Source organism: Streptomyces sp. NPDC029466, from assembly GCF_055574515.1.
On sequence record NZ_JBVHZH010000026.1, the window covers coordinates 1 to 110,636 of the forward strand.

Genomic DNA, 110,636 nt, shown 5'->3' on the forward strand with positions numbered 1-110,636 from the left:
ACTGCAGGGGGGACCCTGTGGGAGAGTAGGACGCCGCCGAACAATTTTTCAGCTCCGGTCCCTGAACCTCTGGTTCAGGGACCGGAGCTTTTTTGCGTTTCCGGCCGCTCGGTAGGCTCGTGAGCATGCGCTACGACCTGGTCATTTTCGATAACGACGGTGTCCTGGTGGACAGCGAGCCGATCTCCAATCGGATTCTTGCCGGCTACCTCACCGAATTGGGTCATCCGACCAGCTACGAAGATTCGCTGCGGGATTACATGGGTGGTGCGATGCACCGCATTCATGAGGTCGTGCTCCGGCGGTCCGGGAAGCGGCTGCCGGCCGAGTTCGACGAGAGTTTTCATGCGCGGGTCTTCGACGAGTTCCGTAGGCGGCTGGAGCCGGTGGCGGGGGTGCGCGAGGTGTTGGAGAAGCTAGCCGCGGACGGGGTGCCGTACTGCGTCGGGTCGTCGGGCAGCCATGATCGCATTCGGGTGGCGTTGACGAAGACCGGGCTGTGGGAGCGGTTCGCAGTGGCCGGCGGTGGTGCCGGTGAGCGGATCTTCTCGTCGCAGGATGTGGGGCAGGGGAAGCCGGCGCCGGATCTCTTTCTGTATGCGGCGCAGGAGATGGGGGTGGCGCCGGAGCGGTGTGCGGTGGTCGAGGACAGTCCGCTGGGCGTGCGGGCCGCGGTCGCCGCGGGGATGGACGTCTACGGGTTCACGGCGATGACACCGGCGGAGAAGCTGACGGAGGCCGGGGCCACCGTGCTGTTCGCCCATATGGCGGAGCTGCCGGCGCTGTTGCAGTAGGGGACACCGTCCCCGCCGACCGCCGGACGCCAAGGGAAATCGGCGCTGTGATCCATCTACCCAGTGGTAGTGGGGAGTTTTAGGCTGAGCGGCCATGACGGCCCGTCGGGTACCAGGAGCGCGGCTGCGGCACGGCCGGGTGTCGCTCGCCCTGAGCTTCTTCATCCAGGGCGCGGTCTTCGCCCTCCTGGTGACCCGAATACCCGCGATCCAGGACCGCTACGGGATCTCGGACGGCCTGCTGCCGGTGTTCCTGGCGGCGGTGCCGGTCCTCGCGGCGGTGGGCAGCGTCGTCACCGAGCGGCTGGTGAAGCGGGTGCGGCCCGGCCGGGTGCTGCGAGCGGTGCAGCCGGTGGTGTGTCTGGCGCTGGCCGCCGTCGGCTCGGTCGGTTCGATGGCGCAGGCGGCGCTGGCGCTGGCGGTGTTCGGGCTGTTGGTGGGCGCGCTGGACGCCTCGATGAACATGCTCGGGGTGAGCCTTCAGCGGGCGTACGGGCGGAGCATCATGCTCGGGTTCCACGCCGCGTACAGCCTGGGCGGCATCGTGGGCGCCTCGCTGGCCTGGGCGGGTGCGCACTGGAAGCTGTCGCTGGCGCTGCTGTACGGGCCGGTTGTGGCGGTCCTGGTGCCGCTGGCGCTGCTCGTGGGCCGATGGTTCGTGGACCGGGGCCGGGAGGCGCCGGGGGCCGGCGAGGAGGGGACGGCAGGGGCCGTCGTGCCCCTGGCGATGCGGCTGTTGTTGCCGCTGTGTCTGGTGATGGCCTTCGCCTATATCGGGGACTCGACCGTCTCCAACTGGAGCGCCAAGTACCTCCAGGACGTCCTGGGCAGCTCCGAGCAGCTCGCCACCGTCCCGTACAACGTCTATATGGTCACCACGCTGCTCGGGCGGGCGGTGGGGGACCTGGGCGTGCGGCGCTTCGGGGCGGCCGCGGTGGTGCGGGCCGGGGCGGTGGTCGCGGCGGGCGGCTTCGCGGTGGTGGCGGCGGCGCCGGGGGCGTGGGCCGGTATGGCGGGGTTCACGCTGCTGGGGTTCGGGCTCAGTGTGCTCGTGCCCCAGACGTTCGCCGCGGCGGGGCGTTACGCCTTTGAGCGGCACGGTCCGGAGGCCGCGGACATGGCCGTCGCGCGGCTGAACATCTTCAATTACGTGGGCTTCTTGATCGGCTCTCCGCTGGTCGGTGCGCTGGGTGATGCCTGGAGCTATCGGGGGGCGATGCTCGTACCGATGGCCCTGGTGCTGGTGACGCTGGTGTATGCCCGCTCGTTCGGGGCGCCGGCGGCCCGATACGGTGACGGGCATGAGCGGCCGCGCACAGCTGATGTGGGATGAGGCAGTAACGGGCTACGACTTCGGGTCCGGGCATCCGATGGACCCGGTCCGGCTCGCGCTGACCATGCGTTTGGTGGAGGCGTTCGAGCTGGACCGCGGACCGCTGGAGGTGGTCGCGGCCAAGCCGGCCGGGGACTCCACGCTGCGGCTGGTGCATCGCGAGGACTACATCGCCGCGGTCCGCAGAGCCTCGGCGGACCCGGCGACCGCGGACCTGTCGTACGGGCTGGGGACGGCGGACGATCCGGCGTTCCCGCGGATGCATGAGGCGTCCGCGCTGATCGCCGGGCAGTCGGTGGGCGCGGCGGAGGCCGTCTGGCGCGGCGACGCGGCGCATGCGGTGAACTTCGCCGGCGGTCTGCACCACGCGATGCCGGGCGGGGCGGCCGGATTCTGCATCTACAACGACGCGTCGCTGGCGATCGCCCGGCTGCTGGAGCTGGGGGCCGAACGGGTCGCGTATGTGGATGTGGACGTCCACCACGGAGACGGTGTGCAGGCGGCGTTCTGGGAGGACCCGCGGGTACTGACGATCTCGCTGCACGAGCATCCCCGGACGCTCTTCCCGCAGACCGGCTGGCCGGAGGAGACCGGCGGGGCGGGCGCGGAGGGCACCGCGGTGAATGTGGCGCTGCCGGCCGGGACCGGGGACGAGGGCTGGCTGCGGGCGTTCCACGCGGTGGTCCCGGAGCTGCTGGGGGCCTTCCGGCCGCAGGTGATCGTGACGCAGCACGGCGCGGACACCCACTTCGAGGATCCGCTGGCGCATCTCGCGGTGAGCCTGGACGCCCAGCGTGCGGTGGCGGAGGCCTGCCACGACCTGGCGCATCAGCACGCCGACGGCCGGTGGGTCGCGCTCGGCGGGGGCGGCTATGCGGTGGTGGACGTGGTGCCGCGCAGCTGGACGCATCTGGTCGCGATCGCGGCGGGCCGGCCGATCGAGCCGACCTCGATGGTGCCGGAGGCCTGGCGGCACGAAGTGTTCCGCCGGACCCGCCAGTTGGCGCCGCACCGGATGACGGACGGCCGTACACCGCAGTGGCGGGACTTCTTCGACGAGGGCTATGACCCGGCCGACCGGCTGGACCAGGCGGTGCTGGCGACCCGTCGGGCGGTCTTCCCGGCGCACGGGTTGCTGCCGTAGGGCCGGCTTTCATGCCGGGTCCCTGTAACGCTGTTACGGAGACCCGGGAGCGGGTACTGCGCGAGAGCCGACGGCCCGCACGCGGTCGTCGTCCCGCACCGCACCGCACCGCACCGACCGCCCCGTCCGCCGCCCCCGTACGGCCGTATCCGGCTCCGCGCCCCACGGATGTGTGACGTCCCGTCGGTCCGGGCACCCGAAGGCCGACCAACCGGACAGTATGGGAAGCGTGTTGGGAACCGGGGCGCTGCGGGCGCACCTGATCGAGGCGCGGCTCGCGGGGACGATCGCGACCACGCGGGAGAAGAGCCTGGCGCGCTACCGGCTCTTCGCGGCACGCGACCCCAGGGCGCTGCTGGGGCTGGATCCCGAACGGGACTGGCCACTGAGTGAAGTACTGCGACTGATGGGGCGGAAGTGCGGGGTTTCGGTCGATCCCGCGCACACTTCCGGCCCGGATGTGATCGACCCGGACCGCACGGTCGCCGCGCTGGACGGGTTCGCCGAACGGATCGCCACCGCGGCCGGCCGCCGGGCACCGGTGCTGATCGGCACCGGCCATCCGCACCGCCTGCTGGAGTTCTACGCCGCCCTCGCAGACGCTCTCTCGTCGGCGGGCTGCACCGTTCTCACCCCGGCGTATGGCGCCCGTGTCGACATAGCGACCCGGTTCGGGGTACGTCCCTGCACCCTTGAGTACGTACGGGGAGTCGCGCTGATGCGAGAAACCGGCGTGCGGGGTGCGCCCGGGGCCGGGGGCGTACACACCCATTCCCCGCTCCCGGTACGGACCGCTCTGGCGGCCGCGGCGGACGCTGCGGGGCCGCTGCCGGGGCTGGTGATCGGGGACCACGGTTGGGTCTGCGGGGCAGGTCAGCTGGGCTTTGAGGCGATCGGGCTGGCGGACACGGACGACCCGGCGCCGTTCGTCGGCCAGGCCGAGGGACGGGTGTCCGTGGTCGTGCCGCTCGATGACGCCGTGCGGGCCGCGGACTATCGGCCGCTGGCCCGCTATGTGTTGAATCGAGCATGTCTGTCCCGATAGGCGGCTGTTCGCTGCTCCTCTTCCCCACTCGCATCACCCGCCCCTAATCTGGGGAGTGAGCGCATAGCGACGAAGAGTCACCGGAGGGGAAGCCGGTGACCGTCTTATGCGGAAGGTGCAGGTGTGACATGGCGGCAGACCAGAGGCCTCTGAACGAGGTCGTGTTCCTGACAGTGGCGGAGGTCGCCACGGTGATGCGAGTGTCGAAGATGACCGTGTACCGCCTGGTGCACAGCGGTCATCTGCCCGCGATTCGCGTGGGGAGGTCATTCCGGGTTCCGGAGCAGGCGGTGCACGACTACCTCCGGGAGTCCTTTGTGGGGGTGGAATCAGCCTGACAGGTCCGTCGCCGACCCTCGGATTACGCCGTTCGCCCGGCGGCGGGTAGGCTGGCCCGATGTAGGTAGTGTGGGCTCGGACGCCCCGCACCGAGTGATTCGAAGTGAGCGAGGGTAGTCGTGGGCTCTGTTATCAAGAAGCGGCGCAAGCGGATGGCGAAGAAGAAGCACCGCAAGCTGCTCAAGCGCACCCGTGTTCAGCGTCGTAACAAGAAGTAAGCGACGCTGATCGCGAATTCGCAGCCCCTCATCGCCTTGGAGCGATGGGGGGCTGCGGTGCGTTGTGGGCCGTATGGACGGTGGTCGGACGGAAATGTGGCCACGGGCATCCTGCGGTCATCACTGCGCAACACCGACCCGATAGCGTGGTCTGCACAGCTCGGGCCAGTCGTGGTCGCGGCGGGAAGGAAGGGCTGATCTTGGGCAAGGTCGTGCTCGTCACGGGAGTCGCACGGCAATTGGGCGGCCGGTTCGTCCGCCGCATCCAGCGCGATCCCGATGTCGACCGGGTGATCGGGGTGGACGCCGTGCCACCGGAGCACCATCTGGGCGGCGCCGAATTCCTCAAAGCCGATATCCGGCATCCGGCCATTGCCCGGGTCCTGGCCGAGACGGGCGTCGACACCGTCGTCCATATGGACATCAACGGCACGCCGTTGGGCAAGCGCGGCGGCCGCGCCTCGGTGAAGGAAACCAACGTCATCGGGACGATGCAGCTGCTCGGCGCCTGCCAGAAGGCCCCTCATGTGCAGCGGCTGGTCATCAAGTCCAGCACCAGCGTCTACGGCTCCGCGCCCCGCGACCCCGCCGTCTTCACCGAGACCACCACCCCGAAGTCACTGCCCAGTGGCGGCTTCGCCAAGGACGTCGTCGAGGTCGAGGGGTACGTCCGCGGCTTCGCCCGCCGCAGGCCGGATGTGGCGGTCTGTGTGCTGCGCTTCGCCAACATCCTCGGGCCGTGCGCGGATTCCCCGCTCGCCGAGTATTTTTCGCTGCCCGTATGGCCCACCGTGCTCGGCTACGACCCGCGGCTGCAGTTCGTCCACGAGGACGACGCCATCGAGGTGCTGCGGATGGCCGCCGCCGCGCCGCGCCGCGGCACGCTCAACAGCGGCACGTTCAATATCGCCGGAGACGGTGTGCTGCTGCTCTCGCAGACCTCCCGGCGGCTGGGGCGGCCGACCGTGCCGCTGCTGCTGCCGACGGTCACCTGGGCCGGTACGGCGCTGCGGTCCATCGGCATCACGGACTTCTCGCCGGAACAGATCCGGCTGCTCACGCACGGCAGGGTCGTCGAAACGACGCAGATGCGCGAGACACTGGGGTTCCACCCGAAGTACACGACGGCGGAGACCTTCGCGGAATTCGCCCGCAGCCGCGGACCCGGGCTGCTGCCGCCCGAGTCCCTCGCCCGCACCGTCGACCGGCTCGCCGGCGTGCTGCCCGCACGCGGCGGCCCGACCCAGTGAGGAGTTCATCCACGATGGCGGACGCCAAGGTCATTCCCTTCGGCGAGGAGCCCCGGGCGCGCAGGAAGGCCAGGCGGGCCGGGCGCGCGGGACGCGATGCGGCGCTGGCGCCCGTACCGGAGGCACGGACCGAGCATCCGCCGGCGGTGCCCGCGCGGCCGAGTCCCGGGCGGTCCCTGGACGAACGGATCGCGGGCGGGCTGGCGTTTCTGCGGCGGCGGATCACCGGCGACTATGAAGTCGATGACTTCGGGTACGACAAGGAGCTGACCGACCAGGTCCTGATGTCGCTGCTGCGGCCCTTCTACGAGAAGTACTTCCGGGTCGAGGTGAAGGGGGTGGAGAACATCCCCTCCGACGGCGGTGCGCTGATCGTCGCCAACCACTCCGGGACGCTGCCGCTGGACGGCCTGATGCTCCAGGTCGGGGTGCACGACAATCACCCGGCGCAGCGTCATCTCCGGCTGCTGGCAGCCGATTTGGTGTTCGTCCTGCCCGTGATAAACGAACTGGCACGCAAGGCCGGGCACACCCTCGCCTGCGCGGAGGACGCCCAGCGGCTGCTGGAGCGTGGTGAGATCGTCGGGGTGATGCCGGAGGGCTTCAAGGGCATCGGCAAGCCCTTCGCGGACCGCTACAAGCTCCAGCGCTTCGGGCGGGGCGGCTTCGTCTCCACGGCTCTGAAGGCCGGGGTGCCGATCGTGCCGTGCTCGATCGTCGGCGCGGAGGAGATCTACCCGATGATCGGGAACGCCAAGACGCTGGCGCGGGTGCTGGGGCTGCCGTATTTCCCGGTCACGCCGACCTTCCCGTGGCTGGGGCCGCTGGGTGCGGTGCCGCTGCCGACGAAGTGGACGATCCAGTTCGGCGAGCCGATCCAGACGGCTGGCTATCCGGCGGAGGCGGCGGACGATCCGATGCTGATGTTCAACCTGACCGATCAGGTACGGGAAACGATTCAGCACACCCTCTACAAGCTGCTGGTACAGCGACGCTCGGTGTTCTTCTGAGGGAAGGACCAGAAGAACACCGAGCGGGCCGGCACCGGAGAGCCGGGCTACTTGGGGAGATCCTCGCCGTCGATGCCCAGACCGGGAAGCAGCCCCGGGATCAGCGGCGGGAGGGTGACATCGGGGCGGCCGCCGGTGTCCTTGCCGCCGCTCCCCCCGTCGTGCGGTGACGGGCTGTCGCCCTTGGACGGCGGGTCGAGCAGCCCGCCCGTGCTGCCGCCGAGCAGGCCGTCCTCCTGCGAGGGTGAGGCCGACGGGCGCGGGGCGTGCGAGCCGGCGCGGTGCTTGCCGTGGGCGGACTTGCTGCCGGACGGCGCCGGACGGCCGTCGGAGCCGGAGCCGGTGCCCGCGGAGGCGGGCGTGTCGCGGTGGTGGCGCCTGCTGTCCGGAGTGGACGGCAGCAGCGAACGGAGCGGACCGACCTCTTTGTCTATGGCGTCGAAGACCGAGCTGACCTCGTCGCGGACATCGGTGAGCTGCACCGGGAGCTTGTCGCGCAGATGCGACCAGGTGCCGCGGTGGGACTTGGTGAAGGAGTTCAGCGCCTGGATGGGGTCGAGCGAGCCATCGCGCTCATACGCCGCGTGCAGCAGGCGGTGGCCCTCGCCCGCGTCGTGCCGGATGCCGGCCAGCGCCTTGCGGATCTCGCCGAGCGCCTCGTGGTCGAGGTCGGCGAGCCGGGCGCGCTCCATCAGGCGGCGGACCTCCATCATGCGGGTGGAGGCCTGGTCGAGAAGGAGCCGGCCGCGGTCGGAGTCATCGTCGGCCATGCCGAGCCGGAGGTCCTCCATACCGCGCTTGAGGCCGTAGAGGGAGTCGCCGGGGAGGGCGTCGGAGCTGGCCGCGGCGACACCGCTGAACGCTCCGGCGGCGACGCCGACCGTCAGCCCGCCGGCCGCCAGCCCCTTGGAGAGGCGGGAGCGCGGGCGCAGTCGGCCGATCGATTTCGTGGCGCGGTGCGCGCCTTTGTGTGCGCGCTGCTCGGGCACCCTGGCACCGTCGGACGGAGCGCCTTCGGCGAAGGCGGCCTCCATCGCGGCGATGAGCTGGGCGCGCTGGACAGTCTTGACCTCGGTGGCCATCTCGGGCCCCGGGAGTCTCCCGAGGCCGTCGGCGACCGCCAACAGCCGTGCTTCGCCCGGCGCTTGCGCCGGATTGTCGACCTGGTCCTCGGCCGCCGCGCCTTCGAGGACCTGCTCCTCCAGCGCCTGGGCGAAGGCGTTGGCCCGCCGGTGCACCGAGACATTTGCGATCACGGGCGGCACCTCCTCTCGTCATCCCGCTCGACTCCCCGGACTGGCTTTGACTGTCCAGATGGACCGGATGGTTGCACGCCGTGCTCCGCGGCCACTCGATCGAGTGAGTGGCCGCGGGCATGGCGTGACCGCATGGAGCCTGCATCCCGCACAACGAGCGGCGCGGCACTCGGGTTACGCACTCACGATGATCTGACCGACCGGGTGCGAGTGGTTACCAAGAGTGAGCGAATGGCGGTGTGGGACGGGGCGTCGGTTCATGTGGACAGGGGGTCAGCGGGCGTCTTCGGGGAGCAGTCGCGCGAGGGTGCGGACCGCGCGGTACTGGAGGGTCTTGATCGCGCCCTCGTTCTTGCCCATGACGCGGGCGGTCTCGGCGACCGAGAGGCCCTGCAGGAAGCGCAGCGTGACGCACTCCTGCTGCTGGGGGTTGAGCTTGCGTACCGCCTCCAGGAGGGCGGCGTTGGAGAGCGATTCGAGGACCGAGTCCTCGGGGCTGCGCTCGACCTCGTTGGCGTCGAGCATCTCTCCGGTGGTGACTTCCAGGCGGAAGCGGGAGGACTTGAAGTGGTCGGCGACGAGGTTGCGGGCGATGGTCACCAGCCAGGCGCCGAAGTCACGGCCCTGCCAGGTGAACGTGCCGATGCGGCGCAGGGCGCGCAGAAAGGTCTCGCTGGTCAGGTCCTCGGCCGTGGCGCGGCCGCCCACGCGGTAATAGATGTAGCGGTAGACCGTGTCGGCGTACTGGTCGTAGAGGCGGCCGAAGGCTTCGGCCTCGCCGGCCTGGGCTCGTTCGACGAGGTCCATCATGCGACGGCTGTCGCTGTCGGCGGGGCGACGGGCGGTGGTCGTGCCGGTGCCTGAGCGGCGGGTTCTGCCGGCGGCCTTTCCGACCGCAGCACTCCCGTCGGCCAGGGCATAGCAGGGTCCGGCGGCGGGGACGGCTGAGGCGAATGCGGGGACGGCGTACGCGGTGGGGACAAAACTGCGCAGGTGGTCGACGAGTGTCGTACGCAGCGTAGCCAGGCCCGAGGCGTCAACCCCGACGTGTGGGTACACGGGACTCCCAGAGGCAGAGCTTCCATCACGTGCAGTGCGGGACCGTTCACTCCTCGTAGGGACGTGTGGGTTCCGGATTGCGTCTGAGGAGAATAACGCTTCGTACAGGCAGCGCTACACCCAGTTGCTCAAATCATCGATTAGTTACGGTCCGTGCCGGGTTGGTGGCAGATCAAGTATCGAATACTGAGCAACTATTGATCGGAAGGGAACGCAATCTGCCTGGTTGGAAGGCGTGTTGTGGCTGACCGACGGCAGCGGGACTGAGGGGACGGCACGGGGGGTAGGGAGAGGGGATGGCCGTCCCGTCCGTTTGGTGATCTGGCCTGGTCAGCGGCGTCGGCGCTGGAGCGCGACCGCGGCCGCGGCGCCGCCGGCGAGGGCGCCCACCCCGGCCGCCGCCGGGATGCCGATCTTGGCCGCTTTCCGGCCGGTGCGGTAGTCGCGCAGCCGCCAGCCCTGCTCCCGGGCGTGCTTGCGCAGCCTGCTGTCGGGATTGATCGCATACGGGTGCCCGACGAGCGAGAGCATCGGGATGTCGTTGGCGGAGTCGCTGTAGGCGGCGCAGTGCGACAGGTCCAGGCCCTCGGCGGCCGCCAGTGCGCGCACCGCCTCGGCCTTGGCGGGGCCGTGCAGCGGCTCACCGACCAGCTTGCCCGTGTAGACACCGCCGACGGACTCGGCGACGGTGCCCAGCGCGCCGGTCAGGCCGAGCCGGCGGGCGATGATCGTCGCGGTCTCGACGGGGGCCGCGGTCACCAGCCAGACCTTCTGGCCGGCGTCGAGGTGGGCCTGGGCCAGGGCACGGGTGCCGGGCCAGACCCGCTCGGCCATGTACTCGTCGTAGATCTCCTCGCCGATGGACATCAGCTCGGCGACGCGGTGGCCCTGGACGATGGACAGCGCGCTGTTGCGGACGTCCGCCATGTGCTCGGGGTTCTCCGAGCCGGCCAGCCGGAAGTAGATCTGCTGCCAGGCGAAGCGGGCGAGGTCTCGCTTGTGGAAGAAGTGCCGTTTGTACAGGCCGCGGCCGAAGTGGAAGAGCGCGGCGCCCTGCATGACGGTGTTGTCCAGGTCGAAGAACGCGGCGGCCGCGGTGTCCCCGACCACCGGGAATTCGGGCTCCGCGGGCGTCTCCTCGACGGGCGGGGCCTCCTGGGAGGACTTGCGGGCGGCCTCGGCCGCGGCCTCGCCGGCCAGCACGCTGCGGGCCGTGGCGGGGCGTCGGCGGCGAGGGATCCAGCCCAGGTCGAAGAGCGCCCCGGAGGGCATCCAGCCGGATCGGCGAGCGGGCGACATGCCGACAGCGTAGCCAGTTTGTTCGGTGCAGCCGGTTACGGGCGCGTGTCAGGAGGGCCTGGGGAGGGGGAAGGGCGCATTACGGCCACCTCAGCGGGGCCTTAGGGGGCGGGCGAACGCTTCCCGTAGGGGGCGAGAAGGCCCCCTGCGGGGCCACAACGTGGCGGGGGGAGGGGGAATTCCCTCGGCGGGGGTGGCGATTCCTCGCGTGGCGGGGTGGGGAATTCACGCGTGGCGGGGGTGGGTGATTCCTCGTGCGGCGGGGGTGGCGATTCCGCGCGCGGCGGGATGGGGGTTTTCAGGCGCGGCTGGGGGCCGGGGTCAGGTGCCCAGGGCCGTACGCAGGCGTTTCGGGTCGACGCGCCAGAAGTCGTGCTGGGCGCCGTCGACGAGGATGACCGGAATCTGCTCCCAGTACTTGCGGTGCAGCTCGGGGTCCTCGGTGATGTCTTTCCGCTCCCACGACGCGCCGGTCTCGGCGCAGACCTTCTCGATCACGGCCTGGGCGTCGTCGCAGAGGTGGCAGCCCGGCTTGCCGACGAGGGTGACCAGCCGGTCGGCGGGGTTCTTGCGGGGGCTGCGGCTGAACAAGGGGGCCATGGAGCCATTGTGCCGGGTCGCGGCGGTGCCCGGCCCGGCCGGGTTCGATTACCATCGGTGGGCGATTTGTAGGTTTCCGGGGGTATAGCGGTAAGGAGTGAGGGCGCGTGCTCCCGTCGGTGCTACCCGTGGAAACGGGTGGCGCGAGTGAACGGTGTGACGTGGGAGTTGGTTCCGCGGAGGCTTGTAATGGCCGCGTGACCCCGGTCACTTTGGCCCGACAAAACGGACACCATCTTTGTGCACGCGTTCACAAAGACATAGCCTGCACAAGACAGGGCGGTCGGGTTCCATACGGTCGCCCGCAGCCCCGCTCTACCCGCAGGAGCACCGTGGCAACTGGCCGAACTCACCGACCGGCGACCCGAAGCCGAGGCATTCCCGAGGCCACCGTCGCCCGGCTTCCGCTGTATCTGCGTGCACTGACCGCGCTCTCCGAGCGTTCGGTACCCACGGTCTCCTCCGAGGAGCTCGCGGCCGCGGCGGGGGTCAATTCCGCCAAGCTGCGCAAGGACTTCTCCTACCTCGGCTCCTACGGGACCCGCGGCGTCGGCTACGACGTGGAGTACCTCGTTTACCAGATCTCGCGTGAACTGGGGCTGACCCAGGACTGGCCGGTTGTCATCGTCGGTATCGGTAACCTCGGCGCCGCCCTCGCCAACTACGGCGGCTTCGCCTCGCGCGGGTTCCGCGTCGCCGCGCTGATCGACGCCGACCCGGCCATGGCCGGCAAGCCCGTCGCGGGCATCGCGGTCCAGCACACCGATGAGCTGGAGCACATCATCGAGAGCAACGGCGTCTCGATCGGCGTCATCGCCACGCCGGCCGGGGCCGCCCAGCAGGTCTGCGACCGCCTGGTCGCGGCCGGTGTCACCTCGATCCTCAACTTCGCGCCGACCGTGCTGACCGTGCCCGACGGGGTGGACGTCCGCAAGGTCGACCTGTCGATAGAGCTGCAGATCCTCGCCTTCCACGAGCAGCGCAAGGCCGGCGAGGAGGTCGGGCCCGACAGCGGTGGGCCGGCGACCGCCGCCCGCGCCGCGGTGGCGGACGATCGCAAGGGACCTGACGGGGACATGCCCGCCGTGATGCCGGCATGACGCTTCTGGTCGTCGGACTGAGCCATCGCAGCGCGCCGGTGAGCGTGCTGGAGCGGGCCGCGCTCGCCCCGGAGGCGCGCGGCAAGCTGCTCCAGGACGCGGTGTCGGCCGAACCGGTCACCGAGTCCGCGGTGCTCTCCACCTGCAACCGCATCGAGCTCTACGCCGACGTGGACAAGTTCCACGCGGGTGTCGCCGAGCTGTCCGGCCTCCTGGCCCGGCACAGCGGTGCCGGTCTGGAGGAGCTCACCCCTTATCTCTACGTCCATTACGAGGACCGGGCGGTCCACCACCTCTTCTCGGTGGCCTGCGGCCTGGACTCGATGGTCGTCGGCGAGGGCCAGATCCTCGGGCAGATCAAGGACGCGCTGGCCGTCGCGCAGGAGCAGCACACCGCGGGCCGGCTGCTGAACGATCTGTTCCAGCAGGCCCTGCGGGTCGGCAAGCGGGCCCACAGCGAGACCGGTATCGACAAGGCCGGCCAGTCGCTGGTCACCTTCGGGCTGGAGCAGCTCGCGGCCGGCCGGAACGTCGAGGACTGGGCGCGCGGCAAGCGGGCGCTGGTCATCGGCGCCGGCTCGATGTCGTCGCTGGCCGCCACCACGCTCGTACGGGCCGGGGTCGGCGAGCTGGCCGTCGCCAACCGCACCGTCGAGCGCGCCGAGCGGTTGGTGCGGATCCTCACCGAGCCGGGCGGGACCGGCGCCGGCACCGGACTCGCCGCCCGTGCGGTGGCGATGACCTCCGTGCCGGAAGAGCTGGCGCTCGCCGACATCGTGGTCTCCTGTACCGGTGCGACCGGCCTGGTCCTGGCGGGCGAGATGGTCGCCGCCGCGCGCGACGGCCGTACGGCTCCGCTGGCGCTGCTCGATCTCGCCATGCCGCGGGACATAGATGCCGCGGTGCACCGGATCGAGGGCGCGCACCTCGTCGACATCGAGTCGCTGGCCGACGCGTCCGCGGACGCACCGATGGCGGCCGACGTGGACAAGGTGCGCGGCATCGTCTCCGATGAGGTCGCCGCGTTCGGCGCCGCCCAGCGGGCCGCGCACATCACCCCCACCGTGGTCGCCCTGCGCACCATGGCCGCGGACGTCGTCGCCGGTGAGATCACCCGGCTCGACGGCCGCCTTCCCGACCTCGACGACAAGCAGCGCGCGGAGATCACCCAGACCGTGCGCCGCGTCGTCGACAAACTCCTGCACGCGCCCACCGTCCGGGTCAAGCAGCTGGCCAGCGAGCCCGGCGGCGCCGGGTACGCGGACGCCCTGCGGGAACTCTTCGACCTCGACCCCCAGACGGTCGCCGCCGTCAGCCGGGCCGACACGCGCGCCGACAGGCACGATGCACGGGAGCGGGCATGACCGACAGCACCACGAGAGCACTGCGGCTGGGCACGCGGCGCAGCAAGCTCGCCATGGCCCAGTCCGGACAGGTCGCCGAGGCGGTGCGCGCACTGACCGGCCGCCCCGTCGAACTGGTGGAGATCACCACCTACGGGGACACCTCCCGCGAGCACCTCGCGCAGATCGGCGGCACCGGTGTGTTCGTCTCCGCGCTGCGGGACGCGCTGCTCGCCGGGGAGATCGACTTCGCCGTTCACTCGCTCAAGGACCTGCCCACCACGCAGCCCGAGGAGCTGACCCTGGCCGCGATACCCGTACGGGAAGACCCCCGGGACGCGCTGATCGCCAGGGACGGGCTCACCTTCGAGCAGCTGACCGCCGACGAGGACCGGGTGGCCCGCATCGGCACCGGCTCGCCCCGGCGGATGGCGCAGCTGAACGCCTGGGCCAGGTCGCTGGGCCGGCGTGTGGAGACCGTGCCGATACGCGGGAACATCGACACCCGCATCGGCTTCGTCGAGAAGGGCGAACTGGACGCGGTCGTACTGGCCGCCGCCGGACTCACCCGCATCGGCCGGATCGACGTGGCGACGCAACTGCTGTCGCCCGACGTGGTTTTGCCTGCCCCCGGCCAGGGGGCGCTGGCGATCGAGTGCGCCGCGGTCAACGCGGACCTCGCCGCCCGGCTCGCCGAGCTCGACGACCCGGACACCCGGGCCGCCGTGACCGCCGAGCGATCCCTGCTCGCCGCCCTGGAGGCCGGCTGTTCCGCACCCGTCGGAGCACTGGCCGACCTCAAGCGTGACGAGCAGGCTGTCACCGAATTGCACCTGCGCGGTGTCGTCGGCACGACCGACGGCAGCACGCTGGTGCAGATGTCCACCACCGGGCACGTACCCGCCTCTCCCGACGATGCCGCGACCCCGCTGAACATGGGCCGTGAACTCGCCGACGAGATGCTCGCAAAGGGTGCGGCCGGTCTTATGGGGGAGCGAGCACTTTGAACCCCACCGCCCCAAACCACTCCGCCTCCGGTCAGGTCACCTTCCTGGGTGCCGGGCCGGGAGACCCGGGTCTGCTGACGCTGCGTGCCGTGGAGGCGCTGGCCTCCGCGGACGTACTGATCGCCGACCCGCAGGTGCTGGACGTCGTGCGCGTGCATGCCCGCGCACAGGTGGACACACCGCTCCAGGCGTCAGCCGACGAGGCGTCAATCCCCGCCGATGTCCCGGCCCTTAGGGACACCGCCAATCTTGTCATGGCGGCCGCCCGTGCGGGCAAGCGGGTCGTCCGTGCCGTCAGCGGAGATCCCGGCCTGGACGGGTACGTCGCCGAGGAGATGCTGGCCTGCGCGGCCGAAGGCATCGTCTTCGAGGTCGTGCCCGGTATCGCCGCGGCCGTCGGCGTGCCCGCGTACGCCGGTGTCCCGCTGCGGGACGCGCAGGGCACCGACGTCCGCTTCGTCGACGCCCGCACCGCGGATGCGCGCTGCTGGTCCGAGGTGGGTGCCAGCGACGCCACCGCCGTCGTCTCCACCTCCCTCGACTCGGTGGCCGCGGCCGCCGGTGAGCTGGTGTCCGGCGGCCGCAAGCCCGACACCCCGCTGACCGTCACCGTCGCCGGTACCACCACCCGTCAGCGCACCTGGACCGCCACCCTCGGGTCGGTCGCACAGGTGCTCAAGGCCGCCAAGGTGCTGCCGTCGCCGGACGGCGGCCAGCCGGTCATAGCCGTGGTCGGTGAGCGCAGTGCCGCCGCGCAGCGCGACCGCCTTTCGTGGTTCGAGTCCAAGCCGCTCTTCGGCTGGCGGGTGCTCGTGCCGCGTACGAAGGAGCAGGCCGCGTCGCTCTCCGACCAGCTCGTCTCGTACGGCGCGGTGCCGCACGAGGTCCCGACCATCGCCGTCGAACCGCCGCGCACCCCGCAGCAGATGGAGCGCGCGGTCAAGGGCCTGGTCACCGGCCGCTACGAGTGGATCGCCTTCACCTCGGTCAACGCCGTCAAGGCCGTCCGGGAGAAGTTCGAGGAGTACGGCCTGGACGCCCGCGCGTTCGCCGGGATCAAGGTCGCCGCGGTCGGCGAGCAGACCGCCAAGGCGCTGGTCGCCTTCGGTGTGAAGCCCGACCTGGTGCCGAGCGGTGAGCAGTCCGCCGCCGGCCTGCTGGAGGACTGGCCGCCCTACGACCCGGTCTTCGACCCGATCGACCGGGTCTTCCTGCCGCGTGCCGACATCGCCACCGAGACCCTGGTCGCCGGGCTGATCGAGCTGGGCTGGGAGGTCGACGACGTCACCGCCTACCGGACGGTGCGCGCCTCGCCGCCGCCGGCCGAGACCCGTGAGGCGATCAAGGGCGGTGGCTTCGACGCGGTGCTGTTCACGTCGTCGAGCACCGTGCGGAACCTCGTCGGCATCGCCGGCAAGCCGCACAACGTGACCGTGATCGCCTGTATCGGGCCGGCCACCGCCAAGACCGCCGAGGAGCACGGGCTGCGGGTGGATGTCATGTCGCCCGAGCCGTCGGTGCACAAGCTGGCCGAGGCGCTCGCGGACTTCGGGGCGGCGCGCCGCGATGCCGCGCTGGAGGCCGGGGACCCGGTCACGCGGCCGAGCGAGCGGCGGCCGGGGTCGCGTCGGCGGGCTCGTAGCTGAGCGGAGCGGTAGTAGTAGGTACGGCTGAAGGGCGCCCCTCCGGGGGCGCCCTTTGCGCGAGGGCGGGCGGCCGCCGCCCTCGCCGAGCAGGACTATGCCGTCACCCGCTGCCCTTCACCCGCGGCGGCCCGGAGCAGCACCCCGGCGAGCTCGTCCGGGACGGAGAGCATCGGCCAGTGCCCGGTGGCGAGTTCGAAGAAGGCCACCTGAGGCTCGGCGAGCATCTGGAAGCGCGGTTCCCCCGACCGCACCAGGGACTCGACCATGGCGATGTTCATCCCCGTGCCGGTGCAGAAGACGCCGCTCGTCGGCAGCTTGGCGGCGGCCCCCGACAGCCTCAGCGGCTGGGTGAGCGCACCCAGCGGCTGCGGGGCGGCCAGGCGGACGAGCCGGGCCAGCGCGTCCGCGGGGACGTCCGCGACGCTGTTCCGGGCCTGCACGTCGTCGAGTGACGGCGGGGGGATCCGCCAGCCGTCCTCGGCCTGTTCGGCCCGTTGCCGCCACCCGTCGCGGACCGCGGGATCGGGCTCGAACGCGTCCACCAGACCGTGCACCGAGAAGCCGTCCATCGGCAGGGGCGCCGACACGTACACGATCCGGGACACCCGTTCCGGGCGCCGGTCGGCGGCGCCCAGTGCCGGAAAGCTGCCGTGACAGTGGGCGACGAGCACCACCTCCGGCGCATCCACGTGATCGATGAGCTGCACCAGATCCTCGATATGTGTCTCCAAGTCCGTTTCCGGGCCCGCCAGATGGCGGCGGTCGCCCAGGCCCGTGAGCGTGGCCGCGTAGGCCTCGGCTCCCCGCTCCCGTAGCCGGTCCACCAGGTCCTGCCACAGCCAGCCGCCCATATGACCGCCCGCCACCAGCACATACGCCGTCATCAACGCCTCCTCGCACAGCTCGGCCGCGCGGCCGGACCCCCGTTGACCCGGCCGCGCATGCCGTTACGGTAGGAACTCCCCCTGAGGGAGGTTCAAGGCATGACCGGGTCCGCGTCCCCTGACGGCTTGTGGGGCATCGGCGAACTCGCCGAGCAGGCAGGCGTCACCGTCAAGACCGTCCGCTTCTACTCGGACCGCGGCCTGCTGCCCGAGGCCACCCGCAGCGTCGGGGGCCACCGCCGGTACGGCCCCGAGGCCCTGGACCGGCTCCGTCTGATCCGTTCGCTGCGCACCCTCGACCTGCCACTGCCGCAGGTCGACCGGATCCTCGCCCAGGAGGACGCGCCGAGCGCAACGGACGCCCTGGAGGGCGCCGTCGCGGGGCAGCTCCGGGAACTCGGCACGCAACTGTCCGCCCTGCGCTGGCGGGAGGCCGCCCTTCACCTTCTCCGCGACTGCGCCCCCGAGGAACGCGCCGACCGCCTGCGCCTGATCGGTGCCGTGAACATCCCGCCGAACACGGACGCCCTGGCCCGCTTCTGGCGTCACGTACTCCCCCCGCGGCTCCCGGCCCGCCTGCTCTCCACGCTGCTCGAAGCGGCGGTGCCGCAGCTCCCCGCCGACCCGACCCCGTCCCAGGTGCTGGTCTTCGCCCGACTTCACGCCGTCGCCACCGACCGCCGCGTCGTCGACATCAACGTCCGCCGCCTCGACCCCCGGACCCCCGACGAGGCCTGCCGCCCGGCCGTCCTCTACGAGGGGCTCGTCGAGGCGTGCGCGCTCGCCTCGGCGGACGTACGGGACCGACGGCCCCCGCACGCGGGCGAAGCCCTCGACTGTTTCGTCGCCGCCCACGCCGGCCTGCGCAACACGCGGGACACCCCCGCCTTCCGCCGCCAGCTCAGCGCCCAGCTGGGCCGGATCGCGCATCCCCTCCTGGACCGCTACTGGCAACTCGTCGGCGAACTCCCCTCCGCTTCCCGGCAGCCGACCATCGGCGCCATGGACGACTGGCTCCGTGCCGCGCTGGACGCGCAGGTCGCCTAGGAGAGCCGCATAGGAGGGTCGCTTGGGAGTGGGGCCGGTGCCGTCTCCGCCCGCCGTCAGCGCGCGGTGGCGTACGGGAGGAAGTCGGCCCAGGCGGTGGGAGCGAAGGTGAGGCGGGGGCCGTTGGGGTTCTTGGAGTCGCGGATGAGGATGGTTTCGGGGGTGGTGGCGAACTCGACGCACTGGGCCCCCTCGTCGGTGCTGTAGCTGCTCTTCGCCCAGTTCGGTTCGCGCTCGGTCCCGGAGGAAGGCTTGAGGGTCATGTCTTCTCCCGCGCTTTCTCGATGAAGGTCAGTGACTCACGTGGTGTGAGAGCTTGCGCCCGGATGTTGCCATAACGCATGTCGAGCATCTGTACCTGTGGGGGTTCGGAGATCACTCGGCTGAGGTGCTGGACCTCGGCGTGTGCCACCGTATCGCCGTTCTTCAGCCGGAGCAGGCTGAACGAACCGCTGAGGCCTGGGTTCACTTCCCGTCCCAGCGGGAGCACTTGGAGGTCCACGTTCCGGAACTGACCGACCTCCAGCAACCGTTCGAGCTGCCTGCGCATCACCGGTTTGCCCCCGATGGGACGGCGCAGCGTCGACTCGCACTGAACAAAGCTGAAGATGGGCGGAGTCGCTGAACTGTCCAGGATCTCCTGGCGGGCCATGCGGCCCGCTACGCGCTCCTCGATTTCGCGTGGTGTGAAGAATGGGCGGCGGTTGCCGATGAGTGCTCGTGCGTACTCCTCGGTCTGCAGCAGGCCGTTGAAGACGGAGTTTTCGTAGTGACACAGCTCAACCGACGCTGCCTCCAGCTTCTTCAGGTCCCGGACCTTCTTCGGGTAGCGGACGAGTGCCACGTCCTCCTTCAGCGCGGCAAGCCGGCCACCGGCTCCCAGTACCTCGTCCGCCAGGTCCAGGTACTCCGGCTGGGGAACCCGGCGTCCGCGCTCCACCGCGGACACCGACTCCTCGCTGTACCCGATCGCTTTCCCGAACTCGGTCTGGGTGAGCCCGGCCGCCTCGCGCCACAGCTTGAGCTGCCGCCCGACGATTTTCATCACGGCCCCGGCTTCCTCGTCCTCCGGACCCGTATCCCATTCGCTCATGCCTGACGTCCCTCCGCCTTGTGGCCATGTTCAACGTCCGTCGTCCGTGACCGCTACGCCGCATGGCCCGGACAAGAGCCGTACGGCTCCGGACAATCGCCTGCTGTCCGGCTCCCGGTCCTTCTCAGGCTGGATGCGCACGACCACGCTGTGTGACGTGAATCAGCGAATCACTCGAACCAGCAATTCCGTTACCGCGCTCGCCGTCGGCCCCGCCCCGGCACTCCGGTTCTCCGTACCGCTCTCCGCCACCCGGCGCGGAGCCCGGCTGGCGCGCATTCTGGCGGTGGAGCAACTGGCCTCGTGGGAGCTGCCCTTCGACCCCGCGCGGCTGCTCGTCGCCGAGCTGGCGGCGAATGCCGTGCTGCACGGGCGCGTTCCCGGGCGGATGTTCCGGCTCACCCTCGCTGCCGGCCCGTCCGCCACGCTCCGTATCGAGGTCACCGATACGCGCGGTGACCGCCTGCCGGTCCGGAGGCCGACCGGCGGCGACGCGCCGGCCGAGTCCGGGCACGGGCTGCTGCTCGTAGGGGAGTTGGCGGACCGCTGGGGCGTCCAGGAGGGGCCGATGCCGTGCAAGACCGTGTGGGCGGAGGTCGATCTTGGTGCCGGGTGCTGAACGCCGGACCGGCGCCCGGAAACCCGGGACCCGGTGGCCCGGCGGGCGGTGCGGCGGGCCGTCAAGAACAAAGAACCCTGGGAGAGAACCTTCCAAACCTGCCAAACCCCGCGTACGTCACCCGTGGGGGTGAATCGCCTCAACTCAGCTGGCGCGCGGCCGACTTGGGTGGGCAGTCTCGGGCCTGACAACCGCAGACATGCGACGGCCCCCGCCGGGACGGCAATCCCGGTGCGAGGGCCTGACCACAAAGGAAGACGAGACCTTCCCGATGGCTGAAGAGAAGCCTAACCGTGCCGAGCGCCCGTATTCCCGAGTTCGGCAAAGTGCCACCCACAGTGGGGTGACGCATATCCGGCAGTACCAGCCGGACCGGTACACGATCATCGGCAATCACCTCGCCCAGCACCGCGACCTGTCCCTGACCGCGATCGGGGTGGGCACCCACATCCTGTCGCTGCCCGAGGGCGCGCCGGTCGACATCCGTACGCTCGCGGCCCGTTTCCCCGAGGGGCGGGACCGGATCGCCTTCGCCCTGCGGGAGTTGGAGGCGCACGGCTATGTCCAGCGCGTACGGGAGCGCACCTCGGACGGCCGCGTGATCACTCGTACGTACGCGCACAGCGCTCCCGCCGCCATGGGGCCGGGCCAGGGGCAGGGCGCGGCGGCGCGAGAGGCAGCCCCGCCGCCGGTGGCACCGGAGCAGCCCCGGCCGCAGGTGCCGGCCCCTGCCCCCGCCGTCGAGGCGCCCGCCGCCTCCGGCGAGCGCCGCACCGCCGCCCGCGCGCTCCTCGTGGCTCTGCGCCGTACCGACGACCGTCTGACGCTCCCCGAACGGGACGTACGCCGTCTCGCCCCCGGCGTCGCCGCCTGGTTCGAGAACGGTGCGAGCGCAGCGGCAGTCCGCCGCACCCTGACCGCGGATCTCCCGCCGGACCTGAGGAACCCGGCGGGGCTGGTCGCCCACCGCCTCCGGGAGTTGCTGCCGCCACCGCTCCCCGCAGGCCCCGAGAGCCCGCCGGACCTCGATACGGGGGTGGGGCGGCCACCCCGGCCTGCTCCCTTCCAGACCTGTGACGGCTGCGAACGGGCTTTCCGGGGACGGGAACCGGGGCTCTGCCGGGACTGTCGGGACTGCCGGGGCGAGCCGGAGTCCCGCGATCCCGCTGTCGCGGCCTGAGTGGCCTGAGCCGCTGAGGGCCTGAGCGGGTCCGGCAGGCAGGCCGCCGCCGGACCCGTCCCCTCCGACGAACCGTCGGCAAGGGCAGGGGCAAAGCGGGCGTAGCGTGTTCGGTATGACGAAGTACGGAAGCTTCCCAGGGGCGCGGCCGCGGCGCCTGCGCACCACCCCCGCCATGCGGCGGATGGTCGCGGAGCACCGGCTGCATCCGGCGGACCTGATCCTCCCGGCGTTCGTCCGGGAGGGGATCAGCGAGCCGGTGCCGATCTCCGCCATGCCGGGCGTCGTCCAGCACACCCGTGACACGCTGCGCAAGGCCGCCGTCGAGGCGGTCGAGGCCGGAGTCGCCGGGATCATGCTGTTCGGGGTGCCGGAGGACGCCAAGAAGGACGGCGTCGGTACGGCGGGCACCGACCCGGACGGGATTCTCCAGGTCGCCATCCGGGACGTGCGGGCCGAGGTCGGCGACGACCTCGTGATCATGTCGGACCTGTGCCTGGACGAGTACACCGACCACGGGCACTGCGGTGTCCTGGACGCCGACGGCCGGGTCGACAACGACGCCACGCTGGAGCGCTACGCCGAGATGGCGCAGGTCCAGGCTGATGCGGGCGTCCATGTCGTGGGCCCCAGCGGCATGATGGACGGCCAGATCGGTGTCGTCCGGGACGCTCTGGACCAGACCGGCCACGAGGACGTCTCGATCCTCGCCTACACCGCGAAGTACTCCTCCGCCTTCTACGGCCCCTTCCGGGAGGCCGTCGGCTCGTCCCTCCAGGGCGACCGTAAGACCTACCAGCAGGACCCGGCCAACCTCCGTGAGTCGCTGCGCGAGCTGGCGCTCGACCTGGAGGAGGGCGCCGACATGGTAATGGTCAAGCCGGCGCTGCCGTACCTGGACGTGCTGGCGAAGATCGCGGACGCGGTGGAGGTGCCGGTGGCCGCGTACCAGATCTCCGGTGAGTACGCGATGGTCGAGGCCGCCGCCGAGAAGGGCTGGATCGACCGGGACCGGGCGATCCTGGAGACGCTGACCGGCATCAAGCGGGCCGGCGCGAACATGATCCTCACGTACTGGGCGACGGAGGCCGCGCGGGGCCTGTGAGGCGCCCCGGCGGCCGTCCGTCGCAGCTGCTCCCGTCCCCGGGGTCCGGGGGCGGGAGCTTTGCTGTGGGACGGTGACGTTTTGTCCGCCTGGTTCCGGGCACGCACCGGTTGTCAGGGAAGACCGCGGCCGGACCGAGGAGCGAGTCACCATGACCGCGAAGCGCAAGATGCAGGCGAAGGGCGCCCAGGTCATCGGCGCCATGAAGGAAGTCGTCGGCAAGGCGACGCACAACCGCAAGCTGGAGGCCGAGGGCAAGGCGGAGAAGACCGCCGGTCAGGGCCTCGATGTGAGCGAGAAGACCAAGGACGAGGTGCGTAAGCGCTGGCCGTGAGGACTGCCCGCTGTCGCCGTCCCTCCCCTGGAGACCGGTACGGCCCCGTACCTCACCTGTGAGGTACGGGGCCGTCGTGGTGCAGCGACGGGCGGCCGGCCCGGCGCGCGCCGGTCAGAGGCGCTCGGGCGTCCGGATGCCGAGCAGGGCCATGCCCTGGTGGAGCGTGCGGGCGGTCAGCTCGCACAGGAACAGCCGGTTGGCGATCTGGTCGGCGCCGCCCTCGGCCTTCAGGACCGGGCACTGGTCGTAGAAGGTCGTGAAGAGCGAGGCGAGGCCGTAGAGGTACGCGGCGAGCTTGTGCGGCTCGTACGACGCGGCGGCCTCGGCGACGGTCTCGCCGAACTGGTCGAGGTGCAGGCCCAGCGCCCGCTCCGCCGGGGCCAGCGGCAGCTCAGGGTGCGCCTCCGGGCCCACGTCACCGGCCTTGCGGAAGATCGACCGGATCCGGGCGTAGGCGTACTGGAGGTACACCGAGGTGTCGCCGTTCAGCGAGACCATCTGGTCCAGGTCGAACTTGTAGTCGCGGCTCGGCGAGGTCGACAGGTCCGCGTACTTCACCGCGCCGATGCCGACCTGCGCACCGTTCTCGGTGATCTCCCGCTCGGTCAGGCCGATCGGCTCGCCCTTCTCGCGCACCACCGCGGTCGCCCGCTCGGCGGCCTCGTCGAGCAGGTCCTCCAGGCGTACGGTCTCGCCCGCACGGGTCTTGAACGGCTTGCCGTCCGCACCGAGGACCGTGCCGTAGCCCATGTTGTGCGCGGTGATGTCGTCGCTCAGCCAGCCCGCCCGGCGGGCCGTCTCGAAGACCATCCGGAAGTGCAGCGACTGGCGGACGTCGACGACGTACAGGAGCGTCGTCGCCTTCAGGTCGAAGACGCGGTTGCGGATCGCGGAGAGGTCGGAGGCCGCGTAGCCGAAGCCGCCGTCCGCCTTCTGCACGATCAGCGGCACCGGCTGGTCGTCCTTGCCGCGGATCTCATCGAAGAAGACCACCAGCGCGCCCTCGGAACGGACGGCGACGCCCGACTCCTCCAGCAGCCGCGCCGTCTCGGTCATCATGGCGTTGTACGCGGACTCGCCGACGATCTCGTCGTCGCGGACCTCCATGTCCAGCTTCTCGAAGACCGAGTAGAAGTAGACCTTGGACTCGTCCACGAACCGCTGCCACAGGTCGAGGGTCTCCGCGTCGCCGGACTGCAGCGCCACGACCCGCTTCCGGGCCCGCTCCTTGAACTGCTCGTCGGCGTCGAAGACGGCGCGCGAGGCCTTGTAGACGCGGTTGAGGTTGCTCATCGCCTGCTCGCCGTCGACGTCGGCCGCCGGGGCCAGCTCGCCGGGGTTCTCGATCAGGTACTGGATGAGCATGCCGAACTGGGTGCCCCAGTCGCCGATGTGGTGCCGGCCGATCGTCTGCTCACCGGTGAAGTCCAGCATGTGGCGCAGGGCGTCACCGATGACCGCCGAGCGCAGGTGCCCGACGTGCATCTCCTTGGCGACGTTCGGCTGGGCGTAGTCGATGACCGTGACGCCGGGGTTCTCCTTCAGCGGGACGCCCAGCCGGTCGTCGGCGGCGCGCGCGGCCAGCGTCTGGATGATCGCCCGGTCGGTGAGCGTGATGTTGAGGAAGCCGGGGCCGGAGACCTCGACCTCCTTGAGGAGGTCACTCTCGCCGATCTCCGCGACGACCTTGGTCGCCAGCTCCCGCGGATTGCCCTTGAGCTTCTTCGCCAGCGCCAGCATGCCGTTGGCCTGGAAGTCGGCCCGGTCGCTGCGTCGCAGCAGCGGGTCGGCGGAGCCGGCCTCCGGCAGGGCTGCCGAGAGGGCGTCCGCGACGCGCTGGTGGACCGAAGCTGCGAGCGAGGTGACCGAGGCCATGGAGATGAGCTCTCTTCCAGAGGGAGGTGTCGCTGGAGTGGAAAGGGTTTGCCAATGAGTATCCCACGGCACTACCACTGATTTTCCGTCTGGGAGAATGGGCACCGTCAGGCATTTGTGCGTCGCACGCGCAAGACGGCGCAATCAGGAAGCACCAGGAAGAGGAAGGGCCGATCGTGGCTCAGCAGAGCACCGAGACCGACTGGGTCTCCAGGTTCGCGGACGAGGTCATTGCCGAGGCGGAGCGCCGCGCCCCCGGCAAACCGATCGTCTGCGCCTCGGGCCTGAGCCCGTCCGGCCCGATCCACCTGGGCAACCTCCGCGAGGTCATGACCCCGCACCTGGTCGCCGACGAGATCCGCCGCCGCGGGTACGAGGTCCGCCACCTCATCTCCTGGGACGACTACGACCGCTACCGCAAGGTGCCGGAGGTGCCGGGCGTCGACAAGTCCTGGGCCGAGCACATCGGCAAGCCGCTGACCTCCGTCCCGGCCCCGGCCGGCTCGGCGTACCCGAACTGGGCCGAGCACTTCAAGGCCGCGATGAGCGAAGCGCTCGCCGAGATGGGCGTCGAGTACGACGGCATCAGCCAGACCGAGCAGTACACCTCGGGCGTCTACCGCGAGCAGATCCTGCACGCGATGAAGCACCGCGCGGACATCGACGCGATCCTCGCCCAGTACCGCACGAAGAAGGCCCCGGCGAAGAAGTCGCAGAAGCCGGTCGACGAGGCCGAGCTGGAGGCCGCCGAGGGCTCCGGCGCGGCCGGCGAGGACGACGGCAGCGGCGGCTCGGCGGGCTACTTCCCGTACAAGCCGTACTGCGGGCAGTGCGCGAAGGACCTCACCACCGTCACCTCGTACGACGACGAGACCACCGAGCTCGCCTACACCTGCACCGAGTGCGGCTTCGGCGAGACGGTCCGGCTGAGCGAGTTCAACCGCGGCAAGCTGGTCTGGAAGGTCGACTGGCCGATGCGGTGGGCCTACGAGGGCGTGATCTTCGAGCCGTCCGGTGTCGACCACTCCTCGCCCGGCTCGTCCTTCGTCGTCGGCGGCCAGATCGTCCGCAAGGTCTTCGGCGGCGACCAGCCCATCGGCCCCATGTACGCCTTCGTCGGCATCAGCGGCATGGCCAAGATGTCCTCGTCGCGCGGCGGGGTGCCGACCCCGGGCGACGCGCTGAAGATCATGGAGGCGCCGCTGCTGCGCTGGCTGTACGCGCGCCGCAAGCCCAACCAGTCCTTCAAGATCGCCTTCGACCAGGAGATCCAGCGGACCTACGACGAGTGGGACAAGCTGGAGGCCAAGGTCGCGGACGGCACGGTGCTGCCGGCCGACGCCGCCGCGTACTCCCGCGCGGCCCGCACCGCCGCCGGTGAGCTGCCCCGTACGCCGCGCCCGCTGCCGTACCGCACCCTCGCCTCGGTCGCGGACATCACCGCCGGCCATGACGAGCAGACGCTCCGGATCCTGAGCGAACTGGACCCGGCCAACCCCGTCACCTCCCTGGACGAGACCCGGCCGCGGCTCGCCAAGGCGGAGTACTGGATCGCCACCCAGGTCCCGGCCGAGCAGCGCACCATCGTCCGCAGCGAGCCCGACGCGGAGCTGCTCGGCACCCTCGACGAGCAGTCCCGTGGCTCGCTGCGGCTGCTGCTCGACGGCCTCGACGAGCACTGGTCGCTGGACGGACTGACCACGCTCGTCTACGGCGTGCCGAAGGTCCAGGCGGGTCTGGAGCCGGACGCCAAGCCGACCCCGGAGCTGAAGACCGCACAGCGCGCGTTCTTCGCCCTGCTGTACAACCTGCTGGTCGGCCGGGACACCGGGCCGCGGCTGCCCACCCTGCTGCTGGCCGTCGGCGCCGACCGGGTGCGCAAGCTGCTCGGCGGATGAGGACGGCCCCTAGGGGCGCCGCTGCCGTGGAGTCGTAGACACCCCGGCGGGCTCTCCGACCGAGGGAGGAGACGGGTTCGGCCCCGGGGACGAGGATTCCCGGGGCCGAACGCCGCACGCTGGAGCCATGAGAGGGTTAATCGGCTTCATCGTCATGATCCAGGGCGCGATGGGATTCATCGGCCAGGTCTTCTTCGACGGCGCCTGGGGGCTGGTGCCCCACTGGTTCACCTTGCCGTCCCCCGCCTACGTCGGCCTCTTCGCCGCCGGTGCGGCGCTGGCCGTATGGGGCGACACGGCCAGGAAGCGCAAGCAGCAGCAGGAGCGCTCGGGGGCGGCCTAGGGAGGGCGCAGGGGCGGCCCCTCCCCGGTGTGCGCGTTACGCGATGTGTTCGTCCAGCAGCTCCGCGTTGAGGCGGTCGCTGAACTGGTCCATGTAGCGGTGCAGGTCCCGTGTCCGGAGGCGCAGCCCGTACTGGGCTTGCAGGTTCGCCGCGAACGCGCCCTGTGTGGGCATGCCTTCGCCCTCTATCGAATGCCGGAACACCTGGTACAGGTCCTCGTCGGTCGGGGCCGCGGCCGGTGTCCGGTCAGGCTGCGGGTCCGCCTCGGGAGTGCCCTTGCCGAGCGGACGCGTGCCGCCTGCGCCGGTCGGCACCGGGACCTGCGGCTCGGACTCCGGCCCGGGTGGCGGCGGTACCGGGGCCTGCTCGTGCGCCGGCACCTGCTGGTGCTCGTCGTACGAGGGCTGATGCTCCTGCTCCGGGACGTACGCCGGGTCGTAGTCACCCTGATACGTCACCTGCTGCGGCGCCGCGAACCACTGGTTCGGCAGCTCCTCGGCCGGTTCCTGGGCCGTCGGCTCCTGCGCCGTCGGCTCCAGAGCGGGCGGCACGGACCGCGGTGGCGCCGGCATCAACTGCGGTTCGATGCCCGCCGCGGCAAGCCCCGCGGGAGCGGTCTCGGCCAGCGGTACCCCGTACCGGGCGAGCCGCAGCGGCATCAGGGACTCCACGGGAGCCTTACGGCGCCAGCCCCGCCCGAAGCGCGAACGCAGGCGGGCCTGGTACACCAGCCGTTCCTGCTCCAGTTTGATCACCGCGTCGTAGGACCGCAGCTCCCACAGCTTCATCCGCCGCCACAACAGAAACGTCGGGACCGGCGACAGCAGCCAGCGCGTGAGGCGCACACCTTCCATGTGCTTGTCCGCCGTGATGTCGGCGATCCGCCCGACGGCGTGCCGGGCGGCCTCGACGGTGACGACGAACAGCACCGGGATGACGGCATGCATGCCCATGCCCAAGGGGTCGGACGCCACCGCGGCATTGAACGCCACCGTCGCCACCGTCAGCAGCCACGCCGCCTGGCGCAACAGCGGGAACGGCATGCGGATCCAGGTCAGCAGCAGATCCAGCGCGAGCAGGACACAGATGCCCGCGTCGATGCCGATGGGGAAGAAGTAGGCGAAGTCGCCGAAGCCCTTCTTGACGGCCAGTTCCCGCACGGCCGCGTAGGAGCCGGCGAAGCCGATGCCGGCGATGACGACCGCGCCGGTGATGACAACCCCGATGAGTATCCGGTGTGTGCGTGTCAGCTTCAGTGGCGCGGCCACCCGAGAACCCCTCTTAGTCGGTCTGTTGCGAGCGACAGCCTGGCACATGCGTACGAGCGGGCGTGTGCCGGTACGGAGGGGGCCGGGTCACGAGGGGGCACCGGCCGGCGGCGGGCCGGGGCGCTTCACCTCGGTGGTGCGGCTGTGGACGCGCCCGTGCCCCCGGCCGGGGCCGGGGGCACGGGCGGTGTCGCTTCGGTCAGCCGTTGGCCTTGGTGGCGGCGGTGACCGCTTCCTTGGCGGCGGCCTGGGCCTTCTTCAGCAGGTCGGCACCCTTGGGGGTGTCCGCGCCCGCCAGGCCGGCACCGTTGTAGTTGAGCGTGACGACGATGTTGGAGGTACGGGCTATGACCGTGGTGTTCTTGAAGTCATTGCCCTCCTTCTTCACGTCGTAGGTGATCGCGGTCGCCTCGTCGCCGGTGCCGGACGTCTTCACGGACGTCAGCTTCTTGGCGTCCTTGGTGTCCTTCGCGTCGATGACCTGCTTGGTGTAGAAGTCCGTGGCGCGCTTCTCGCCGGAGCCGATGCCCGGGTCGGAGTCATAGCGCTGGTAGCCGACGTCCAGCCAGCGGAACTGGGTGCCGTCGACGCCGTTCTCGTCGGAGCTGCTCCAGGAGCAGGTGCCGTGCGCGGTGTTGTCCGTGGAGTTGCCGCGCTCCCCGGAGGTGTCCTTCGCCTTGGGCAGCATCTTCTTGACGGTGTCCTTGGAGAACGCCTCGCACGGGTTCGGCAGCTTCTTGAACTTCGCCGGCGCGACGGTCGGCGAGGGCTTGGCCGCGCCGCTGGACTTGGCGGAGGCGGAGGCGTCACCGGAGCTGTCGCTGTCCGAGCCGGAGCAGCCGGCGACGAGCAGCACCGGTACTGCTGCGCAGGTGAGAAGGCTGGCAAGTCGCTTGGCTGAACGGTGCATGGTTCCTTCGCTGTTCGTCGTCATCCGGCCGGCATGGCGCGCGACCGTGGCGGTGGCCCGCCTTTCCTCGCGTACGGGCAGGGCGTGTCCGCCCTAGGGGCACGGTACGCGGCGCGGCGAGGTGGGTGACCGTTTCCTGTGGATGAGCGCAACGCCCAAAACGGTCACAGTTCCCCGTACTTATCGATTCGGGCGATGTACTCGATCCGGACTATTCGCTGAGGCTCTCCGACAGCTCGCCGGCCAGCGAACGGGCCTTGTCCTGCAATTCCTGGCTCTCCGGCAACATCGTCTTGTCCGTCGACCACTGGTCGTAGGTGAGCGTCACGATGACGTTCGACGTGCGGAAGACCACAGTCACGTCGCGGTGCACACCCGAGTCCGCTGTGACCAATTTGTCATTGAGGAAGGCCGCGTCCCCGAGGTCGTCCAGGACGCGCGGCGCGGTGGAGTCGCTCAGGTCCGCGCTGGGGTCCGCGGCGGCGGAGGACGCCCCCGAGGGGCTCCCGGAGGGCGCCTGCCCCTTCTTGTCCGTCGAGCTGTTCGTGGTGGTCCCCGTGCCCGCGCCCTTGCCCTCGTCCTCTCCCTTGCCCTCGCTCTTGCCCTTGGTGGCGGACGGGCTCGGGTCGGCGGGGGAGGGGGAGCCGTTGCCGCCGGATGGGATCTTGGCGGCCAGCGCCTTGCTGTCGTAGATCCCCTGCGCCTTGTCGTCATCGCTGACGGCGGCGTCGTACGACACCACGCGCTGGATGTCGAGGCTCAGATGGCGGGTGCCCGCAGTGGTCTCGCGGGTCCAGCGGCAGCCCACACGGCGGTCGGTGTCATAGGTGATGTCGGGCTGGCCGTCGTAGATCTTCTTGGCCTCGTCGCGCGACAGGCGCTGGCCGCCGCCGGGCAGCATGCCGTGGAGGCTGCTGCGCGCGGGCAGCCCGCAGGCCTCGGGGAGGGTCTGGTAGCGGCCCGGTTCGGCGGCCTGGCTCGACGTGGAGGTGCCGCCGCTCTTGGCGTCACCCTCTTCACCGTCGGAGCCGGAGCCGCCGGTGCAGGCGGTGAGGCCGGCGGCCAGGGCCGCGGCCACCACCAGTGCGGCACCGGGTACGAACGGCTTGCGTGGCATCGTTCGCGGCTCCTTTCCCTGCGAAATGCGGTTGCCGCCGGTCAGCGGCCGATGGACACAATGTCTATCGCACGTCTTGCCGCGCACGCCGGTTCGCCGTCCATGATCGGATAACTTGTCCGGCTTTTGCGTTTTTCATAAATTCGGGGGAATGAGGGAGTTATGTCGTACGTCGAGGTACCGGGTGCCCAGGTACCGATACGGATGTGGACGGACCCCGCCACGGTCGAGGGCGTCGCGATGCAGCAGCTGCGCAATGTCGCCACCCTGCCGTGGATCAAGGGCCTGGCCGTGATGCCGGATGTCCACTACGGGAAGGGCGCCACGGTCGGCTCGGTGATCGCCATGCGCGGCGCGGTCTGCCCGGCGGCGGTCGGTGTCGACATCGGCTGCGGGATGAGCGCGGTACGGACCTCGCTCACCGCCGATGACCTGCCCGGCGACCTCTCCCGGCTGCGCTCGAAGATCGAGCAGGCGATTCCGGTGGGCCGGGGCATGCATGACGACCCGGTCGACCCGGGGCGGCTCCACGGCTTCCCGACGGCCCGGTGGGACGACTTCTGGGCGCGGTTCGACGGGGTCGCCGAAGCGGTCAAGTTCCGTCAGGAGCGGGCCACGAAGCAGATGGGGTCGCTCGGCTCAGGCAACCACTTCATCGAGTTCTGCCTCGACGACGACGGTGTGGTGTGGCTGATGCTGCACTCCGGCTCCCGGAACATCGGCAAGGAGCTCGCCGAGTTCCACATGGGCCAGGCGCAGAAGCTGCCGCACAACCAGGGCCTGGTCGACCGCGACCTCGCCGTCTTCATCGCGGACACCCCGCCGATGGCGGCGTACCGCAACGACCTGTTCTGGGCGCAGGAGTACGCCCGGCACAACCGGGACGTGATGATGGCGCTCTTCAAGGACGTGGTCCGCAAGGAGTTCAGGAAGGCGAAGGTGACCTTCGACGACGTGATCTCCTGCCACCACAACTATGTGGCGGAGGAGCGGTACGACGGCATGGACCTGCTGGTGACCCGTAAGGGTGCGATCCGGGCGGGCAGCGGCGAGTACGGGATCATCCCGGGCTCGATGGGCACCGGTTCCTACATCGTCAAGGGCCTCGGCAACCCCGCGTCCTTCAACTCCGCCTCCCACGGCGCCGGCCGCAAGATGAGCCGGAACGCCGCGAAGAAGCGGTTCTCCACCCGGGATCTGGAGGAGCAGACGCGGGGCGTGGAGTGCCGTAAGGACTCCGGTGTGGTCGACGAGATCCCGGGCGCCTACAAGCCGATCGAGCGGGTCATCGACCAGCAGCGCGACCTGGTCGAGGTCGTCGCCAAGCTCAAGCAGGTCATCTGCGTGAAGGGGTGAGCGCGGCGCCTCGCGTGATCGACCGCCCTTCGACTGCCCTTCCGACCGCCCCGGGCCGCATGTGGTCCGGGGCGGTCGGTTTCTGACCGTGCATCACATCCCGGAGTGACGGCCGCCGGTCGGCCCGCCTCCTTGTGGCAGCTGTGGTGGCCATCGCTCCCGGCCCTGATTGGACAGAGCCGAGCCGGAACCAGAAGGATCGTCGGGCAGCAGTGCCGCAGGCATCGTCGGGGGCGGGCCGGTGAAGCCTGTTTTACCTCCGAGTCACGGCGCGTCGTCCCCTGACACCTCGGAGGAAAACCACAGATGAGCTTCGGCGACCCGAACAACCCCTACGGCCAGCAGCCGCCGCCGGCCCCGTATGGAGCCCCGCAGCAGCCGGCCCCGTACGGATACCCGCAGCAGGCCGCGCCGGGCTATGGCTACCCGCAGCAGCCCGTGCCCGGCCAGGGCTACCCGCAGCAGCCCGGCATGCCGGTCGGGCCCGGGGTGTACGCGAGCTGGGGCAGCCGTTTCGGTGCCTTTCTGATCGACTTCCTGGTGGCCGGGCTGGTGCCGGTCCTTGCGGTCTTCATCGCGATCTTCCTTGAGCAGTCATTGCAGGGCTGCCTGGGCGACTCCGCCTGCCAGGCCGAGAGGGAGAAGACAAGGGTCCCGATCATCATTGCCCTGCTGGTGATCGCCGTCCTGTGGGCCGTCATCGCCAACATCGTCATCCTCGTCAAGGAGGGCAAGGGCGCGTCGCCGGGCAAGAAGGCCATGAAGATCCGGCTCATAAGCGAGCAGAACGGTCAGCCGCTCGGCTTCGGCAAGGCCCTGCTGCGCCGGATCTGCCACGGGCTGGACAGCGCCCCGTGCAGCATCGGCTACCTGTGGCCGGCGTGGGACGCGAAGGGCCAGACCTTCGCGGACAAGGTCATGCGCACGGTGGTCGTCAGCACCGAGTGAGCCGGACGCCCATGCCGGTCAGCTGCGTCAAGAGGTGACCCCGCCCGCGGAGCGGCCGCCGGCCCGGGAGACGCGGCCGGCCATCGCTCCGCCGCCGGTGGCGACGCCGCCGCGGGGTACGGGGGTGGCGAAGGGGTGCGTGTCCTGTCGGCACGCCGTGCCGGGGGGCGGGAGTGTGCCCTCGATGAAGTAGCGGCTCTCATAGGCGTGGACGCAGGTGCTGGGGTTGGTCAGTTCGGTGTGGCCGTAGCCGTGCTGGGTGAGCAGGCGGGCACGGGCCAGTTCTTTGGCCAGCGCCTGGGCGCCCGAGTAGGGGGTGGCGGGGTCGTAGGTGGTGCCGATCACCAGGACGGGGTGCGCCGTCGGCTTGTTCCACGGGCCGCGGTAGGCGTCGGCGGCGACCGCCGGCCAGGTGGCACACGGCTCCCCCGCCCACGTCCAGAAGCGCCCGGCGTCGCCCGCGCGGCGGGCGGAGGCCTCCGCCAGGGCGTGATAGGCCCAGGGGTCACGCGGATTGGGGCTGTCGCCGCAGAACACCGCGGCGGCCTGTTCCTCGCCGGTGTACGGATTCGGGTTCGGGACCGGTGGTGCGGGTGGCGGCGGGGTCGGGTCCGGGGCGCGGCCCTGCCAGAGGGTCTGGAGCCGGGCGGCGAGGTAGGCCCATCCGGGGTCGACGTTGTAGAGGCTGTTCACCACGTCACCGACCGTACGGCCATAGGTCCACGCGCCCACGGGACGCTGCCGGAGCCGCCGCATCAGCCGGTCGAACTTGTCCCGGGTCGCCTTCGGGCCGCCGGCGGAGAAGGCGCAGCGGGCCGTGGTGGTGGCGCCGCAGTGCCTGAGGAACTGGTCCAGGGTCGCGGCCGCGCTGCGGTCCGAGCCCATCCGCAGGAACGTCGGGACCCGGGGGGCCTCGTGCGAGGCGTGGTTCGTCCATGCCTGCGGGTCGATGGTGCTGTCGAGGACCATGGCGCGGACCTTGCCGGGGAAGAGGTTGGCGTAGGTGGCGCCCAGGAACGTGCCGTAGGAGACCCCGAGGTAGGTGAGCTGCGGTGCGCCCACCGCCTGGCGGAGCCCGTCGAGGTCGCGCGCGGTGTCGGCGGTCGACACATGGCGCAGGAGCTCGGGATCGCGCTGCTGACAGCGCCGGCCCAGCTCCCGGTACGCGGCGATCCAGGCCGCCCGCTGCGCCGCGCCCACGGGGAAGCCGGCCGGTCTGCTCGCATTCCACGCGCGGGCCTCCGCGGGGCCGGCGAAGCAGTTCACCGCGGTGCTGCTGCCGATTCCGCGGGGATCCCAGCTGACGATGTCGAACCGCTCCCGCACCTCGCGCGGGAAGAACGGGTAGGTCTGCGGCATCTGGATGGTGCCCGGCCCGCCGGGTCCGCCGGGGTTGAAGAACAGGGTGCCGAGGCGCCGCCGGGGGTCGGTCGCCTTCCGCTTGATGACGGCCAGTTCGATGGTGCGGCCGCCGGGGTTGCCGTAGTCCAGAGGCACCTTCGCGGTCGCGCAGTCGAACTGTCCGCCCTGGACGCAGGGGTGCCACGCCAGCCGCGGAACCGTCCCCGAAGGCGCCGGCGGACCGCCGGCCGCGGCGAGGTCCGGCCCGGTCAGGACCGTTGAGCAGGTCACGGCCGCGGTCACGACCGCGGCGTACCACCTACGGCCCGCCAGGGCCCCGGCTATGTGCATGCCTTGTCCTTCCACGGCTGAGCGCCCGATGCCTCCCCGGCGCGGGAGTCGGCACGCTTCCGTGTTCACCACACCGTGGTCCGGCACGCTGCGCGAGCCCATGGCGGCCGAATGGCCGAGCTGGGGGTGAGGGGGGCGGGAGCTGGTTGTGGGTGGTCGAGGCGGTGGAGGGGGCTGGTGGCCGGGCGGGTGCCGGTGCACGTGGTGGTGGGGCGGGCGCTGCCGTCCGTGGTGGTGGGGCGCGCGCCGGTGGCCGTAGTGGTGGGGTGGGGCTGGTGTCCGTAGTGGTGGGGCGGTCCCCGTCGGTGGTGGCTCGGGCGGGGCTCCATGCCCGGTGGCGGTCAATGGGCCACTGCCGTGAGCGGTACGCCCCAGGACACGGGGCCCGGACACCCGGCGAGGGGTGTCCCCAGGCCCCGCATTTCGGCTTTCGGGTTTCGGTTTCGGGTTCGGGTTCGGGTTCGGGGTGATCGTACGGCGGGCGGCCGTGCCCGCCGGGTGGCTCAACCGGTGCGGTGGACCTTGGAGTTGGAGGCCTGGGCGCGGGGGCGGACCACCAGGAGGTCGACGTTGACATGGGAGGGGCGGGTGATCGCCCAGGTGATGGTGTCGGCGACATCCTCCGCGCTGAGCGGCTGGTCGACGCCCGCGTAGACCTTGGCGGCCTTGTCGGTGTCGCCACGGAAGCGGGTGGTGGCGAACTCATCGGTCTTGACCATGCCCGGGGCCACCTCGATGACGCGGACGGGCTCGCCGCACAGCTCCAGCCGGAGGGTCTCGGCGATGACATGCGCACCGTGCTTGGCGGCGACATAACCGCCACCGCCCTCGTACGTGCCATGGCCCGCGGTGGAGGAGAGCACGACGACGGTGCCGTCGCCGGAGCCGGTGAGCGCGGGCAGCAGCGCCTGGGTCATATGGAGCACGCCCAGCACATTGACCTCGTACATGGTCCGCCAGTCGGCGGGGTCACCGGTGGCGACCGGCTCCGCGCCGAGGGCACCGCCGGCGTTGTTGACCAGTACGTCGACGGACGGGTAGCGGTCCAGGGTGGCCGCGAAGGCGTCGACGGCGGCGCGGTCGGTGACATCGAGGGCGTAGGCCTCGGCGTTCGGCAGCTCGGCGGCGAGCGCTTCGATGCGGTCCTTGCGGCGGGCGGTGAGCACCACGTGGTAGCCGGCCGCGGCCAGCGCTCGCGCGGTGGCGGCGCCGATGCCGCTGCTCGCTCCGGTGACGACGGCGGTACGGGCCTCGGCGGTCATGCACTCTCCTCGGGCGATGGGGCCCCTGCTCCTCATGAGCCGGGGGAGACGGTCCGCGGCCAGGATATGCAGGCCGGTCAACGGCCCCTGGGGGCGTACATGATCACTGCCATGCCGGCCAGACAGACCAGCGCGCCGATCACGTCCCAGCGGTCGGGGCGATAGCTGTCGGCGACCATGCCCCAGGCCAGCGATCCGGCGACGAAGACACCGCCGTACGCGGCGAGGATCCGGCCGAATTCGGCGTCCGGCTGGAGCGTGGCGACAAAGCCGTACACCCCGAGCGCGAGCACTCCGGCGCCGATCCAGGCCCAGCCCCTGTGCTCCCGGACGCCCTGCCAGACCAGCCAGGCGCCACCGATCTCGAAGAGGGCGGCGACGACGAAGAGGACAGCGGAGCGGGCGATGAGCATGGGGGAAGCGTACGGAGCGGATGCGTACGGAGGGGAAGCGTGCGGAGGGGAGCCCGGCTGCGGTGGCGGGGCGCGGGGGATTGTCAGTGGGGTGTGGCAGCTTCGGAGGCATGCTGATCGAACGGGCTTACGTGGACGTGCCGGAGGGGACGGGGGCGGTGGAGGACGGCTGGCCCTGGACGGTGCCGTGTGTGCGCCAACTGGCTGAGGAGGGCCTGGCCTTCGGAGCCCCGGTGACCTTTCTGGTAGGGGAGAACGGTTCGGGTAAGTCGACCCTGGCCGAGGCGCTGGCGGAGGGCTTCGGGCTGGATTCCTATGGGGGTTCGGCCGGATACAAGTACGCCAGCTCGCGGGAGGCGTCGCTGCTCGGCGGGCTGATGCGGTTCGACCCGACGCGTGAGGGGCGGAGGATGGTGCGCGGGCCGCGGGTCCGCCGGCGGGGGTTCTTCCTCCGGGCCGAGACCGCGATGGAGGCGCTGAACCGGGAGCGGGATGCGCTGAAGCTGTCGCGGTCCCCGGACGACATGAGTCATGGGGAGGGCTTTCTGATGGCCTTCCGGGAACGGTTCGCGCAGCGCGGCCTCTATGTGATGGACGAGCCCGAGGCGGCCCTGTCCTTCTCCTCCTGTCTTGAACTGGTGGGGCTGATGGACGAGTTGGGGAGGGACGGTGCGCAGATCATCTGCGCCACCCACTCCCCACTGCTGACGGCGCTGCCCGGCGCCGAGATCGTCGAGGTCGGTGAGCACGGGATGCGACGCGTGGAGTGGGCGGAGCTGGGGCTGGTCGACCACTGGCGGCGCTATCTCAGCGACCCGCGGGCGTATCTGCGGCATGTGCTGGAGGGGTGAGGGCGGTGGCTATGGAGGCGCCGTCCTCGGTGCCGGTCCAGTGGGCGACGGCGCCCCGTAGCGCCGCGGTGCGGGCGGCGGGGGCGGTGGCGTCGGTGGCCCAGGCGATATAGCCGTCCGGGCGTACGAGCAGGGCCGTGCGGCGCTCGCTCCGCCAAGAGGCGGTCACTACGCGGTCATCGGCGGGCCGGGGGGAGTCCCCGCCGCTCGCCGGGGCCTGGGGGACGCCGGGCTCGTCGGCGGGGGTGATGAGGACGAACCGGCCCTGGCGGAGGAGCTCATAGAGGCGGCTGCCGCCCGCCAGCCGGAAATCGGGGGCGCGGTGGCCTGCGAGGGGGTGGGCGCCGGGCCCGGCCGGATAGGCGATACCGAGGCCGGAGATGGTGCGTACCGCCCGGCGGGCCAGCGGCCGCACATGGTTGACGAGCTGGGCGGCGAGGGCGCGGACGGCATGCCCGGGGGCGGTGGGCAGCAGGGCGAGCCGGATGAGGGTGCCGCTGCTGCGCAGCGCCTGCTTGCCCACCGGGTGGCGCTCGGTCTGATAGCTGTCCAGCAGTCCGTCGGGGGCCCGGCCCCGCAGCACAGCGGCCAGCTTCCAGCTGAGGTTGGCGGCGTCCTGGAGGCCGGTGTTCATGCCCAGGGCGCCGGCGGGAGAGTGCACATGCGCGGCGTCGCCGGCGAGGAAGACACGGCCGACGCGGTAGGAGGGGACCTGGCGCTCGTCGCTGTGGAAGCGGGAGATCCAGCGGGCGTCATGCATGCCGTAATCACTGCCGAGGGCGAGCCGGGTCAGCTCGCGGACCTCGTCGAGATCGGCGGGCGCGTCGTCGGCGGCCTGGCGGCGGCGGTTCCAGCCGATGACGCGGTACCACCCGCCGCCGAACGAGGCGATCAGTGCGAACGCGTCGCCGGTGGCATTGAAGGTGAGGGGTGAGCCGGGCTCCTGGGCCAGCCGAACATCGGCGAGCACCAGCGAGCGGATCACTGACTTGCCGGGGAAGGGCAGGCCGACGGCCTCCCGGATGGTGCTGCGGACGCCGTCGGTGCCGACCACATACGCGGCGCGCACGGAGCCGGGGCCCTCGGCGGTCCGGAAGCGCACCGTCACACCCTCGGCGTCCTGGTCGAGGCCGAGCACCTCGGAGTCATGGCGGAAGGTGACACCGGCCCGGCGGGCCCGCCGCTCCAGGACCCGCTCGACCTCGAACTGGGGCGTGACCAGCACGAAGGGGAAACGGGAGCGGAGCTGGGTCGGGTCGATGGTGGCCCGGCCGAAGAGGCGGAGGCCGGTCAGCGGATGGCCGCCGGCGAACAGCTCATCGGCGAGGCCGCGGGCGTCGAGCTGCTCCAGGGAACGGGCGTGCACGACGAGGGCGCGGGTGAGGTTGCTGATCTCGGCGGGGCGGCGCTCCAGGAGCGTGACCCCCAGCCCCGCCTCGGCGAGGTCTCCGGCGAGCAGCAGGCCGGTCGGCCCGGCGCCCACGACGATGACGTCCGTGTCGTGCGCCCCGCGGGGGTCGGCCCCCGCGCCGTCGCTCCGGTCGGTCCTGCGGTTCATGGCGTGCATGGCTTCCGCCTCCCGTGGCTCTGCCAACGCATGTTGGTCAACGCTTGTTGGCAAGCGTAGGACTCCCGGGCCTGGCGTGTCAACAGGTGTTGGCCTACTGTTGTTGGCATGGCTGAACACGCCCCCTCCATGGACGCCGTACCGGGTGCCGCCCCCACCACGGCGCCTGTCGCGCTGCCCGACGCTCCCGCGGACGCCGCCGCCGACGGCCTCGCGTCGGACGAAGCGGCCGACGCCGCCCGCCCCCGCCGCTCCGACGCCACCCGGGCCGCGATCCTCGCCGCCGCCAGGGACCGCTTCGCCTCGGACGGCTACGAGCGCGCCACCATCCGAGCCATCGCCAGGGACGCGGCGATCGACCCGTCGATGGTGATGCGCTACTACGGCAACAAGGCCGGCCTCTTCGCGGCCGCCTCCGAGATCGAGGTGCACGCCCCGGACCTCACCCCCTACCCGCGCGACGAGGCCGGCGCCCGGCTCGTGCGCCATTTCGTGGAGCGCTGGGAGTGTGACGAGACGCTGACGGCGATGATGCGGGTCGGCGTCACCAACGAGGCGGGCGCGGAGCGGATGCGAGGCGTGTTCGCCGAGCAGATCAAGCCGGTCCTGGCTGCGGTCTGCCCGGTGCCCGAGGAGGCGCCGACCCGCGCCGCGCTGATCGCCTCCCAGATACTCGGCATGGCGCTGTGCCGCTATGTGCTGCACATTCCGCCGGCCGTGGACCTCAGCCGCGACGAGCTCATCGCCTGGCTGGCCCCCACCGTCCAGCGCTATCTGACGGCCGACCACCCCTGAGCACCGCCCCTACCTCCTACCCCCACCCCCCACCCCCCCGCCCCCTCCCCCGAAGGGGGAGGAGGGGGAGGGGGAGGGGGCGGGGAAGCGCCCGCGCCCGAACGAGCAAGATGGCCCGGAGAGCCCCACCACCCGGGGCCCGGAGCCCCCCCCCCGCCGCCCGGCCACCACCCCCCACTCACCCCACATACGCGGTAGGCGGCACCCCCACCGTGGCCGTGACATCGCGGACCAGATGCGCCTGGTCGCTGTAGCCCAGCTCGGCGGCGAGCGCGGCCCAGTCCACCGCCGTCCCGGAGGCGGCGCGCTCCAGGGCCTCGTGCACCCGGTAGCGCAGCAGCACCCACTTGGGGCTGACCCCGACATACCCGGCGAACAGCCGCTGAAGGGCCCGTACGGACAGGCCCTCGGCCTGCGCGAAGTCGGCGACCCGGCGGATCGTGCGGTCCGTGCGGATCCGGTCGGCCAGCCCCATGGCGAGTTCGGCCTGGGCGAGAACCCGCGGCCCGGCCCGCAGCAGCGGGGTCAGAAAGGCGTCGAGCGCGGCGACCCGGGCGTCCTCGTCGGCCGGCTCCAGTACGGCGGCCGCGGCATCGGTGGGCTCGAAGGCGGCGGCCAGCGGCAGCCGGCGGTCCGTCCAGTCCGTGGCCGGCCGCTCCGGGGTGAACGGCCGGAACCCGCCGGGCCGGAACTGCACCCCGCACACCCGCCCGCGCCCCGCCAGCTTCTGCGCGAACAGCTCCAGCCCGACGCCCGCGACCTCGCCGAACCCGGGGCGGTCGGCGTACCGCTGGAAGACCACGTTCACGCACGGATGCGGGACGACGTGCGTGGCGTACGGCTCGGACAGGTCCCAGTCGATCAGCCAGTAGTGCTCGACATACGGGCGCAGCGGGGCGGCGGGGGTGCGGCGGCGGAAGCGCACCCGCGTGAAGAGCCCGGGGGCGTCCACGATGCCCCGGGTGTCGCGCCGTGGAGCCATGCCTCGGATCCTAGGACGGACTGCGGCGATCGTGAGCCGGCCTGTCGCGTTTTTTCAATCCCCCGTCGGCGGTGGCCCGTAGCGTCCTCGGTATGAGCGACACACGCGACATTCCGGATCAAACACACCACGGCGCGGCGGCACACACGTCCCGACCGGCCGACGCACCCCACCCGGCCAATGCATCCCACCCGGCCGACGCACCCCACCCGCCCCACGCGACCGGCCAGGACGGCCCGCCCCCGCCCATCAGCGCCCTCCTCGACGCCGCGGCCGGGGCGGCGCTCCCGGTACTCCGCGCGGTACGCGACGACCAGCTGGGGTGGCCCACACCCTGCTCCGAGTACGACGTGCGCGCGCTGCTCAACCACCTCTTCCAGGTGGTCGTCGCCTTTCAGACACTGGCCGCCAAGAAGGACGTGGACTTCAGCCACACCCCTGACCGGCTCGGTGAGTACGGGGCGCAGTGGCCCGACCGGTTCGCGGACGAGACGGTGCGGCTGGTCGAGGCGTGGGCGGCGCCGGGCGCGGAGGACGGGCTGACCGGCGGGATGCAACTGCCCGCCCGGACCGTCGGCGCCATGGTGCTGCTGGATCTGACCGTGCACGCCTGGGACCTGGCACGGGCGATCGGCCGGCCGTACGCGCCGGCCGCTGGCTGTGTGACCGAGCTGCGGGCGCTGGCCGCCCGGATGGCCCCGACGGCCCGCACGATGAACGTCTTCGCCGCCCCGGTCCCCGTACCTCCCGGGGCCTGTGACCTGGACGTGCTGCTGGCGGAGACGGGCCGCGACCCGCACTGGACGGCCGACTGACGGGGCGGCAGCCGGGGGCGCCGGACATGGCCCGATTGCGCCTGCGCACCGCGGACTTCGTGCCTAGGGTGGAGCGACCGGCAGTCGCGGAGAGGCGGAGGCAGCCCGCAGATGGATGAGCACCGCACCTCCCGCGACCCCCTGCCCCAGGCGCTGATCGACTTCTACGGGCTGATGCCGCTGCCCCGTGAGGGCGGGCGCTACCGGCGCACGTGGGCGGGCCCCGAGCGCGCCGACGGACGCCCTGAGGGGACCGCGATGGTGATGCTGCTGACCGCCGAGCCGGGCGACTTCTCCGCCCTGCACCGGCTGCCGTCCGACGAGATCTGGCACTTCTACCGGGGCGACCCGCTCACCCTGTTCCTCCTCCAGGAGGACCGCGGCGGGGGCACGGCCCGTACGGTCACCCTCGGGCCGGACGTCCTGGGCGGGCAGCACGTCCAGTTCACGGTGCCCGCCGGTACGTGGATGGCCGCCGAGGTCGCCGACGGCGGCTCCTGGTCGCTCTTCGGCTGCACGATGGCGCCCGGTTTCACCTTCGAGGACTACGAGCACGGGGACGCCGCCGCACTGGCCGCGCGCTTCCCCGGCGAGGCGGCGCGGATCACCGCGCTGAGCCGGCCATGACCGCCAACCCGCCCGAGGCCGCCCGCCATCCGGCCCTCCCTGACCTCCGAGGCCAGGTCGCCCTCGTGACCGGCGCCGCCGGCGTCCTCGGCCGCGGGATCGCACGGCGGTTCGCCGCCGCCGGAGCCGCCGTCGTGGCGCACTACCGTACGGGCGCCGACGCTGCGCAGGAGCTGGTCGCGGAGATCGAGGCGGACGGCGGGAGCGCGCTGGCGCTGCGCGCCGATCTGGCCGTCGAGGAGGAGTGCCACCGACTGGTGACGGAGGCGGCCGGCTGGCGCGGCCGGCTCACCGCGCTGGTGAACAACGCGGGGGTGCAGCCGACCCAGGAGCTGGCGGCGATGTCGCTCGCCGACTGGCGGGCGGTGACCGACCCGAATGTGCACAGCGTCTTCGCCTGCACCCAGGCCGCGGCGGCCGTGATGCGGGCGGCCGGCGGCGGCTCGGTGACCCATATCGCCTCGATCGAGGCGGACCGCCCGGCGCCGCGGCACGCCCACTACTGCGCGTCGAAGGCGGCGGTGGTGATGCACGCCCGCGCCGCGGCGCTCGAATACGGGCCGGACGGCATCCGCGTCAACAGCGTCTCGCCGGGCCTGATCGGCCGGCCCGGCCTGGCCGAGGACTGGCCGGAGGGGGTGCGCCGCTGGCAAGCGGCGGCCCCCGCCGGGCGGTTGGGTACCCCGCAGGACGTGGGTGACGCCTGTGTCTTCCTCGCCTCGCCGATGGCGTCCTGGATCACCGGTCACGACCTGGTCGTGGACGGCGGTGTCTCGGCCCGCCCGACGTGGTGACCGCCGGGGCCCGGCGCCGCCCGCGCTGAACCGTTACGGCCAGACCAGGCAGTACGCCTGGTGCCCCGCCTCGTGCAGCCGGTGGCTGAAGTCCTGCCACTCGTGCAGGAGCTGGTAGACGGTGAAGGCGTCCCGCGGGCCGCCCCGGTCGGGGACGGTGGACCAGATGAAGGCGGCCGCGCCGACCGACTCCTCACCGACCCCGCGCAGCGGGTCGACCACGGTCATCGGCAGCTTGACGACGGCGTAGTCGGGGTGCAGGACGACGAGTTCGAGCGGCGGAACCTTATGGAGCGGTATGCCCTCTATACCGGTGAGGACCATGGCGGCCATCGTCTCCGGCTTGATCTTGCTGAACATGCCGCCCATGCCGAGCTCGTCACCGCCGAGCTCCTCGGGACGCATGGAGACCGGGACCCGGGCCGCGGTGGCACCGTTGGGCGCACCGAAGTACCTGTACGTCACCCCCATGCGGCCGCCTCTGATTTCCCCGCCCGTGGTCCTGTCGCCGGTGGTCTCCTCGCGCGTGGTCCTGTCGCCCGTGGATTCCTCGCGCCGGTGACGGCCGCGCTGGGCGCGGTCGGGACCCCGGTCATTGGTTCCCTCGCCCACTTCGCCACCGCGATGCATATCTCCACCCGACCACTCGCAGCCCCAGCCGCGCAACCCGATCATCGTCTCAGAGACCTCCCCCGTCACCGGCGTGTGAAACGCCCGGCCGCACGCCCCCGTGCGCCTCTGAGACCATTGCTTGCGTGACTTACTCGTACGTCTCCACAGTTTCGCAGACGAGTGGGGGCTGACGCCCGGTCGAAAGCGAGAGGAATCAAAAAAGGATCGAGAGTGAACCGAGCGGCGCCTGAAGGCGTACCGCGAGGGGATTCCCGCACCGTTGTCAGCCGGGCCGGGCCCACGAGCCACCGCCCTCCCTCCGTTTATGCAGGTCAGGATCGCCGTGTCTTTTCCGTATGAAGCCCCTGTTTCGCAGTCGCTGTTCGACCGCGCGTCCGCCGTGACGCCGGGCGGCGTCAACTCTCCGGTGCGGGCTTTCCGCGCTGTGGGCGGTACGCCCCGTTTCATGGTGTCCGGTGCCGGTCCGTACCTCACCGACGCCGACGGCCGTGAGTATGTCGACCTCGTGTGCTCGTGGGGGCCGATGATTCTCGGCCACTCCCACCCCGAGGTGATCGCCGCCGTCCAGGAGGCCGTCGCCCGCGGTACGTCCTTCGGTACGCCCGGCGCGGGCGAGGTCGAGCTGGCCGAGGAGATCGTGGCCCGGGTCGAGCCGGTCGAGCAGGTACGGCTGGTCTCCAGCGGCACCGAAGCGACGATGTCGGCGATCCGGCTGGCCCGCGGGTTCACCGGCCGGCCCAAGGTGATCAAGTTCGCCGGCTGCTACCACGGCCATGTGGACGCGCTGCTGGCCGCGGCCGGGTCGGGCGTGGCGACCTTCGGGCTGCCCGACACGCCGGGGGTCACGGGCGCGCAGGCCGGCGACACGATCGTGCTGCCGTACAACGACCTGGAGGCGGTGCGGGCCGCGTTCGCCGCGCACCCGGGAGAGATCGCCTGTGTGATCACGGAGGCGTCGCCGGGCAACATGGGCGTGGTGCCGCCGCTGCCGGGCTTCAACCAGGGCCTGAAGGATCTGTGCGCCGCCGACGGGGCGCTCTACATCTCCGACGAGGTGATGACCGGCTTCCGCGTCAGCAAGGCCGGTTGGTACGGGATCGATGGTGTCCGTCCGGATCTGATGACCTTCGGGAAGGTCATGGGCGGCGGCTTCCCGGCGGCGGCCTTCGGCGGCCGTGCGGACGTCATGGCGCATCTCGCCCCGGCCGGCCCGGTCTACCAGGCGGGCACCCTGTCCGGGAACCCGGTCGCCACCGCCGCCGGTGTCGCGCAGCTGCGGCTGCTGGACGACGCCGCGTACGAGAAGGTCGACGCGGTCTCGGCGGAGGTGCGGGGCCTGGTCACCGCGGCGCTGGCGAAGGAGGGCGTGGCGCACCGGGTCCAGGCCGCGGGGAACATGTTCACGGTCTTCTTCACGGACGCCGAGGTGACCGACTACGAGGGGGCCAAGGCGCAGGAGGCGTTCCGCTTCACCGCCTTCTTCCACTCGATGCTGGAGCAGGGCGTCTACCTCCCGCCGTCCGCCTTCGAGTCGTGGTTCGTCTCGACCGCGCACGACACCGCGGCCGTCGAGCGGATCGCCGCCGCACTGCCGGCCGCCGCGCGCGCCGCGGCCGGGGCGACGGCCTGACGGCTCCGGCGTACGGGCCGGCACCGCTTGAGACCACTGAATGAATGGGTGACATGAGCAGCGAAGAGATCACCGTCGTGCATCTGATGCGGCACGGTGAGGTGCACAACCCCGATGGCGTGCTCTATGGGCGCCGCCCCGGCTATCACCTCTCCGACCTGGGGCGGAAGATGGCCGACCGGGTGGCGGAGCATCTCGCGGAGTGGGACATCACACATGTCGTCGCCTCGCCGCTGGAGCGTGCGCAGGAGACCGCGGCGCCGATCGCCGGTGCGCGGGGGCTGGATCTGGCCACCGACGAGCGGCTGATCGAGGCCGCCAATGTCTTCGAGGGGAAGACCTTCGGGGTCGGCGACGGTGCGCTGAAGAAGCCGGGGAACTGGCGGTACCTGACGAACCCGTTCCGGCCGTCCTGGGGTGAGCCGTACATCGAGCAGGTCGTACGGATGATGGCGGCGCTGGGCGCGGCGCGCGACGCCGCGCGGGGCCACGAGGCGGTGGCGGTCAGCCATCAGCTGCCGATCTGGATCGTGCGCAGCTTCGCGGAGCGGCGGCGGCTGTGGCACGACCCGCGGAAGCGGCAGTGCACGCTGGCCTCGCTGACGTCCTTCACCTTCCACGGCGACAAGATCGTTTCGGTGGGGTACAGCGAACCGGCGCGCGACCTGGTTCCCTCCCATCTTCTGGCGGGCGCCAAACCCGTCAAGGGAAAGTCCAAGGCTTTCGGAGCCTGACGGCGCATCACATGGCGCAACGTCAAAAGGCCGCGAAATGAAATATCTGAGCGACTGACCCGGAATCCCCGCCGCTCAACATGCCCTCCACTCAGTTGTCCGTTTATATGGATATTGAGTTCGGCGAGCACGAGGGGACGAGGGTATGCGCGCGATCAGTCGGCGAAACCTGCTGAGTATGGGAGTCGGTGCGGCGGCGGCTCCGGTCGTCGCCGGCTGCTCCTCGCCGGACCCGGACGCGGGGGCCAACAAGCAGCGCGTAACGAACGTCCAGGCCCGCCCCAAGCTCATCGGTGACGGTTCGACAGCGCATTCCGGAGCCCAGCCCCATCAGCCGAAATCCCCCGAACGGCTGGAGCCCGGTCAGACCCCGCCGCAGTTCGTGGTCTTCTCCTGGGACGGTGCCGGAGAGGTCGGAAACGGCCTCTTCCCCCGCTTTCTCAAACTCGCCCGGGACCACGGCGCGGCCATGACCTTCTTCCTCTCCGGGGTCTACCTCCTCCCCGAATCCCAAAAACACCTCTACGAGCCGCCGAAAAACCCGCAGGGCGCCTCCGACATCGGCTTCCTCAGCGACGACCACATCAAGGAGACCCTCAAGTACGTGCGGGAGGCCTGGCTGGACGGGCACGAGATCGGTACCCACTTCAACGGGCACTTCTGCTCCGGCAGGGGCGCCGTCAGGCACTGGAGCCCGCAGGAATGGCAGTCCGAGATCGATCAGGTGATGGACTTCGTCACCAAGTGGCGCACCCATACCGGCTTCACCGATCTGGAGCCGCTGCCCTTCGACTACCGGCAGGAATTGGTCGGGAGCCGTACGCCCTGCCTCCTCGGGCAGAAAAACCTGCTGCCCACCGCCCGGGAACTCGGCTGGCGCTATGACGCCAGTTCACCCGGAGGAGTGCAGATGTGGCCCAAGAAGAAAATGGGGCTCTGGAACTTCCCGCTCCAGCAGATCCCCTTCCCGGGTCACTCATTCGAGGTCCTCTCGATGGACTACAACATGCTCGCCAATCAGTCGAGGAATTCCACGAAGGCCCCGCCGGTCAACTACCCGGGCTGGCGGCAGCAGGCCACCGACGCCTATATCTCCGGGTTCCGCCGGGCGTACGAGACCAACCGTGCGCCCTTCTTCGTCGGAAATCACTTCGAGCAGTGGAACGGCGGCATCTATATGGACGCCGTCGAGGAAGCGCTCAAGCACATCGCCAATGAGCAGAACCGGGATGTCCATCTGGTGTCGTTCCGGCAGTTCACCGACTGGATCGACGCCCAGGACCCGGAGGTGCTGCGCAGGCTCCAGCGGATCCCCGTCGGACAGCGGCCCGCCGGTGGCTGGAAGTCGTACCTGACAGCGGCCTGACAAGCCCCTTCGCGAGGGGACGCGGTCGGCGAGGGGGGCGTGGAAGATCCGGAATGGGCCCATGCGAAACTTTTCACATGAGTGCCTGCCGCGCCCCACGCCGCCTCACGAGCCGCCGCCGCGCCGCCCTGCTCGCCGCGGGGACGGCGGCCGCCGCGCTGACGCTGAGCGCCTGCGGCGACGGCGCCTCCGGCGGCTCCGCCCAGACCCGCTTCGTCCAGGGCAAGAACGGCGTCGACACGGTCAAGAAGGACCAGCGGCAGCCGGCGCCCGAGCTCTCCGGTGAGTCCACCACCGGCAAGAAGCTGGACGTCGCCGACTACAAGGGCAAGGTCGTCATCCTCAACGTCTGGGGATCATGGTGCGGCCCCTGCATCGCCGAGGCGCCGAACTTCGCCAAGGTCGCGAACGAGACCAAGGACAAGGGCGTCCAGTTCCTCGGGATCAACACCCGCGACTCCGAGAAGTCGCAGGCCACCAGCTTCGAGGAAGAGCACAAGGTGCCCTACCCGAGCCTGTTCGACCCGACCGGCCGGCTGATGCTGCGCTTCCCCAAGGGCAGCCTCAACCCGCAGTCCATCCCCTCCACGATCGCCATCGACCGGCACGGCAAGATCGCCGCGCGCTCGATCGGCCCGCTCGCGGAGGACGATCTGCGCAAAATGGTCGAACCGCTGATCGCCGAGAAGTGATCACGTGACCCTGCTCGCCGCCGCCGCGCAGAACCAGACCGTCCTCAACGGCACCCTGCTCGCCGCCGCCCCCATCGCGCTGCTCGCCGGACTCGTCTCGTTCTTCTCGCCCTGCGTCCTGCCGCTGGTCCCGGGCTATATGTCGTACGTCACCGGCGTCACCGGCACCGACCTCGGCGAGGCCAGACGCGGCCGGATGCTGGCCGGCGCCGGCCTCTTCGTCGCCGGCTTCACCGCGGTCTTCGTCTCCGGCGGCGCGCTCTTCGGCTTCGTCGGCCGGGACCTCCAGGAGTACAAGGACGTCATCTCGCGCGTCCTCGGCGTGCTGATGATCCTGCTCGGGCTGGCCTTCGCCGGCGTCCTGAAGAACTTCGGGCAGCGCGAATTCCGCTTCCACAAGAAGCCCGCCATGGGCCTGGCCGGCGCGCCGGTGCTCGGGGTGCTCTTCGGCGTCGGCTGGACGCCCTGCCTGAGCCCCACCTTCGCCGCCGTCAGCACGCTCACGTTCTACGATGCCAGCGCCGGCCGCGGCGCCCTGCTCACCGTGGCGTACTGCCTGGGCCTGGGCCTGCCGTTCATCGCGGTCGCGCTGGCCTTCCGCCGGGTGCTCGGCGCCTTCGGCTGGGTCAAGCGGCACTACGTGTGGGTCATGCGGCTCGGCGGCGGCATGATGATCGCGCTCGGCATCCTCCTCGTCACCGGCGTCTGGGACAGTCTGATGTCCGAGGTGCAGGCATGGACGCAAAGCTCCACCGTTGGGATCTGATTGATGTCCACCAAGACCGGCACCCCCCACGACCCGGGCCCCGCGGCCGACGGGGGCAGCGATCTCGGCGCGGCCGGGTCCCAGCTCTCGACCGCGCCCACCGAGGACGTCAGCCTCCCCTCGCTCGGCCCGCTGGGCTGGGCGCGCTGGTTCTGGCGGCAGCTGACGTCGATGCGGATCGCGCTGCTGCTGCTCTTCCTGCTGTCGATCGGCGCCATCCCCGGCTCGCTGATCCCACAGACCAGCATCGACCCGGTCAAGGTCGACCAGTTCAAGGCCGAGCACGGCACCCTCGCCGACATCTACGACAAGCTCGGGATGTTCCACGTCTACAGCTCGGTGTGGTTCTCGGCGATCTACCTGCTGCTGTTCATCTCGCTGATCGGCTGCATCGTGCCGCGCAGCTGGCAGTTCGTCGGACAGCTCCGCGGCCGCCCGCCGGGCGCCCCGCGCCGGCTGACCCGGCTGCCCGCCCACACCACCTGGCGCACCGACGCGGCGCCCGAGGAGGTCCTCGACGCGGCGCAGCGGCTGCTGAAGAAGCGGCGGTTCCGCGCCCACCGGGACGGCACCGCGGTCGCCGCCGAGAAGGGCTATCTGCGGGAGGTCGGCAACCTCGTCTTCCACCTCGCGCTGATCGTGATGCTGGTGGCGTTCGCCGTCGGCAGCCTGTGGAAGTCCGAGGGCGGCAAGCTGATCACCGAGGGCGACGGCTTCGCCAACAGCCTCACCCAGTACGACGACTTCAAGTCCGGTGCCTTCTTCGACACCGACACCCTGGAGCCGTTCGGCTTCACCCTCGACAAGTTCGAGGCGACCTACGAGCGGTCCGGCCCGCAGAAGGGCACCCCGCGGGTCTTCCGCGCCCACATCAGGTACTTCTCCGGCGCGGACGGCAAGGAGCACAAGACCGCGATCGAGGTGAACACCCCCCTCGACATCGCCGGCTCGAAGGTCTACCTGCTCTCGCACGGCTACTCGCCGGAGGTCACCGTCAAGGACGGCCGCGGCAAGGTCGTCTACCAGGGCGCGGTGCCCTTCCTCCCGCAGGACCCCAAGAACTTCACCTCGACCGGTGTGGTCAAGGTCCCGGGCGCGCAGACCAAGGACGGCAAGCGCAATCAGCTCGGCTTCCAGGGCTTCTTCGTGCCGACGTTCGGCGGCAAGGGCTCCGGCTCGATGTTCTCCCAGTTCCCGGCGCTGGACTACCCGGTGCTGACGCTGACCGCCTACCACGGTGACCTGGGCGTCGGGTCCGGGCTGCCGCAGAACGTCTACCAGCTCGACAAGAAGCGCCTCAAGCAATACAAGGACAAGGGCGCCCCGGTCGCCAAGATGATGCTGCCCGGCGAGACGATGAAGCTGCCCCACGGTGACGGCAGCATCAAGTTCACCGGCATCAAGAGCTGGGCCAGCTTCAAGATCAGCCACCAGCCCGGCAACGGCCTCGCCCTGACCGGCGCGGCCGCCGCCCTGGTCGGCCTGGCCGGCTCGCTGTTCATCCAGCGGCGCCGGGTGTGGGTCCGCGCCGAGCCGGGCGCCGACGGCCGCACCGTCGTCGAGCTGGCCGGACTCGGCCGCAGCGAGTCCGCCCGGCTGCCGGAGGAGCTCGCCGAGCTCGCGCTGGCGCTGGAGCCCGACGCCCCCCTCGCCCCGGCCGACGAGACCGGCCCGGCACCCGAACCGAAGCCCGACCCGAAGCCCGGACCGGCCGCGGACGCCGGCCCCGGCTCCGAAGACCCCACGGAGCCCACCGACTCCGCCGGACCTGCTGACCCCTCTGAAGGAGCGCGCGCGTGAACCTCGCTGCCGCAGCCAACGAGACAATGGCGCACAACAGCAACCTGCTGGTCTACTCGGCGATGGCGGTCTACACGCTCGCCTTCCTCGCGCACATGGCCGAGTGGGTGTTCGGCAGCCGCAGCAAGGTCGGCCGCACCGCCGCCGCCCTGACCACCCCGGCCAAGGCGCCCGCGATGGCGTCCGTCCAGGCCGGGTCCGGCGGCGCCACCGGGACCGCCGTACTGGAGCGCCCCAAGGTCGTCACCAGGTCCGTCGCCGGCAGCCGCGACGTCCCCGACGGGCCCGGCGCCGCGGGCGGCACCGAGAAGGGCGACCTCTACGGGCGGATCGCCATCTCGCTGACCGTGCTGGCCTGGGGGCTGCACGTGGGCGGCGTCGTCACCCGCGCCCTGTCCGTGCAGCGTGCCCCCTGGGGCAACATGTACGAGTTCTCCACGACCTTCGCCGCGGTCGCGGTGGGCCTCTTCCTGCTGCTGCTCGTGCTCAAGAAGAACGTCCGCTGGATCGGGCTCCCCCTGGTCACCAGCGTCCTGCTCGACCTCGGTCTGGCCGTCTCGGTGCTCTACACCGCCAGCGACCAGCTGGTGCCCGCGCTGCACTCGTACTGGCTGTGGATCCACGTCAGCTGCGCGATCATCTCCGGCGCCGCGCTCTACCTCGGTGCCGTCTCCACGGGGCTGTTCCTCTTCCGCGACCGCCACGAGGCCAAGCTCGCCGACCCGACGGGCAAGCAGCCCGGCGCCTTCGCCACCTCCGTGCTGGAGCGGCTGCCCTCGGCCGCCTCGCTCGACAAGTTCGCCTACCGCATCAACGCCACCGTCTTCCCCCTGTGGACGTTCACCATCATCGCGGGCGCCATCTGGGCCGAGGCCGCCTGGGGCCGCTACTGGGGCTGGGACCCCAAGGAGGTCTGGTCCTTCATCACCTGGGTCGCCTACGCCGGCTACCTGCACGCCCGCGCCACCGCCGGCTGGAAGGGCCGCAAGGCCGCCTGGCTCGGCCTGATCGCCTTCGCCTGCTACCTGTTCAACTACTACGGCGTGAACATCTTCGTGACGGGTCTGCACTCCTACGCGGGGGTCTGACCACAGGAGGCCACGCGCTCCGCGGCGGTGCGCGCCGTCGCCCCCGGTGCCGTACGGGAAGCCTCGCCCTGAGGCGGCCCGTACGGCACTGTCGTTTCCGGGCGCGCCCGGCCCGCGTCCGCGCCGCCGCCCGCCCCCTCAGCGCCGCCGGCGCCGCCCGCGCTCCTGGCGCGGCGGCCGCTGCCCGCCGCCCGGCAGCGTCGGCTTCGGCAGATGCGCCACCTCCCACTGCGCGTCGGCCAGCTGCTCGGCGGTGTCGTCCGGCAGCCGCGGCGGCCGCCGCACCCGGTGCCGGAAGCCGAACGCGGAGGTCAGATCGCCGAAGGCGGATCGGCGCCAGGCACTGATATTGGGCTCCTCGACGCCCGTCCAGCGCTCCAGGAACTGCAGCACCGAGGTGTGGTCGAAGGGATCACCGGCCGCCCAGCCGCCCACCGTCCACGGCGACACGATCAGACACGGCACCCGGAAACCGCCGCCGATCGGCAGGCCGCGGACGAACTCGTCCGGCGTCCCAGGCGGCGGCACCGGCGGCGGCACATGGTCGAAGAGCCCGTCGTTCTCGTCGTAATTGAGGATGAAGACGGTCTTCGCCCACACCTTCCGGTTGGACGCGATCGCCTCGATCTTCTGCGCGACATAGTCGGCGCCGGCGGCCGGCAGATAGTCCGGATGCTCGGACTGATGGCTGGTGGGGATCAGCCAGGACACCGCCGGCAGCCGGTCGGCGCGAGCGTCGTCCTCGAAGGTGCCCGCGGGCTGCGCCCGCATCCCCCGCTCGTGGAGCGGCTCCCCGGGCTTGGCGTCCCGGAACGTCTGGAACTGCTCCAGGAGATTGCAGCCGTAGTCGTCCTCCTCCTGGTAGACCTTCCAGCTGATGCCCGCCGCCTCCAGCCGCTCCGCGTAGGTCGTCCAGCGGTACGGCCGCGGCGCGGTGTTGTTCAGCACCGGCCCGCCCCGGGTGCCGCCCGGGTCGAGGGTGCCGGTCATCCAGTAGAGCCGGTTGGGCCACGTCGGGCCGAAGACCGAGCAGAAGTAGTTGTCGCAGAGCGTGAACGTCTCGGCGAGCGCGAACTGGAACGGGATGTCCGCACGGGTGTGATAGCCCATCACATACGGCCCGTTGACGCCGTCGGCCTTGCGGTGCGCGGGCAGCCAGCGGTCCATCTTCCCGCCGTTCCACGCCTCGTGCTGCACGGACCAGGCATGGCTGGTGGAGGGGATGGCCTGCGCGCTGGAGGTGTGCGTGTTCAGGCGGAACGGCAGCAGATAGCCGTCCGGGTTCTGCGCGTCCGGCTGATGGAAGACGGACCGGCCGTCCGGCAGCGTCAGCGCGTCCGGGTCGGCGAAGCCCCGGACACCGCGCAGCGTGCCGAAGTAGTGGTCGAACGAGCGGTTCTCCTGCATCAGCAGCACGACGTGCTCGATGTCGTGCAGCGAGCCGTGACGTGCGGGTCCGGCGGCGACGGCCTTCTGGACGCTGGGCGGCAGCAGCGACAGCGCGGCGGCGCCGCCGACCGCGCCGGCCGCGGAACCGAGGAGTCTTCGTCGGGTCATGTCAGGCATATGAGCCACTCTCCCTGAGTCGCGGGAGCCCTCAGCGGGCCGACTTGACTGTGGCGGCGGCTGAGTCTCCCGGGCAGGGGGAGGTTGCGCAGCGATGCATCAAATGGCTGTGAACAGCGCTCAGTTGGCCGGACCTCGCTACGACCCGTACGCCACACGAAGCAGCCCACGGCGGACCGCGCGGTGGCGGGATTTACGCGTTTGGGAAGCGGGGTCAGGACACGCGGCGCAGGCCCGGAGTTCCCTCGGGTGCAGGGTAGGGACGCTCCTCGGGCAGCAGCGCGGCGGCCGCCGCCCGCTCCCCGGCCCGCACCAGCGCATGGACCTCCCGCGCCAGCGGCGTGACATCCCTGATCGCCACGGTCCACTCATCCGCGTACCGCCGCGACGCCTCCCCCGCCAGCCCCAGCTGAAGTGAACGGTACGGCAGCGCCCGCAACCCCAGATCACGCTCCGGGTCCCACTGCACCCGCGCCGGCGCCCCCTTCAACTCCCGCTTCCAGGCGCCCCGGTCGGCGTGCTCGTCCGGGTCGTAGTGCGACAGAGAAGCATGCCGCAACGCCCAGTCGAACCCCTCCCGCGCGATCTCCACGGCGAGCACCGTCTCCTGGTCCGCCTTGGTGCCCCACCCGCAGCGGTACATCATCCACAGGAACGACGGCTTGATCCATGTCAAGCATTGTTCGTAGTCCTTTTCCTCGGATCGCATACCGGCAGGTCAGCGCCTCCGGCCGGTGATTGGGGGAGTGTTGCCCCATGAACGGTCGCTCGACATGCCCCGGTCCCGTCTGCCGTCACCGCCCGTGGGTACGGTCGCCTTGATGTCTGTTGCCGGCCGCTGCCTGCCTCGGCGGTCTGCGCTACCGGGTTGGCGGTGTTGAGGGAGTGGATACGGGCATGCCGTCTGATGCTGAGCGGAGCACAGGAAAGGGGTTCACGTCGGGCGCCGCTATGCAGGTGCTGGCCGCGGCGTGTCGGCGGGCGGGGCTCGACGGTGACGGAGCGCGCCTGATCCGCTTGGGGGAGAACGCGCTGTTCAGGCTAGCTTCCCACCCTGTGGTGGTGCGGATCGCCCGTTCGACGGAATACCTGGACTCTGCCCGGGGCGAGGTTCAGGTGTCGCGCTGGCTGTCGCGTGAGGGCTTCCCCGTGACGCGCGTGGTCGATGACCTGGAGCAGCCCATGGTCGTCGACGGACGTCCGGTGACGTTCTGGCACCTGATCGAGGAGGGGGCCCGCAAGGCGACGTACGGCGAGCTGGGCGCGGTACTCCGGGATCTGCACTCGCTCAGCCTGCCGGACACGCTGAACCTGCCTCCGTACCCCGTCCTGGACCGGACCGACCGACGGATCAATGCGGCGGTCGACATACCGGAGGACGACCGCGCGTTCCTGCGGAAGCGCGCGCGTGAGTTGCGGGACCGTGTGGCGGACCTTCGGTTCGAGTCCGAGAAGGGGCCCGTACACGGGGACGCTCATGTGCAGAACCTGATGATGGACCGGAATGATCAGGTGATCTTGATCGATCTGGAGCGGTTCAGCTTCGACCACCCCGAGTGGGACCTGATGGTCACCGCCACCGAGCATCACAGCCTGGGATGGCAGACCAAGGAACAGTACGGCGCCTTCGTCGGCGCCTACGGGCGGGATCTCCGTACGTGGTCGGGCTTCTCCACCGTCCGCGCAGTGCAGGAATTCAACATGACCACATGGCTCATGCAGAACGTGTCCGAGAGCGCCGAGACGGCTGCGGAGTACTCCCGTCGAATCTCCTCGCTCCGGAACGAGGACGCACCGCGCGACTGGAACCCCGGGTGACCTCGGCTACTCGTCGCCCAGCCGGTTCATCGCGTCCCGTACCTGCCCGCTGAACTGCTGAACGGCAGGGTGCGTCCCGTACGCGGACACCTCGCGCTGGAAGTCGCCCACGTACCGCTGGAACCGAGCGGACTCCAGAGCGTCCCCGGCATCGACGGCGAGACCGGCGGTCGTCACAGCAGCGTCAAGGTCGCCGTTCAGCAGCTGGCTCTGGGCGAGCACCATGCGGCAGAACCCGAGCGTACGGGCGTATTTAGGGTCAGTGAGTTCGACAGCGCGTTCGGCGAAGTAGACGGCTTCGGCACCCTGCCCGAGATCGCGGAAACAGTGGCAGAACTCCCCGATCAGCTCGGCTTCATCCATGTACGAAAGCCATTCGGGATCGTCTGCGCTGTCGGCACGCCCGAAGAACCTCTCTGCCTCGCTCATCGCGCGAGCAGCACCTTTGTGGTCCCGCGCTGTCGAGAGGGCGCGCGCCTCATGGGCGGAGAACAGCGCCATCGCACGGGGCGTGGAGGCGGCCTTGCCACCTTCCACCGACGCGCGGGCCAGTGTCAGAGCCCGGGGCACCTGGCCCAGGTAGTTGGCCTGGTGGCTCATATTGGCCAGGATGCGTGCGCCCATCATGCGGTCGCCCGCCACCTGGGTGAGCCGCAGCGTCGAGAGCATGTAGCGGTCGGCAAGGGCATGGTTTCCGCTGTCGTACGCGGTCCAGGCGAGAAGCTGTGACATCTCCGTTGCGGCCTGGAACAGCGCCTCACCCACCTTGGCGCTGTAGCTGGCTCCCAGCAGAGGCAGCACGTCTTCCCGGAAGTAGTGCCGGAACGCCTTGTGCGCGTGTCCGCCGCCGAACTGGAAGTCCAGCTGCATGAAGAACCCCGCTGCGGTCCGGATCGCAGCGACGTCACGCATGCCGACCCGACGGGCGGCGGGAACATCGGTCGGCACACCTTCCGGGCGGGAGACAAGCCACGAGAGGGCGGCGGAGTGCACATCGACGTCCGGGAGCTGCGGCTCGTCCGACGGCCCGTCTTCCGGACGTCGATGTGTAAGGCCGTCCAGAGCGCTCAGCGTCTCGGCCAGCGAGTCGGCGTAGCCCATGCGGACCGTGGGAGTGAGGGCCGACGCGGTACCGGGAAATCCCAGATCTTGCGGCGTGACCCTCCGCCGTAACTTGTCGCTCAGCGCCTCGGCGACGAACACGGCTGTCTGCCGCTGGATACCGTTCCCGTCCAACCATCGCTGAACGGCAACGTGCGTCGTACCGAGGTGTTCGCCGTGCCGCTGCGCGACCTCACGGACCCGTTTGGCCAGTCCCTTGTTCGAGGCTCCGGCCTCCGCCATGACTGCGGCCAACTTGCGGTTCGGTTCTTTGCTCACGTTCTGAGCACACCCCCCGGGCGTCACGTCAAGTGTTCATCGTGTCACACCAGATGCGGCCGAGGGGGTTCATAGCGAACCCCCTTGAGCGATATCGCGAACCCCTCGTGTGCACGTGAACCCCCGTATGAACACTGCCTCTTGGTCAAAGACGGTCGTTGACTGTCGAGACAGGACCCCGGCGGTGCGTGACGGCACCCCGGGGCATGGCCAACCTGATGGAAGCAGGTCGACATGCGGAACCATATCGGCAGGTTTTTCGAGTTGCTGCTGAAATTCTTACTGCCCGCTCCGGGGAACCATCGCGCGGCGGGGACGAGCCCAGTGGTGGGCTGCGGGGACACGCCGACGATGAGCCTCAGCGTGCCGCGGATCGCTGACCCGTACGTCTGGGGTCCGATCCGCGGTGAGGATGTTCAGCTCGTCCGTCCCTACCTCGTTGCCCACGAGCAGCAGATGCAGCGCCGGGCTGAGTCTGGCCGCTGCGCCGGCTCGCTGGGCGACTCGCTATGGATGACGGTGGCATTGTGAGCGCCAACCTGCGTCTCCTCCCCTGGCCCGGTCCGGCCGGACAGCGCTCGTACCTGGCGGCCGACGACGGAGACAGCTCTCTCTCGCGGCTCGCCGACGAAATGGAAGAGGTCCAGCTCGAAACGGGAGCCGAGCTGCTCGACCACGCAGCAATGATGCTCGAAAACCAGAAGGTCAGCGCCGTGGAACTCCGCTTCCTGAGTGCCCGGTTGTGTGAGGCACTTCGGGACGCGCTGAGGGTCGCTGAGAGCAGAGGCGCACGGCTGCCCGAACCCGAGGACGACGATGCCGAGTGGGACGAGCTGCCGACATCTGCCAGCGGGACAAGCGGATGAGCCGGACCGCACGGGAGACACCGGGATGGGAGATCGCACCGGTAGCGAGCAAGTCCGTGAACCGTGGACCGGACGGAGAGATGGCGCTGACGCTCCAGATCACCCGCCATGGGGACCTGGTCGCAACTGCTCCGCTGCGGCTGACCGTAGCTGAGGCGGAGCGGGTCCACGCTGCGCTCTGCCATGCGCTCGACCAAGAGCCCCTGCCCGACGATGCGCCGGAGTGCCGCAAAGCGATCCAGTACCCCGGCGGCCGACAACGCTTCTGACGCCTTCCGGCCGGTGTCCGGCAAGAGGTACTACGCGCAACAACCGCAGACATGACGCCGGACCACCCCTCAAACCCTGGCAGGCGCGGGGTGGTCCGGCAGGGGATCGCTCCCAAACGATCACGAACCCCGGTGCCGATGGTACCGGGGCCCTCGTCGTGTCCTCCTACGGCGTGGCCCGGCAAGGACAGCGTTCAGCCAGCCTGCAGGGAAAGGGACTTGAGAGAATGGATGGCATCGGGGACAACGGATTCGACGGTGAGGACCTGGACCCTGACGCGGTCCTGTGGGTACGTGGAGTGGACTACCTGGCGGGCTGGCGAGACGCGACGCAGGCGGCGGCAGAGCTGGGCGAAGCGCTGACCGCGGCGGGTGTGGACACGACAGAAACGAAGCTGCGCGCTACCGCGGCCTCGGACGGATCGGGGGGCGTGCGACTGGAGTTATCGGCGGCGGCAGCGCGCCAGCTTGCGGTGAGGGCCAGGGCGACGGCTGCCCGGTGGCGGGACGTCAGTTGAGCAACATCGCGCCGCATTGGTCCGTGCCGTACAGGTTCGATCAACGGCCTGCACTGAGTCGAACTGCGGCGGGGTGGTGCAACCTCAAGCCGCTCAATGTTGCTGCTGTCCGGCGCCGTTGGTGCAGCTGAAGCTAAGCCCTCCGGGTGCAGGCATGGTCCGTCCAGTGTGGCAGATCGTCTACGGCAGCCCAGGCCACAGCGGGGTGGGGCCGGTCCCCCCCCGGTGGCCCTCTGCCACTGGTGGCCAGCCTCGCACGGCCCAGAGACGGCGCAGCTCTGGCCGGGGCGCTGCTTCGTACACGGTTTTGCGCAGCGCTCTGGCGAGGAAAGCCCGGCCATGGTTTGACCACCGCTTAACTGGGCGGGCGCGTACTCCTACCGAGAGCGACTGCTGAGGCTGTCACAGCCATCGGTCTCACTTCCGCGTCGGAGCGCTTCGCAGCGCTTGAAGAGGTAGTAGCCGACGGTTTCCCCCTTAATTGCGACGTTCTGGCCTGAGGACATGAACTTGTCCCGGCTCTGCTGCCCCTGCTCTACGAAGACGAACGATCCGTTGACCAGGTCCCACCCCTCGCGGCACACGGCGTTGAGGACGACCACTGGATCCTTCGCGGCCTGTGCCGTCCCGCTGCCTACCATCGCGACGATGATGGCTTGCTGGCTCATCACGTCGATTGAGCACTGGAAGACGAGATCGCCGCGCTCGAAGGACTGTCGAGCTTGCCCCACCGGTGTACTAAGGAACGCCTGCCGATCACGCTCAAGCTGTTCGGCCTGCCGCTTCTCCTCGGCTTCCTGCCGCTTCTGCTCCTTCTGTGCAGCAGCCTGCGCTTGCTGCTCAGGGCTCTTCTTCGAGATCAACGCCATGCCAGCCCCCTCCAATGTGATGGCTGTCACAGTAGCGCGTGGGTGTGATCTGTGGTGTGAAGATCTGCCCTTCGCCCCGCCGCACTCAACCGGGTCGAGGGCGCGACACCCGCGCGGCGCAGTGGCATGCGTATGGCGCGACCTGCACAAGACGAGCCGGCCCCGGGGAATTCTCCTGGGCGGGCCCCTCGCCGTGCCCTCCGCAGGATTCGAACCTGCGACACCCGCTTTAGGAGTTCGATCCACCTGGCCTCATGGACCTCAGATGCTCGCGGGGTGAAGCGCCACGGTTTGCCCAGGGCTCCTGCTGTCTGCCGTTGTTGATGTCAGAGGTGGATGTCAGGAAGGGGGCTCGCCTGGATCCTTGAGCAGCCTCACCGAAGCTTGAGCGAGAGCGACGCGTCAGACGCTGCCGCAAAGTAGCCGCGCCCTGGGGCTCTCGCCTACTTCTGTGGGCCGGGGGAGGCCCCGCGGATTCGCGTACGGCCTGAGACAAAGCGGACTTGCGTGAACTACGAAACGCTAACTTCCCGGCCTGGGGGCAAGCCGTCCCATGCGCCCAGAACTACGCCCACACAGGCTTGGGCAGTCGCTACGGTGGGGTACGCCAGCTCAGATACGGAATCCGGTACAAGGGGGCGCGGTGCACATGCGTGCCGTGAGGGAGCCAGCGACGCCAAGCGAAACCCATCAGGGGATCGAGTGGCTGACCAATTTCGGCCCCAAGGACACTGAGACGGCTACGCAGTTGCTCGACAGCCTGCATATCGTGTCGGAGACGACGTTCAGGCAGGGACTTCTGGAACATCTGGGGTCAGTCCTAGCTGGTGAAGCCAGCATGGAGAAACCGGCGGCACTGTATGGCGTCCGCTCCTGCAAGCCGACGGACACGATGTTCATCAACAACGTGTCACCACAGGTTTCTGGTGGCGATGGCGGCGGTAGCGAGTTGATCGTCCAGAACATCATCCGCGATGTGCAGCGGAGCCTGGACACCTCCGTCGTGACGCGCAACGCCATGACGATTGATCTTCTTCGGGCGCGTCGTGCACGGAGCCTAGTGTTCGTTTCCGACTACGCCGGCTCCGGCGAGGAGTCTCTGGCGTACGCGCGGGCCTGGCTGCGGAATGCGACGATTCGCAGCTGGCGCTCCCTGAAGTTGGTCCGACTGCACCTGGTCCTCTTCGCCGCAACAACCACCGGACTGCGGCGCATCCGTGCCAGTGGGCTGTACGACGGGGTGTCGGTGCTGCACCGCGGGATGGACCTTCCCTCGGCTCAGTGGCATACGGACGAGCTCAGGAGGATCAGGAAGCTGTGCGAAGACTACGCACGGCGGCCCGAAGACGGTGCAGGCTGGTCGGGCAGCGAGGGGTTGCTCGTGTTCGAGCACACCGTGCCGAACAATCTGCCATCCATCCTGCGCCAATCCAGGGGCCGGACTCGGCGTCCCGACGGGAAGTGGGCACCGTTCTTCGAGCACCGCACTGCTCCGCCGGGGCTTATGCGTGACCTCGTCGGATACCGGCCAGAGCGCAAGGCGGAACTCGGGCTGCGTGGCATGGGGCGAGTCCAGCTGACAGGATCGGGCAAGCTACACGTGCGCTATCGCGGCGGCATCAGGGACCTTGTTGAGGTCCTTGGCCACATCGCGAAGGGCCATAGGCACCCCGAACAACTGGCGACCGATGTTTCGGTCTCCGTTCCGATGGCCAGAAACCTCGTCCTCCAGTCCCAGAAGCTGGGTTTGGTGGACTCTCAAACGCGGCTTACCGACACAGGATGGAAGGAGCTGCGGGCAGCCAAAGCGAAGCCCCGGGTCGTCGTAAGCCGCTTGCGGGGCAGTCAGGAGCCTTACTACCCTGGCACCTTGCGGGAGAGTTGGTAACGGCCTAGCGCAATCGGCGAGGTCATCGTCGAGTCAACGATCTGCATGCATTTGTAGGTCAGGCTGCGGTCGTGAGCCGCACGCTGTGGACAAGCTGTCGAACGCCTGGATGGTGCGAGGCGCACGTGCTCCTACGGGGGTCTGGCGCGCGACTCGCACCAGCCCGCCGGGGCGGGATACACCGAAGGTAGGCCACCAATCGACTCTCCCGCACACTACCGGAGCCTCGGCCGCAGGAATGGCATCACTTCTTCAGTTATCGACGAGGCTTTGGTGCAGATGCAACGAGTCCGAAGTCAAGGACTCACACCTGTACTGACGCTGGGGCACCTGGCCCACCAGACAGGCGCGCCTTACCTCTACCTACGAAAGATCGTCCAACGGCGACAGGACCCATACACCGAGTTCTCCCGCCCCAAGCGTGAGCCCGGCAAATCTCGCACAATCGCTTCCCCAGCGCCCGTCTTGATGGACGTACAACGCTGGCTCCTGGGCAACGTATTCAGCCAGATACCGACGCACGGGGCGAGCTACGCCTACCAGCAGGGACGCTCTGCCGTGCAGTGCGCGCAGCTTCACCTTGGTGCCTCGTGGTTGCTGAAGTTTGATCTGCATGACTTCTACCACTCCGTCAACGAGCGTGCAGTTCAATCGATCCTGCGGGCGGTCGGCTACAACAGCCTCGTCTCCTTCGAAATCGCCCGCGTCTGTACCCGCCTTCCGGGCGGAATCACCTGGCCACACTTCAGGAGTGCCTACCAGGCCATCCCCACCTACAGAGCGCCGGTCCTGGGCTACCTCCCACAGGGAGGCCCCGCGAGTGGCGCCCTTGCCAATCTGGCCGCCCGCCCACTGGACGACGCTCTCTCATCCGTCGCCGACCGGTACCGCATGACGTACACACGCTATGCGGACGACATGACCTTCTCTACTCCGAGGAGCCTCGACCGCTCCACGCTCACACGCTGTGTCTCCGAAATCTCGGCAACGGTGTCCGCCGCCCGGTTCCGGCTACACAGGAAGAAGACCCGCGTTGTGCCGCCAGGCGCCCGCAAGATCGTCTTGGGTCTCCTCGTGGACGGCGAGAGACTCCGACTGCCGCGGCACACGAGACGGGGACTCGAAGATCACGTCCGGGGTGTCGCCAAGTTCGGGCTTGGGGCCCACGTCGAGCACGCCGGCTACAGCTCCCTGCAAGGGTTCGTCAACCACATCGACGGGCTGCTTGCGTACGGGCATGGCGTGGACCCTGCGTGGTCGAAGCCACTGGCTGCCCAGTGGGAGCACCTGATGAATGCTGCGGGTCTTACGGCCCAGGAACGTCGCCTCTGGTGAGCAAAAGTCGGCCTCCCCTATCGTGCAGGCCATCTGCACCCCTCATGAGTGGGGGTGCTCTGAAGGCATGTCCGGCCCGATGCGTGTGATCGCGCATTCGCCGTCGCTGGCGGGTGGCCGGCGTGTACACGTGTATGGCGAGATCCTCGGCCTGGCCCACAACGTGGTCGCTGTCGCTAAGTTCCTGCGCCGTGCCGGACTGGAGATCGACCCGGCGGAGGTCGCGGAGGTGCCGTGGATCGACTGGCGCGGAGTTGAGCCGGAGCGCTGGGGTCCGGAGACGAAATGGCTTCGGCGCGATACATGGCGAGGCCATCACTTTCTGATCCGTAGCTCTACAGAGATCGGCCATTCAAGGTCGTACACGCCACCGGGAGGGTTATGAAGGCCGGTGTCGGTTGCTGGGGTTGCTGTACTGCGTTGCTGTACAGCAACGGGCCTCCGTAGGCGTCCATACCGCTGGCCCGATCATCACTCCTGAGCCGATCCGGGGCCCGCCCGTCCCTCAGCCGACGACAGTCAGCCACGACGGTGGGCACGCCGAACGATGAGGCGCGCGTATGCCTCGCTGTACCCAAGCCGGCCTTAGCCACGTTTGCTGGGTGCCGACCGGAGCAACTCGCGACGGCCGACCGGTGACCACGGCACCAGGGCCCTAACTAAGCCCGGGAGGACCAGGTGATCTAGAGCGAAATGGACTTCTGACCCGCCGAGGGGGAGCTGTTCTGATGGACCCCCGACGCCGACGGCTCGCCGTCCGCGCCCTCCCGTCCAAACCTGGCACGGTTCTGGCACGGACCCGCGCTCCCCGCGGGCAACACGAGCGAACGAGTTAGCAATCCCCGCGTACCAAACAGCTCACTAAACCGAGCTCGGCGCAACTAATGTTGCAACAAAGAGCTCCTGTTGCCCAACCTAAGGGGACGAATGGCCTGGAATGAGATTCCAGCGAAAGATGACCCAAATCTCTCAATTCAGGCATATTATGCCAGACCTAATATTCTCCGCAATCTACTCAAGCCAATAAGCGGTGCAGCATTTGAGAAGATCTGGTCCACTGCGGAGAATTACGATCTTAGGCAGTTTCGTAGAAGCGCTCTCGTCGGCAACACGGTTTCTGACCTGATTCGCGCACTCGGGCTTGCAGAGGTGACAGAATCTGAGATTGAGATAGGTGACTGGTTCACCCATTCGGGGACCACCTTCTATTCATCGCGGGACGCCAATTCGGATTTGGCTAAGATCAAACTAAAGGGCGGCGCGACCATAACCGCCGTTGTGCGGCATGAGTGCAGAATAACAAGTACTGCATCGGTAAACATGTCCGGAGTCGATGACGCCTCGTTTGTGATTGGCCGACTCATTTCTAGTGACAAGTTTGACATAGTTGCAGCGGGCTACCGGGAGCCTATTTTTAGCACTACCCGCCACATTGATCTCACCCCGGTAAGGGACTTGTACAAGCTGGCCGACGGCGATCCCTGGGCATCGAATTTTATCCGACTAAAGTTTGAAGCTCCGGATGTCGAGCTGCTTGCTATGACAATCGAACAGACCGTCGAGCAATTCGCCGCGGCTGTTGGGCGACAGGGGGCCTGGAGGCTCCTGTACGGGCGCGACGGCCAGCCTCTCCATGAAACCCAGCATCAGGGAATTTTCCGGCTCTTTTCGAAGCTCCCTTTCGGGGCCCTCGGCATCCATATGGATCCGAATGCGGATCACGGGTCCGGGCCTACGGATTTCACGGTCAGACTCAACGACTCGGTCAATATCATCGAGTTTAAGAAGGATGAGAAGCTAAGTGAGATCCGACACGGACTCGCCGTTCAACTGCCGAACTATATGGAATCTGCCGGTGCGGAGCGTGGCACCTACATCGTGATGTGTCATTCCCGCACAAAGGAGGAAGTGTGGGATCTCGTTCGGGGGGTTTTCGATTCCGACCCGAGCCTTCCGTCGATCGATTGCTATGTAATCGACTGCACTCCGGTGATATCCGCTTCTAAAGCGAATTCACGGTATCGATGAGAGGGATGAGCAGTGCGGCCCGCGGAGCGGCTTTGGGCTGGAGCTGCTTTGGCGAGTGATCACGGCCCCGCAAGCTTCCGGCGCGTCGGCGGTCTGTGGACCTGCCCGGCAAAGCACGACGTTGGGGCCATGATCATCGAGGCTCGCGCCAAAGTGGCTGCCTAAAGCCGTGGAGCCGACCGCCCCAGCCACGACACACCCCTTTCTCTGGCCTCAGGCGGCTGATCGCCATGAGCGCGGCACGGGCGCCGGCCGGGCTGGAGCGTGGCGGAGACAGGAGCGCAGGCCCGGACAGGGGCCGTGCCGCGCGCGGTGAGCGGAGCGAGCCGCCTTGAGTAAGTGAAGACAGTTTTCGACAGTTGGCCGGGGCGTGGGATCAGACGGCGTGGAGTGTGCGGGGGCTGTCGGCGGTGATGCGGTAGGCGAGTTGGGTGCGGTCGGCGCCGGCGCGGAGGTCTTCGAGGATCAGTGGGCGTTGGTCGGTGCCGAGGGTGATGCGGGTGGCGTGGACGATCGGGGTCGCGTCGGGGATTTGCAGTGTGGCGCGCTCGTCGGGCAGAGGCATGCGGGCGCCGACGGTCTCGTCCCAGGTGAGTTTGTGGCCGGCTGCGGCGAGGAGAGCGTAGATCTGCTCCGGCTCGGTGTCCGGGGCTTCGCCGAGTTGTTCGGCCTCGTTGGCCGCGGTGGCGAACGGGATGAGCACGCGGTGAAGTGCGCGGGTCTCGGTGTGGGGGTCTGACAGCAACCGGTCGACGGCGAACAGGGCTTCACCTTCAGGGAGTCCGAGGAGCGGGCCAGTGGTTGCCGTGGTCGTGGTGCGGTAGATGGTCGGCGCCTCGACTTCGTGCCAGGCCTGGTGGCCGGTATGGAAGGCCTTGCCGTTGCGGGTGATGGTCCGCTCGATGGTGACGGCGGGGGCGGGGACGGCCCGGACGTAGCTGCCCTTGCCGTGGATGACCTCGATGAGTCCTTCCGCGCGCAGTGCGGCGATCGCCTTGCGCACGGTCGGGCGGCTGACCTGGTAGCGGTCGATGAGCTGGGATTCGGAGGGGAGCGGGGCTCCGGGCTTGTACTCGCCTGCGGTGATGCCGCTGCGGATCTCTGCGGCAACCTGCTGGTACAGCGCGCCGGGACGCTGGATCTCTCCCATGCCGGGCTCTCCTCATCACCTGTGTGTGCGGTCCTGACGTGAGATGACGTCACTCGTAAGCATAAGTGCTTGCCTTCTTCGGTCAACCCATGCCACTCTCAACTCGTGAGTACGAGTGACGTCATGTGATGTCTTGGCGTCTGAGTGGCCAAGGAGGCCCCAACCCATGCAGTCCATCCCTGTGGACACCTCCCGACTGGGCGTACTGCGGTGCGCGGTCGGGCCTGAACCGAAGATCGCGGATTTCGAAACCAAGGAGGTCAAGAAGGACCGGGACGGCAACACCATCTACTCCGTCGCTGTGACGGTCCGCCAGGAAGGGCGCCGGGTCTCGGTGATCGAGATCGCTGTCACCGGAGAGCCCAAAGGCGTCGTCGAGGGCGCGGAGGTCCGCGTGACCGGCCTGGATGCCTTCGCCTGGGCCATGGGCGACCGGCACGGAATCAGCTTCCGCGCCGCAGCCATCACCCCCGCACCCGCCGCTGGCGCACCGACCGCAGCACCCAATGGGAAGGCGGGTGGTGCCTGATGAGGCCGACCCTGCTCGCGTTCGCCCTCGCGTTACTGGCGTGGCTCCTGGTCGTCGGCAGGGAGCTGCGGCAGCGCCGGCCGGAGTGGCACTGGTACCTCACGGGCTACCCGCGCACCGCCGTGCGCGTGGTGTTCACCTGGTCCAAGGTGGCCTACCTCAACGGCCTCACCGTCTCTCGCAAGCCCACGCGTCGGGTTCTGGGGGATCTGGCGGTCAAGGGCGATCCGCTGCGCCCCCGTGCCCCGCGGATCTCGTTTCCCCGTTCCACCCCGAACGGTCTGGAGCTCCTGGTGCGCTTGCGGGCCGGGCAGACCCCGACCCCGTTCCTGGCTGCGGCCGATGCCCTCGCGCACGCCTGGCGCATGCACGCCGTACGCGTCATCTCACCGGAACGCGGCGCCGTACTGATCACCGCCACCGCCAGTGACCCACTGGAGCATCCCGGCCGCCCTGCTGGGCCGGGACCTGCGACGCTTTTGTTGGCGGTGGTTGGTGCGCTGGAGACGGGTCGTGCGTGGGTGATGGACTTCCGGCGGGTGCCGCACTGGCTCATCGTCGGGGCCACCCAGTCCGGCAAGTCGACGCTCATCGCACGGTTGATCACCCAACTCGCCCCGCAGCCGGTCGCCTTGGTCGGCATCGACTGCAAGGGTGGCATGGAACTCGGCCTGGTCGCCCAGCGGCTCTCCGCCCTGGCCACCTGTCGTGCGGAAGCCGTCATCGTCCTGGGCGCGCTGGTCGCCGACATGCAGGAGCGCATGCGGCTGTGCCGTGCGGCGGGTGCCCGGTCGATCTGGGACCTGACGGAGAAGGAACGGCCGGTGCCGGTGGTCGTGATCGTCGATGAGCTGGCAGAGCTGTACCTGACCAACGGCAGCAAGGAGCAGCGGGCGGAGGCTGAGCAGTGCTCGACCTACCTCCTGCGGTTGGCTCAGCTCGGTGCGGCCCTCGGTGTCCACCTGGTCGTGGCCGGCCAACGCGTCGGCTCCGACCTCGGGCCCGGAGTCACCGCCCTGCGTGCCCAGCTGAGCGGACGGATCTGCCATCGCGTCAACGATCCCGGAACGGCGGAGATGGCGCTCGGTGACCTCAACAAGGACGCCGTGGCGGTCGCGCAGTCGATCGGGGAGGCGGAGCAGGGCGTCGCGGTGACCGTCGGCGATATGGGTGCCTGGATGCGCAGCCGCTCCCGACTCACCACCTCCGCTGAAGTGCAAGAGGCTGCAGCGCAGTTCGCGGACCTGACTCCGTACGTGCCCTGCCTCGCGAGCGCGGTGGAAGGCGGTGCGGGCGCATGAGCGAATCGGCAGCTCTTCCGCTGTTGCTGGTCTTCGGACTGGCCACCGTGCTCCTCATCCGCTCCCGCGAGGTGCGGTGGTGGGAAGCCGTACTGATCGCCCTGTTCGGCATGTACCTCGGCCAGACGCCGTTCATCTTCGCTGCGAACGGCCTCGTGCACTGGTTCCTGACCGGCGTCAGCCACACCTAGAGACCAGGGAGGACCGAACGATGCCCATGCGCCGAGTGCGCTGCCCCGTCTGCAAGGGCGAGCGCTCCGCCAAGACCCGCACCGGCCACCGGCGGCGCTGCCGCTGCTGCCGGGGCACCGGCACCATCCGCTGAACCACACACCAGCCCATCGGGAGTGATCGCCATGGACGCATCCGACCCAACCCCATCCATCCGTGCCGCAACCGCGGCCCACCCCGGGAGGTCCCCACCATCCCCGCCGACAACCCCTCGGCTGACGGACGCGCCGTGCTCGACCGCTCGGCGCGCCTGCGTCAGCTCTCCGAAGTCGACCAAGACCTGATCCGCCTCGTCCAGGACCCGCGCTTCAGCCGATGGCTGGAGCAGGTAACCGCCACCGGCGGCTGCGCCCACCCGATCCACCTCACCAGCTCCACCACCACCCGCGACGGCGCGACCGGCGAGATCCTGCACCACTACGACACCGCCAAAGAGCCTGGGGAACGGCTCCTGGTCCGCTGCCGAAACCGCCGCGCCACCGTCTGCGCACCCTGCTCCCGTCTGCATGCCAGCGACACCTTCCACCTGGTCCGCGCCGGACTGGTCGGCGGTAAGTCCCTGCCGGCCGAGGTACGCGAGCGCCCCCGGCTGTTCGTGACTCTCACCGCTCCTTCCTTTGGTCCCGTACACCGTGCCACGGCCGACGGCGAACGATGTCGCCCCCGCCGTAACGCCGACCCGTGCGAACACGGACGTTCGCTGAGCTGCCCGGCTGTCCACGACGTGACGGAATCGCTCGCGGGGCAGCCGCTGTGCCCGAACTGCTACGACTACCCGGCACACGTCCTGTGGCACGCGAACGCCGGACGACTGTGGAAGGCGTTCACGGACAACCTCTACAACCACCTCGCCGCCCGCACCGGCCGCACCCGCAGTGGCCTCCGCCGAACGGTGCGCATCTCCTACGCCAAGGTCGCCGAGTACCAGAAGCGTGCCGCCGTACATGTGCACGCCGTGATCCGCCTCGACGGCGCAAACGGGCCCGACGATCCACCTCCGACCTGGGCGACCGCAGACATCCTCGCCCCAGTCGTGCGGACCGCTGCGGCGACCGTACGACTCCGCTCTCCGTACAGCCGGGCCCTGGGGGAACACGAACTGCGCTGGGGCGCTCAGCTCGATGCCCGGCCGCTCCGCGCCTTCGGCGACCCCGAGGGCCTGGCCGACGACGCCGTAGCCGCCTACGTCGCGAAGTACGTCACCAAAGGCGCGGCCGACACCTCCGCAGGCCTCGACCACCCCGTTGCCAGTCAGGACGACATCAGCGCGGCCCGAGTGTCAGCGCACGTACAGGCGCTCATGCAAACCTGCTGGCGACTCGGCGGCCTCCCAGAACTGGAGCCACTACGCCTCCGCGCCTGGGCCCACACCCTCGGCTACCGGGGCCACATCCTCACCAAATCCCGCGTCTACTCAACCACTTACTCGGCGCTGCGTGCGGAACGAGCCGATCACGAACGGGCCGCACCAGACCTCGCCGACGAGCCCGACGCGATCACGGAAGCCCACTGGCGGTACGCCGGCTCCGGCCACTCACCCGGCGCTGCCCTCATCGCCGCAGGCATCGCGGAGGACCGTGTGCAGAACCGTGAGATCTCCCGCGAGGAGATCACCCGATCCGGGGCGGCCGATGACGCCACATGAGCGCGACTCGGAGAGGGCAAGGCACCTGGACCGCGTCTGTAGGAAGTTCTCCACCAAGATCAGCCCGGAAGCCGCGCGGCGCCTGGCACGGCTCCTGGAGCGTCAACCCGGAGGAAAGATCGAGTAATGCAGCGGGAGGGGCCCACTGAACCGGGCCCCCCTCGCGCGTTCCGTTCACAGCCAGATCGGGTTCTGCTCCACGTCGATCCTGCTGTAGTCGAACCGGCGGCCCTTCTTCGTTGCTTCTTTGATCTTCACCGCGGCGAACAGGAACCGCATCACCGCGTTCATGCGCTGATGGTTCTCCGCCTCCTCCAGAGCCTTCCAGCTCTCTCTGGCATCCGGGCCCACCAGCCCCTGCAAGACCTCCGCTGTCGGGCGAACGACCATCTTCCGTTCCACCTCGGCAATGCGCGCCTCGACCGTCTTCCGCATCTCGCGGTACTCCCGTGTCTTGAGCTCCTGGCTCTCCCACATGTCCTTGAGGTCGTCGAGCTCCTGGCGGTCCGCCTCGATCGCTGCCTGATCTTCCGCTGACAAAGAGGAAGGGGTGGGGACTTCGGTGAGGTCGAGACGTTCCAAGAGGTAGAGGGCGGCCTCGGTGACGAACTCCTCGACGTGGGACGCCTTGACCGCCCGGTTGCAGCGGGGGATGTCGAGTCGATGGGTGTGGTTGCACACGTACTTGGTTCCGGCGCCTCCCATGGGCTTGCCACATCCGGTGCAGACCACGATGCCGCGCAGCAGGTAGAACCTGCTCGGCCGGTCGTCGTTCGCTGTCAGCGCTGCGGCCCGGTAGGTACGCCGTTCCTGAGCCTCCAGCCACATGCCGCGATCGATGATCGCAGGCCATTCGCCGTCGCCGATCTCTTCGCCGCGGAAGACCCGAATACCGGTGACGTGGCGGTTGTCGAGCAGGTCACGTACGCGGGGTGCGCTCCAGTCCCGTCCCTCGGCCGTCTTTTCGCCCCGCTCGTAGAGGTCCCGGGCAAGCTGAACAGGGCTGTCCCCATCCAGGTAGCGAGTGAAGATCTCCCGCACCACGGCGGCCTCTTCGGGCACGATCTCCGTTCCGGTCTTGTCGTAGCCGTACCTGCGCCGGCCGGTGTGCGGCCTTCCATCCTTGGCCCGGTCCACCATGGAGTCGATGAGCCGACGTGACGTGTCGTCACTGGAGCGGCACGAGTGGGCGACCTCGATGCGCAGGAAGAAGCGGTCATCGGGGTCGGCGAGGTCGCGCCGATTGGCCTGCCCGTGCAAGGTGATGTCGTGGTCGTCCGCGATCTGCAACAGCTCCTCCAGATCGCGCGGTTGCCGCATGAGGCGATCCGGGTGGTACGTGAGGACGTGGCGCACGCGTCCCTGACGGGCCTCGTCGAGCAGCGCGTCCCACCCCGGGCGCTTTCGTTTGCGTTGCCAAGCCGACCTGTTGTTGTCGACGAAGACCTGGTCTTCGGACACAGTGAGGCCGAGCCGCTGGGCCACCTCGCGGCAGATGCCTTCCTGCCGGTCCACTCCGGTCTGGTCGTCGTCGTTCGCGTGGGAGATCCGGCAGTAGATCGCCGCGGATTCTCCCGACCAGTTGGCGCGGCTGCTGTTGGCCCGCTTGCCACCGGCTGCCTGGCGGGCGCGATGGGCTCGTCGTAACCGTGCCTCGTCCTGCTGGTTCCTGTCGTCCTTCGTCATGGAAAGAGACTATGAACGCGGCTTGATCCATGTCATCCGCTCCCGCTTCCAGGCCGCGGGAAACCGCCCGTCCCGCGCGGCCGGGAGCCCGAGCGCGGGGGAGTAGGCCTGGTAGACGGTGACGGTCGTGTCCGTGTGCAGGGCGCGGATACGGCGCCGGGGCTCGGCGGGGGGTGCGGGAGCGGCCGTAGCGGTGTCCACGGGGGTGCGGGGCGCCGGGACGGGGCCGGTGGGGCCGTTGGCGCTGGTAGAGCTGGTGGTCATGCCTGGTCATCCTGGCGGAGGGCCGGGCGGCGGGCCAGCGAATTGCGGGGCGGGGGCCGGCGCCGGGCCGGGGGTGACGACCCCGCCGCTCCCTCGTCCCCGATGCGCCCTGTTCCCTCGTCCCCGCCGCTCACTCGTCCCCGATGTCCTCCCGCCACAGCTCCGGGCGCTCCCCGATGAAGTCGCGCATCATCGACGCGCACCCGGGGTCGTCCAGCAGCACGATCCGTACGCCGTGCCGGGCCAGCCAGTCGTGGCCGCCGTGGAAGGTGCGGGCCTCGCCGATGACCACCCGGGAGATGCCGAACTGGCGGATCAGGCCGCTGCAGTACCAGCAGGGGGAGAGGGTGGTGACCATCGTGGTGCCGCGGTAGCTGCGCCGGCGGCCGGCCGCGCGGAAGGCCGCGGTCTCGGCGTGCAGAGTGGGGTCGCCGTCCTGGACGCGGCGGTTGTGGCCGCGGCCCAGCAGGGTGCCGTCCGGCCCGTAGAGCGCCGCGCCGATCGGGATGCCCCCCTCGGCCAGCCCGGCACGCGCCTCGGCGACCGCCGTCGCCAGCATGCCGCGGGCCTGCTCCTGGAGATGGTCGGGGTGCCCGGTCGGGTCGCTGTGCCCGTCGACGCGGCCGTGCAGCCGGAACTCGTCGCGGTCCTGCCCCCAGTCCTGCGTACGGTCCATGGACTCACCGTACGCCGCGGACGGTGCCTCAGCCCGTGGCCGGCGGGGTGTCCTCCGGGCCGTTCGCGTTGCCCGGCCCGCCCTCCTTGCGGCGCAGCTCCTCCTCGCGGCGGCGCAGATCGGCCTCCCAGTCCTTCAGCAGCGCCTCGTCCTTCTTGTTCTCGTTCTTGAGGGACTGGAGGAACTCGGGGTTGTCGTCCGGCGCGACGAACTTCGTACGGTGGTTGCGGTGCCACTGCGACGGCGTGCTGCCGCCGCCCGCCACCGGCTGCCGCTGCTTGCCCGCCACCAGCCAGGCGACCGGGCCGACCAGGACCTCGCCGAAGAGCAGGATGATCAGGACCCAGACCACCTTGGGCAGGCCGCGCACCTGCGATTCGGGGGTGTTGAGGCAGTCGATGAACGCGTAGATCCACAGCGCCAGCACCAGTAGGAACGGCAGATACCTGAGCATTGCGGAACGGTCCCCCTGCGCGCGACGGCGGGCCCTCGGCGGGGCCCGGTGACCCGTCCAGGGTAGTGCGTACCCGATACTGGAACGCATGGCTTATGACGATCTTCGCTCGTTCCTGCGCGCGCTCGAGCGGGAAGGCGACCTCAAGCGCATCAAGGCCGAGGTCGACCCGTATCTGGAAGTCGGCGAGATCGTGGACCGGGTGCAGAAGTCCGGCGGTCCCGCGCTGCTCTTCGAGAACGTCAAGGGCTCGGCGATGCCGCTCGCCATGAACGTCTACGGCACCGACCGCCGCCTGCTGAAGGCGCTGGACCTCAAGGCGTACGAGGACATCAGCGGCAAGATCGGCGGCCTGCTCAAGCCGGAGCTGCCGCACGGGTTCGTCGGCGTGCGCGAGGCGTTCGGCAAGCTCGCAGGCATGACGCACGTGCCGCCCAGGAAGGTCAAGGACGCGCCCGTTCAGGAGGTCGTGCTCCGGGGCGACGATGTCGACCTGGACCGGCTCCCGGCGCTGTTCACCTGGCCCGAGGACGGCGGCTCCTTCTTCAACCTGGGGCTGACGCACACCAAGCACCCGGAGACCGGGGTGCGCAACCTGGGCCTCTACCGCCTCCAGCGCCACGACAAGCGCACCATCGGCATGCACTGGCAGATCCACAAGGACAGCCGTAACCACTACCAGGTCGCGGCCAAGCGCGGCGAGAAGCTGCCGGTCGCCATCGCCTTCGGCTGCCCCCCGGCCGTCACCTACGCCTCCACCGCGCCGCTGCCCGGCGACATCGACGAGTACCTCTTCGCGGGCTTCCTCCAGGGCAAGCGGATCGAGATGGTCGACTGCAAGACCGTCCCGCTCCAGGTCCCGGCGAACGCCGAGGTCGTCATCGAGGGCTGGCTGGAGCCCGGCGAGATGCTGCCCGAGGGCCCGTTCGGTGACCACACCGGGTTCTACACGCCGCAGGAGCCGTTCCCGGCGCTGACCATCGACTGTGTGACGATGCGTAAGCGGCCGCTGCTCCAGTCGATCGTGGTCGGCCGGCCGCCGACGGAGGACGGCCCGCTGGGCCGCGCGACCGAGCGCTTCTTCCTCCCGCTCCTCAAGATCATCGTCCCGGACATCGTGGACTACCACCTCCCCGAGTCCGGCGGCTTCCACAACTGCGCGATCGTCTCGATCGACAAGAAGTACCCCAAGCACGCCCAGAAGGTCATGCACGCCATCTGGGGCGCGCACATGATGTCGCTGACCAAGCTGATCGTGGTCGTGGACGCGGACTGCGATGTGCACAACCTCCACGAGGTGTCGTGGCGGGCGCTCGGCAACACCGACTACGCCCGCGACCTCACCGTCGTCGAAGGTCCCGTCGACCATCTCGACCACGCCTCCTACCAGCAGTTCTGGGGCGGCAAGGCGGGCATCGACGCGACGAAGAAGTGGCCCGAGGAGGGCTATACGAGGGACGGGGGCTGGCCCGAGATGGTCGAGTCCGACCCGCGGACGGCGGCGCTGGTCGACCGCCGCTGGAAGGAGTACGGCCTCTCGTGAGCAGCGCATCCGCAGCGGTCCCGCAGCCGGGCCGGACCAAGGCCTTCCTGCGCCTGGTGATGATCGAGCACTCGGTCTTCGCGCTGCCCTTCGCCTACATCGCCGCGCTGACCGCGATGTACGAGGAGGACGGCCGGCGCATCCAGTGGGGCCCGCTGCTCCTCGTCACCGTCGCCATGGTCGGCCTGCGCACCTTCGCGATGGCCGCGAACCGCATCATCGACCGCGAGATCGATGCCCGTAACCCGCGCACCGCGCAACGGGAACTGGTCACCGGCGCGGTCTCGGTGAAGTCCGCCTGGACCGGCGCGCTGATCGCGCTCGTCGTCTTCCTGGGCGCCGCCGCCCTGCTGAACCCGCTGTGCCTGGCGCTCGCGCCGCTCGCCGTGGTGCCGATGGTGGTCTATCCGTACGGCAAGCGGTTCACCAACTTCCCGCAGGCGATCCTCGGCCTCGCACAGGCGATGGGCCCGGTCGGCGCCTGGCTCGCGATCACCGGGGCCTGGTCCTGGGAGGCCGTGATCCTCGGTCTCGCGGTCGGCATCTGGATCGGCGGCTTCGACCTGATCTACGCCTGCCAGGACGTGGACACGGATCGCGAGATCGGCGTGAAGTCCGTCCCGGCCCGCTTCGGTATCCCGGCCGCGATCTGGGGCGCGCGCGGCTGCCACCTCGTCACGACGGGCCTCTTCGCCTGGTACGCCGTGGCCACCGGCGCGGGGGCCTTCCTCTGGCTGGGCCTGGTGATCGTGGCGGCGGCGTTCCTCTACGAGCACACCATCGTCAAGCCCCATGACCTGACCCGCCTCAACCGGGCGTTCTTCCAGGTCAACGGCTTCATCGGAATCGCGCTGTTTGTGTGCGCGCTGCTGGACCTGGTGGTGCGGGGGCTGTCGGTCTGACGGCTTGACGGTCTGGCGGTGCGGCGCGGGCGGTGCGGGGGTTGACGGTCTGACGGCCTCGGCGCGGGCGGTGCTCTGACGGTCTGGCGGGGGCGGTGCGGAGGCGGCCCCGGCCGTGCTGTCGTGCTGTGTGGCTGCCCCCGCCGTGCCTGCCTCCTTGTGACTGGCCCCCCGCCGTGCCTGCTGCCTCCTCGCGGCTCCCCCCGCCGCGCCTGCTGCCTGCCTCCTTGTGGCTGTCCCCCGCCGCGCCCGCTGCCTCCTTTTATCCGGCAACGATTACTTAGCGTAATCAGTTCCTTGCGGTGTGTTCGGGCTTGGTGGTCGCTGTCTGCCAGCTGTTCTCGGCAGCGCTCGGCTCTTCTTGCGGTCGGCTCCTCCTGACGGCCGTTCAGCCCTTGCTCAGGGGCCAGGCGATCAGGCGGGGGTAGGTCCACAGTTCGCCGCGGTTTGCCTTGACCGTGGCGATGATGGCGCAGATGACGCCGGCGAGGGCGTAGCCGGCGAAGATGACGATCACGGTGACCAGGGGGACCGCGAGGCCGGAGCTGTTGCGCTGTTCTTCCGTGGCGACCGCGGCGAAGGTGAAGGCGCTGGCGACGTACAGCACCAGTCCGAAGGCCGCCATGATGGCCTGGGTGATGCCGTAGTTCACGGCCTGGGTGGCGTGGTGGCGGAGGTACGGGTCGTGCTGGTGGCGGTCGTTGCCGCGCAGGGACAGCGGGTAGACCCAGCCGAGGAAGGCGCCCAGGCCGCAGCACATCATCGTGCCCCCGGTGATGGTCAGCAGCGCGCCGAGGTGGGACCACATCGCGGGGCCGGACGACGGAGCGGGCGGCCGGGGGCCGTAGCCGGGCTGCGGGGCGCCGGGGTAGCCGTAGCCGCCGGGCTGTAGCGCGCCCTGCTGCGGCGCGCCCGGCTGTGGCGCGCCGGGCCAGCCCTGCTGGGGTGCCCCGTACGGCTGCTGTGGTCCGCCGGCCGGTGGACCGTATCCGGGCTGGTGGTAGTCGGACATGCTTGCTCACCCCGTGTTACTGCGTGGCGCCTTCGGGCGCTGTGTGGCACGCGCGCGGCCGTGCGGTGGCCCCGCGGCGCCTGTTCGGATCGAGGCTATGCGATGGGTCGGACATCGGCGGCGGGCAGGGCGCCGGGAGCGCGCCCCCGGAAGACGAACGCTGCCAGCACCCCGCCTATCAGCCCGAACAGGTGCCCCTGCCAGCTGATGCCGCTGTCGGTCGGCAGCGCGCCCCACAGGATCGAGCCGTAGAGCACGCCCACGACCAGGCCGATGCCGATGTCGAGGAGTTTGCGCTCGATGAAGCCGCGCACCAGGAGGTAGCCGAAGAGCCCGAAGACGACTCCGGAGGCGCCCGCGGTGTTGCTGTCCGGCGCGGCCGTGAACCAGACGCCCACTCCGCTGGTGAGGATGATCAGCGCGGCGACGGCGAGGAAGCGCCGCACCCCGCTGCGCAGTGCGGCGACCAGGCCGAGCAGCAGCAACGGCAGGGTGTTCGCCACGAGATGGCCGAAGCCGAAGTGCAGGAAGGCGGCGGGCACGACATCGGCCAGCTCGGCGGGTTCGCGCGGGGTGATCCCGTAGGTGTCCAGTGCGCCGCCGGTGGCGAAGTCGACGCCCTCCAGCAGCCAGAGCAGGGCCACCCAGCCCAGCATCAGGCAGATCGCGGGCTTCGCGCGTGAGGTCATCTCCGGCCGTCCCTTCTCGTCCCCCGGTGGGCGGCCCCCGGCGGAGGTCCGCGAGGGGCGCACAGGTAGGAACGGCCGTGAGGGGGTCCGTGGTTCCGCCGGATAGGCTCGATGCGTGGAGCCGCCGCACAACGACACCAGTAAGCAGGGCCCCGGCCGCCGCCGTCCGTGGGTCGTGGGGATCTCCGGCGCGTCCGGGACGCCGTATGCCGCGTCCGTGCTGCGCGGGCTGCTCGCCGCCGGGGAGGCGGTGGACCTGATCGTCAGCCGGGCGTCGCGGCTGACCCTCCTGGACGAGACGGGCATCGCCTTCCGGGACGCGCATTGGCGCGCCGACCTGCGGGAATGGCTGGCGCGCGGAGCCGATGGCAAGCCGGCGACGTTTCCGGTGACGGAGGCGGACCTGGCAAAGGTGCGGTACTGGCCGGCCGGGGATCTGGCGGCCGGGCCCTCGTCGGGCTCGTATCCGGTGAAGGGGATGCTGATCGTCCCGGCGAGCACGGCGTGTGTGGCCGGGGTGGCGCTGGGGCTCTCGAAGGATCTGCTCCAGCGGGTGGCGAGCGTGACGCTCAAGGAGCGGCGGCGGCTGGTGGTCGCGGTGCGCGAGACGCCGTTGAACGGGCCGACGCTGAAGCATCTGGTGACGCTGGACGAGGCGGGCGCCGTGGTGCTGCCCGCCTCACCGGCGTTCTATGCGGGGGCGACGCACATCCAGGATCTGGTGGACTTCGTCGCGGGCCGGGTGCTCGATGCGGCGGAGGTGCCGCACGGGCTGTACCGGCGGTGGGAAGGGGAGCTGCGGGGTGGCTCCAGGGAAGTGGAGGAGGCCCCGGAGGCTCCTTAGCGCTGCTTCGCTGCGGCGCGGCCGAAGAGGCGCCGGGTCCGCGGTGCGGCGGAGCGGTGGGCACGTGAACGATTGGCCTGGTCCTGAAGCTCGCGCATGCGGGCGTAGGCCATCTCGATCGAGTACACGGTGACAACTCCTGCGAGATCGTCTGTGGTCGACTGAAAGATTCGCAGGGTTGAGGCCCTGTATGCCTTAGATTCTACATGCAGAACCCGAATATGCGTAAAGATTGGAAGGCTTGAGGGCATGGACGCGGTGGATAGGCAGCTCATCCAGGCACTTCGCGAGAACGGCCGGGCCTCGTATGCGGAGCTCGGCCGGCTCGTCGGCCTCTCCGGGCCCAGCGTCACCGACCGGATCAACCGCCTGGAGGCGGCCGGCGTGATCACCGGCTACCGCGCGACGGTCGACGCCGCCTCGCTCGGCCTCGGCGTCACGGCGCTGGTGGGCATCTCGCTGTCGGACGCCACCGACCACGAGGACGTCGCACAGCGGCTGCGCGACCTCGAAGAGATCGAGGACTGCTGGTTCATCGCCGGCGACGACTCGTACATGCTCAAGGTGCGGGTGGGTGACGTGGACGGCCTGGAGCGCACCATCCGGCGGCTGTCCGGCACCAAGGGCGTCTCCCGTACGCGCACCACGATCGTGCTCTCCACCAAATGGGAGAACCGCGTCGGCCAACTGCCCGAAGAGGCCGAGTAGGCCACCGGGCGCCACCGGTACCCACCGGGGCGGACGGGCGCGCCAGGGGGCTCCGTCCGCCTCTCTTACGGGGGAGTACGCTCGGTGAAGCCCGTTTCCGGCTCCGGAGGAACGGCACCGATACGGCAGAGACTGGGAGGCGACCGGATGGCTGCGTCGATGGATGTGGGCCTCAAGCGCGAGCTGGAGGCGAAGGTCCACGCCGGGGAGCGGCTGACCCGCGAGGACGGTATCGCCCTCTACGAGTCCGACGACCTGGCCTGGCTGGGCGGCCTCGCCCATGAGGTGCGTACGCGCAAGAACGGCGACGTCGTCCACTTCAACGTCAACCGTCACCTCAACATGACGAATGTGTGCACCGCGTCGTGCGCCTACTGCTCCTTCCAGCGCAAGCCGGGCGAGAAGGACGCGTACACGATGCGCATCGAGGAGGCCGTCCGCCTCGCCAAGGCGATGGAGAACGACAACCTCACCGAGCTGCACATCGTCAACGGGCTCCACCCCAACCTGCCGTGGCGCTACTACCCCCGCTCGCTCAGCGAGCTGAAGAAGGCGCTGCCGAACGTCTCCCTGAAGGCCTTCACCGCCACCGAGATCCACCACTTCGAGACCATCTCCGGGCTCTCCGCCTCCGAGATCCTCGACGAGCTGATCGAGGCCGGTCTGGAGTCGCTGACCGGCGGCGGTGCCGAGATCTTCGACTGGGAGGTCCGGCAGCACATCGTCGACCACCGCACCCACTGGGAAGACTGGTCGCGCATCCACCGCCTCGCCCACGAAAAGGGCCTCAAGACCCCCTCGACGATGCTCTACGGGCACATCGAGGAGCCCCGCCACCGCGTCGACCACGTCCTGCGGCTGCGTGAGCTCCAGGACGAGACCGGCGGCTTCCAGGTCTTCATCCCGCTGCGCTACCAGCACGACTTCGTCGACATGCAGGACGGCAAGGTCCGCAACAAGCTCCAGGCCCGGACGACGATGGCGACCGGCGCCGAGGCCCTGAAGACCTTCGCGGTCTCCCGCCTCCTTTTCGACAACGTCCCGCACGTCAAGTGCTTCTGGGTGATGCACGGTCTGCAGACCACCCAGCTCGCCCTTCAGCACGGCGCGGACGACATGGACGGCTCGGTCGTCGAGTACAAGATCACGCACGACGCGGACAACTACGGCACGCCGAACAAGCTGACCCGTGAGGACCTGCTGGAGCTGATCCGCGACGCCGGCTTCCGCCCCGTCGAGCGCAACACCCGCTACGAGGCCATCCGCGAGTACCCGGGCCCGGACCCGGACCGCCGCGAATCCCCGCAGCCGATGCGCGTCTGACCTGCTCGAAAGCGCCGTCGGCGGGGAGCGTTAGGGTCCGGGTCATGAACGTGCGTTTCGACCTGGACCCTTCTGTCACCCCCGAACTCCGTGACGGGATATGCGCGTTGTGGGCCGATGTCTCCAACGCCGGGGGCGCGGTCGGGTTCGTCCCGCCGGTGACCCGCGAGGAGGTCCGCCCGGAGCTGCGGGGGCATCTGACGGCCATGGCCGAGGGGCGCCAGCGCCTGGTGGTGGGCCGTGACGCGGACGGCCGGGTGCTGGCCACGGCGTTCCTCACCACCAACACCCACCGCCTGATGAAGCACTGGCTGTGGGTCTACACCGTCATGGTCCACCCCGCCCTCCAGGGCCGGGGCACCGGCCGCCGGCTGATGGCGGCGGTCGCCGACGCCGCCCGCTCCGTCGATGGGGTCACCGCGCTCCGCCTCACCTGCCGCGGCGGCTCCGGCGCCCGCCCCTTCTACGAGGCCTGCGGCTACCGGGAGGTCGGCCGGGTGCCCGGCGCGATCCGGGTGGCGGACGACGACTACCGCGACGACATCACCATGTGGCTGGATCTGGGCTGACGAGCGGGCCCGGGGGCGCCGTGCGGGGCGGGCCGCGCCATGACCGGGCTGCGGCGGGGGCCGCGAAGATCGCCCGAAGCGCTGTGCTTGACTGGATGCAGACCCTTTAGGTTGCCGTTGAGGAGAAGGTCCCATCCGTGAGTAGCCACAACTTCGCCACGCTCCGCTACACCGCCCTTCGCATCGGCCTCTTCGTCGCCTCGTTCGCCGTGGTGTGGGTGCTGGCGTACGCCCACGTGATTCCGCTCGGGATCGGCGCCTCCAACATCTTCTGGCTGCTGCTGCTCGCCGTCGTGATCTCCGCGCCGCTCAGCTTCGTGCTGCTGCGCAAGCAGCGGGACGCGATGGCCGAGCAGATCGCGCCCAAGGTCGATCGCCAGCGTGCGCGCTTCGCGGCCAGCGCCGGCCAGGAGGACGGCCTGAAGTAAGGCCGCCCACCGGGGCCACCGGCCCCGTGATGTAACACGCCTCACAGCCGCTTCGTCGCGACAGGCGCCCGTCGCCGTGGACTTCGCTCCACGGGCGGGCGCCTGTCGCGTTTCTGACGGCGGGTCCGGTGGGCGCACGGCGCCGGGAACCCAAAGATTTTCTTTGGGTTCCTCAAAGTTCAAGTGTTAACGTTCGTGTCATGAAGACAGCAGCCGCGCCTCCGTCCCCCATGAGCACTCCGCTCGTGGCGCGCCTGCATGTCGATCTCTGCCGCTGTATGTCCGCGGCCTGTTGCCGCCGCTGACCTCTCTCCTCCAGCGGCCGGAGATCCTTCTCCCCACCCCTCCGGGCGGGAGAGGCCCGCAACGCTGCTGCTCCGCAGCCGCTTGAGTCCCTGGCGCTTCTTTTCGCCGTCCCTGACGCCTGACCTGTTCCCGGAGTGTGTCCCTTGTCCCCGTCCGCCGAGACGTCCGAGTCCGCACCGGCGCCGCAGCGCCCCACGTCCTCCCGCATACCCACGATCCCGTTCTGGGTACAGATCCTGACCGGCCTCGCCCTGGGCGTGCTGCTCGGCTGGGTCGCCAAGAGCGGTGACGTCGGCTGGCTCACCACCACGCTTCAGCACATCGGCGACCTCTTCGTCCAGCTGCTGAAGCTGGCCGTGGCGCCGCTGGTCTTCTTCGCGATCCTGGTGTCGATCACCAACCTGCGGCAGGTCAACAACGCCGCCCGGCTCGCCTCCCGCACCCTGCTGTGGTTCATGGTCACCTCGCTGATCGCGGTCGCGATCGGCCTGGCGATCGGCCTGCTCAGCAACCCCGGCGCGGGCACCGGCCTGACCCCCAAGGACGGCAAGGCCCCCGACGAGGCAGGCTCCTGGATCGACTTCCTGACCGGCATCGTCCCCACCGACATCATCACGCCGTTCACCGAGCTGAACGTCCTCCAGATCGTCTTCATGGCCGCCGTCGCCGGTATCGCGGCGCTCCAGCTCGGCGAGAAGGCCGAGCCGGTCCTCGCGCTCAGCCGCTCGGTGCTGGAGCTGCTCCAGAAGGCCCTGTGGTGGGTCATCCGCCTCGCCCCGATCGGCACCGTCGGCCTCATCGGCAACGCGATCGCGACGTACGGCTGGAACCTCATCGGCAAGTACGCGACCTTCACCGTCGACATCTACGTCGGCTGCGCGCTCGTCCTCTTCGGCGTCTACCCGCTGCTGCTGTCGACCGTCGCCAAGGTCAACCCGCTCCAGTTCTTCCGCGGCGCCTGGCCCGCCATCCAGCTGGCCTTCGTCTCCCGCTCCTCGGTCGGCACCATGCCGGTCACCCAGCAGGTCGTCCAGCGCCTCGGCGTGCCGCGTGAGTACGCCTCCTTCGCGGTGCCGTTCGGCTCGACGACCAAGATGGACGGCTGCGCCTCGATCTACCCGGCGATCGCCGCGATCTTCATCGCCCAGATCTTCAACGTCGACCTGGGCATCGGCGACTACCTCCTGATCGCCTTCGTCTCCGTCATCGGCTCCGCCGCCACCGCCGGCCTCACCGGCGCCACGGTCATGCTGACGCTGACCCTCTCCACCCTGGGCCTCCCCCTGGAGGGCGTCGGCCTGCTGATGGCCATCGACCCCATCCTGGACATGATGCGCACCGCCACCAACGTGGCCGGTCAGGCCGTCATCCCGATCCTGGTCTCCGCCCGGGAAAAGCTCCTCGACCGCGACGCGTACAACGGGGCGCGGAGCATCTCCCTGGACACGGCCGCCGCCGAGGAAGCGGAAGCAGCGGCCTCCGTACCGGCACCGGCTGCCGCCTAGCGTTCCGAGCCGTCCCCCTGACTGCGCCCCGGCCGCACGGAAAGGCCGGGGCGCAGCCGTATGCCCCCGCTGTCTGCGGACCGGGGCGGGACCGGTTTCAGGCCACCGTCACCGCTCCCGTGCGGGCCAGGATCGCGGTGGCCAGTGGTGCGTGGACGGCGGGCGGGAGGGCATGTCCCATGCCCGGGATCTCGACGAGTTCCGCGCCCTGGACGCACTGGGCCAGGTGCTGGGCGTGCGGCGGCGGGAAGACCGGGTCGCAGGGTGCGCTGACCACCAGGGCCGGTACCTCGTTCCGGGCGAGCCGGTCCGTGCGGAGCATGCCGTCGTGCTCCGCACGGCCGTGTGCGGTGCCCACCCGGTGGTGTCCCGTGTGCGCGATGACCCGGTGCTCGAAGGCGCGGAAGTAGGCGTCATCGAAGGGGAGCCGGTCACCGGCGAGTACGCGCCAGTGTTCGATCCGGCGCTCCACTTCGGCCGCCGGGCCGTGCTCCTCGACCGGACGCGACCACAGCTCCAGGACCTCGGGCGAGATGCCCGGCAGTGCGTCGGCCGGGACCGTGCTGCCGTCGGGGCGGGTGCAGCGGTTGGTGCTGAGGGCCATGGTGCTGATGAGAGTGGCGCTGAGCAGTCGGTCGGGGTGGTCGGCGAGCACCATCTGGGCGAGCATGCCGCCCAATGACATGCCGACGATATGGGCCCGGTCGATGCCCAGCCCGTCCAGGACCGCGATCACGTCATCGGCGAGATCGGCGATCCGGTAGGGCCGTTCCTCGAAGGACCAGGTGGAGCGGCCGGTGTCGCGGTGGTCGTAGCGGACGACCCGGTGGTGCGCGGCCAGCGCGTCGACCAGCGGCTCCGGCCAGCCGAGGCCACTCGCCTGGGCACCCATGATCAGCAGCAGCGGGGCCGCGTCGGCGGCGCCGCGCTGCTCGGTCCACAGGCGGACGTCGGGGGCGGCGTCGATGAACTGCCGCATGGGGTCCTCCCGGTGATGTGGACAAGGCGTCGTCTCACCAGACGCGGCGCGACGATACGTATCGTCTCGTCATAGCTGAGAACGCGTCAAGAGGCGAGGGGTGGGAAGCGAAGATCGTAAACTTACTTTGCAGTAAAGGGGCGGGATGGAGGGACATTCGGGGTGGGAGCTGTGAAGAGCAAGCGGGTGCCGCGCGCCGTCCGGGAGCAGCAGATGCTGGACGCGGCGGTACTGACCTTCGCGCGGCGCGGATACCGGGCGGCCTCGATGGACGAGATCGCCGAACTGGCCGGAGTCTCCAAGCCGCTGGTCTATCTCTACCTGAATTCGAAGGAAGACCTGTTCAACACGGTGATCCGGCGGGAGTCGGCGGCGCTGGTGGCGGCCGTGACCTCGGCCGTCGAGCCGGGGGCGGCGGCCGACCGGCAGCTGTGCAGCGGCCTGAAGGGCTTCTTCGCGCACACCGCCGAGCATCCGTACGGCTGGGCCGTACTCCACCAGCAGGCGCGGACGCACGGTGAGCCGTTCGCGCGCGAAGTGGCCGCGCTGCGGGCGGAAATCGTCGCGTTCGTCACGGAATTGCTCGGTGCAGCCGCAAAGGAGGCGGGCTGCGTCGGCGAGTTGGCCGAACGGGAGGTCGCCGGCCTCGCGCACGCGCTGGTCGGCGCGGCCGAGTCACTCGCCGAGTGGGCCAATGTCCGTACGGACGAAGGGGATTCGGGTGACCCCGAGCATCCACCGGCCAAGGACACCGCGGCCACGATGATGAACTTCGCCTGGATGGGCCTCAATCAGCTCATGGGCGGAGAGCGCTGGGTGCCGGGCGGTCTCGTCGACCACGAGAGCCGCTCCTGCGCCGGGCGCTGACCCGGCCCGCGCGCCGACTGCCGCCCCGCTCCCGGTCCTCCGGGGCCGGGGCGGCTTCGTCATTGACGGCACGAAGTTGGTGCCGGGGTATTGGCCAACTCGCGGCCCTCGCATAGCTTTACCTCGAAGTAAGGTTACTTCCGGGTCAGGTGGGTCTCGTTTTTGGCTGCGGGTGGGTTGTGGCTGGGCGCGCGGCCGTTAGGTCGCCGTACGTTGTTTGGTGCGGCGCCGTGGTGGCTGGGCGCGCAGTTCCCCGCGCCCCTGTGTTGGCGCCGTACGTTGTTTGGTGCGGCGCCGTGGTGGCTGGCGCCGTTGCGGGTTGCGTGGGTGCCGCGGGGGTCGGAGGGGACGCACCGGGACCCGTCCTCGGCCCGGGCGACGCGGGTCCATGGGATTGATTGCCCCGGCGTTTGCTCCGGTCCTGCGGGCGGGCCCCGGTACATCCCCTCCGACCGTCCAGCGTTGCCGACTGCCGGACGGTGGCACCGTCCGTCACCACCCCTCTCAGCCCTCGCCCAACCTGCCCGGGGGCCAGATGCCTGCCAAGGGGTGCCGCTGCATGGCTGCCGTAACAGTCATCGGTACGGCGGGACGGCCGCGCACAGACGGAGGTCGGAGGGGATGTCCGGTGCCCCGCCCGCAGGACCGGAGCGAACGCCGGGGTGCCTTACCTCTGGGAGCAGGGCCGCCCGCGCCGAGGACGGGGTACCGGGCGTCCCCTCCGACCCACCACCCCCAAGCCGTAGGCGAACGGCGCCCAGCCACCGGCAACGTGCACAGGAATGACGAGGAGCCGCTCGTGTCTCACCAGGAAAGTGCAGCGTCCACCCCCGCCCCCACCCTCACCGAGCCGCAGAAAACCCTGGTCGACGGCACGGTCCGCGAGGTCTACGTCCCTCCGCTGGCCCCGCCCGTGCGCAGCGGGTCGCTCGGGGACCTTCCCTTCGCCAACGCCGAGGAGGCCCCCGGCGACGTCGTGCTCGCCCGTAAGCAGCCCAGCGGCATCTGGCGCGACATCACTGCCGCGGAGTTCGCCGCAGAGGTACGCGCTGTCGCCAAGGGCCTGCTCGCGTCCGGCCTCCGCCCCGGCGACCGGCTCGCGATCATGGCCCGTACGACCTACGAGTGGACCCTCGTCGACTTCGCCGCCTGGGCGGCCGGTCTGGTCACCGTCCCCCTCTACCCCACGTCCTCCGCCCACCAGGCGCAGTGGATCCTGCACGACTCCGGCGCCCGCGCCTGCGTCGTGGAGGGCGTCGACGAGGCCCGTCTGATCAGCGGCCTCCGCGCTGAACTCCCCGCCCTGGACCACCTGTGGCAGTTCAACACCGGCGCCGTCCCCCAACTCGTCGCTGCGGGCCGCGACATACCGGACGAGGCGGTCGACCGGTGCCGCGCCGCCACCGGCCCGTACGCCCTCGCCACCCTCATCTACACCTCCGGCACCACCGGCCGTCCCAAGGGCTGTGCCCTCACCCACGCCAACTTCTTCGCCGAGGCCGACAACGCCGTCGAGCTGCTGCATCCGGTCTTCAAGTCGGTCAGCGAGGAGCCCGCCGCCACCCTCCTCTTCCTGCCGCTCTCCCATGTCTTCGGCCGTATGGTCGCGGTCGGCTGTCTGCGCGCCCGCGTCCGCCTCGGGCACGCCCCCAGCATCCGGACCGACGAGCTGCTCGCCGACCTGGCCGGCTTCCGGCCGACGTTCCTGCTGGCCATCCCGTATGTCCTGGAGAAGGTTTTCAACACCGGACGGGCCACCGCGGAGAAGATGGGCCGGGCCGCCTCCTTCGACCGCGCGGTCCGTGTCGCGCGCTCCTACGGCGAGGCCGTCGAGGCCAAGGAGCACGGGACCGGCCCGGGCCCCGGCGTGGCCCTCAAGGGCGCCCGTAAGCTCTACGATCCGCTCGTCTACCGCCGCATCCGGGCCGCCCTCGGCGGCAAGGTGCGCCACGTCCTCTGCGGCGGTTCACCCCTCGGCCGCCGCCTCGCCGCGTTCTACACCGGCGCCGGCATCGAGATCTTCGAGGGCTACGGCCTGACGGAGACCACCGCCGCCACGACCGTCACCCCGCCCCTCCGGCCCCGTATCGGCACGGTCGGCTGGCCGCTCCCCGGTACGGCCGTACGCATCGCCGACGACGGCGAGATCCTGATCCACGGCGACCACGTGTTCTCCGGCTACTGGGACGCGGACCTCGGCGCGGCCCGCCCCGTCACCGACCAGGGCTGGCTGGCGACCGGTGACCTCGGGGCTCTCGATGCGGACGGCTACCTCACGATCACCGGACGCAAGAAGGAGATCATCGTGACGACGGGCGGCAAGAACGTCGCCCCGGCCCCTCTGGAGGACCGCCTCCGGTCACACCCTCTCGTAGGCCAGTGCATGGTCATCGGCGACAACCGCCCCTACATCACCGCGCTGATCACCCTGGAGCCGGACGGGCTCGCGCACTGGCGCCAGATGAACAAGAAAACGGACCTGCCGCCCGAGCGCCTGGTCCGCGACGAGCGCCTGCTGGCCGACATCCAGCGCGCCGTCGACGACGCCAACGAGCTGGTCTCCCGCGCCGAATCCATCCGCCGCTTCGCGGTCCTCCCGGTGGACTTCAGCGAGGAAACCGGGCACCTCACCCCGTCCCTGAAGCTCCGCCGGGCCGCCGTGGCCCGCGATTTCGCCAAAGACATAGCGGCCCTTTACGAAAGCAGGTGACCCCCGGTCTGGAGCAAAAGCCCTCGGCGCGTCAAACTGGAACCCCGTGTCACCTCTGTGGGGGAGGTGGCACGGGGTCTGACGTGCGATGCCGTGCCACGGCATCTGGCTGACTTCCACCGGGCGGACCGGTGGCCGTCGGCGCGGCGTACCTCCAGGGGTCGGTCAAAGGGGCTGTTCCGGGGCGAGTTGTCCGGGTCTTCTCAGCGTGGCGGCAGGGCCACGGCCGTCTGCATATCGCAGGTGTTGCACCAGAACGCCCAGCCGTTGGCGTCGACGGACCGCGACCCGCAGGCCAGACACGGGTCGCCCACGAAACTCGCGGCGACCCAGGATCCGGCGGTCGCCGCGCGCCGCCCGGCGACCGCGCATTCGTCGGCGTAGCAGGGAATGCACAACCCGCCCTGCTGGCCGGGCAGTTTCATCGACCGTATCCCGCAGGTCGAGCACGGCAGCGTGCCGACGTCCTGCTCGTCCAGGCCGACCGGCTTACCGTGCCTGCTGGAGGCCGCCATGTCGCCTCTGCCTCCTCTATGCCAGGACGGTTCCGGTGCCGCCACAACCGGAGCACTGCGTGGTGACGCGGTCGCCGGTCGGCGTCTCCCAGTCCACGGTGCCTCTGCCGGCGCAGTCGGGGCAGGGCTTCTGCGGGGGCAAGTGCTCGCTCATTCTGCCCACGGTATGCCGGGTCATGTTCCGATGTGACCACTTTCCGTGATCGCTTCGGTACGGAGTTGCGTCGGTGCGGTGCGCGCCCCCATGTATGCGGTGGGCCGAGCGGGCACGGGGCGGGCGCTGCCGCGGGGACGCGGGGAGGGCGGCGCGCCCGGCGGGGGGAATCCGGGTATTCCTTCCCCTGCGGTTCGACCGGCCGGGAGTCGAGGTGGCCTGTGAATCCGCGGTCATTGGCGGAAGAATTCCCTAATGCGTGTGGCATTCGGGTCTGTCATGCGCCGGACGACCAGAATTCATGTGTCCGCCATTCGTGGCGGTGCGCGTGTCGGTGGCGAAAAGGCAGGAGCCCCGCTCGCCACCGAAGTGGCGGAGCGAGGCTCCTTGGGTACTGCTTAGGGGCGACCTGGAAGAAATTCCGGGCCGGGCAACTTAGACCGGCGTGACGTTCTCCGCCTGCGGACCCTTCGGGCCCTGCGTGACGTCGAAGTTCACCTGCTGGTTCTCCTCCAGGGAGCGGAAGCCAGAGGCGTTGATCGCCGAGTAGTGGACGAAGACATCCGGGCCGCCGCCGTCCTGGGCGATGAAGCCGAAGCCCTTTTCAGCGTTGAACCACTTGACGGTTCCGGTAGCCATAAGCCCTCCTTGGGCCAAAGGGTTGCCCTGCTCCAGAACCTGCAAAGAAGTCTGAAACTACAAGAGCCTGCGGGGTCACATGCTCCGCAGGCTCTGTACTGCAAGGGAAACCAAACTGCAACTTGCGCTGAGCGTAGCATGTGCTGCTCCTGAGGCGGAAGAGCCAAAGATCACGTTTAACCGACCGCACTAACGTCCATACCGCGACCCGCCGCGCTGCCCCTGGGGAGACAGGTCTAGCCTCCGCATGTGGACAATTCAACCTTCGGAGACGCACCCGCGGGAGCCGACGCCGGCCGCCGTCGCAGCCGGCCGCGAGTGGGCCACATCCAGTTCCTGAACTGCCTGCCCCTTTACTGGGGCCTGGCCCGTACGGGCACCCTGCTCGATCTGGATCTCAGCAAGGACACGCCGGAGAAACTCAGCGAGCAGCTGGTCCGCGGGGACCTCGACATCGCGCCGATCACGCTCGTCGAATTCCTGCGGGCCGCCGACGACCTCGTCGCCTTCCCCGACCTCGCCGTCGGCTGTGACGGCCCGGTGATGTCCTGCGTGATCGTCTCGCAGAAGCCGCTGGACCAGCTGGACGGTGCCCGGGTCGCGCTCGGATCGACCTCGCGGACGTCCGTACGGCTGGCGCAGCTGCTGCTCGCCGAGAAGATCGGGGTGCGGCCCGACTACTACACCTGCCCGCCGGACCTGGGGCTGATGATGCAGGAGGCGGACGCGGCGGTGCTGATCGGCGATGCCGCGCTGCGCGCCAATCTGCACGACGGGCCGCGGCTGGGCCTGGAGGTGCACGACCTCGGCCAGATGTGGAAGGACTGGACGGGTCTGCCGTTCGTCTTCGCCGTCTGGGCGACCCGGCGCGAGTACCTGGAGCGCGAGCCGGCCGTGGTGCAGAAGGTGCACGAGGCGTTTCTCGCCTCGCGTGATCTGTCGCTGGAGGAGGTCGCCAAGGTCGCCGAGCAGGCGGCCCGCTGGGAGACCTTCGACGAACCGGTGCTGGAGCGCTACTTCACCACGCTGGACTTCCGCTTCGGGCCCGCGCAGCTCAAGGGTGTCGCGGAATTCGCCCGGCGGGTCGGGCCGACGACCGGGTTCCCGGCGGATGTGACGGTGGAGCTGCTGGAGCCGGCGGCCGCCCGTTAGCGAGCGGCGGCGCGGCGCGGCACCCACTGCCGGGGCGAAGGGGTACGTCCGGTACTCCTGAGCCCGGCCGTGGCCTCCTTCCGGGGTGCGCCGCGGGTGGCCGCCCGGCCGGGCGGCGGGGCTGTCGTACCCCTGACGTACGCTGGTTCAGTTCGTGATGCCCGCCTGCGAAAGGGACGCCCCGGTGACCGAGAACGCCGACCTCCAGTCCGTACTCGACCGCGCCGCGCAGGGCGGCCGCATCACGCCGGAGGAAGCGCTCGACCTGTACCGCTCCGCTCCGCTGCACGCGCTGGGCAAGGCCGCCGACGCCGTCCGCCGCCGCCGCTACGCCGGCACCGAGCACATCGCGACGTACATCATCGAACGCAACATCAACTACACCAATGTGTGCGTGACGGCCTGCAAGTTCTGCGCCTTCTACGCCGCGCCCAAGGACACCGCCAAGGGCTGGACCCGCGACCTCGACGACATCCTGCGGCGCTGCGCGGAGACCGTCGAGCTGGGCGGCACCCAGATCATGTTCCAGGGTGGCCACCACCCGGACTACGGCGTCGAGTACTACGAAGAGCACTTCTCCGCCATCAAGAAGGCATTCCCGCAGCTGGTCATCCACTCCCTCGGCGCCTCCGAGGTCGAGCACATGGCCCGGATCTCCAAGGTGTCCGTCGAGGAGGCCATCCAGCGCATCCACGCCGCCGGCCTGGACTCCTTCGCGGGTGCCGGTGCCGAGCTGCTGCCGGCGCGCCCCCGTAAGGCCATCGCGCCGCTGAAGGAGTCCGGCGAGCGCTGGCTGGAGATCATGGAGACGGCCCATGAGCTGGGCGTGGAGTCGACCTCCACGATGCTGATGGGCACCGGCGAGACCAACGCCGAGCGGATCGAGCACCTGCGGATGATCCGTGACGTCCAGGACCGTACGGGCGGCTTCCGCGCCTTCATCCCGTACACCTACCAGCCGGAGAACAACCACCTGAAGGGCCGGACGCAGGCCACCCTCTTCGAGTACCTGCGCATGATCGCCATCGGCCGGCTCTTCTTCGACAATGTCGCGCACATCCAGGGCTCGTGGCTGACCACCGGTAAGGAGATCGGTCAGCTGTCGCTGCACTACGGCGCGGACGACCTCGGCTCGATCATGCTGGAGGAGAACGTGGTCTCCTCGGCCGGCGCCAAGCACCGCTCCAACCGCACGGAGATCATCGACCTGATCCGCAAGGCGGGCCGGGTCCCGGGGCAGCGCGCGACGACGTACGAGCACCTGCTCGTGCACGACGACCCGGCCAACGACCCGGTCGACGACAAGGTCGTCTCGCATCTGTCGTCGACGGCGATCGAGGGCGGCACCGCCCATCCGGAACTGAAGCTGGTCGACGCCAACTGAGCCGCGGATGCTGACACTTCACCGGGTCCGGGGTGTCCGGCCCGGTCATGACGGGGAGCCGCTGGCCGGGTACGCGGTCCTCGTCGACGGCGCCCGTCTCGCCGCCATCGGCCCGTACGAGGAGCTGTCGGCGGCCTACGGCGGCCGGGCGCGGGTCCGGGAGTGGGACGGCGTGCTGACTCCGGGCCGGTACGAGCCCGCGGCCGCCGCGCTGTTGGAGTCCGCCTACCACCCCGATCCGCGCGAGGCCGACGAGCTCGGCAGCGAGCCGCTCACCGGCGAGGCGCTCGCCGCCCTCGACATGACCGAGACCCGCTGGGGGGCCAGCGCCCGCCGTGGCCTGCAGCGCCTGCTGGCCGCCGGGACGACGGCGCTGACCGGGCCGTTCACCCGGCCCGCGGTCCGTACGGCCGTCCAGCGGTCCGGGCTCGCGGAGCCGCCCGGCGGCCGCCCCCGTGCGCTGACCGTGGGCGGCGCGGCCGATTTCGCGGTCTTCGCCGAGGACGGCAGCTGTCTGGCCACCGTCCTCGCCGGCCGTCTGGTGTACCGCCGCCGCTGACGGCGGGCGTGCCGGGGCGTGCCCGGTGCGGTCCCCGGCCCCGGCACGGTGGACAATGGCCGGGTGACCCGAGCATCCCTGGACAAGCAGCCGCACGAAGTCGCCGCGATGTTCGACGACGTGGCGGCGCGGTACGACCTCACCAACGACGTGCTCTCCCTGGGGCAGGCGCGGCTGTGGCGCAAGGAGGTGGAGCGTGCGGTGGCCGCACGGCCCGCCGAGCGGGTGCTCGACCTCGCGGCCGGTACCGGCACCTCCTCACTGCCGTTCGCCAGGACCGGTGCGTATGTGGTGCCGTGCGACTTCTCCGTCGGCATGCTGCGGGAGGGCAAGAAGCGGCACCCGTGGCTGCCGTTCACGGCCGGTGACGGTACCCGGCTGCCGTTCGCGGACGCGGTGTTCGACGCCGTGACCATCTCCTTCGGGCTGCGCAACATCCAGGACACCGATGCCGCGCTGGCGGAGCTGTACCGGGTCACCAAGCCGGGTGGCCGGGTGGTGATCTGCGAGTTCAGCGAGCCGACCTGGGCGCCGTTCCGGACGGTCTACACCGAGTACCTGATGCGGGCGCTGCCGCCGGTCGCCCGCGCGGTCAGCAGCAACCCGGACGCCTACGTCTATCTCGCCGAGTCCATCCGCACCTGGCCCAACCAGCCCGAACTCGCCGCCCGGCTCCAGGGCGTGGGCTGGACCGAGGTGGCCTGGCGCAATCTGACCGGCGGCGTCGTGGCGCTGCACCGGGGACGCCGGCCGGCCGAGGGCTGAGGACGGCGCCGCATTCCCCACCGTGGGCAGGGCCCCTCTCTGCCGAGGAGTGGAAGGGGCGCTGCCGAGGAATTCCCGCAGCGCCCCTTCCCGTTCGTCCCGGGGACTCACGGATCCAGCGTCACAGATCCAGCCGGTGGCAGTACGCCGTACGCTGCCCGTTGGGCGTGATCACCGTCTCCGCCCGGCGCATCCCCAGCCGCCGGGTCACCGCGAGCGACCGCTCGTTGGCGGCGGCCACCATCGCCACCACATGCCGGACCCCGGCCGCCCGTACGGACTCCAGCGCCGCCTGCGCCGCCGTGGTGGCGTAGCCCTTGCCCCAGTACGCGCGGCCGAGGCGCCAGCCGATCTCGATCTCGCCCACCGGTCCCCAGTCGTGCGGCCAGGGCTGGGCGCCGGTGAAGCCGATGACCGCGCCGTCCGCCGGGTCCACCAGGGTGTACAGGCAGAAGCCCAGCTCGGCGTGGTGCCGGCGCTGTCGGGCGGTGAGCTCGTCGTACTCCGAGAGTTCGGCGGGGACGCCACCGCGGAACTCCATCACGTCCGGGTGGCTGAAGGCCCGGTGCCAGTGCCTCGCGTCCTCGTCGGTGGGCACCCGCAGTTCGACCGAGGGGAGTGGTGTGTGCACAGACTTCATGGGGGACAACCCTTCAGGTTCTGATCACCAAGGCCCCCATAGACTGCACATGCCCAGTGCCGGTCGGCACCCAGATATCCAGATATCGACTTCCGGGAGACAGCGCCGTGACCGAGTCCGCGTCCGTGACCGATTCCGTGACCCCCGCCCGATCGGAGCACAGCGCGGATGTGATCGTCGTCGGTGCCGGGCCGGCCGGCTCGGCCACCGCCTATCACCTCGCCAAGTCCGGTCTGGATGTGCTCCTTCTGGAGAAGACCGCGTTCCCGCGCGAGAAGGTCTGCGGCGACGGGCTCACCCCGCGCGCCACCAAGCAGCTGGTCGCGATGGGCATCGACATCTCCGAGGAGGCGGGCTGGCTGCGCAACAAGGGCCTGCGGATCATCGGCGGCGGCTCCCGGCTCCAGCTCGACTGGCCGGAGCTGGCCTCGTACCCGGACTACGGCCTGGTCCGTAAGCGCGACGACTTCGACGAGCAGCTGGCCCGGCAGGCGCAGAAGGCCGGGGCGCGGCTGTACGAGCGCTGCAACGTGGGCGCGCCGATCGTCCACGAGCTGACCGGCCACATCACCGGTGTGCACGCCAAGCTCGGCGAGGAGAAGACCCCGGTCACCTTCCACGCCCCGCTCGTCGTCGCCGCCGACGGCAACTCCACCCGGCTCTCGCTGGCCATGGGCCTGCACCGGCGCGAGGACCGCCCCATGGGCGTGGCCGTCCGTACGTACTTCACCTCGCCCCGCCATGACGACGACTACCTGGAGTCCTGGCTGGAGCTGTGGGACCGCCGCGGCGCCCAGGACCGGCTGCTGCCCGGCTACGGCTGGATCTTCGGCATGGGCGACGGGACGAGCAACGTCGGCCTCGGCATCCTCAACTCCAGCTCCGCGTTCAAGGAGCTGGACTGGCGGGAGATCCTCAAGGCGTGGTGCGCCTCGATGCCCGCCGACTGGGGCTACACGCCGGAGAACATGACCGGCCCGATCCGCGGCGCCGCGCTCCCCATGGCCTTCAACCGCCAGCCGCACTACACCAGGGGCCTGCTGCTGGTCGGTGACGCGGGCGGGCTGGTCAACCCGTTCAACGGTGAGGGCATCGCCTACGCGATGGAATCCGGTGCGATCGCCGCCGAGGTCATCGTGCAGGCGCACGCCCGTGCCACGTACGCGCAGCGCGAACTGGCCCTGGCGCGCTACCCGAAGATCCTCAAGGACACCTACGGCGGCTACTACTCGCTGGGCCGCGCCTTCGTGAAGCTCATCGGCAACCCCAAGGTCATGAAGATCGCCACCCAGCGCGGACTGACCCACCCGCTGCTGATGCGCTTCACCCTCAAGATGCTCGCCAACCTCACCGACCCCACGGGCGGCGACGCGATGGACCGCATCATCAACGGGCTGAGCAAGGTCGCCCCGAAGGCCTGACTCGGGGGCCGGCCACCGGACGGGAGGTCCGGGGCCGGCCCGGTCCGTGCTCCCGCGGCGCCCGGAAAGATTTCCCGGTGCCGCGGTCACACTCTCCGGCCGGGATCCGTCAGTGCGGTGACGACGGATTCTCGGCATCACCAACCTGTTCAACCAGCTCAACGCGACCACCAGGCAGCCGGCCGCGACGCGGGCTGGTATCTCCCGCCCGGCGGGGCGGCCCGTGACGGCCCCGTCGAACGCCCCTGGCGGCCCGTCGGTGCGTCCGGCGGGCCCACGGCTGAGCCCGCGCTCCCGGGGCCCGGTCCTGTTCTCGGCGGCACGGGCCGAAGGCCGCCCCGTGCACCCACCGGTGCGCGGGGCGCGCCGTGGCAAAAGGACCGTCCCTCCCGAGCGGCGGGAGGGACGGTCCTTGTGCGTGTTCGCGTGCGCGGCGGTCTTAGAGGACGCGCACCGCGCCGGTCGGCATGTCGTAGTCGAGCGGGCGCTCGACGATGCCGGTGCTCGGGTTCTGGGCGCCGATGAACTTGCCGCCGCCGACGTAGACGCCGACGTGGTAGGCGCTGCCCGCGCTGCCCCAGTACAGGATGTCGCCGACCTGGAGGTTGTCCAGGCCGACCTGGGTGCCCTGGGTGGACTGGTCCTGCGACACCCGCGGCAGGTCGATGCCGATCTGGTTGAACGCGGCCTGCGTCAGACCGGAGCAGTCGTACGACGAGGGGCCGCTGGAGCCCAGCACGTAGGCCTTGCCGAGCTGCGCCTTGAGGAAGGCGACGAGCGTGGCGGAGCTGCCGGTGGCGTTCGACGCCGGGGCGGACAGGGTCGAACGGTCGGAGGAGCGCGAGGCACGGGCCTCGGCGGCCTCCTTGGCCTTACGGGCTTCCTCGGCCTTCTTCTTCGCCGCGGCCTTGGCCTTCTTCACGGCCTCGGCCTTGTGCTTCTCCGCGGCCTTGGCCGCGTGCGAGAAGGCGCTGTCCTGGAGCGCCTGACGCTCGTAGTTGAACGCGACCTGCTCGGCCGTGTCGGCGCTCCTGGCGGCGCTGGTGGCCAGCGCCGTCGTGATCGTCGGCATCTCCTGGGTTTCGGAGACGGGCTTTTCCGCGGCGTTGGCCGGCACGGTGGCACCGGTCACCGCGAGGGTGAGGAAGCCACCGGTCACGCCCGCCCGCAGCGCCCGCGAGGACGCGGAAGGACGACGGGGCTTCCGGTGGCTGGGTATGAGTGCGTTCGGGGACATGGCAATAACGGCTATCAGGCACCGCAGGTTGCTGCCAAGAAAGGTGCAGTGCGCCACACTTGACGCGTACGCGACGAACAAAACGGACTTTTGTCCGCCGGCTGCCCCCGCGGCGGGATGTCCGAATTTCGCGATCATGTTCCTACGCATGGCATTTGCTGCTCCACGCGGGCTCGGCGGGCGCCTACCACTTCCGCATCCGCCACGCCAAGGCTTCCCGGGCGTCAAGCGCTTAGTGCTGGAAATAGCGTGGGATAGGTCACTCTTGAGTGTCCGTTATGTTCCCGTGATCTGGCGTCGGCCGGTCGCTCGTGAACGGAAGCACGTACCGACGATCACGACCGGGTCACGAACGGGCCGCACCTACGGCGCCTGCCGCGTATAGCAGTTGACGGCGTCCAGCGCCAATTTGCTTGCGGCGGCAACCACTTGATAGTGGCAACCCCGCGCTGACCAGCGGTAACACCAGAGAATGTCACCTCTCGTGATCACTCGCGCGCTTCGCGTATGAAGATCACCGCTCATCCGACTTCATGATCCTTCGCCGGGTGGTGGAGATCACAAAGGCGTTGTTCACCCCCGTGTCGCAGATCACAGGAGAGCGGGCATAAGATGCAGGCGGCTCGGGCTTGTGAACTGCCTCACATAGGCACGATCTCCATGGGGCAGCCGGAGGGCCCGGGCGGACCGCCATCCAGTCATCGTCGACTGAAGGGAGCGAGGACGGTGAACGCTTACGCGCCCATCCTCGTACTGGGAGCCCTCGGGGCAGGCTTTGCGATCTTCTCCGTCGTGATGGCCACCCTCATCGGGCCCAGGCGTTACAACCGGGCCAAGCTCGAGGCCTACGAGTGCGGTATCGAGCCGACGCCGCAGCCGTCCGGCGGTGGTCGCTTCCCGATCAAGTACTACCTGACGGCGATGCTCTTCATCGTCTTCGACATCGAGATCGTCTTCCTCTATCCCTGGGCCGTCACCTTCGACGCCCTGGGGCTTTTCGGGCTCGTCGAGATGCTCCTCTTCGCGCTCACCGTCTTCGTCGCCTACGCCTATGTCTGGCGTCGTGGCGGCCTGGAATGGGACTAGGGGTCACACATGGGACTTGAAGAGAAGCTGCCGAGCGGCTTTTTGCTGACCACTGTCGAGCAGGCCGCGGGCTGGGTGCGTAAATCCTCGGTCTTCCCTGCGACCTTCGGGCTGGCCTGCTGCGCCATCGAGATGATGACCACCGGCGCCGGGCGCTACGACCTCGCCCGCTTCGGCATGGAGGTCTTCCGCGGCTCGCCGCGGCAGGCGGATCTGATGATCGTGGCCGGCCGGGTCAGCCAGAAGATGGCGCCCGTGCTGCGGCAGGTCTATGACCAGATGCCGAACCCGAAGTGGGTGATTTCCATGGGGGTTTGCGCCTCGTCGGGCGGAATGTTCAATAACTATGCGATTGTGCAGGGCGTCGACCACATCGTGCCCGTTGACATTTATTTGCCGGGTTGCCCGCCGCGTCCCGAGATGCTGATGGACGCCATTCTCAAGCTCCACCAGAAGATCCAGGACACCAAGCTCGGGGTCCATCAGGAGCAGGCCGCCCGTGAGGCGGAGGAAGCGGCACTCAAGGCACTGCCGCTGATCGAGATGAAGGGGCTGCTGCGGTGAGTGAGCAGAAGAACCCCGAGCGTCCCGAGCCCGGGGGCCCGGACGAGGCGGTGCCCGCGCAGCGCGAGGACACCGGCGAGGCGATCGCCACCCGCCGCGGCATGTTCGGGGCCAACAACGGCGGGGACACCACCGGCTACGGCGGCCTCGTCCGCACGGTCCGGCTGCCCGGCGCGGCCCAGCGGCCGTACGGCGGACCGCGCGGCAGGGGTGGGGGCTACGGGGAGTTCGACGAGATCGCCGATGAGCTGGAGGGCGCCCTCGACGAGCAGGGGCTGGTCCCCGAGAACGTCATCGAGAAGACCGTCGTGGACCGCGACGAGCTGACCTTCCACATCGAACGCGGCCAGCTGCCGACCGTCGCCCGGATCCTGCGGGACGACCCGGCGCTGCGCTTCGAGCTGTGCACGGGGGTGAGCGGAGTGCACTTCCCCGGCGACAAGGGCCGCGAGCTGCACGCCGTCTACCACCTGCGCTCCATCACCCACAACCGGCTGATCCGGCTGGAGGTCTCCGCCCCGGACGCCGACCCGCATGTGCCCTCGCTCGTGGAGGTCTATCCGACCAACGACTGGCACGAGCGGGAGACCTACGACTTCTTCGGAATCGTCTTCGACGGCCACCCGGCGCTGACCCGGATCATGATGCCGGACGACTGGCAGGGCTTCCCGCAGCGCAAGGACTACCCGCTCGGCGGCATCCCCGTCGAGTACAAGGGCGCCCAGATTCCGGCTCCCGACCAGCGGAGGTCGTACAGCTGATGACTACTGCACCGCACTCCCACTCCTCGTCCGGCCACCGCACGTCCAGCGACTTCGACACCCAGGAGTCCCTGGGCCGCGAGACCACCGAGGGGACCGTCTACAACGTCTCCGGTGGCGACTGGGACGAGATCGCCGCGGCCGCGGTGAAGGCCGACGACGAGCGGATCATCGTCAACATGGGGCCGCAGCACCCCTCCACCCACGGGGTGCTCCGGCTGATCCTGGAGATCGACGGCGAGACCGTCACCGAGGCCCGCTGCGGGATCGGCTATCTGCACACCGGCATCGAGAAGAACCTCGAATTCCGGACCTGGACGCAGGGCACCACCTTCGTGACGCGGATGGACTACCTGACGCCCTTCTTCAACGAGACGGCCTACTGCCTGGCCGTGGAGAAGCTGCTGGGCATCACCGACCAGGTCCCCGACCGGGCCTCGGTCATCCGCGTGCTGCTGATGGAGCTCAACCGGATGTCCTCCCACCTCGTGGCCATCGCCACCGGCGGGATGGAACTGGGCGCCACCACGATCATGATCTACGGCTTCCGCGACCGTGAGCTCATCCTCGACCTCTACGAGCTGATCACCGGCCTGCGGATGAACCACGCCTACATCCGGCCCGGCGGCCTCGCCCAGGACCTGCCGCCGGGCGCGGTCGACCAGGTGCGTGAGTTCGTCAAGAAGATGCGGAAGAACATCGGCGAGTACGACAAGCTCGCCACCGGCAACCCCGTCTTCAAGGGCCGGATGGAAGGCATCGGCTATCTCGACCTGGCCGGCTGTATGGCCACCGGCGCCACCGGGCCCATCGTGCGCGCCGCGGGACTGCCGCACGATCTGCGCAAGACCCGGCCGTACTGCGGCTACGAGGACTACGACTTCGAGGTGCCGACCGCCGACACCTGCGACTCCTACGGCCGGTTCCTGATCCGGCTGGAGGAGATGCGCCAGTCGCTGCGGATCGTCGAGCAGTGCCTGGACCGGCTGGCGCCCGGCCCGGTGATGGTCGCGGACAAGAAGATCGCCTGGCCCGCCCAACTGGCCCTCGGCCCGGACGGTCTGGGCAACTCCCTCGACCACATCAAGAAGATCATGGGCACCTCGATGGAGGCCCTGATCCACCACTTCAAGCTGGTGACCGAGGGCTTCCGGGTCCCGCCGGGCCAGACCTACGCGGCCGTCGAGTCACCCAAGGGCGAGCTGGGCGTGCACGCGGTCAGCGACGGCGGCACCCGCCCCTACCGGGTGCACTTCCGCGACCCGTCCTTCGCCAACCTTCAGGCCATGGCGGCGATGTGCGAAGGCGGCCAGGTCGCCGACGTCATCGTCGCCGTCGCGTCCATCGACCCCGTGATGGGAGGCGTCGACCGGTGAACGCCACTCCGGCAAACCAGGACGTGCAGCTGGGGATGCCCGCGCTCCCCGCCCCCGATTACCCGGCGGACGTACGGGCCCGGCTGGAGACGGACGCCAAGGAGGTGATCGCCCGCTACCCCGGCTCGCGGTCGGCGCTGCTGCCGCTGCTGCACCTCGTACAGGCCGAGGAAGGGCATGTCACCCGCACCGGCATCCGCTTCTGCGCCGAGATGCTCGACCTCACCACCGCCGAGGTCACCGCCGTCTCGACCTTCTACTCCATGTACCGCCGCAAGCGCAGCGGGGACTACCAGGTCGGGGTCTGCACCAACACGCTGTGCGCGGTGATGGGCGGCGACGCCATCTTCGAGGAGCTCAAGGAGCACCTCGGCGTCGGCAACGGCGAGACCACCGGGGACGGCGCGGTCACCCTCGAACACATCGAGTGCAACGCGGCCTGCGACTTCGCCCCGGTCGTGATGGTCAACTGGGAGTTCTTCGACAACCAGACGCCGGAGAGCGCCCGGCAGCTGGTCGACGACCTGCGGGCCGGCCGGACCGTCGAGCCCACCCGCGGTGCGCCGCTGTGCACGTTCAAGGAGACGGCGCGGATGCTCGCCGGCTTCCCGGACGAGCGGCCGGGCGCCGTCGAGGCCACCGGTGGCGCCGGCCCCGCCTCGCTGATCGGGCTGCGGCTGGCCAAGGGCGAGGCCGCTCCCGGCCGCGGCGCCGACCATGTCGTCTCCCCGCGGACCACGGCCGACGGCCCGACCGCCGGTGAGCCCCCGTCCGGCCACCCCGCCGAGGAGGCGCCCTCGGGCCACCCCAGCTCCCACGACGCACCGCAGCAGACCTCGGCCTCGGATGATCAGCATCCGGCCGGTCCCACAGCAGAGGAGGGGGAGTGATGACAGTGGCAGCCGAACACGGCGGTGCCTCCCGGCGCGAGACCGGCGGGGACCACCCCGAGAAGCTTCTGACGCCCGTCCTGTCCGCCTTCTGGGACCAGTCCGCGTCCTGGACGCTGGAGACCTACCGCCGGCACGAGGGCTACGAGGGACTGCGCAAGGCACTGGCGATGCCCCCGGACGACGTCATCGCCTACATCAAGGACTCCGGGCTGCGCGGCCGCGGCGGCGCGGGCTTCCCGACCGGGATGAAGTGGCAGTTCATCCCGCAGGGCGACGGCAAACCGCACTATCTCGTGGTCAACGCCGATGAGTCCGAGCCCGGGACCTGCAAGGACATCCCGCTGCTCTTCGCGAACCCGCACTCCCTCATCGAGGGCATCGTGATCGCCTGCCATGCGATCCGGTCGAACCACGCCTTCATCTATCTGCGCGGCGAGGTCGTGCCCGTCCTGCGGCGGCTGCACGAGGCGGTGCGCGAGGCCTATGCGGCGGGCTTCCTCGGGAAGAACATCCTGGGCTCGGGGCTCGACCTGGACGTGATCGTGCACGCGGGCGCGGGCGCGTACATCTGCGGTGAGGAGACCGCGCTGCTCGACTCGCTGGAGGGCCGTCGCGGACAGCCCCGGCTGCGTCCTCCCTTCCCGGCGGTGGCGGGCCTGTACGCCTGCCCCACTGTCGTGAACAACGTCGAGTCCATCGCCTCGGTTCCCGCGATCATGAACCGGGGCAAGGACTGGTTCCGGTCGATGGGCAGCGAGAAGTCCCCGGGCTTCACGCTCTACTCGCTCAGCGGCCATGTGGCCAACCCCGGCCAGTACGAGGCCCCGTTGGGCATCACCCTGCGCCAGCTGCTGGACATGAGCGGCGGGATGCGCCGCGGCCACCGGCTGAAGTTCTGGACGCCGGGCGGCTCGTCGACGCCGATGTTCACCGACGAACACCTCGATGTCCCGCTCGACTACGAGGGCGTCGGCGCGGCCGGCTCGATGCTCGGCACCAAGGCGCTCCAGTGCTTCGACGAGACCACCTGTGTGGTCCGGGCGGTCACCCGCTGGACCGAGTTCTACGCGCACGAGTCCTGCGGCAAGTGCACGCCCTGCCGTGAAGGGACGTACTGGCTGGTGCAGTTGCTGCGCGACATCGAGGCGGGCAAGGGGCGGCCGGGCGACCTCGACAAGATCGACGACATCGCCGACAACATCAACGGCAAGTCGTTCTGCGCCCTCGGCGACGGCGCCGCCTCGCCGATCTTCTCCTCGCTCAAGTACTTCCGCGAGGAGTACGAGCAGCACCTCAACGGCAGGGGCTGCCCCTTCGACCCGGCCAGGTCGACCCTCTGGGCCGACAACGACGCTCACCTGGGGGTGAAGGCATGACCGTCACGACCACGGGGTCGGACAGCGGCTCCGCCGCCCGTCCCTCGGGGGGCGGCGAGGCAGCGATTCCGCCGGAGGACCTCGTCACCCTGACGATCGACGGCATCGAGATCTCCGTCCCCAAGGGGACGCTGGTCATCCGCGCCGCCGAACTCCTCGGCATCGAGATCCCGCGCTTCTGCGACCACCCGCTGCTGGACCCGGCGGGCGCCTGCCGGCAGTGCATCGTGGAGGTCGAGGGCCAGCGCAAGCCGATGGCCTCCTGCACCATCACCTGCACCGACGGCATGGTGGTCAAGTCGCAGCTGACCTCCCCGGTGGCCGAGAAGGCCCAGCGCGGGGTGATGGAGCTGCTGCTGATCAACCACCCGCTGGACTGCCCGGTCTGCGACAAGGGCGGCGAGTGCCCGCTCCAGAACCAGGCGATGCAGGTCGGCGACCCGGAGTCGCGCTTCGAGGGCAAGAAGCGCACGTTCGAGAAGCCGGTGCCGATCTCCACGCAGGTGCTGCTGGACCGTGAACGGTGTGTGCTGTGTGCGCGCTGCACCCGCTTCAGCAACCAGATCGCCGGCGACCCGATGATCGAACTCGTCGAGCGCGGCGCCCTCCAGCAGGTCGGCACCGGAGAGGGCGACCCCTTCCAGTCGTACTTCTCCGGCAACACCATCCAGATCTGCCCGGTCGGCGCGCTCACCTCCGCCGCGTACCGCTTCCGCTCCCGCCCCTTCGACCTGGTCTCCTCGCCGTCGGTGTGCGAGCACTGCGCGGGCGGCTGCGCGACCCGTACGGACCACCGGCGCGGCAAGGTCATGCGGCGGCTGGCGGCCGACGACCCCGAGGTCAACGAGGAGTGGATCTGCGACAAGGGGCGGTTCGCCTTCCGGTACGCACAGCAGCGCGACCGGCTGGAACACCCCCTCGTGCGCGACCCGGAGTCCGGCGCACTGGAGCCGGCGAGCTGGCCGGCGGCCCTGGAGGCGGCGGCCCGCGGGCTGGCCGCCGCCAAGGGGCGCACCGGCGTCCTGACCGGCGGCCGGCTGACCGTCGAGGACGCCTACGCCTACGCCAAATTCGCCCGGATCGCGCTGGGCACCAACGACATCGATTTCCGGGCCCGGGTGCACAGCGCCGAGGAGGCCGACTTCCTGGCGTCCCGGGTCGCCGGCCGCGGCCGTGACCTGGACGGCGGGGGCGTCACCTACACCGCGCTGGAGAAGGCACCGGCCGTGCTGCTGGCCGGTATCGAGGCCGAGGAGGAGGCCCCTGGCGTCTTCCTGCGGCTGCGCAAGGCGCACCGCAGGAGCGGACAGCGCACCTACGGGCTGGCCGCCTACGCCTCGCGCGGGCTGATCAAGGCAGGCGGCACGCTGCTGCCGGCCGCGCCCGGGACCGAGACCGAATGGCTGGACGCGCTCGCCGGCGGGGTCGGCCTGGAGGGCGAGGGCCGTGCCGCGGCCGAGGCGCTGCGGGCCGAGGGTTCGGTGATCGTCGTCGGTGAGCGGCTGGCGGCGGCGCCCGGCGCGCTGACCGCCGCGCTCCGCCTGGCGTCGGCCACCGGGGCCCGCCTGGTGTGGATTCCGCGGCGGGCCGGTGAGCGCGGCGCCGTCGAGGCGGGGGCGCTGCCCGGGCTGCTGCCGGGCGGCCGGCCGGCCACCGATCCGCGGGCCCGCGACGAGGTCGCCGCGGCCTGGGGCGTGGCCGCACTGCCGCAGCGGCACGGCCGGGACACCGGCCAGATCATCGAGGCCGCGGCGACCGGCGAGCTCAGTGCGCTGCTGGTGGCGGGCGTCGAGGTCGCCGACCTGCCGGACCCGGCCCGCGCGCTGGCCGCGCTGGACCAGGTCGGCTTCCTGGTCAGCCTGGAGCTGCGGCCCTCGCAGGTCACCGAGCGGGCGGATGTGGTCTTCCCGGTGGCGGCCGTGGTGGAGAAGTCCGGCACCTTCCTCAACTGGGAGGGCCGGGCGCGGCTGTTCGAGGCCGCGCTCAAACCGGACCAGATGACCCGCCGGCATCTGCTGCCGGACTCGCGGGTGCTGCACATGCTCGCCGACGCCCTCGACGTTCATCTGGCGCTGCCGGACATCCGTGCCGTACGCCGCGAACTGGACCGGCTCGGCGGCTGGGACGGCCCGTACGCGGGCGAGCCCGCGGAGACCGGGCGCCCGCTGCCCCGGCCCGACAGCGGGGAGGCTGTCCTCGCCGGCCACCGGCTCCTGCTGGACCAGGGGCGGCTCCAGGAAGGCGACCCGGCGCTGGCCGGCACCCGGCACGCCGCGGTCGCGCGGCTGTCGGAGACCACCGCGCAGGAGACCGGGGTCAAGGACGGGGATCTGCTGGCGGTCACCGGCCCGGCCGGCGCGGTCCGGCTGCCGCTCCAGGTCACGCCGATGCCCGACCGGGTGGTGTGGCTGCCGCTCAACTCCACGGGCGGTGGGGTCGCCGCCGATACCGGGGCCCGCCCCGGTGACCTGGTGAAGATCTCCGCCGCCCCGGGCACCCCGGAGCCGGCCGAGGAGGTGGACGCATGATGCAGCAGCTTGATCAACTCGCCGCCGCCGGCAGCGCGCTGGCCCAGGAAGACCTGTCGATGTTCGGCCACGACCCGTGGTGGCTCGTCGTCATCAAGGCGGTCTTCTGCTTCGCGTTCCTGATGCTGACGGTGCTGTTCTCGATCGTCTGGGAGCGCAAGGTCGTCGCCTGGATGCAGCTGCGTATCGGCCCCAACCGGCACGGTCCCTGGGGGATGCTCCAGTCCCTGGCCGACGGCATCAAGCTGATGCTGAAGGAGGACCTGGTCGTCAAGCGGGCCGACAAGGTGGTCTATCTCCTCGCGCCGGTCGTGGCGGCCATCCCGGCCTTCATGGCGATCGCGGTGATCCCCTTCGGGCCCGCGGGCAACGAGGTCTCGATCTTCGGGGTCCGTACCCCGATGCAGCTGACGGACCTGCCGATCGGCATCCTCTACATCCTGGCCACGGCCTCGGTCGGCATCTACGGCATCGTGCTGGCGGGCTGGTCCTCCGGCTCGACGTATCCGCTGCTCGGCGGCCTGCGCTCGTGCGCGCAGATGATCTCGTACGAGATCGCGATGGGGATGTCGTTCGCGGCGGTGTTCCTCTACTCCGGGTCGATGTCGACGTCGACCATCGTGGAGTCGCAGCAGAACCGGTGGTACATCCTGCTGCTGCCGGTGTCGTTCATCATCTACATCGTCGCGATGGTGGGGGAGACCAACCGCGCGCCGTTCGACATGCCGGAGTCCGAGGGCGACCTCGTCGGCGGCTTCAACACCGAGTACTCGTCCATCAAGTTCGCGATGTTCATGCTCGCCGAGTACATCAACATGGTGACCGTCTCGGCCGTCGCGATCACCCTCTTCCTGGGCGGCTGGCGGGCACCCTGGCCGATCTCCACCTTCTGGGAAGGCGCCAACCACGGCTGGTGGCCGCTGCTCTGGTTCACCCTCAAGGTGCAACTGCTGCTGTTCTTCTTCATCTGGCTGCGCGGCACCCTTCCGCGGGTGCGCTACGACCAGTTCATGAAGCTGGGCTGGAAGGTCCTCATCCCGGTCTCGCTGGTCTGGCTGATGCTGGTCGCCACCGTCCGGGCGCTGAAGAACGAGGGCTACGACTTCTCCCAGATCGTGCTGTACGTCGCCGGCGGCGCGGTCCTGCTGCTGTTGATCTCCCTGCTCGTGGACTTCTTCCGGCGCGCCGAGGTGGCGGAGGAGACGGACGGCGACGGGGCCTTCGACCCGATGGCGGGCGGCTTCCCCGTGCCGCCGCTGCCCGGACAGAGCCTGCCGCCGGTGCCGCGCCGCAGGCCGCGCCGGGAGCGGGAGCTGATTGTCAGTGGCGGGGCGGACACTGTCAGTGACGAAATCGGAAACGACGGAAAGGGGGGCGACGGTGCCTGAGTTCCAGAACCCCGTGGCCGGCTTCGGCGTGACCTTCAAGGCCATGTTCAAGAAGCGGCTGACCGAGCAGTATCCGGAGGAGAAGAAGCCGACCGCGCCGCGTTTCCACGGCCGCCACCAGCTCAACCGCCATCCGGACGGGCTGGAGAAGTGCATCGGCTGCGAGCTGTGCGCCTGGGCCTGCCCGGCGGACGCGATCTATGTCGAGGGCGCGGACAACACCGACGAGGAGCGCTACTCCCCGGGCGAGCGCTACGGCCGCGTCTACCAGATCAACTATCTGCGCTGCATCCTGTGCGGCCTGTGCGTGGAGGCCTGCCCGACCCGCGCACTGACCATGACCAATGAGTACGAACTCGCCGACAGTTCCCGGGAATCGCTCATCTACACCAAGGAAGAGCTGCTCGCGGGCCTGGAGGAGACCATGGTCGACAGCCCGCACGCGATCTACCCCGGTATGACGGAGAAGGACTACTACCAGGGCCTGGTGACCGAGGCCGCGCCGGGGACCGTCCGTCAGGTCGCCACCTCCAAGGGGGAGAAGGCCGACGACAACCCGCAGGCGAAGGGGGCGCACGCATGACCGGCCTCGCCGCCGCGGCCTCCATGACCTCCACGGGGGAGGCCGTGCAGTTCTGGATCCTGGGCAGTGTCGCCGTCATCGGCGCGCTGTGCACGATCCTGATGAAGCGCGCCGTGCACAGCGCGCTCTCGCTCGCCGGGACCATGATCGTCCTGGCGGTCTTCTACCTCGCCAACGGCGCCTACTTCCTCGGCGTCGTCCAGATCGTCGTCTACACGGGCGCGATCATGATGCTGTTCCTGTTCGTCGTCATGCTCGTCGGTGTCACCGCAGCGGACTCCCTCAAGGAGACGCTCAAGGGGCAGCGCCGGCTCGCCGCCGCGGCGGGCCTCGGCTTCGGCATCCTGCTGATCGCCGGTATCGGCAACGCCTCGCTGAAGTCGTTCAACGGGCTGGGCGAGGCCAACGCGGGCGGCAATGTGCAGGGCCTGGCGGCGCTCATCTTCACCAAGTACGTCTTCGCCTTCGAGGCCACCGGCGCGCTGCTGATCACGGCGGCGGTCGGCGCGATGGTGCTCACCCACCGGGAGCGCACGGAGCGCGCCAAGACGCAGCGTGAGCAGTCCGAGGCCCGGATCCGCGAGGGCAAGCAGGTACCGCCGCTGCCCGCCCCCGGCGTCTACGCCCGGCACAACGCCGTCGACATCCCGGGGCTGCTGCCCGACGGCACGGTGTCCGAGCTCAGCGTCAACCCGACGCTGCGGGGGCGCGGTCAGATCCGCGATGTCTCCGGAGCCTCGCTCGCCGAACTGAAGGCGCTGGAGCGGCGCTCCGAGGACTGGCTGGGCCGGGGCTCCGAGGACGAGCCCGGCCCGTCGTCGTCCGGTGGCGCGCCGTCGACGGAGCACAAGGAGGGGGCCAAGAAATGAGCCCGGTCTACTACCTCTATCTCGCCGCCCTGTTGTTCACGATCGGCGCGGCCGGCGTACTGATCAGGCGGAACGCCATCGTGGTGTTCATGTGCATCGAGCTGATGCTCAACGCCTGCAATCTCGCCTTCGTCACCTTCTCGCGGATGCACGGGAATCTGGACGGCCAGATCATCGCCTTCTTCACGATGGTCGTCGCCGCGGCCGAGGTCGTGGTCGGTCTGGCGATCATCGTGTCGATCTTCCGCACCCGTCATACGGCCTCGGTCGACGACGCCAGCCTGATGAAGCTGTAAGGGGTCGCACAAAGTGGAGAACTTGATCGCGCTGCTTGTCGCGGCACCGCTGGTCGGTGCGGCCCTGCTGCTGTGCGGCGGCACCCGCCTCGACCGTACCGGCCACTTGATCGGCACGCTGTTCTCGGTGGCGTCGTTCGCCATCGGGGTGGTGCTCTTCGCCGACATGCTCGGCAGGGGCGCCGAGGACCGTGCGCTGCATCAGCATCTGTTCAGCTGGATTCCGGTCGGCGGCTTCCAGGCCGACGTCGCGTTCCAGCTGGACCAGCTGTCCATGACGTTCGTCCTGCTGATCACCGGTGTCGGCTCGCTGATCCACATCTATTCGATCGGCTATATGGAGCACGACGAGCGGCGCCGCCGCTTCTTCGGCTACCTCAATCTCTTCCTCGCGGCGATGCTGCTGCTCGTCCTCGCCGACAACTACCTTCTGCTGTACGTCGGCTGGGAGGGCGTCGGCCTCGCCTCGTACCTGCTCATCGGGTTCTGGCAGCACAAGCCGAGCGCGGCCACCGCCGCCAAGAAGGCGTTCCTGGTCAACCGCGTCGGCGATATGGGCCTGTCCATCGCGATCATGCTGATGTTCACGACGTTCGGGACCTTCGCCTTCGGCCCGGTGCTCGCCGCCACCGGCGACACCTCCGAGGGCAAGCTGACCGCCCTCGGGCTGATGCTGCTGCTGGCCGCCTGCGGTAAATCGGCGCAGGTACCGCTCCAGTCCTGGCTCGGTGACGCGATGGAGGGCCCGACCCCGGTCTCGGCCCTGATCCACGCCGCCACGATGGTCACCGCCGGGGTGTATCTGATCACCCGCTCCGGGGCGATCTTCAATGCCGCCCCGACCGCCCAGCTGGCGGTCGTCGTGGTCGGTGCGGTCACGCTCCTCTTCGGTGCGATCGTCGGTTGCGCCAAGGACGACATCAAGAAGGCGCTGGCCGGTTCGACGATGTCGCAGATCGGCTACATGATCCTGGCCGCCGGCCTCGGCCCGATCGGCTACGCCTTCGCGATCATGCATCTGGTCACCCACGGCTTCTTCAAGGCGGGCCTCTTCCTCGGCGCCGGTTCCGTGATGCACGGGATGAACGACGAGGTGGACATGCGCCGTTACGGCGGTCTGCGGAAGTACATGCCGGTCACCTTCGTCACCTTCGGACTCGGCTATCTGGCGATCATCGGCTTCCCCGGTCTGTCCGGCTTCTTCTCCAAGGACAAGATCATCGAGGCGGCGTTCGCCAAGGGCGGCACCGAGGGCTGGATCCTCGGCGGCGCGGCCCTGCTGGGCGCGGCGATCACCGCGTTCTACATGACGCGGGTGATGCTGATGACGTTCTTCGGGGAGAAGCGCTGGGACGCCGGCGAGGTGCATCCGCACGAGTCGCCGAAGGTCATGACGCTCCCGATGATCGTGCTGGCCATCGGATCGGTGTTCGCGGGCGGGCTGTTCAGCGTCAACGAGGCCTTCGTGAAGTGGCTGGAGCCGGTCACCTCGTTCGCCCACGGCCACTCCCCGGTCAGCGCCACCACGGTCACCGCCTCGACGATCGTGGTGCTGCTCATCGGCGTCGGCATCGCCTGGCTGATGTACGGCCGCAAGCCCGTGCCGGCGCTGGCCCCGCGCGGCTCGCTGCTGACCCGGGCGGCCCGCCGGGATCTGCTCCAGGACGACTTCAACGACATCGTGTTCGTGCGCGGCGGCGGGGAGCTCACCGGCACCCTCGTCCGGCTCGACCGCACCCTCGTGGACGGCGCGGTCAACGGCACGGCGGCGTCGATGGGCGGACTCTCCGGCCTGCTGCGCCGGTTGCAGACCGGATTCGTCCGTTCGTACGCGGTTCAGATGCTGGGCGGCGCCGCCGTTCTCGTCGCCGCGACCCTGCTGATGAGGGGTGTCTGAGCCATGTCGTTTCCCCTGCTGACGGCGGTGGCCGCGGTCCCGGCGATCGGTGCGATCGCCACCGCCGCGCTGCCCGCCGCCAAGCGCACCGCGGCCAAATGGCTCGCGCTGCTGTTCTCGCTGATCACCTTCGCGCTGGCGCTGGTCGTCGCGTTCCGCTTCGACCCGGGCGCGAAGGGCCCCTTCCAGCTCACCGAGTCGCATGCCTGGATCAGCGACTTCGGCGTCCGCTACGAACTCGGTGTGGACGGCATCGCGGTCGCCCTGATCGCGCTGACCACCCTGCTGATCCCCTTCATCATCCTGGCGGGCTGGCATGACGCCGACCCCCTGGAAGAGGCCACGCCCAACCGGCGCTGGCGGCCCACCCAGGGCTTCTTCGCGCTGATCCTGGCGGTCGAGGCGATGGTGGTCCTCTCCTTCGAGGCCACCGATGTCTTCCTCTTCTACATCTTCTTCGAAGCCATGCTGATCCCGATGTACTTCCTCATCGGCGGCTTCGGGGACCGGGCGGGCGGGGACGGTGAGGAGCAGGCCGCGGGCCGGCGCTCGTACGCCGCGGTGAAGTTCCTGCTCTACAACCTCGCCGGCGGACTGATCATGCTGGCCGCGGTGATCGGGCTGTACGCCGTCACCGCCGACCAGCTCGGCAGCGGCACCTTCTCGCTCCAGCAGATCGTCGAGGCCCGGGCGGCCGGCAAGCTGGACATCGGCACCGGCACCGAGCGGCTGCTCTTCCTCGGCTTCTTCTTCGCGTTCGCGGTGAAGGCGCCGCTGTGGCCGCTGCACACCTGGCTGCCGGGCGCCATGGGCGAGTCCACCGCGCCGGTCGCGGTGCTGATCACCGCGGTGGTCGACAAGGTCGGCACGTTCGCGATGCTCCGCTTCTGCCTCCAGCTCTTCCCGGAGGCCAGCAGCTGGGCGACGCCCGCCATCCTGGTCCTCGCCCTGATCAGCGTCATTTACGGCGCCCTGCTGGCGGTCGCCCAGCGCGACATCAAGCGGCTGATCGCCTACGCCTCGATCTCCCACTTCGGCTTCATCATCCTGGGCATCTTCGCGATGACGACCCAGGGCCAGAGCGGCGCCACGCTCTACATGGTCAACCACGGCATCTCGACCGCCGCGCTGATGCTGGTGGCCGGCTTCCTGATCAGCCGCCGCGGCTCCCGGCTCATCGCGGACTACGGCGGCGTCCAGAAGGTCGCCCCGGTCCTGGCCGGCACCTTCCTCATCGGCGGTCTGGCCACCCTGTCGCTGCCCGGTCTGGCGCCGTTCGTCAGCGAATTCCTGGTCCTGGTCGGCACGTTCAGCCGCTATCCGGTGATCGGCATCATCGCCACCCTCGGCATCGTCCTGGCCGCGCTGTACGTCCTCGTGCTCTACCAGCGGACGATGACCGGGCCGGTGAAGGCCGAGGTGCGGAGCATGCCCGACCTCCGGGTGCGGGAGCTGTTGGTGGTGGCGCCGCTGGTCGCGCTGCTGCTCTTCCTCGGGGTCTATCCGAAGCCGCTCACCGACCTCGTGAATCCGGCGGTCGGCCACACCCTGTCCGTCGTGGACAAGAAGGACCCCAAGCCCACTGTGCAGGTGGACGCCGGGCCCGGTGGAGGCCGGGCCGGCCAGGCCGTGCATGATCAAGACCGGGAGGCCGCGAAGTGAGTTCCGTGGCAAGTGTCCACAGCCTGTGGACGGTGGCGCAGGGTGCACCGGGCAAGATCCCGGCACCGCACATCGAGTACGCCCAGCTGTCGCCGACGCTGATCGTCCTGGGCGCGGCGGTGCTCGGCATCGTCATCGAGGCGTTCGTGCCGCGCCGCCACCGCTACTACTCCCAGCTGCTGCTGACCGTGGTGGCGCTGGCCGCCGCGTTCGCCGCGGTGATCGGTCTGGCGGCCGGCGGCTTCGGTTCGGCCAAGGCGCATATCGCCGCCATGGGCGCCCTCGCCGTCGACGGGCCCGCGCTGTTCCTCCAGGGCACCATCCTGCTGGTCTCCCTGGTCGCCGTCTTCACCTTCGCCGAGCGGCGGCTGGATCCGGCGGCGCACGGTCACCACGTGGACTCCTTCGCCCCGCAGCCCGCGGCCGTCCCCGGCGGTGCCGCCGAACAGGCCGCGGTCAAGGCGGGGTTCACCACCACCGAGGTCTTCCCGATCGCGCTCTTCGCGGTCGGCGGCATGCTGGTCTTCCCGGCGGCCAATGACCTGCTGACCCTCTTCATCGCGCTGGAGGTCTTCTCCCTCCCGCTGTACATCCTGTGTGCGCTGGCCCGCCGCCAGCGGCTGCTGTCACAGGAGGCCGCGGTGAAGTACTTCCTCCTCGGCGCCTTCTCGTCCGCCTTCCTGCTGTTCGGTGTGGCCCTGCTGTACGGCTACGCGGGCACGGTCACCTACGCCGGGATCGCCGAGGTGATCTCGGACGGGTCCAAGCAGATCGATCCGGCGCTGGCCGGGACGATGGGCAATGACGCACTGCTGCTGATCGGCGCCGCGCTGGTGCTGATGGGGCTGCTGTTCAAGGTCGGCGCGGTCCCGTTCCACATGTGGACCCCGGACGTCTACCAAGGTGCCCCGACCCCGGTCACCGGCTTCATGGCGGCCGCCACCAAGGTCGCGGCCTTCGGCGCGCTGCTGCGGCTGCTGTATGTCGTCCTGCCGGGCATGCGCTGGGACTGGCAGCCGGTGATGTGGGGCGTCGCGATCATCACGATGCTGGGCGGGGCGATCGTCGCCATCACCCAGACCGACATCAAGCGAATGCTGGC

108 protein-coding genes and 1 pseudogene (1 of these 109 running past the window's edge) are annotated in these 110,636 nt (G+C 69.9%); 74 read left to right on the plus strand and 35 right to left on the minus strand.

The features are described from left to right. The first annotated feature begins 125 nt into the window (after positions 1-125). From ACZ4XD_RS20370 to ACZ4XD_RS20405, 8 genes are all read left to right on the plus strand, one after another. Positions 126-794 (plus strand): HAD family hydrolase, encoded by a 669-nt coding sequence (locus ACZ4XD_RS20370; protein WP_468043932.1) that lies wholly within the window; start codon positions 126-128, stop codon positions 792-794. A 94-nt stretch (positions 795-888) separates the two neighbouring features. After that, the gene (locus ACZ4XD_RS20375; protein ID WP_468043934.1) at positions 889-2,127 is read left to right on the plus strand and encodes an MFS transporter; all 1,239 of its coding nucleotides are present in this window, start codon (positions 889-891) and stop codon (positions 2,125-2,127) included. Continuing rightward, the gene (locus ACZ4XD_RS20380; RefSeq protein WP_468043936.1) at positions 2,096-3,271 is read left to right on the plus strand and encodes an acetoin utilization protein AcuC; all 1,176 of its coding nucleotides are present in this window, start codon (positions 2,096-2,098) and stop codon (positions 3,269-3,271) included. The genes ACZ4XD_RS20375 and ACZ4XD_RS20380 overlap by 32 nt, the downstream gene beginning before the upstream one ends. A gap of 229 nt (positions 3,272-3,500) precedes the next feature. Continuing rightward, positions 3,501-4,316, plus strand: a complete 816-nt coding sequence (locus ACZ4XD_RS20385) for a phosphatase (RefSeq protein WP_251084615.1) — start codon at positions 3,501-3,503, stop codon at positions 4,314-4,316. Positions 4,317-4,444: 128 nt separating this feature from the next. Continuing rightward, positions 4,445-4,654, plus strand: a complete 210-nt coding sequence (locus tag ACZ4XD_RS20390) for a helix-turn-helix domain-containing protein (RefSeq protein ID WP_006604741.1) — start codon at positions 4,445-4,447, stop codon at positions 4,652-4,654. A 120-nt stretch (positions 4,655-4,774) separates the two neighbouring features. Then, positions 4,775-4,873, plus strand: coding sequence for a 30S ribosomal protein bS22 (locus tag ACZ4XD_RS20395; RefSeq protein WP_003948845.1), 99 nt, complete (start codon positions 4,775-4,777; stop codon positions 4,871-4,873). 200 nt (positions 4,874-5,073) lie between these two features. Further along, complete coding sequence (locus ACZ4XD_RS20400) at positions 5,074-6,123, plus strand: NAD-dependent epimerase/dehydratase family protein (protein WP_468043938.1); 1,050 nt, start codon at positions 5,074-5,076, stop codon at positions 6,121-6,123. 14 nt (positions 6,124-6,137) lie between these two features. Further along, positions 6,138-7,133: a lysophospholipid acyltransferase family protein gene (locus ACZ4XD_RS20405; RefSeq protein ID WP_468043940.1), complete on the plus strand. Its 996-nt coding sequence runs from the start codon at positions 6,138-6,140 to the stop codon at positions 7,131-7,133. Positions 7,134-7,180: 47 nt separating this feature from the next. Here the strand turns inward: ACZ4XD_RS20405 and ACZ4XD_RS20410 are convergent, their stop codons facing one another. The 4 genes from ACZ4XD_RS20410 to ACZ4XD_RS20425 form a co-directional block, all read right to left on the minus strand. Continuing rightward, positions 7,181-8,389 (minus strand): DUF5667 domain-containing protein, encoded by a 1,209-nt coding sequence (locus ACZ4XD_RS20410; protein WP_468043942.1) that lies wholly within the window; start codon positions 8,387-8,389, stop codon positions 7,181-7,183. A 273-nt stretch (positions 8,390-8,662) separates the two neighbouring features. Continuing rightward, positions 8,663-9,448: an ECF subfamily RNA polymerase sigma factor, BldN family gene (locus tag ACZ4XD_RS20415; RefSeq protein ID WP_006604745.1), complete on the minus strand. Its 786-nt coding sequence runs from the start codon at positions 9,446-9,448 to the stop codon at positions 8,663-8,665. 330 nt (positions 9,449-9,778) lie between these two features. Continuing rightward, positions 9,779-10,720, minus strand: a complete 942-nt coding sequence (locus ACZ4XD_RS20420) for an HAD family hydrolase (RefSeq protein WP_033271004.1) — start codon at positions 10,718-10,720, stop codon at positions 9,779-9,781. 348 nt (positions 10,721-11,068) lie between these two features. Further along, a complete protein-coding gene (locus tag ACZ4XD_RS20425) occupies positions 11,069-11,347 on the minus strand; it encodes a glutaredoxin family protein (protein ID WP_468043945.1) in 279 nt (92 codons plus the stop codon). Between the two features lie 332 nt (positions 11,348-11,679). On the opposite strand from ACZ4XD_RS20425, the gene ACZ4XD_RS20430 reads away from it, so the two are divergent. Genes ACZ4XD_RS20430 through ACZ4XD_RS20445 form a run of 4 tightly spaced genes read left to right on the plus strand, consistent with a single transcriptional unit; the run spans position 11,680 to position 16,443 of the window. Continuing rightward, complete coding sequence (locus ACZ4XD_RS20430; RefSeq protein ID WP_468043947.1) at positions 11,680-12,447, plus strand: redox-sensing transcriptional repressor Rex; 768 nt, start codon at positions 11,680-11,682, stop codon at positions 12,445-12,447. Continuing rightward, entirely contained in the window at positions 12,444-13,811 is a 1,368-nt protein-coding gene (locus ACZ4XD_RS20435) for a glutamyl-tRNA reductase (RefSeq protein WP_468043949.1), read from the plus strand. The genes ACZ4XD_RS20430 and ACZ4XD_RS20435 overlap by 4 nt, the downstream gene beginning before the upstream one ends. Further along, a complete protein-coding gene (hemC, locus tag ACZ4XD_RS20440) occupies positions 13,808-14,797 on the plus strand; it encodes a hydroxymethylbilane synthase (protein ID WP_468043951.1) in 990 nt (329 codons plus the stop codon). Before ACZ4XD_RS20435 ends, hemC begins: the two co-directional genes overlap by 4 nt. Beyond that, positions 14,794-16,443 (plus strand): bifunctional uroporphyrinogen-III C-methyltransferase/uroporphyrinogen-III synthase, encoded by a 1,650-nt coding sequence (locus ACZ4XD_RS20445; RefSeq protein ID WP_042155634.1) that lies wholly within the window; start codon positions 14,794-14,796, stop codon positions 16,441-16,443. The genes hemC and ACZ4XD_RS20445 overlap by 4 nt, the downstream gene beginning before the upstream one ends. A 92-nt stretch (positions 16,444-16,535) precedes the next feature. Here the strand turns inward: ACZ4XD_RS20445 and ACZ4XD_RS20450 are convergent, their stop codons facing one another. Then, positions 16,536-17,327: an alpha/beta fold hydrolase gene (locus ACZ4XD_RS20450; protein WP_468043953.1), complete on the minus strand. Its 792-nt coding sequence runs from the start codon at positions 17,325-17,327 to the stop codon at positions 16,536-16,538. Positions 17,328-17,426: 99 nt separating this feature from the next. On the opposite strand from ACZ4XD_RS20450, the gene ACZ4XD_RS20455 reads away from it, so the two are divergent. Next, positions 17,427-18,374 carry a MerR family transcriptional regulator gene (locus ACZ4XD_RS20455; protein WP_468043955.1) on the plus strand — a complete coding sequence of 316 codons (948 nt, stop codon included), beginning with the start codon at positions 17,427-17,429 and terminating at the stop codon, positions 18,372-18,374. Between the two features lie 56 nt (positions 18,375-18,430). Here ACZ4XD_RS20455 and ACZ4XD_RS20460 read toward each other — a convergent pair whose 3' ends face one another. Then, positions 18,431-18,637 carry a DUF397 domain-containing protein gene (locus ACZ4XD_RS20460; RefSeq protein ID WP_468043957.1) on the minus strand — a complete coding sequence of 69 codons (207 nt, stop codon included), beginning with the start codon at positions 18,635-18,637 and terminating at the stop codon, positions 18,431-18,433. After that, positions 18,634-19,467: a helix-turn-helix domain-containing protein gene (locus ACZ4XD_RS20465; RefSeq protein ID WP_468043959.1), complete on the minus strand. Its 834-nt coding sequence runs from the start codon at positions 19,465-19,467 to the stop codon at positions 18,634-18,636. The genes ACZ4XD_RS20460 and ACZ4XD_RS20465 overlap by 4 nt, the downstream gene beginning before the upstream one ends. 157 nt (positions 19,468-19,624) lie before the next feature. Here ACZ4XD_RS20465 and ACZ4XD_RS20470 point away from each other — a divergent pair, with 157 nt between their 5' ends. From ACZ4XD_RS20470 to ACZ4XD_RS20485, 4 genes are all read left to right on the plus strand, one after another. Continuing rightward, a complete protein-coding gene (locus ACZ4XD_RS20470; RefSeq protein ID WP_468043961.1) occupies positions 19,625-20,086 on the plus strand; it encodes an ATP-binding protein in 462 nt (153 codons plus the stop codon). Between the two features lie 271 nt (positions 20,087-20,357). Next, positions 20,358-21,266, plus strand: a complete 909-nt coding sequence (locus tag ACZ4XD_RS20475) for a helix-turn-helix domain-containing protein (RefSeq protein ID WP_468043963.1) — start codon at positions 20,358-20,360, stop codon at positions 21,264-21,266. A 115-nt stretch (positions 21,267-21,381) separates the two neighbouring features. Further along, positions 21,382-22,371, plus strand: a complete 990-nt coding sequence (gene hemB / locus ACZ4XD_RS20480; protein ID WP_468043965.1) for a porphobilinogen synthase — start codon at positions 21,382-21,384, stop codon at positions 22,369-22,371. 151 nt (positions 22,372-22,522) lie between these two features. Then, positions 22,523-22,705 (plus strand): CsbD family protein, encoded by a 183-nt coding sequence (locus tag ACZ4XD_RS20485; protein WP_042155638.1) that lies wholly within the window; start codon positions 22,523-22,525, stop codon positions 22,703-22,705. Between the two features lie 114 nt (positions 22,706-22,819). Here the strand turns inward: ACZ4XD_RS20485 and argS are convergent, their stop codons facing one another. Beyond that, positions 22,820-24,583, minus strand: coding sequence for an arginine--tRNA ligase (gene argS / locus ACZ4XD_RS20490; protein ID WP_468043967.1), 1,764 nt, complete (start codon positions 24,581-24,583; stop codon positions 22,820-22,822). A 176-nt stretch (positions 24,584-24,759) separates the two neighbouring features. Here argS and lysS point away from each other — a divergent pair, with 176 nt between their 5' ends. Further along, positions 24,760-26,481 carry a lysine--tRNA ligase gene (gene lysS, locus ACZ4XD_RS20495; protein ID WP_468043969.1) on the plus strand — a complete coding sequence of 574 codons (1,722 nt, stop codon included), beginning with the start codon at positions 24,760-24,762 and terminating at the stop codon, positions 26,479-26,481. 127 nt (positions 26,482-26,608) lie between these two features. Beyond that, positions 26,609-26,824 (plus strand): hypothetical protein, encoded by a 216-nt coding sequence (locus ACZ4XD_RS20500; RefSeq protein WP_468043971.1) that lies wholly within the window; start codon positions 26,609-26,611, stop codon positions 26,822-26,824. A gap of 36 nt (positions 26,825-26,860) precedes the next feature. Here ACZ4XD_RS20500 and ACZ4XD_RS20505 read toward each other — a convergent pair whose 3' ends face one another. From ACZ4XD_RS20505 to ACZ4XD_RS20515, 3 genes are all read right to left on the minus strand, one after another. Next, positions 26,861-28,093, minus strand: coding sequence for a DUF2637 domain-containing protein (locus tag ACZ4XD_RS20505; protein WP_468043973.1), 1,233 nt, complete (start codon positions 28,091-28,093; stop codon positions 26,861-26,863). 199 nt (positions 28,094-28,292) lie between these two features. After that, positions 28,293-29,003 carry a DUF3558 domain-containing protein gene (locus ACZ4XD_RS20510; protein WP_468043975.1) on the minus strand — a complete coding sequence of 237 codons (711 nt, stop codon included), beginning with the start codon at positions 29,001-29,003 and terminating at the stop codon, positions 28,293-28,295. 211 nt (positions 29,004-29,214) lie between these two features. Continuing rightward, positions 29,215-30,120, minus strand: coding sequence for a hypothetical protein (locus ACZ4XD_RS20515; protein WP_468043977.1), 906 nt, complete (start codon positions 30,118-30,120; stop codon positions 29,215-29,217). A 162-nt stretch (positions 30,121-30,282) separates the two neighbouring features. Between ACZ4XD_RS20515 and ACZ4XD_RS20520 the strand changes: the two genes are divergently transcribed. Together ACZ4XD_RS20520 and ACZ4XD_RS20525 are read left to right on the plus strand one after the other, a co-directional pair. Further along, positions 30,283-31,476, plus strand: a complete 1,194-nt coding sequence (locus ACZ4XD_RS20520) for an RtcB family protein (protein ID WP_468043979.1) — start codon at positions 30,283-30,285, stop codon at positions 31,474-31,476. 306 nt (positions 31,477-31,782) lie between these two features. Continuing rightward, complete coding sequence (locus ACZ4XD_RS20525; RefSeq protein ID WP_468043981.1) at positions 31,783-32,424, plus strand: RDD family protein; 642 nt, start codon at positions 31,783-31,785, stop codon at positions 32,422-32,424. A 27-nt stretch (positions 32,425-32,451) separates the two neighbouring features. On the opposite strand, the gene ACZ4XD_RS20530 is transcribed toward ACZ4XD_RS20525, so the two are convergent. From ACZ4XD_RS20530 to ACZ4XD_RS20540, 3 genes are all read right to left on the minus strand, one after another. Further along, positions 32,452-34,116 (minus strand): alpha/beta hydrolase, encoded by a 1,665-nt coding sequence (locus tag ACZ4XD_RS20530; protein ID WP_468043983.1) that lies wholly within the window; start codon positions 34,114-34,116, stop codon positions 32,452-32,454. 503 nt (positions 34,117-34,619) lie between these two features. Then, positions 34,620-35,378 carry an SDR family oxidoreductase gene (locus ACZ4XD_RS20535; RefSeq protein ID WP_468043985.1) on the minus strand — a complete coding sequence of 253 codons (759 nt, stop codon included), beginning with the start codon at positions 35,376-35,378 and terminating at the stop codon, positions 34,620-34,622. Positions 35,379-35,455: 77 nt separating this feature from the next. Continuing rightward, positions 35,456-35,791, minus strand: a complete 336-nt coding sequence (locus ACZ4XD_RS20540; RefSeq protein ID WP_042155662.1) for a YnfA family protein — start codon at positions 35,789-35,791, stop codon at positions 35,456-35,458. A gap of 110 nt (positions 35,792-35,901) precedes the next feature. Between ACZ4XD_RS20540 and ACZ4XD_RS20545 the strand changes: the two genes are divergently transcribed. After that, the gene (locus ACZ4XD_RS20545; RefSeq protein ID WP_468043988.1) at positions 35,902-36,642 is read left to right on the plus strand and encodes an AAA family ATPase; all 741 of its coding nucleotides are present in this window, start codon (positions 35,902-35,904) and stop codon (positions 36,640-36,642) included. Here ACZ4XD_RS20545 and ACZ4XD_RS20550 read toward each other — a convergent pair. After that, positions 36,599-38,209 (minus strand): FAD-dependent monooxygenase, encoded by a 1,611-nt coding sequence (locus ACZ4XD_RS20550; RefSeq protein ID WP_468043990.1) that lies wholly within the window; start codon positions 38,207-38,209, stop codon positions 36,599-36,601. The genes ACZ4XD_RS20545 and ACZ4XD_RS20550 overlap by 44 nt on opposite strands. Before the next feature lie 108 nt (positions 38,210-38,317). Between ACZ4XD_RS20550 and ACZ4XD_RS20555 the strand changes: the two genes are divergently transcribed. Then, a complete protein-coding gene (locus ACZ4XD_RS20555) occupies positions 38,318-39,004 on the plus strand; it encodes a TetR/AcrR family transcriptional regulator (protein ID WP_468043992.1) in 687 nt (228 codons plus the stop codon). Between the two features lie 178 nt (positions 39,005-39,182). Here the strand turns inward: ACZ4XD_RS20555 and ACZ4XD_RS20560 are convergent, their stop codons facing one another. Continuing rightward, entirely contained in the window at positions 39,183-39,986 is an 804-nt protein-coding gene (locus ACZ4XD_RS20560) for a DUF6597 domain-containing transcriptional factor (RefSeq protein ID WP_468043994.1), read from the minus strand. A 92-nt stretch (positions 39,987-40,078) separates the two neighbouring features. On the opposite strand from ACZ4XD_RS20560, the gene ACZ4XD_RS20565 reads away from it, so the two are divergent. The 3 genes from ACZ4XD_RS20565 (at position 40,079) to ACZ4XD_RS20575 (ending at position 42,222) form a co-directional block, all read left to right on the plus strand. After that, positions 40,079-40,801: a TIGR03086 family metal-binding protein gene (locus ACZ4XD_RS20565; RefSeq protein WP_468043996.1), complete on the plus strand. Its 723-nt coding sequence runs from the start codon at positions 40,079-40,081 to the stop codon at positions 40,799-40,801. 111 nt (positions 40,802-40,912) lie between these two features. Next, complete coding sequence (locus ACZ4XD_RS20570; protein ID WP_468043998.1) at positions 40,913-41,428, plus strand: cupin domain-containing protein; 516 nt, start codon at positions 40,913-40,915, stop codon at positions 41,426-41,428. After that, positions 41,425-42,222 carry an SDR family NAD(P)-dependent oxidoreductase gene (locus tag ACZ4XD_RS20575; protein ID WP_468044000.1) on the plus strand — a complete coding sequence of 266 codons (798 nt, stop codon included), beginning with the start codon at positions 41,425-41,427 and terminating at the stop codon, positions 42,220-42,222. Before ACZ4XD_RS20570 ends, ACZ4XD_RS20575 begins: the two co-directional genes overlap by 4 nt. A gap of 33 nt (positions 42,223-42,255) precedes the next feature. Here ACZ4XD_RS20575 and ACZ4XD_RS20580 read toward each other — a convergent pair whose 3' ends face one another. Then, on the minus strand, positions 42,256-42,852 hold the full coding sequence (locus ACZ4XD_RS20580; protein ID WP_078885841.1) for a hypothetical protein: 597 nt from the start codon (positions 42,850-42,852) through the stop codon (positions 42,256-42,258). 325 nt (positions 42,853-43,177) lie between these two features. Here ACZ4XD_RS20580 and hemL point away from each other — a divergent pair, with 325 nt between their 5' ends. The 7 genes from hemL to ccsB all read left to right on the plus strand — a co-directional run bounded on the left by hemL (position 43,178) and on the right by ccsB (position 50,931). Further along, a complete protein-coding gene (gene hemL / locus ACZ4XD_RS20585) occupies positions 43,178-44,485 on the plus strand; it encodes a glutamate-1-semialdehyde 2,1-aminomutase (protein WP_468044002.1) in 1,308 nt (435 codons plus the stop codon). Positions 44,486-44,538: 53 nt separating this feature from the next. Further along, positions 44,539-45,219: a histidine phosphatase family protein gene (locus ACZ4XD_RS20590; RefSeq protein ID WP_468044004.1), complete on the plus strand. Its 681-nt coding sequence runs from the start codon at positions 44,539-44,541 to the stop codon at positions 45,217-45,219. A gap of 145 nt (positions 45,220-45,364) precedes the next feature. Continuing rightward, positions 45,365-46,585, plus strand: a complete 1,221-nt coding sequence (locus ACZ4XD_RS20595; RefSeq protein ID WP_468044006.1) for a polysaccharide deacetylase family protein — start codon at positions 45,365-45,367, stop codon at positions 46,583-46,585. A gap of 77 nt (positions 46,586-46,662) precedes the next feature. Beyond that, positions 46,663-47,277, plus strand: a complete 615-nt coding sequence (locus tag ACZ4XD_RS20600) for a TlpA family protein disulfide reductase (RefSeq protein ID WP_468044008.1) — start codon at positions 46,663-46,665, stop codon at positions 47,275-47,277. A 4-nt stretch (positions 47,278-47,281) separates the two neighbouring features. After that, positions 47,282-48,043, plus strand: coding sequence for a cytochrome c biogenesis CcdA family protein (locus tag ACZ4XD_RS20605; RefSeq protein WP_468044010.1), 762 nt, complete (start codon positions 47,282-47,284; stop codon positions 48,041-48,043). Positions 48,044-48,046: 3 nt separating this feature from the next. Further along, complete coding sequence (resB, locus tag ACZ4XD_RS20610) at positions 48,047-49,843, plus strand: cytochrome c biogenesis protein ResB (protein WP_468044012.1); 1,797 nt, start codon at positions 48,047-48,049, stop codon at positions 49,841-49,843. Then, positions 49,840-50,931, plus strand: a complete 1,092-nt coding sequence (gene ccsB / locus ACZ4XD_RS20615; protein WP_468044014.1) for a c-type cytochrome biogenesis protein CcsB — start codon at positions 49,840-49,842, stop codon at positions 50,929-50,931. Before resB ends, ccsB begins: the two co-directional genes overlap by 4 nt. Before the next feature lie 138 nt (positions 50,932-51,069). On the opposite strand, the gene ACZ4XD_RS20620 is transcribed toward ccsB, so the two are convergent. Together ACZ4XD_RS20620 and ACZ4XD_RS20625 are read right to left on the minus strand one after the other, a co-directional pair. Beyond that, positions 51,070-52,497, minus strand: coding sequence for an alkaline phosphatase family protein (locus tag ACZ4XD_RS20620; protein ID WP_468044016.1), 1,428 nt, complete (start codon positions 52,495-52,497; stop codon positions 51,070-51,072). A 214-nt stretch (positions 52,498-52,711) separates the two neighbouring features. Then, on the minus strand, positions 52,712-53,206 hold the full coding sequence (locus ACZ4XD_RS20625; RefSeq protein ID WP_468044018.1) for a DUF4291 domain-containing protein: 495 nt from the start codon (positions 53,204-53,206) through the stop codon (positions 52,712-52,714). A gap of 188 nt (positions 53,207-53,394) precedes the next feature. Here ACZ4XD_RS20625 and ACZ4XD_RS20630 point away from each other — a divergent pair, with 188 nt between their 5' ends. Beyond that, the gene (locus ACZ4XD_RS20630; RefSeq protein ID WP_468044106.1) at positions 53,395-54,315 is read left to right on the plus strand and encodes an aminoglycoside phosphotransferase family protein; all 921 of its coding nucleotides are present in this window, start codon (positions 53,395-53,397) and stop codon (positions 54,313-54,315) included. Positions 54,316-54,321: 6 nt separating this feature from the next. Here ACZ4XD_RS20630 and ACZ4XD_RS20635 read toward each other — a convergent pair whose 3' ends face one another. Then, positions 54,322-55,695, minus strand: a complete 1,374-nt coding sequence (locus ACZ4XD_RS20635; protein ID WP_468044020.1) for a sporulation protein — start codon at positions 55,693-55,695, stop codon at positions 54,322-54,324. A gap of 234 nt (positions 55,696-55,929) precedes the next feature. Between ACZ4XD_RS20635 and ACZ4XD_RS20640 the strand changes: the two genes are divergently transcribed. Genes ACZ4XD_RS20640 through ACZ4XD_RS20650 form a run of 3 tightly spaced genes read left to right on the plus strand, consistent with a single transcriptional unit; the run spans position 55,930 to position 56,830 of the window. Beyond that, on the plus strand, positions 55,930-56,226 hold the full coding sequence (locus ACZ4XD_RS20640) for a hypothetical protein (protein WP_468044022.1): 297 nt from the start codon (positions 55,930-55,932) through the stop codon (positions 56,224-56,226). Further along, a complete protein-coding gene (locus ACZ4XD_RS20645; RefSeq protein WP_468044024.1) occupies positions 56,205-56,561 on the plus strand; it encodes a hypothetical protein in 357 nt (118 codons plus the stop codon). Before ACZ4XD_RS20640 ends, ACZ4XD_RS20645 begins: the two co-directional genes overlap by 22 nt. Beyond that, positions 56,558-56,830: a hypothetical protein gene (locus tag ACZ4XD_RS20650; protein WP_468044026.1), complete on the plus strand. Its 273-nt coding sequence runs from the start codon at positions 56,558-56,560 to the stop codon at positions 56,828-56,830. Before ACZ4XD_RS20645 ends, ACZ4XD_RS20650 begins: the two co-directional genes overlap by 4 nt. 895 nt (positions 56,831-57,725) lie before the next feature. On the opposite strand, the gene ACZ4XD_RS20655 is transcribed toward ACZ4XD_RS20650, so the two are convergent. After that, positions 57,726-58,217: a hypothetical protein gene (locus tag ACZ4XD_RS20655; RefSeq protein WP_468044028.1), complete on the minus strand. Its 492-nt coding sequence runs from the start codon at positions 58,215-58,217 to the stop codon at positions 57,726-57,728. Positions 58,218-58,866: 649 nt separating this feature from the next. Between ACZ4XD_RS20655 and ACZ4XD_RS20660 the strand changes: the two genes are divergently transcribed. The 4 genes from ACZ4XD_RS20660 to ACZ4XD_RS20675 all read left to right on the plus strand — a co-directional run bounded on the left by ACZ4XD_RS20660 (position 58,867) and on the right by ACZ4XD_RS20675 (position 63,468). Beyond that, positions 58,867-60,105, plus strand: a complete 1,239-nt coding sequence (locus ACZ4XD_RS20660) for a phosphoribosyltransferase-like protein (protein WP_468044108.1) — start codon at positions 58,867-58,869, stop codon at positions 60,103-60,105. Positions 60,106-60,384: 279 nt separating this feature from the next. Then, complete coding sequence (locus ACZ4XD_RS20665) at positions 60,385-61,440, plus strand: reverse transcriptase family protein (protein WP_468044110.1); 1,056 nt, start codon at positions 60,385-60,387, stop codon at positions 61,438-61,440. 67 nt (positions 61,441-61,507) lie between these two features. After that, on the plus strand, positions 61,508-61,825 hold the full coding sequence (locus ACZ4XD_RS20670; RefSeq protein WP_468044030.1) for a hypothetical protein: 318 nt from the start codon (positions 61,508-61,510) through the stop codon (positions 61,823-61,825). Between the two features lie 542 nt (positions 61,826-62,367). Continuing rightward, the gene (locus ACZ4XD_RS20675; protein WP_468044032.1) at positions 62,368-63,468 is read left to right on the plus strand and encodes a hypothetical protein; all 1,101 of its coding nucleotides are present in this window, start codon (positions 62,368-62,370) and stop codon (positions 63,466-63,468) included. 376 nt (positions 63,469-63,844) lie between these two features. Here ACZ4XD_RS20675 and ACZ4XD_RS20680 read toward each other — a convergent pair whose 3' ends face one another. Continuing rightward, positions 63,845-64,618, minus strand: coding sequence for a GntR family transcriptional regulator (locus ACZ4XD_RS20680; RefSeq protein WP_468044033.1), 774 nt, complete (start codon positions 64,616-64,618; stop codon positions 63,845-63,847). 166 nt (positions 64,619-64,784) lie between these two features. Here ACZ4XD_RS20680 and ACZ4XD_RS20685 point away from each other — a divergent pair, with 166 nt between their 5' ends. From ACZ4XD_RS20685 to ACZ4XD_RS20700, 4 genes are all read left to right on the plus strand, one after another. After that, positions 64,785-65,147, plus strand: coding sequence for an SCO3933 family regulatory protein (locus ACZ4XD_RS20685; RefSeq protein ID WP_468044035.1), 363 nt, complete (start codon positions 64,785-64,787; stop codon positions 65,145-65,147). Further along, on the plus strand, positions 65,147-66,448 hold the full coding sequence (locus ACZ4XD_RS20690) for an FtsK/SpoIIIE domain-containing protein (RefSeq protein ID WP_468044037.1): 1,302 nt from the start codon (positions 65,147-65,149) through the stop codon (positions 66,446-66,448). Before ACZ4XD_RS20685 ends, ACZ4XD_RS20690 begins: the two co-directional genes overlap by 1 nt. After that, positions 66,445-66,639, plus strand: a complete 195-nt coding sequence (locus ACZ4XD_RS20695; RefSeq protein ID WP_336049806.1) for a hypothetical protein — start codon at positions 66,445-66,447, stop codon at positions 66,637-66,639. The genes ACZ4XD_RS20690 and ACZ4XD_RS20695 overlap by 4 nt, the downstream gene beginning before the upstream one ends. Before the next feature lie 269 nt (positions 66,640-66,908). Next, the gene (locus tag ACZ4XD_RS20700; RefSeq protein ID WP_468044039.1) at positions 66,909-68,324 is read left to right on the plus strand and encodes a replication initiator; all 1,416 of its coding nucleotides are present in this window, start codon (positions 66,909-66,911) and stop codon (positions 68,322-68,324) included. Positions 68,325-68,498: 174 nt separating this feature from the next. On the opposite strand, the gene ACZ4XD_RS20705 is transcribed toward ACZ4XD_RS20700, so the two are convergent. From ACZ4XD_RS20705 to ACZ4XD_RS20720, 4 genes and pseudogenes are all read right to left on the minus strand, one after another. Next, positions 68,499-70,010: a recombinase family protein gene (locus ACZ4XD_RS20705; protein ID WP_468044041.1), complete on the minus strand. Its 1,512-nt coding sequence runs from the start codon at positions 70,008-70,010 to the stop codon at positions 68,499-68,501. An 18-nt stretch (positions 70,011-70,028) separates the two neighbouring features. After that, positions 70,029-70,274 (minus strand): annotated as a pseudogene (locus ACZ4XD_RS20710) (DUF4291 family protein); the annotation flags it as partial. 130 nt (positions 70,275-70,404) lie between these two features. After that, a complete protein-coding gene (locus ACZ4XD_RS20715; RefSeq protein ID WP_468044112.1) occupies positions 70,405-70,833 on the minus strand; it encodes a nucleoside deaminase in 429 nt (142 codons plus the stop codon). Between the two features lie 145 nt (positions 70,834-70,978). Continuing rightward, on the minus strand, positions 70,979-71,404 hold the full coding sequence (locus tag ACZ4XD_RS20720; RefSeq protein ID WP_468044043.1) for a PLD nuclease N-terminal domain-containing protein: 426 nt from the start codon (positions 71,402-71,404) through the stop codon (positions 70,979-70,981). Positions 71,405-71,492: 88 nt separating this feature from the next. Here ACZ4XD_RS20720 and ACZ4XD_RS20725 point away from each other — a divergent pair, with 88 nt between their 5' ends. After that, a complete protein-coding gene (locus tag ACZ4XD_RS20725) occupies positions 71,493-72,947 on the plus strand; it encodes a menaquinone biosynthesis decarboxylase (protein ID WP_450361235.1) in 1,455 nt (484 codons plus the stop codon). Then, positions 72,944-73,849: a menaquinone biosynthesis prenyltransferase MqnP gene (gene mqnP / locus ACZ4XD_RS20730; RefSeq protein WP_468044046.1), complete on the plus strand. Its 906-nt coding sequence runs from the start codon at positions 72,944-72,946 to the stop codon at positions 73,847-73,849. Before ACZ4XD_RS20725 ends, mqnP begins: the two co-directional genes overlap by 4 nt. Positions 73,850-74,237: 388 nt before the next feature. Here the strand turns inward: mqnP and ACZ4XD_RS20735 are convergent, their stop codons facing one another. After that, positions 74,238-74,861 (minus strand): magnetosome magnetite crystal formation protein family, encoded by a 624-nt coding sequence (locus ACZ4XD_RS20735; RefSeq protein ID WP_468044048.1) that lies wholly within the window; start codon positions 74,859-74,861, stop codon positions 74,238-74,240. 95 nt (positions 74,862-74,956) lie between these two features. Then, entirely contained in the window at positions 74,957-75,550 is a 594-nt protein-coding gene (locus ACZ4XD_RS20740) for a rhomboid family intramembrane serine protease (protein WP_468044050.1), read from the minus strand. A gap of 115 nt (positions 75,551-75,665) precedes the next feature. Between ACZ4XD_RS20740 and ACZ4XD_RS20745 the strand changes: the two genes are divergently transcribed. Beyond that, entirely contained in the window at positions 75,666-76,394 is a 729-nt protein-coding gene (locus ACZ4XD_RS20745) for a UbiX family flavin prenyltransferase (protein WP_468044052.1), read from the plus strand. On the opposite strand, the gene ACZ4XD_RS20750 is transcribed toward ACZ4XD_RS20745, so the two are convergent. Continuing rightward, positions 76,391-76,522, minus strand: a complete 132-nt coding sequence (locus ACZ4XD_RS20750; RefSeq protein ID WP_275451831.1) for a hypothetical protein — start codon at positions 76,520-76,522, stop codon at positions 76,391-76,393. The two genes, ACZ4XD_RS20745 and ACZ4XD_RS20750, sit on opposite strands and share 4 nt — an antisense overlap. Positions 76,523-76,643: 121 nt before the next feature. Between ACZ4XD_RS20750 and ACZ4XD_RS20755 the strand changes: the two genes are divergently transcribed. From ACZ4XD_RS20755 to ACZ4XD_RS20775, 5 genes are all read left to right on the plus strand, one after another. After that, on the plus strand, positions 76,644-77,102 hold the full coding sequence (locus tag ACZ4XD_RS20755; protein WP_042155701.1) for an Lrp/AsnC family transcriptional regulator: 459 nt from the start codon (positions 76,644-76,646) through the stop codon (positions 77,100-77,102). A gap of 159 nt (positions 77,103-77,261) precedes the next feature. Further along, on the plus strand, positions 77,262-78,425 hold the full coding sequence (gene mqnE / locus ACZ4XD_RS20760) for an aminofutalosine synthase MqnE (protein WP_327159181.1): 1,164 nt from the start codon (positions 77,262-77,264) through the stop codon (positions 78,423-78,425). A 44-nt stretch (positions 78,426-78,469) separates the two neighbouring features. After that, positions 78,470-78,994 carry a GNAT family N-acetyltransferase gene (locus tag ACZ4XD_RS20765; protein ID WP_468044055.1) on the plus strand — a complete coding sequence of 175 codons (525 nt, stop codon included), beginning with the start codon at positions 78,470-78,472 and terminating at the stop codon, positions 78,992-78,994. A gap of 137 nt (positions 78,995-79,131) precedes the next feature. After that, on the plus strand, positions 79,132-79,422 hold the full coding sequence (locus ACZ4XD_RS20770; protein WP_468044057.1) for a DUF4229 domain-containing protein: 291 nt from the start codon (positions 79,132-79,134) through the stop codon (positions 79,420-79,422). 449 nt (positions 79,423-79,871) lie between these two features. Then, a complete protein-coding gene (locus ACZ4XD_RS20775) occupies positions 79,872-81,233 on the plus strand; it encodes a dicarboxylate/amino acid:cation symporter (RefSeq protein ID WP_468044059.1) in 1,362 nt (453 codons plus the stop codon). A 97-nt stretch (positions 81,234-81,330) separates the two neighbouring features. Here ACZ4XD_RS20775 and ACZ4XD_RS20780 read toward each other — a convergent pair whose 3' ends face one another. Next, positions 81,331-82,212: an alpha/beta fold hydrolase gene (locus tag ACZ4XD_RS20780; RefSeq protein ID WP_468044061.1), complete on the minus strand. Its 882-nt coding sequence runs from the start codon at positions 82,210-82,212 to the stop codon at positions 81,331-81,333. A gap of 162 nt (positions 82,213-82,374) precedes the next feature. On the opposite strand from ACZ4XD_RS20780, the gene ACZ4XD_RS20785 reads away from it, so the two are divergent. After that, complete coding sequence (locus ACZ4XD_RS20785) at positions 82,375-83,079, plus strand: TetR/AcrR family transcriptional regulator (RefSeq protein WP_468044063.1); 705 nt, start codon at positions 82,375-82,377, stop codon at positions 83,077-83,079. Between the two features lie 799 nt (positions 83,080-83,878). After that, entirely contained in the window at positions 83,879-85,789 is a 1,911-nt protein-coding gene (locus ACZ4XD_RS20790; RefSeq protein ID WP_468044065.1) for an AMP-dependent synthetase/ligase, read from the plus strand. Positions 85,790-85,992: 203 nt separating this feature from the next. On the opposite strand, the gene ACZ4XD_RS20795 is transcribed toward ACZ4XD_RS20790, so the two are convergent. The 3 genes from ACZ4XD_RS20795 to ACZ4XD_RS20805 all read right to left on the minus strand — a co-directional run bounded on the left by ACZ4XD_RS20795 (position 85,993) and on the right by ACZ4XD_RS20805 (position 87,097). Next, on the minus strand, positions 85,993-86,304 hold the full coding sequence (locus tag ACZ4XD_RS20795; RefSeq protein ID WP_468044067.1) for a hypothetical protein: 312 nt from the start codon (positions 86,302-86,304) through the stop codon (positions 85,993-85,995). 16 nt (positions 86,305-86,320) lie between these two features. Beyond that, positions 86,321-86,458, minus strand: coding sequence for a hypothetical protein (locus ACZ4XD_RS20800; RefSeq protein ID WP_158092640.1), 138 nt, complete (start codon positions 86,456-86,458; stop codon positions 86,321-86,323). A gap of 435 nt (positions 86,459-86,893) precedes the next feature. Beyond that, a complete protein-coding gene (locus ACZ4XD_RS20805) occupies positions 86,894-87,097 on the minus strand; it encodes a cold-shock protein (RefSeq protein ID WP_003984261.1) in 204 nt (67 codons plus the stop codon). A 249-nt stretch (positions 87,098-87,346) separates the two neighbouring features. On the opposite strand from ACZ4XD_RS20805, the gene ACZ4XD_RS20810 reads away from it, so the two are divergent. The 4 genes from ACZ4XD_RS20810 (at position 87,347) to ACZ4XD_RS20825 (ending at position 90,957) form a co-directional block, all read left to right on the plus strand. Then, on the plus strand, positions 87,347-88,249 hold the full coding sequence (locus ACZ4XD_RS20810; protein WP_423678332.1) for a menaquinone biosynthetic enzyme MqnA/MqnD family protein: 903 nt from the start codon (positions 87,347-87,349) through the stop codon (positions 88,247-88,249). A gap of 184 nt (positions 88,250-88,433) precedes the next feature. Next, positions 88,434-89,633, plus strand: coding sequence for a cyclic dehypoxanthinyl futalosine synthase (gene mqnC, locus ACZ4XD_RS20815; protein WP_468044070.1), 1,200 nt, complete (start codon positions 88,434-88,436; stop codon positions 89,631-89,633). A 7-nt stretch (positions 89,634-89,640) separates the two neighbouring features. Beyond that, positions 89,641-90,192 (plus strand): imidazolonepropionase-like domain-containing protein, encoded by a 552-nt coding sequence (locus tag ACZ4XD_RS20820; protein ID WP_468044072.1) that lies wholly within the window; start codon positions 89,641-89,643, stop codon positions 90,190-90,192. 63 nt (positions 90,193-90,255) lie between these two features. Continuing rightward, positions 90,256-90,957 carry a demethylmenaquinone methyltransferase gene (locus ACZ4XD_RS20825; RefSeq protein WP_468044074.1) on the plus strand — a complete coding sequence of 234 codons (702 nt, stop codon included), beginning with the start codon at positions 90,256-90,258 and terminating at the stop codon, positions 90,955-90,957. A 121-nt stretch (positions 90,958-91,078) separates the two neighbouring features. Here ACZ4XD_RS20825 and ACZ4XD_RS20830 read toward each other — a convergent pair whose 3' ends face one another. After that, entirely contained in the window at positions 91,079-91,597 is a 519-nt protein-coding gene (locus ACZ4XD_RS20830) for a GNAT family N-acetyltransferase (protein ID WP_468044076.1), read from the minus strand. 74 nt (positions 91,598-91,671) lie between these two features. Between ACZ4XD_RS20830 and ACZ4XD_RS20835 the strand changes: the two genes are divergently transcribed. Beyond that, positions 91,672-93,018, plus strand: coding sequence for a geranylgeranyl reductase family protein (locus tag ACZ4XD_RS20835; protein WP_349632529.1), 1,347 nt, complete (start codon positions 91,672-91,674; stop codon positions 93,016-93,018). Positions 93,019-93,457: 439 nt separating this feature from the next. Here the strand turns inward: ACZ4XD_RS20835 and ACZ4XD_RS20840 are convergent, their stop codons facing one another. Then, on the minus strand, positions 93,458-94,255 hold the full coding sequence (locus tag ACZ4XD_RS20840; RefSeq protein WP_468044078.1) for a C40 family peptidase: 798 nt from the start codon (positions 94,253-94,255) through the stop codon (positions 93,458-93,460). 726 nt (positions 94,256-94,981) lie between these two features. Between ACZ4XD_RS20840 and ACZ4XD_RS20845 the strand changes: the two genes are divergently transcribed. The 14 genes in view from ACZ4XD_RS20845 to nuoN are tightly spaced (at most 35 nt apart) and all read left to right on the plus strand, a layout consistent with a single transcriptional unit that may run on beyond the window. Next, positions 94,982-95,341, plus strand: a complete 360-nt coding sequence (locus tag ACZ4XD_RS20845; RefSeq protein WP_042155734.1) for an NADH-quinone oxidoreductase subunit A — start codon at positions 94,982-94,984, stop codon at positions 95,339-95,341. A 9-nt stretch (positions 95,342-95,350) separates the two neighbouring features. Then, complete coding sequence (locus ACZ4XD_RS20850) at positions 95,351-95,905, plus strand: NuoB/complex I 20 kDa subunit family protein (protein WP_042155737.1); 555 nt, start codon at positions 95,351-95,353, stop codon at positions 95,903-95,905. Then, positions 95,902-96,666, plus strand: a complete 765-nt coding sequence (locus tag ACZ4XD_RS20855; RefSeq protein WP_468044081.1) for an NADH-quinone oxidoreductase subunit C — start codon at positions 95,902-95,904, stop codon at positions 96,664-96,666. Before ACZ4XD_RS20850 ends, ACZ4XD_RS20855 begins: the two co-directional genes overlap by 4 nt. Then, positions 96,666-98,042, plus strand: coding sequence for an NADH-quinone oxidoreductase subunit D (locus ACZ4XD_RS20860; protein WP_468044083.1), 1,377 nt, complete (start codon positions 96,666-96,668; stop codon positions 98,040-98,042). Before ACZ4XD_RS20855 ends, ACZ4XD_RS20860 begins: the two co-directional genes overlap by 1 nt. Before the next feature lie 35 nt (positions 98,043-98,077). Further along, positions 98,078-98,932 (plus strand): NADH-quinone oxidoreductase subunit NuoE, encoded by an 855-nt coding sequence (gene nuoE, locus ACZ4XD_RS20865; RefSeq protein WP_468044115.1) that lies wholly within the window; start codon positions 98,078-98,080, stop codon positions 98,930-98,932. Beyond that, complete coding sequence (nuoF, locus tag ACZ4XD_RS20870) at positions 98,929-100,311, plus strand: NADH-quinone oxidoreductase subunit NuoF (RefSeq protein WP_371874005.1); 1,383 nt, start codon at positions 98,929-98,931, stop codon at positions 100,309-100,311. The genes nuoE and nuoF overlap by 4 nt, the downstream gene beginning before the upstream one ends. Further along, positions 100,308-102,839 (plus strand): NADH-quinone oxidoreductase subunit G, encoded by a 2,532-nt coding sequence (locus tag ACZ4XD_RS20875; protein ID WP_468044085.1) that lies wholly within the window; start codon positions 100,308-100,310, stop codon positions 102,837-102,839. Before nuoF ends, ACZ4XD_RS20875 begins: the two co-directional genes overlap by 4 nt. Beyond that, positions 102,839-104,227: an NADH-quinone oxidoreductase subunit NuoH gene (gene nuoH, locus ACZ4XD_RS20880; protein WP_468044117.1), complete on the plus strand. Its 1,389-nt coding sequence runs from the start codon at positions 102,839-102,841 to the stop codon at positions 104,225-104,227. Before ACZ4XD_RS20875 ends, nuoH begins: the two co-directional genes overlap by 1 nt. Continuing rightward, on the plus strand, positions 104,220-104,810 hold the full coding sequence (gene nuoI / locus ACZ4XD_RS20885) for an NADH-quinone oxidoreductase subunit NuoI (RefSeq protein ID WP_468044087.1): 591 nt from the start codon (positions 104,220-104,222) through the stop codon (positions 104,808-104,810). Before nuoH ends, nuoI begins: the two co-directional genes overlap by 8 nt. Continuing rightward, the gene (locus ACZ4XD_RS20890; RefSeq protein ID WP_468044089.1) at positions 104,807-105,679 is read left to right on the plus strand and encodes an NADH-quinone oxidoreductase subunit J; all 873 of its coding nucleotides are present in this window, start codon (positions 104,807-104,809) and stop codon (positions 105,677-105,679) included. The genes nuoI and ACZ4XD_RS20890 overlap by 4 nt, the downstream gene beginning before the upstream one ends. Further along, positions 105,676-105,975, plus strand: coding sequence for an NADH-quinone oxidoreductase subunit NuoK (nuoK, locus tag ACZ4XD_RS20895; protein ID WP_042155750.1), 300 nt, complete (start codon positions 105,676-105,678; stop codon positions 105,973-105,975). Before ACZ4XD_RS20890 ends, nuoK begins: the two co-directional genes overlap by 4 nt. A 13-nt stretch (positions 105,976-105,988) precedes the next feature. Continuing rightward, positions 105,989-107,872 (plus strand): NADH-quinone oxidoreductase subunit L, encoded by a 1,884-nt coding sequence (gene nuoL, locus ACZ4XD_RS20900; protein ID WP_468044091.1) that lies wholly within the window; start codon positions 105,989-105,991, stop codon positions 107,870-107,872. A 3-nt stretch (positions 107,873-107,875) separates the two neighbouring features. Beyond that, the gene (locus tag ACZ4XD_RS20905) at positions 107,876-109,534 is read left to right on the plus strand and encodes an NADH-quinone oxidoreductase subunit M (protein ID WP_468044093.1); all 1,659 of its coding nucleotides are present in this window, start codon (positions 107,876-107,878) and stop codon (positions 109,532-109,534) included. After that, positions 109,531-110,636, plus strand: partial view of an NADH-quinone oxidoreductase subunit NuoN gene (gene nuoN / locus ACZ4XD_RS20910; protein ID WP_468044095.1) — the 5' portion only. It continues 547 nt past the right edge of the window; only the first 1,106 of its 1,653 coding nucleotides appear in the window; it begins with the start codon at positions 109,531-109,533; its stop codon lies off the right edge, out of view. The genes ACZ4XD_RS20905 and nuoN overlap by 4 nt, the downstream gene beginning before the upstream one ends.

What these genes read in the sequence shown, in the direction of transcription:
- ACZ4XD_RS20370 (WP_468043932.1), top strand. Translation starts at nt 126, where the DNA reads ATGCGCTACGACCTGGTCATTTTCGATAACGACGGTGTCCTGGTGGAC.
- ACZ4XD_RS20375 (WP_468043934.1), top strand. Translation starts at nt 889, where the DNA reads ATGACGGCCCGTCGGGTACCAGGAGCGCGGCTGCGGCACGGCCGGGTG.
- ACZ4XD_RS20380 (WP_468043936.1), top strand. Translation starts at nt 2,096, where the DNA reads ATGAGCGGCCGCGCACAGCTGATGTGGGATGAGGCAGTAACGGGCTAC.
- ACZ4XD_RS20390 (WP_006604741.1), top strand. Translation starts at nt 4,445, where the DNA reads ATGGCGGCAGACCAGAGGCCTCTGAACGAGGTCGTGTTCCTGACAGTG.
- ACZ4XD_RS20405 (WP_468043940.1), top strand. Translation starts at nt 6,138, where the DNA reads ATGGCGGACGCCAAGGTCATTCCCTTCGGCGAGGAGCCCCGGGCGCGC.
- ACZ4XD_RS20420 (WP_033271004.1), bottom strand. Translation starts at nt 10,720, where the DNA reads ATGCCCTCCGGGGCGCTCTTCGACCTGGGCTGGATCCCTCGCCGCCGA.
- ACZ4XD_RS20425 (WP_468043945.1), bottom strand. Translation starts at nt 11,347, where the DNA reads ATGGCCCCCTTGTTCAGCCGCAGCCCCCGCAAGAACCCCGCCGACCGG.
- ACZ4XD_RS20435 (WP_468043949.1), top strand. Translation starts at nt 12,444, where the DNA reads ATGACGCTTCTGGTCGTCGGACTGAGCCATCGCAGCGCGCCGGTGAGC.
- hemC (WP_468043951.1), top strand. Translation starts at nt 13,808, where the DNA reads ATGACCGACAGCACCACGAGAGCACTGCGGCTGGGCACGCGGCGCAGC.
- ACZ4XD_RS20450 (WP_468043953.1), bottom strand. Translation starts at nt 17,327, where the DNA reads ATGACGGCGTATGTGCTGGTGGCGGGCGGTCATATGGGCGGCTGGCTG.
- ACZ4XD_RS20455 (WP_468043955.1), top strand. Translation starts at nt 17,427, where the DNA reads ATGACCGGGTCCGCGTCCCCTGACGGCTTGTGGGGCATCGGCGAACTC.
- ACZ4XD_RS20460 (WP_468043957.1), bottom strand. Translation starts at nt 18,637, where the DNA reads ATGACCCTCAAGCCTTCCTCCGGGACCGAGCGCGAACCGAACTGGGCG.
- ACZ4XD_RS20465 (WP_468043959.1), bottom strand. Translation starts at nt 19,467, where the DNA reads ATGAGCGAATGGGATACGGGTCCGGAGGACGAGGAAGCCGGGGCCGTG.
- ACZ4XD_RS20475 (WP_468043963.1), top strand. Translation starts at nt 20,358, where the DNA reads ATGGCTGAAGAGAAGCCTAACCGTGCCGAGCGCCCGTATTCCCGAGTT.
- hemB (WP_468043965.1), top strand. Translation starts at nt 21,382, where the DNA reads ATGACGAAGTACGGAAGCTTCCCAGGGGCGCGGCCGCGGCGCCTGCGC.
- ACZ4XD_RS20485 (WP_042155638.1), top strand. Translation starts at nt 22,523, where the DNA reads ATGACCGCGAAGCGCAAGATGCAGGCGAAGGGCGCCCAGGTCATCGGC.
- argS (WP_468043967.1), bottom strand. Translation starts at nt 24,583, where the DNA reads ATGGCCTCGGTCACCTCGCTCGCAGCTTCGGTCCACCAGCGCGTCGCG.
- ACZ4XD_RS20500 (WP_468043971.1), top strand. Translation starts at nt 26,609, where the DNA reads ATGAGAGGGTTAATCGGCTTCATCGTCATGATCCAGGGCGCGATGGGA.
- ACZ4XD_RS20510 (WP_468043975.1), bottom strand. Translation starts at nt 29,003, where the DNA reads ATGCACCGTTCAGCCAAGCGACTTGCCAGCCTTCTCACCTGCGCAGCA.
- ACZ4XD_RS20515 (WP_468043977.1), bottom strand. Translation starts at nt 30,120, where the DNA reads ATGCCACGCAAGCCGTTCGTACCCGGTGCCGCACTGGTGGTGGCCGCG.
- ACZ4XD_RS20520 (WP_468043979.1), top strand. Translation starts at nt 30,283, where the DNA reads ATGTCGTACGTCGAGGTACCGGGTGCCCAGGTACCGATACGGATGTGG.
- ACZ4XD_RS20525 (WP_468043981.1), top strand. Translation starts at nt 31,783, where the DNA reads ATGAGCTTCGGCGACCCGAACAACCCCTACGGCCAGCAGCCGCCGCCG.
- ACZ4XD_RS20530 (WP_468043983.1), bottom strand. Translation starts at nt 34,116, where the DNA reads ATGCACATAGCCGGGGCCCTGGCGGGCCGTAGGTGGTACGCCGCGGTC.
- ACZ4XD_RS20535 (WP_468043985.1), bottom strand. Translation starts at nt 35,378, where the DNA reads ATGACCGCCGAGGCCCGTACCGCCGTCGTCACCGGAGCGAGCAGCGGC.
- ACZ4XD_RS20540 (WP_042155662.1), bottom strand. Translation starts at nt 35,791, where the DNA reads ATGCTCATCGCCCGCTCCGCTGTCCTCTTCGTCGTCGCCGCCCTCTTC.
- ACZ4XD_RS20545 (WP_468043988.1), top strand. Translation starts at nt 35,902, where the DNA reads ATGCTGATCGAACGGGCTTACGTGGACGTGCCGGAGGGGACGGGGGCG.
- ACZ4XD_RS20550 (WP_468043990.1), bottom strand. Translation starts at nt 38,209, where the DNA reads ATGCACGCCATGAACCGCAGGACCGACCGGAGCGACGGCGCGGGGGCC.
- ACZ4XD_RS20555 (WP_468043992.1), top strand. Translation starts at nt 38,318, where the DNA reads ATGGCTGAACACGCCCCCTCCATGGACGCCGTACCGGGTGCCGCCCCC.
- ACZ4XD_RS20560 (WP_468043994.1), bottom strand. Translation starts at nt 39,986, where the DNA reads ATGGCTCCACGGCGCGACACCCGGGGCATCGTGGACGCCCCCGGGCTC.
- ACZ4XD_RS20565 (WP_468043996.1), top strand. Translation starts at nt 40,079, where the DNA reads ATGAGCGACACACGCGACATTCCGGATCAAACACACCACGGCGCGGCG.
- ACZ4XD_RS20570 (WP_468043998.1), top strand. Translation starts at nt 40,913, where the DNA reads ATGGATGAGCACCGCACCTCCCGCGACCCCCTGCCCCAGGCGCTGATC.
- ACZ4XD_RS20575 (WP_468044000.1), top strand. Translation starts at nt 41,425, where the DNA reads ATGACCGCCAACCCGCCCGAGGCCGCCCGCCATCCGGCCCTCCCTGAC.
- ACZ4XD_RS20580 (WP_078885841.1), bottom strand. Translation starts at nt 42,852, where the DNA reads ATGCATCGCGGTGGCGAAGTGGGCGAGGGAACCAATGACCGGGGTCCC.
- ACZ4XD_RS20590 (WP_468044004.1), top strand. Translation starts at nt 44,539, where the DNA reads ATGAGCAGCGAAGAGATCACCGTCGTGCATCTGATGCGGCACGGTGAG.
- ACZ4XD_RS20595 (WP_468044006.1), top strand. Translation starts at nt 45,365, where the DNA reads ATGCGCGCGATCAGTCGGCGAAACCTGCTGAGTATGGGAGTCGGTGCG.
- ACZ4XD_RS20600 (WP_468044008.1), top strand. Translation starts at nt 46,663, where the DNA reads ATGAGTGCCTGCCGCGCCCCACGCCGCCTCACGAGCCGCCGCCGCGCC.
- resB (WP_468044012.1), top strand. Translation starts at nt 48,047, where the DNA reads ATGTCCACCAAGACCGGCACCCCCCACGACCCGGGCCCCGCGGCCGAC.
- ACZ4XD_RS20620 (WP_468044016.1), bottom strand. Translation starts at nt 52,497, where the DNA reads ATGCCTGACATGACCCGACGAAGACTCCTCGGTTCCGCGGCCGGCGCG.
- ACZ4XD_RS20625 (WP_468044018.1), bottom strand. Translation starts at nt 53,206, where the DNA reads ATGCGATCCGAGGAAAAGGACTACGAACAATGCTTGACATGGATCAAG.
- ACZ4XD_RS20630 (WP_468044106.1), top strand. Translation starts at nt 53,395, where the DNA reads ATGCCGTCTGATGCTGAGCGGAGCACAGGAAAGGGGTTCACGTCGGGC.
- ACZ4XD_RS20640 (WP_468044022.1), top strand. Translation starts at nt 55,930, where the DNA reads ATGCGGAACCATATCGGCAGGTTTTTCGAGTTGCTGCTGAAATTCTTA.
- ACZ4XD_RS20645 (WP_468044024.1), top strand. Translation starts at nt 56,205, where the DNA reads ATGGATGACGGTGGCATTGTGAGCGCCAACCTGCGTCTCCTCCCCTGG.
- ACZ4XD_RS20650 (WP_468044026.1), top strand. Translation starts at nt 56,558, where the DNA reads ATGAGCCGGACCGCACGGGAGACACCGGGATGGGAGATCGCACCGGTA.
- ACZ4XD_RS20655 (WP_468044028.1), bottom strand. Translation starts at nt 58,217, where the DNA reads ATGGCGTTGATCTCGAAGAAGAGCCCTGAGCAGCAAGCGCAGGCTGCT.
- ACZ4XD_RS20660 (WP_468044108.1), top strand. Translation starts at nt 58,867, where the DNA reads ATGCGTGCCGTGAGGGAGCCAGCGACGCCAAGCGAAACCCATCAGGGG.
- ACZ4XD_RS20665 (WP_468044110.1), top strand. Translation starts at nt 60,385, where the DNA reads ATGCAACGAGTCCGAAGTCAAGGACTCACACCTGTACTGACGCTGGGG.
- ACZ4XD_RS20670 (WP_468044030.1), top strand. Translation starts at nt 61,508, where the DNA reads ATGTCCGGCCCGATGCGTGTGATCGCGCATTCGCCGTCGCTGGCGGGT.
- ACZ4XD_RS20675 (WP_468044032.1), top strand. Translation starts at nt 62,368, where the DNA reads ATGGCCTGGAATGAGATTCCAGCGAAAGATGACCCAAATCTCTCAATT.
- ACZ4XD_RS20680 (WP_468044033.1), bottom strand. Translation starts at nt 64,618, where the DNA reads ATGGGAGAGATCCAGCGTCCCGGCGCGCTGTACCAGCAGGTTGCCGCA.
- ACZ4XD_RS20685 (WP_468044035.1), top strand. Translation starts at nt 64,785, where the DNA reads ATGCAGTCCATCCCTGTGGACACCTCCCGACTGGGCGTACTGCGGTGC.
- ACZ4XD_RS20690 (WP_468044037.1), top strand. Translation starts at nt 65,147, where the DNA reads ATGAGGCCGACCCTGCTCGCGTTCGCCCTCGCGTTACTGGCGTGGCTC.
- ACZ4XD_RS20695 (WP_336049806.1), top strand. Translation starts at nt 66,445, where the DNA reads ATGAGCGAATCGGCAGCTCTTCCGCTGTTGCTGGTCTTCGGACTGGCC.
- ACZ4XD_RS20705 (WP_468044041.1), bottom strand. Translation starts at nt 70,010, where the DNA reads ATGACGAAGGACGACAGGAACCAGCAGGACGAGGCACGGTTACGACGA.
- ACZ4XD_RS20715 (WP_468044112.1), bottom strand. Translation starts at nt 70,833, where the DNA reads ATGCTGGCGACGGCGGTCGCCGAGGCGCGTGCCGGGCTGGCCGAGGGG.
- ACZ4XD_RS20720 (WP_468044043.1), bottom strand. Translation starts at nt 71,404, where the DNA reads ATGCTCAGGTATCTGCCGTTCCTACTGGTGCTGGCGCTGTGGATCTAC.
- ACZ4XD_RS20725 (WP_450361235.1), top strand. Translation starts at nt 71,493, where the DNA reads ATGGCTTATGACGATCTTCGCTCGTTCCTGCGCGCGCTCGAGCGGGAA.
- ACZ4XD_RS20735 (WP_468044048.1), bottom strand. Translation starts at nt 74,861, where the DNA reads ATGTCCGACTACCACCAGCCCGGATACGGTCCACCGGCCGGCGGACCA.
- ACZ4XD_RS20740 (WP_468044050.1), bottom strand. Translation starts at nt 75,550, where the DNA reads ATGACCTCACGCGCGAAGCCCGCGATCTGCCTGATGCTGGGCTGGGTG.
- ACZ4XD_RS20755 (WP_042155701.1), top strand. Translation starts at nt 76,644, where the DNA reads ATGGACGCGGTGGATAGGCAGCTCATCCAGGCACTTCGCGAGAACGGC.
- mqnE (WP_327159181.1), top strand. Translation starts at nt 77,262, where the DNA reads ATGGATGTGGGCCTCAAGCGCGAGCTGGAGGCGAAGGTCCACGCCGGG.
- ACZ4XD_RS20765 (WP_468044055.1), top strand. Translation starts at nt 78,470, where the DNA reads ATGAACGTGCGTTTCGACCTGGACCCTTCTGTCACCCCCGAACTCCGT.
- ACZ4XD_RS20780 (WP_468044061.1), bottom strand. Translation starts at nt 82,212, where the DNA reads ATGCGGCAGTTCATCGACGCCGCCCCCGACGTCCGCCTGTGGACCGAG.
- ACZ4XD_RS20795 (WP_468044067.1), bottom strand. Translation starts at nt 86,304, where the DNA reads ATGGCGGCCTCCAGCAGGCACGGTAAGCCGGTCGGCCTGGACGAGCAG.
- ACZ4XD_RS20800 (WP_158092640.1), bottom strand. Translation starts at nt 86,458, where the DNA reads ATGAGCGAGCACTTGCCCCCGCAGAAGCCCTGCCCCGACTGCGCCGGC.
- ACZ4XD_RS20805 (WP_003984261.1), bottom strand. Translation starts at nt 87,097, where the DNA reads ATGGCTACCGGAACCGTCAAGTGGTTCAACGCTGAAAAGGGCTTCGGC.
- ACZ4XD_RS20820 (WP_468044072.1), top strand. Translation starts at nt 89,641, where the DNA reads ATGCTGACACTTCACCGGGTCCGGGGTGTCCGGCCCGGTCATGACGGG.
- ACZ4XD_RS20830 (WP_468044076.1), bottom strand. Translation starts at nt 91,597, where the DNA reads ATGAAGTCTGTGCACACACCACTCCCCTCGGTCGAACTGCGGGTGCCC.
- ACZ4XD_RS20840 (WP_468044078.1), bottom strand. Translation starts at nt 94,255, where the DNA reads ATGTCCCCGAACGCACTCATACCCAGCCACCGGAAGCCCCGTCGTCCT.
- ACZ4XD_RS20850 (WP_042155737.1), top strand. Translation starts at nt 95,351, where the DNA reads ATGGGACTTGAAGAGAAGCTGCCGAGCGGCTTTTTGCTGACCACTGTC.
- ACZ4XD_RS20860 (WP_468044083.1), top strand. Translation starts at nt 96,666, where the DNA reads ATGACTACTGCACCGCACTCCCACTCCTCGTCCGGCCACCGCACGTCC.
- nuoE (WP_468044115.1), top strand. Translation starts at nt 98,078, where the DNA reads ATGCCCGCGCTCCCCGCCCCCGATTACCCGGCGGACGTACGGGCCCGG.
- ACZ4XD_RS20875 (WP_468044085.1), top strand. Translation starts at nt 100,308, where the DNA reads ATGACCGTCACGACCACGGGGTCGGACAGCGGCTCCGCCGCCCGTCCC.
- nuoH (WP_468044117.1), top strand. Translation starts at nt 102,839, where the DNA reads ATGCAGCAGCTTGATCAACTCGCCGCCGCCGGCAGCGCGCTGGCCCAG.
- ACZ4XD_RS20890 (WP_468044089.1), top strand. Translation starts at nt 104,807, where the DNA reads ATGACCGGCCTCGCCGCCGCGGCCTCCATGACCTCCACGGGGGAGGCC.
- nuoK (WP_042155750.1), top strand. Translation starts at nt 105,676, where the DNA reads ATGAGCCCGGTCTACTACCTCTATCTCGCCGCCCTGTTGTTCACGATC.
- ACZ4XD_RS20905 (WP_468044093.1), top strand. Translation starts at nt 107,876, where the DNA reads ATGTCGTTTCCCCTGCTGACGGCGGTGGCCGCGGTCCCGGCGATCGGT.